Genomic DNA, 113901 nt, shown 5'->3' with positions numbered 1-113901 from the left:
ACGATATCATCATGGATGCAGTGGCAATGAATCCAACACCGACTCATAATGGACAGCGTCTGAAAATTTACTATGCGACACAGGTGGCTATTAAGCCTCCGTCCTTTGTGGTGTTTGTAAATGATCCAGAGCTTATGCACTTTTCTTATGAACGTTTCCTAGAAAACCGCATTCGAGATGCGTTTGGTTTTGAAGGAACACCGATTAAAATATTTGCGAGAGCGAGAAAATAAAAAGGGTGAGCAGAATGAAGAAAATTTCAGTACTTGGAGCAGGCAGCTGGGGAACAGCTCTTGCGCTTGTATTAGCTGATAATCATCATGATGTACACATGTGGGGACATAGACAAGAGCTTATTGATCAAATCAATGAGAAACATGAAAATCATGATTACTTGCCAAATGTCGCACTGCCAGCGTCTATCAAGGCGACGACAGACATGAAGCAGGCGTTAGAGGGGACAGACGCTATTATTGTCGCTGTGCCAACAAAGGCCATTCGTGAAGTATTAAAGCAGGCAAATGAGCTGATCATATCGAAAGTGCCGTTTGTTCATGTAAGTAAAGGGATTGAACCAGATACACTTCTGAGAATATCTCAAATGATTGAACAAGAAGTCCCAGATGAGAAAAGAGAAGCTGTTGTTGTCTTATCAGGGCCGAGCCATGCCGAAGAAGTAGGCTTGCGTCATCCGACAACTGTCACTGTCTCATCAGAAAATATTGAAGCGGCTCAATTTGTTCAAGATTTGTTCATGAACAACAACTTTAGAGTATACACAAACCCTGATGTGATTGGTGTAGAAATTGGCGGAGCACTGAAAAATATCATTGCTCTTGCGGCAGGGATCACAGACGGACTTGGATATGGTGACAATGCGAAAGCGGCGCTCATCACTAGAGGACTCGCTGAAATCGCACGTCTCGGTACAAAAATGGGAGGAAATCCTCTGACATTTGCCGGATTAACAGGCGTGGGAGATTTGATCGTGACATGTACAAGTGTTCATTCGCGTAACTGGCGCTGCGGAAATCTGCTTGGTAAAGGGTATAAGCTTGAAGAAGTGCTTGAAAAAATGGGGATGGTTGTTGAAGGCGTACGTACAACAAAAGGCGCTTATCAGCTCTCCAAAGAATACAAGGTCAGCATGCCGATTACAGAGGCGCTTTACCACGTCTTATTTGAAGGGAAAAAGGTCGACGATGCTGTAGAATCATTGATGGCACGTGTGAAAACACATGAAATGGAAGACCTTGTGAACATGTTTGAAAACCAAACAAAATAAATGGAAGACTGAACTTAGGCATGTAGAGGATGCAAGAAGGGGAAGACTTGCATAACATAGCAATGAAGTTTGAATAGAGCTTTGCCTCTACAGAATGAGGAAAAATAGTCGATTTAATGACTGAAGCAGAGTCCCCCTCTTTGCTTCAGTTTTTTTATGCGCTTTTTTCTGAATGATTGGAAAAATGATTGATATTTACCTTATTTTTGGTTTAGAATGAAATATAAACGCTTACAATTTGTTCGTTTTGAAGGGGGACAGGCACGATGAGTTTTGCTTTAATCAAGATGTGGTTTGCGCTTGGTTCAATGGGGCTCATGTTTTTAGCCGTAGTAACCATTTATTTCAGTCGATTTAAGCTGAAAAGCCGGTTTCTTAAAATAACAGCCTCGACCGTTGCATACAGCTTGATGCTTATATCAGGTATCATTGTGTTTTTAGTTGTATTTAGCGGGCCGGTCAATGAATAAAGAAAAAGGAAGAATGTGATGATCAAAGCAAAAGTCAGTGTCACGTTGTTAGCACTTATTTTACTAACAGGATGTCTGTATCCAGAAAATCGCAAAACTGAAAACCGTGTGCCATATGAAGAACAGCTGCAAAGCGTTCAGACAGCGATTGAGGAATTTCAAAAAGCAACAAATGGCCTTTTGCCGATTGAAACGAAAGAAGCAGACACGCCGGTTTATCAGAAGTACGTCATCGACTTTAAGCGCTTGTCACCAAGATATTTACACGATGTACCGTCTACATCTTTTGAAGGCGGGGGAGAATATATGTATGTCCTCACAGACGTCGAAAAAAAACCAACGGTGAAACTGCTTGATGTCAAAATGACGCAAACCATCAGTGAATTACGGCTTAGAATCAAAATATATCAAGATGAACATACATATCCGCCATATGGCAAAGTAGTATCAAGCAATTTATATACGTTAAATGAAAAAAAGCTAGGCTTAAAATCGCCGCCTACGGTCATGAGTCCGGTGACGGGGAATTCCCTCCCGTTACTGATTTCATCAAATGGCGAAATCTATGTGGACTACCGAAGTGATTTTGCTCATATTTTGAAGAATACGAAACAAAAGCTCAAACCAGGTGAAAACATTCAAGATGTCTATTGGCAGGAAACCCCGTTTGTACCCGCGTTTTCTGTCCCATATACCATCAACAAAAAAGGTGAGCCTGACTTTTTAGAAAAAAAGACGTCATAAACAAGAATGAACCTTTTTCCTCTGCATATAAATGAGGAGAAAGGTTTTTTTATGGCTAAACATACTCTCAAAACAAAAAAGGTGTCATATTCAAATAGGACAACGTCATACACATATATTGTCCAGACACCTTTCAAGCACAGTTTGATTGAAGAATAGAGTATTTTATTTGAAAACGAGGATAGCAAGTCCGGGAGGGGATCACTTGGAAAAAGTCGATATTTTCAAGGATATCGCTGAACGAACAGGAGGCGATATATATTTAGGAGTCGTTGGCGCTGTTCGTACAGGGAAATCTACGTTTATTAAAAAGTTTATGGAGCTCGTGGTGCTCCCGAATATCAATAATGAGGCAGATCGTGCAAGAGCACAGGATGAATTGCCGCAAAGTGCAGCAGGAAAAACCATTATGACCACTGAGCCAAAATTTGTACCGAATCAAGCGGCATCGATCCATGTGAGTGACGGTCTTGATGTCAACATCAGGCTTGTTGATTGTGTCGGATACACAGTCCCTGGTGCGCGCGGGTATGAAGATGAAAATGGTCCAAGAATGATCAACACGCCGTGGTATGAAGAGCCAATCCCGTTCCATGAAGCAGCGGAAATTGGCACACGCAAGGTCATTCAAGAGCATTCAACCATCGGTGTTGTGATTACAACAGATGGTTCCATTGGAGAAATCCCAAGACATGATTATATTGAGTCTGAAGAACGTGTGATTGATGAGCTCAAAGAGGTTGGAAAGCCGTTTATTATGGTGATCAACTCTGTGAGGCCATATCACCCTGAAACTGAAGCGCTGCGGCAGGAACTCAGCCAAAAATATGATATTCCAGTACTCGCCATGAGTGTAGAAAGTATGAGAGAGCAAGACGTCCTTAGTGTGCTTCGTGAAGCATTATATGAATTCCCAGTCCTAGAGGTGAATGTGAACTTGCCAAGCTGGGTCATGGTGCTGAAAGAAGATCATTGGCTGAGAGAAAGTTATCAGGATTCAGTGAAGGAAACCGTAAAGGATATTAAAAGATTAAGAGATGTTGACCGTGTCGTTGGTCAATTCAGCGAATTTGACTTTATTGAAAGAGCGGGCTTAGCAGGGATTGAAATGGGTCAGGGGATTGCGGAGATTGACCTGTACGCCCCAGATGATCTATATGATCATATTCTAAAAGAAGTGGTTGGTGTGGAAATTAGAGGGAAAGACCATCTTCTAGAGCTCATGCAAGATTTTGCGCATGCGAAGACAGAATATGATCAAGTATCAGACGCATTAAAAATGGTGAAGCAGACGGGATACGGGATTGCGGCCCCGGCCTTGTCAGATATGAGTTTAGATGAGCCGGAAATCATTAGGCAGGGCTCGAGATTCGGCGTGAGATTAAAGGCGGTTGCGCCATCTATTCATATGATTAAGGTAGATGTAGAGAGTGAATTTGCACCGATTATTGGAACAGAGAAACAAAGTGAAGAGCTCGTCCGCTACTTAATGCAAGACTTTGAAGATGATCCGCTTTCGATTTGGAATTCTGATATATTTGGGCGCTCACTCAGCTCCCTTGTCAGAGAAGGTATTCAAGCAAAGCTGTCGCTGATGCCAGAAAATGCAAGATATAAGCTGAAAGAAACGCTTGAAAGAATCATCAACGAAGGATCAGGCGGTTTGATCGCCATTATTCTATAGCATGTGAGACCTCTCATTGACAGGGGTCTTTTTTTGCGTATTGAATGAGTCATAAAAAGACAATTGTATAAAGATTAGTCAGATTCAGGCTGAAATTAGGAATATTCGTTCGTAAAAGTGCCCTTAATCCTTGACGAATAAGGATTCTTCCCTTTAAAATGCTTGATATGGTATTTCATATGTGTTAATCTACTTACAGAAAATCTTCACTTTGTTGGACAAACATTCCTTCAAAGAGTTGTTTTCTAATGAATAGCCATGTATAACGCTTTCTAGACGCTCTTTTTTTCGAAAAAAGTGTATAGAAAGAAGATGAATTGTGAAGAAATGATAACAATCTACTGAATGCATATTTTTGGGAGGAGGTGAAAGGCATGAACAAGACAGAACTTATTAACGCGGTTGCTGAAGCAAGCGAGTTATCTAAAAAAGACGCGACAAAAGCAGTTGATTCTGTTTTTGATACAATTTTAGATGCACTTAAAAATGGTGACAAAATCCAACTTATCGGTTTTGGTAACTTTGAAGTACGTGAGCGTTCAGCTCGTAAAGGACGTAACCCACAAACTGGTGCAGAGATCGAAATCCCTGCAAGCAAAGTACCTGCTTTCAAACCAGGTAAAGCACTTAAAGACGCGGTGGCAGGTAAATAATCGTTATGTGTAATGATCCTATTGCAGGAGTTATACATATAAAGTTTCACACTGGTCTAGAAAAGCCCCTTTCATAAGGGGCTTTTCCTTTTGAATCAAAAGGTTCGTTTAGAACGCTCTCCTTTGCTTTTAGGATCTGAAGTGTGCTAGAATCTGATTGAAATGTAATCGCCTTTGGAGGATATAATACATGAGTGAAATAAATAAAGAACTAATCGAACACGCAGTACGCGATATATTAAAAGCCATCGGAGAAGATCCAGATCGTGAAGGACTTCTTGATACCCCAAAACGAGTAGCAAAAATGTATGAAGAAGTGTTCTCGGGATTAAATGAAGATCCAAAAGAACATTTTAAAACCATTTTTGGTGAAGACCACGAAGAACTCGTTCTTGTAAAAGATATTGCTTTCCATTCAATGTGTGAACACCACCTTGTACCTTTTTACGGAAAAGCCCATGTCGCTTATATTCCGCGCGGCGGAAAAGTAACGGGACTTAGCAAACTTGCAAGAGCTGTAGAGGCTGTTGCCAAACGCCCGCAGCTTCAGGAACGCATTACATCAACCATTGCAGATAGTATGGTGGAAACACTCAATCCGCATGGCGTGATGATTGTCGTTGAAGCAGAGCATATGTGTATGACGATGCGCGGAGTGAAAAAGCCAGGTGCTAAAACCGTGACATCAGCAGTACGCGGTACATTTGCAAATGATACGGCGGCAAGAGCAGAAGTGCTTTCCTTTATTAAAAACGACTAATTCAATAGATGGAAGGTGAACAGATTGAGTGAAAATAAAGCATCTGATTTTGTAGTGATTAAAGCCATTGATAATGGTGTAAATGTCATCGGCTTAACTAGAGGCTCTGATACAAGATTTCACCATTCCGAAAAGCTCGATAAAGGTGAAGTCATCATTGCACAATTTACTGAGCATACGTCAGCGATCAAAGTAAGAGGCGATGCTGTCATTCAAACGAGCTTCGGTGAAATTCAAAGCGAAGCAAAGAAATAAGCACTTGAATGCACTTGATAGCATAAAAGTGAGAGCTGATATGGTATAATAAATCTCTATACAATGTGCAGGGCTACATATGAAACTGTAATTTTTGGGACAAGGGTGATATCTTTGCAAGACATCTACGGAATTTTATCTAATCTAAATATAAAATTAAATAAAAAGCTTTCTCATCCTTATTTGGCGAAGCATTTACGTGCGCCACTCATCGATGAAGATAAGCTCCTTCTTTTTCATGCAATGTTTGATGAAGCTCAAATTGATGCAGAGAAAAAAGAAAATTATATTTTAACGGCGATGCTTGTACAAATTGCCCTTGATACCCATGACGAAGTCACAACTGCTGCAGCCATCAAACAAGACGAATTCAAAAATCGTCAGCTGACCATCCTAGCAGGAGACTATTTCAGCGGTCTCTATTATTCTCTTCTCTCTGACATGAAAGACATCTACATGATTCGCACGCTCGCAACGGCGATCAAAGAGATCAATGAACATAAAATTAGACTGTATGATCGATCCATTAAAGATGCAGCGCACTTTTACAAAAGTGTAGCAACTGTTGAGTCTGCGTTATTCCAAAGGGTTTCTGAGCATTTTCAATTAACGCATTGGAATGAGATTGCAAGTCGTTTCCTTGTTTATAAGCGTTTCATGAAACAAGCAGAAGATGACAAACATTTAAAACTTTTTTTGAACGATAGCTATACGGACGCCTATACATGTTTTGACAACTTTGAGAAGGAAGGCTATGAAAAGGCCAAACGATCGATCAAGGAGCTTCTTGTTTCATCTCCGGTCGTTCAAAAAGAGCTATTAAATCGCTTGGATCATATGAAAAATGAGCCTGCGTACCATCAGAAAGTGGAAGAAGGGTAAGTCATGCAGCAATCAAAAGAACAGCGAGTACACGGTGTATTTGAAAAAATTTATAAAAATTATGATCAAATGAACTCTGTCATCAGCTTTAAGCAGCATAAAAAGTGGCGCGATAAAACAATGAAACTCATGAATGTTCAAAAAGGAGCCAAAGCATTGGATGTATGCTGCGGAACAGCCGATTGGACCATTGCGCTTGCTGATGCTGTAGGCGAAAAAGGCGAAGTCAAAGGCCTTGATTTTAGTAAAAATATGCTGAGTGTTGGAGAAACGAAGGTGAAAACTGGGGGCTATAATCAAATTGAACTGCTTCACGGCAATGCGATGGAGCTTCCTTTTGAGGATAACACATTTGATTATGTCACGATCGGTTTTGGCCTACGAAACGTCCCTGATTACTTAACGGTGCTAAAGGAAATGACAAGAGTCGTGAAGCCTGGTGGAATGGTTGTCTGTCTTGAGACATCACAGCCTGAAATGATTGGGTTTAAACAAGGCTACTATGTCTATTTCAAATACATCATGCCGCTCTTTGGTAAACTGTTTGCCAAAAGCTATCAGGAGTATTCATGGCTTCAAGAATCAGCCAAAGCGTTCCCTGGCATGAAAGAACTGGCGGCTCTTTTCGAAGAGGCGGGTCTGTCTGATGTCTCGTATCATCCATTTACAGGCGGTGTAGCAGCAACACATATCGGAAAGAAGCTTTGAATAAACGATATTTGGGTGAAAATAATGAAACTAAAAGCAATGATCTCTTTTTTAAATCATGATATCGATATTATTGAAAAAGAGCTTGAACAAACAGTTCGCTCTGATTATGCATTATTAAGTGAAGCAGGTCTTCATTTGCTGCAAGCGGGCGGAAAACGAATCCGCCCCGTTTTTGTTCTCCTTTCAGGCATGTTTGGCGACTATGACATTAATAAAATTAAATATGTTGCCGTTGCTCTTGAGCTGATTCATATGGCATCGCTCGTTCATGATGATGTCATTGATGATGCTGAGCTGAGAAGAGGCAAGCCAACGATTAAGGCAAAATGGGACAATCGAATTGCCATGTACACAGGAGATTATATGTTTGCAAGATCGCTTGAGTATATGACAAAGATCAATCACCCAATGGCGCATGAAATTTTGTCAAAGATGGTCGTCGAGCTCTGTCTTGGTGAAATCGAGCAAGTGAAAGACAAATACAATATGGATCAAAACCTGCGTACATACTTAAGAAGAATCAAACGAAAAACAGCCTTGCTCATTGCAGGCAGCTGCCAGTTAGGTGCGATAGCAGCAGGTACAGATGAGAAAACACATAAAGCCCTTTACTGGTTTGGCTATTATGTCGGTATGTCCTATCAGATCATTGATGATGTGCTTGATTTCACATCAACTGAAGAAGAGCTTGGTAAGCCTGTTGGGGGAGACCTTTTACAAGGAAATGTCACACTCCCGGTCTTATATGCACTGAAGAACCAGGCACTCGAAGGCCAATTAAAGCTGATTAATAGTGAAACAACGGAAATGCAGCTGAAGCCTGTGATTGAACATCTCAAACAAACAGATGCGATCGACCGCTCGATTCGAGTGAGTGAAATGTATTTGAAGAAGGCATTTGAACAGCTGGACAAACTTCCTCGAGGACGAGCGAAAACGTCACTCGCCTCCATTGCCAAATATATTGGAAAACGAAAATTCTAATCAACATGTTGTTGATTGGTTTTTTTGTGAAATTTTTTGTCAAAAATTGATTATTATAAAAAAAAATGATACGATCACTTTGTAACAATGTAAGCCTATACATACATAACGACGGGGTGGAGAACGTATATGGACAAAACATTTCTTATGGTCAAACCTGATGGTGTGGAAAGACAATTAATCGGTGAAATTGTGTCAAGATTCGAAAAAAAGGGGCTTCAGCTTGTTGGTGCAAAACTAATGAGTATTCCAAAAGAAGTAGCAGAAACACATTACGGAGAGCATAAAGAAAAACCATTTTTCGGGGAATTGGTTGACTTTATTACGTCAGGACCAGTATTTGCAATGGTATGGCAAGGTGAACAGGTAGTAGATGTAACAAGACAGATTATCGGCAAAACAAACCCGAAGGAAGCACTTCCAGGCACAATAAGAGGAGACTATGGATTGACGGTTGGAAAAAACATTATCCATGGCTCAGACTCACCAGAAAGTGCTGAAAGAGAAATCAACTTATTCTTCAAACAAGAAGAACTCACAAGCTGGGATCAAACCATCTCAAGCTGGATTTATTAAGGTTCAAGCCAAGGTGTTCATCAAATGAGCACCTTGGCTTTTTTTATATGAATATTTCTACACGAAATTTCGCATGAGAAGATACAAATTTTCGATAAAAACAGCTATACTAGGACAAAGATAGATGAGACAGGAGAGGACTTTGATGGATCAATATCAAGTATTTGTCGGAAAATGGAAAAAACTAACCGGGGTGGATCTGAATTTATATAAAGAAGCACAAATGAAACGAAGATTAACGTCACTTTATGATAAAAAAGGATATAGAGATTTTGAAGCATTCGCGGCTGCCCTTGAAAAGGATAGAGCACTATTAGATGAGACGATGGATCGAATGACGATCAATGTGTCAGAATTTTACCGAAACTATCAGCGCTGGGAAGTGCTTGACCAAAAAATTCTTCCGCTGCTTTCGAAAAACAGCGGCACCCTAAAAATATGGAGTGCAGCATGTTCGACAGGAGAGGAGCCGTATACACTCTCAATGCTTCTATCAAGCCATCCGCTCGTGAAGGACTTCCAAATTATTGCAACTGATATTGATGATAAAGTTCTGCAATCAGCTCAAAAAGGAAGATATCATGAACGATCATTGCAAGAGGTACCAGATCAAATCAAGCAAAAATATTTCACAAAAGAAGATTCTTCATTTTACACTGTGAAGGATGATGTGCGAAAGCACATTCAATTTAAGAAGCACAACCTTTTAGCAGATCCTTATGAAAAACAGCTTGATCTTATCGTGTGCCGAAATGTCCTCATTTACTTTACAGAAGAGGCAAAAGAAGAGATTTACTTGAAAATGAGCAGCAGTTTAAAACCAAATGGCGTATTATTTGTGGGTTCTACTGAACAAATTTTTCACCCAGAAAAGTTTGGACTGACATCTGCTGATACTTTCTTTTATCAAAAGAAGGGGTTGTAGCTGACTTTTTAGTAGTAAGTGTGTTATCATAGTTTTACTTAAAAGCGTTAATGCGATGAAGGGAGATCAAGTCATGAGATACTTAACAGCAGGTGAATCACATGGTCCACAATTGACCACAATTATTGAAGGCGTTCCAGCGGGACTTTACATAGAGCAGGATGACATCAATTATGAATTGGCTAGAAGACAAAAAGGTCACGGCCGCGGGCGAAGAATGCAGATTGAAAAAGACCAAGCGAAAGTGTTAAGTGGTGTTCGCCACGGGAAAACATTAGGTTCTCCTATTGCACTTGTCGTTGAAAACAACGACTGGAAGCATTGGACAAAGGTGATGGGGGCAGAGCCGATCACAGAAGAAGAAGAGAGTGAAATGAAGCGTCAAATTTCACGCCCTAGACCAGGACATGCGGATTTAAATGGTGCGATTAAATATGGACATCGTGATATGCGAAACGTATTAGAGCGTTCATCAGCCCGCGAGACAACCGTTCGCGTAGCAGCAGGCGCAGTCGCCAAACAAATCTTGGCTCATCTAGGAATCAAGGTAGCTGGCCACGTTCTTGAAATTGGCGGAGTGAAAGCAGCTCATACGACATATAAATCGATTGAAGATTTGCAAAAGGTAACGGAAGAGTCGCCTGTTCGCTGCTACGACAGTGAAGCAGGTCAAAAAATGATGGATGCCATTGATGAAGCGAAGAAAAACGGTGATTCAATTGGCGGAATTGTTGAAGTTATCGTTGAAGGAATGCCGGTTGGAGTCGGAAGCTATGTTCACTATGACCGCAAATTAGACAGCAAGCTTGCAGGTGCTGTTCTGAGTATCAACGCTTTTAAAGGGGTTGAATTCGGTATCGGCTTCGAGGCGGCTTCTAAAAATGGCAGTGAGGTCCATGATGAAATCATTTGGGATGAAGAAAAAGGCTATACGAGAAAAACAAATCGCTTAGGCGGTCTTGAAGGCGGAATGTCAACTGGTATGCCAATTGTCGTAAGAGGGGTCATGAAACCAATCCCAACGCTTTATAAACCGCTTCAAAGCGTTGACATTGAAACAAAAGAACCTTTCTCCGCAAGTATTGAACGTTCTGACAGCTGTGCTGTTCCTGCCGCAAGTGTTGTCGCAGAAGCAGTCGTGGCTTGGGAAATTGCCAATGCTGTTGTTGAGCAGTTTGGTCTTGATCAAATCGACCGCATTAAAGAAAATGTTGAAAAAATGCGCCAGCTTCAGAGGGAATTTTAATGAAAACACTGGAAGTTAAGACGTCTTCAGCCACTTATCCTGTATACATCGGTGATGGGATTAAACGCAATATCGTCGACTTGATGACTTCCACGGGGCATTCCTATACGAAGCTCCTAATCGTTACAGATACAGCTGTTGATGCCATTTACGGTGATGAAATGGTTCGATTACTTAAGCAGAAGTGGTCTGTGCATAAAGTGGTTGTGCCAAGCGGAGAGCAGTCGAAATCTTTTGCTGAGTTTGAGCATATTCATACGAAGGCCATTCAGTTTCAGCTGGATCGCTCCTCGTGCATCATTGCGCTGGGAGGAGGCGTAATTGGGGATTTGGCTGGCTTTGTTGCTGCTAGTTATATGAGAGGCATTGATTTTATTCAAGTGCCGACGACGCTGCTGGCACATGACAGTGCAGTTGGCGGGAAAACAGGGATTAACCACCCGCTCGGTAAAAATTTAATCGGTGCATTTCATCAGCCGAAAGCTGTGATCTATGATACGAGTATGCTTGAGACACTATCTCAAATTGAAATGAGGTCAGGCTTTGCTGAGGTCATCAAACATGCCCTCATTTCAAGTGAAGACTTTTTATCAGAACTGATGTCCATTCGTTCTTTGGCGGAATGTTCAAAGAGCGAGCTGGCACATATGCTGTATCAAGGGATTCAAGTCAAAGCGTCGATTGTTCAAAAAGACGAAAGAGAACAAGGCGTGCGTGCATTTTTGAATTTAGGTCATACACTTGGGCACGCCATTGAAGCAGAGTATGGATACGGCGTTATCACGCACGGAGATGCTATTGCAATCGGCATGCAGTTTGCGCTATATGTGAGCGAAAAGAAGCTGGGACTCAGCCTCAATCGGATGGAACTAAAAAATTGGATGAAAGAACTCGGATTCCCGGTACAAGTCACTCAAAACATTTCCACGAAAACATTTGTTGACCGAATGATTGGTGATAAAAAGGCAAGAGGCGGAACCGTTCAATTTGTTTTATTAAAACAGGTTGGAGACGCTGTCTTGCAGTCTTTCACAAAAGATGAGCTGCATCACTGGCTCGAAGAATGGAAACGGGAGGAGGGATGTCTATGATGTTTCGCGGGATACGTGGGGCTACAACTGTGACAGAAGATACAGAAACAGAAGTGTTAAACAAAACGAAACAGCTGCTAGAAGCGATTATTTCAAGAAATCAAGTAGATCCAGAACGTGTCGTGCAGATCTTAATTTCAGCTACACAAGATATTCACTCCGTTTTTCCGGCAAAAGCCCTTCGTCAGTTTGAAGGATGGACGTATGTGCCTGTTACTTGTATGCAGGAGCTGGACATTCAAGGCGGTCTAAAGCATTGCATTCGCGTTTTAATGACGGTCCAAACAGACACAAAGCAGGAAGATGTGCAGCATGTGTACTTGGAAGAAGCTGTGACGCTTCGCCCTGATTTACAGTTGACAAAAAACAAGGAATTATAATACGATATGAACAGCCGAAGTTTACACACAGGTGTAAACGGCATTGCAAGCTTAGAGAAGATGAGAATGAGACTAGGGTAGTTGAGATGAGTAGAGTTGAGCAGAGATACGATACGTCTATTTCATCATACTGCCTAAAAGAGCAACCCTCTTTTAGGCTTATTTCGTATACTCATACAAACCCTCTATATGTCCCCTCATTCTCCTTAATCCCATTTAAGGAGTGTGCTTATGAATTCCCAATCAAACCTGACCCAATTTTTAAGGGACAGCGAGTCCCACAAAACAATCCCGATTGTTGAAACCATTACAGTTGATACGCTCTCACCGATTCAAATTGTCGAAAAACTCAAGCAAGATATTGTGTATCTGCTAGAAAGCAGAGACGAGTCTTCTAGCTGGTCGAGATATTCCTTCATCGGATTACATCCTTTTTTAACCTTACACGATGACCAAAACCAATATATTGCACGTGACGCTGCAGGGCAGGAAGTCATGAAAAAGCAAGAACTGAAAGACTTACTAGACTGGATGAAAGAGCAATACCAAATCAAGACACCAGATGTTGACATCCCATTTACAGGCGGGGCAGTTGGGTACTTAAGTTACGATCTTATTCCAAGTATTGAACCTTCTGTCAGGCCACACCTAAGCGCATCAACGACAGACAATTGTACTCTATTTGTCTGCCAAACGATGATTGCCTTTGATCATGAAACTAATCATGTTCATTTTATCCAATACACCCAGCTGACCGGAAATGAAACAGAAGACGAAAAAATACAAGCTTATAAAGAAAATCAAAAGCGGCTTGAACAGATGATTCACAAGCTCCATACAAAGATTGATATGAAAGAACTGATTTTATCAGGGAATATGAACGAATCACCGTCCTTTGAACATGTGACGTCAACCTATGAAAAAGCGCAATTTTTAAAGGACGTAGAAAAAATCAAAGAATACATTCGAGCAGGTGATATTTTTCAAGGCGTCCTCTCACAGCGCTTTGATATCCCAGTGTCAGTGAGTTCATTTGAATTATACCGCGTGCTTCGCATTGTGAATCCATCTCCATACATGTATTTTATGAAATTAAAAGACCGCGATTTAGTCGGAAGCTCGCCAGAACGATTAATCCATGCCAAAAATGGGCACTTAGAAATTCACCCCATTGCAGGCACAAGAAAACGAGGAAAAACAAAAGAAGAGGACGCTGCGCTTGCAAGAGAGCTGTTAGAGGATGAGAAAGAAAAAGCAGAACATTACATGTTAGTAGATCTAGCCAGAAATGATGTCGGCCGCGTAGCAGAATACGGCAGTGTGTCTGTACCGACCTTTACAAAAGTTGTGAACTTTTCACATGTCATGCACATCATCTCCATTGTGACAGGGAAGCTAAAGCAGGATACACACCCAGTCGATGCGCTCATGTCCGCTTTTCCTGCAGGCACATTAACAGGGGCACCGAAAATAAGAGCGATGCAATTATTAAATGAAATGGAGCCTGAGCCAAGGGAAACGTATGGCGGCTGTATTGCCTATATTGGGTTCGACGGCAATATCGACTCTTGTATTACCATTCGCACCATGAGCATCAAAGATCAGACCGCTTCCATACAAGCAGGCGCTGGCATTGTCGCAGATTCTGTTCCAGAAAATGAATGGGAAGAGACTTGTAACAAGGCAGGAGCGCTTCTGAAGGCCATTCAGCTTGCTGAACATATTTTCTCAGAAAAGGAGAGTGTGCAGGATGAATCAGCGACTTTCAGCTCTTGTTAACGGAGGCTTCCTATCAGAAAATGAAGCCCATAGGCTAATGCATGATATGTTGAGCGGATCTTTAACAGATGCTGAAGTCGCTGCAAGTCTATCGATTTTAGCGCACAGAGGAGAAACCGCTGAAGAAATGACAGGCTTCGTGAGGGCCATGCGGCAAAAGGCAGCACCAGCGGAAAGATCGCTCGATGTCGTTGACACATGCGGTACAGGAGGCGATGGACTCTCTACATTTAATATATCAACTGCAGCTGCCATTGTGGCTTCCGCCGCTGGTGCTAAAATCGCAAAACACGGAAATCGTTCAGTCTCTTCTAAAAGCGGAAGTGCCGACGTGCTAGAGTGTCTTGGCATTCACATTCAATCCACTCCAGAAGAAACGAGAAGACAAATACAAGACAAAAACATGGGCTTTTTATTTGCACCACTGTACCATTCATCTATGAAACAAGTAGCAGCAGTCCGCAAGCAGCTTGGCTTCCGGACGGTATTTAATCTATTAGGACCGCTTTGCCACCCGATGCAAGCCAAAAAGCAAATCATCGGTGTGTATGCAAAGGAAAAGGCGAAATTAATGGCGGAAGCCCTTGCCCCATTAGAGCCAGAGCATGTCTTGTTTGTATGCGGGGAAGACGGGCTGGATGAATTAACGATTACAGCAAATTCATATGTGATTGAACTCAAAAAAGGTGCCATGACAGAATATACGCTAAACCCAGAAGACTTTGGACTGGAAAAAGGATACTTATCAGATATTCAGGTCCAATCACCGGAAGAGAGCGCAAAATTGATTCAGAATATATTGAATCATCAAACAGAAGGGGCGCCGCTTCATATTACAGCTCTGAATGCCGGAGCGGCTTTATATATCGCAGGCAAGTCTGAAAGCCTCATGGCAGGAACATTAAAAGCATTAGAAACGATAAAAAACGGAGCAGCCAAAGAACAATTGGCTCGTTTAAGACAAAAAACGAAAGAGGAAGAGATCTATGCTTAATCAAATCATTGCACGCAAAAAAGAACATATCCAAACGTTGGAGTTACCTGATGATGGACACTATGAAAGACGATCATTTAAAGAAGCACTGATGAATCCTCACCGTTCGATTGGGCTCATTGCTGAGGTGAAAAAGGCATCTCCTTCCAAAGGAATCATTCAGCCGAATTTTGATCCTCTGCAAACAGCAAAAGCATACGAAAAATCGAATGCTGATTGCTTATCAGTCTTAACAGATGAACCATTTTTTCAAGGGAAGAACGAGTATCTTTCCTTAATTAAAGAACACGTCGGACGTCCAATTTTAAGAAAAGACTTTATCATCGATTCCATACAGGTAGAAGAGTCAAGACGTATCGGTGCAGATGCCATTTTATTAATTGGAGAAGTGCTTGAACCGAAACAGCTGCATGAACTCTATGTTGAAGCGAAGGAAAAAGGACTAGATATTCTTGTCGAAGTTCATGCAGCAGATACACTGGAACAAATCTTAAACCTATTCACCCCTGAAATCATTGGCGTGAATAACCGAAATTTAAAAACATTTAAAACAACAGTTGAGCAAACAAAAGAGATTGCACCACTTGTTCCAAAGGATGTCTTACTAGTAAGTGAAAGCGGTATTCAGACATTTGATGATCTGACCTTTGTTAAAAAACATGGAGCGAGTGCTGTCCTTGTAGGTGAATCATTAATGAGAAAACCCTCACAAGAAAAAGCCGTCCAGACGTTGTTTGGTGAATGATCACGATGAAGCCTTTTTTAAAATATTGCGGAGCGGTCTCACTAGAAGATGTAGAATGCATTGCGCAATCTCAAGCAGATGCGATCGGGTTTATTTTTGCTCCAAGTAAAAGACAAGTCGATCCAGAACAAGTGAAACAATGGCTCACCGAGTCGCAGTGTGAGAAAGAGATTACGGGTGTATTTGTAAATGAAAACATCCAAAAAGTGTGTGACATCACAAAGCATATTCCTTTAGATATCGTGCAGCTGCATGGAGATGAAACACGAGAGGATGCAAAAGAAATAAAACAACAAACAGGAGCGATTGTGTGGAAAGTCTTTCACCACGAGCCCGATGTAAAAGAAACACTCGATAAAATGACGGCATTTGCGCCGTTTGTCGATGGCTTCCTCATTGATGCGAAAGTAAAAGGGATGAGAGGTGGTTCTGGCACAGCTTTTACATGGGAAGCGGTACCTGTATACATTCAGCAGGCAAAACGACTGGAGAAAACATGTATCATTGCAGGCGGAATAACACCAGAAACGCTGCCAGAGCTGCTTGCCTATGGCCCAAAAGCGATCGATCTTTCAAGCGGCATAGAAGAAAACGGGAATAAAAGCAGCGCTAAGATCAAAGCGCTCGAAGAAAGGATGTTAAACGATGTACGCATATCCAAATGAGCTTGGCAGATATGGAGAATTTGGAGGGAAATTTGTTCCTGAGACGCTCATGCAGCCGCTCGAAGAAATCGAACAAGCATTTAACGAATTAAAAGAAGACCCTGCTTTTGAGCAAGAATATCTTTCCCTTTTGCAAAACTATTCAGGCAGACCGACTGCGCTGACATATGCTGATCAATTATCAGCATACCTCGGCGGCGCAAAAATCTATTTAAAAAGAGAAGATTTAAACCATACAGGCGCTCATAAAATTAACAATGCACTTGGGCAGGCTCTGCTTGCGAAAAAAATGGGGAAATCAAACATCATCGCGGAAACAGGCGCAGGACAGCACGGAGTAGCAGCCGCAACGGTGGCCGCAAAGTTTGGATTATCCTGCACGGTATTTATGGGGAAAGAGGATGTGGAAAGACAATCACTCAATGTATTCCGAATGAAGCTCCTTGGCGCTGAGGTCATACCTGTCACAAGCGGAAATGGCACATTAAAAGATGCAACCAACGAAGCGATTCGTTACTGGGTCCAGCACTGCAGTGATCATTTCTATATGATCGGCTCAGTTGTAGGACCTCACCCGTATCCCCAAATCGTCAGTGAGTTCCAGCGGATGATTGGTGATGAAGCAAAAGAGCAGATAATTAAAAAAGAAGGCAGGCTCCCACATAAAGTCATTGCTTGTGTCGGCGGCGGAAGTAATGCCATTGGAATGTACCGAGCGTTTTTAGATGAAGAGATTGATATTATTGGTGTAGAAGCCGCTGGAAAAGGAATCGATACGCCGCTTCATGCAGCAACCATTACGAAGGGGACAAAAGGGGTCATTCATGGATCTTTGACATATTTAATCCAAGACGAATTTGGCCAGATTATTGAGCCCTATTCCATTTCAGCTGGTTTAGATTATCCTGGGATCGGGCCAGAGCACGCATATTTACATGCGAGCGGCAGGGTTCAATATGTGAGTGCTACAGATCAAGAAGCACTGGATGCGCTAAAGCTGCTGACAGAAAAGGAAGGAATCCTGCCAGCGATTGAATCAGCACACGCTTTAGCCAAGGCGTTTGAGATGAGCAGGACGATGAATGAAGATGAAATCGTCCTTGTCTGCCTGTCAGGAAGAGGAGATAAGGATGTGCATACATTAATGAATGTGTTTGAAAGTGAGGGCAAAACCAAATGATCACATTTCAATTAGAGAAAGGCGAGAAATTATTCATCCCATTTATCACGGCAGGAGATCCGTCAGAAGAAGTCACGATTGATTTAGCTGTGTCCCTTCAAGCAGCCGGTGCACATGCGATTGAACTAGGTGTCCCTTATTCCGACCCGCTAGCGGACGGTCCTGTCATTCAAAGAGCCTCCAAAAGAGCTCTAAATCATGGCATGAATATCGTAAAAGCGATAGAATTAGCAGGGAAGATGAAAAAAAATGGTGTAAAAATTCCTGTAATTCTATTTACGTATTATAATCCTGTGTTACAATTAGACACAGAATACTTTTTCGCTTTACTGCGCAAAAATCATATTTCGGGACTCTTAACACCCGACTTGCCGTTTGAAGAGAGCAGTGAGCTGCAAAAGAACTGTCAAACTTATGACATTTCATATATTTCGCTCGTTGCACCAACCAGCAAGGAACGATTAGTAAACATTGTAGAGCAGGCAGAAGGTTTTGTGTATTGTGTTTCATCTCTTGGTGTAACAGGTGTCAGACAAACCTTTGACGAATCGATTACTGATTTTATTCAACAAGTGAAACAGCTGAGTCGCATACCGGTTGCGGTCGGTTTTGGCATCTCAACAAGAGAGCAGGTAGACTCAATGAATAAACTGAGTGACGGTGTCGTTGTAGGCAGTGCACTTGTGAAAAAAATTGAAGAACTTCAAGATCAATTGTTAGCAAGTGATACACGTCAAGAAGCTTTAAGAGAATTTGAAACCTATGCAAAAACATTTAGTCCCCTCTATTCATTCAAATGAGGTGAAACTTTTGCAAATCAAAGATCAATTAAAACAACTAAAACCGTATCAACCTGGGAAACCAATTGAAGAGGTCAAAAAAGAATATCAATTAGACAAGATTGTGAAATTGGCTTCAAATGAAAACCCTTTTGGATGTTCCTTACATGCAAGAGAGGCGATACAAGCTGAGCTCGAACATTTAGCGATCTATCCAGATGGATACAGCGCAAGTTTAAGAACGGAGCTTGCTGAGTTTCTTCAAGTAAATGAAAAACAATTAATATTCGGGAATGGCTCAGATGAACTTGTGCAAATTATTGCTAGGGCATTCCTTGACCAACATACAAATACCGTCATCCCAGCTCCATCTTTTCCGCAATACCGTCACAATGCCGTCATTGAGCAGGCAGAGATTCGAGAGGTGCCGCTTTTAGACGGAGGAGCTCACGATCTGAAGGGCATGCTGGATGCGATTGATGAGAACACGAAGGTCGTCTGGGTATGCAACCCGAATAACCCGACGGGAAATCATTTGTCAGAATCTGAGCTTGTGGCGTTTTTAGACCAAGTACCAGCTCATGTGCTTGTTGTACTAGATGAAGCATATGTCGAATACGTTCGTGCGGAAGACTTTCCGAACAGCTTATCTTTATTACACTCCTATCAAAATGTCATCGTACTCCGAACGTTTTCAAAAGCGTATGGACTGGCTGCACTTCGAGTAGGCTATGGCATTGCGTCGGAAGAGTTGATTACTGCGATTGAACCAGCGAGAGAGCCGTTTAATACGAGTCGTATCGCTCAGGCAGCTGCACGTGCAGCGATAAAAGATCAGGATTTCATTCAATCTTGCAGACAGAAAAATGAAGCAGGTCTCAAGCAATATCAAGAATTTGCTGACCGTTTTGGACTTTTTATTTATCCGTCTCAAACAAACTTCGTGCTGATTGATTTTAAGAGAGATGCAGATGAATTATTCAATGCATTATTGAAAAAAGGCTACATTGTTCGTTCTGGTAAAGCACTTGGTTTTCCGACTTCTTTACGTATTACGGTCGGAACAATGGAGCAAAATGCAGAAATTCTAAGTACACTTGCCGATTTAATGCAAGGCATTCGTGCGTAGCATAACCATAAAGTCATATCCTAAGGCAGGATATGGCTTTCATTGTACCAACCTCATATACATATAAGCTGTTGAAATGGCTTTTTTAATTTTCGTGAAAAAACAGGTGATGAACATGAATGATGCAAACGAAACAATATTAATCGCTGGACTTGGCTTAATTGGAGGTTCCATCGCACTGTCGATTAAAAAAGAGTATCCCCATAAAAAAATTGTAGGATACGATGTGTCCAAAGAACAAATGGTTGCGGCAACAAAGTTGGGTATCATTGATTTAGCAGCTGATTCATTTGCGGCAGGTTTGGATGAATCTGCGACTATTATATTGGCAACACCAGTTCAGCAAACAGTCAAGATGCTTCGTGAGATTGCAAACTCTGGAATTGAGAGAGAGCTCACAATTACCGATGTTGGCAGCACAAAGCAAAAGGTCGTCCATTTTGCTGAAAAAACGCTTCCTAAGCACTACCAATTTATTGGTGGACATCCGATGGCAGGCTCTCATAAGTCAGGAGTCATTGCAGCGAAAGACTTTTTATTTGAAAATGCATTCTACATTTTAACGCCGGCAAAGGAAACAAATCGCCAGGCTGTTGATCGTTTGAAGGACTTGTTAAAGGGGACAAATGCTCATTTCATTGAGATGACTCCAGAAGAACATGATGGTGTAACAAGTGTGATTAGTCATTTCCCTCATATTGTTGCAGCCAGCCTTGTGCATCAAGCACATCATTTTGAAGAACAATTCCCACTTGTCAAACGGTTTGCTGCTGGAGGCTTTCGTGACATTACACGTATTGCTTCAAGCAATCCTGCAATGTGGCGAGATATCCTTCTGCACAACAAAAACAAGATTTTAGACCGGTTCCATGAATGGAAAAAAGAGATCGACCGCATTGAGACCTTTGTACAGCAAGAAGACGCTGAAGGCTTGTTCTCTTATTTTCAAGAGGCAAAGGAATATCGCGATGGACTTCCTCTTAGGAAAAAAGGTGCCATTCCTGCTTTTTATGACCTTTATGTGGATGTTCCAGATCACCCTGGGGTCATTTCGGAGATTACAGGGCATTTAGCAAATGAAAACATCAGTATTACGAATATCCGTATTATTGAAACGCGAGAAGACATTAATGGGATTTTGCGCATTAGTTTTCAAACAGATGACGACCGTAAGCGTGCAGAGATCTGTATAAAAAATAGAGCGAATTACGATACATTTTATGCTGACTGAGGTGACAAACATGAAAATTCATAAAAATGCTCCTATGAATGGAGTCATTCATATTCCAGGTGATAAATCCATTTCTCATAGATCAGTGATGTTTGGTGCAATTGCTGATGGGACTACAGTGGTGAAAAACTTTCTTCCTGGAGCCGATTGTTTAAGTACGATTGATTGCTTTAGAAAGATGGGCGTTGAAATTGAACAAAAAGGGACAGATGTTGTGATCCACGGTAAGGGACTGAAAGAGCTCAAGGAGCCGTCTGACGTCCTCGATGTTGGGAATTCTGGTACAACCATTCGATTAATGATGGGAATATTAGCTGGTTGTGAGTTTCACAGTACACTGATCGGTGATGAGAGTATTGCTAAAAGACCAATGCAACGAGTAACAGGTCCACTTAAACAACTGGGAGCGAAAATAGATGGCAGAGCAAACGGCGAGTATACGCCACTGTCTATTCGTGGCGGTCATTTAAAAGGTATCTCATATGAGTCTCCGGTGGCAAGTGCCCAAATTAAGTCCGCTGTCCTTTTAGCGGGACTTCAAGCAGAGGGAACAACAACATTAACTGAACCGCATAAATCAAGAGATCATACAGAAAGAATGCTCTCTATGTTTGGTGTAAAACTAGACGAAGATGAACAAAGTGTTTCCATTGAAGGCGGTCAAACATTAAAAGCAACAGATATATTTGTTCCTGGAGACATCTCTTCAGCTGCATTTTTCCTTGTTGCTGGATCTATTGTTCCTAACAGCCGGATTGTGTTAAAAAATGTCGGGCTAAACAAAACAAGAACGGGTATTATCGATGTACTGAAACAAATGGGTGCGAATCTTGAGATCAAAGAAGTAGATGCAAAAGACGGAGAACCGTATGGTGATTTAACGATTTCAACCTCTTCATTAAAAGGGATTGAAATTTCTGGTGACATGATTTCAAGACTCATCGACGAAATCCCGATTATAGCGCTTCTAGCGACACAAGCAGAAGGAACAACGATTATTAAAGATGCTGCTGAGTTAAAAGTAAAAGAGACCAATCGAATTGATACCGTCGTGTCAGAACTTAAAAAACTCGGTGCTGAAATTGAAGCAACTGATGATGGTATGAAGATTCATGGTAAAACCACACTTAAAGGCGGCGCTATCGTGTCAAGCTACGGAGATCACCGAATCGGTATGATGCTGGGGGTTGCTGCTTGCATCACAAAGCAAGCTGTTGAGATTGAAGATACAGATGCTGTTCGTGTATCATACCCGAATTTCTTTGAACACATTGAATACTTAACCAAAACAGTCTGAGGATGTCCTCAGGCTTTTTCTTTCCTTATGCATATTTGTAAGAAATATAGCATAGCTTGTCTCAAGATGAAACCTGGAAAAAAATCATTTTATCCGATAAAAAAATGAATTTCAGGTGCTTGCAGTTTACAAAACTTCCGTTTCGTAAAGGATGAAATGAAAAACAGTCTTTAAAACAAAAAAATGGGTTCATTTTAAAAGAGCAACATATTTGCTGGATGAGTACCTGTCGATTATGATATGAAGTAACAATAGTTTAGGTTTTTGGAAACAGAAAGGAACGGTTTGATTTGAATAGTTCATTACAAGAAGCCATAAAATTAGTTGAGGCGGGTGAGACTGAAAAAGGACTCCAAACACTTGCTCAGGCAGAAAATCATTTGCATGATGAAGAAAAGGCGCAGGCAGCTCAGTTATATTATGATTGGGGAGATATCGATAAAGCGCGGAATCTCATCAGTGATTTACATGATTTATATCCAGAGGAAACAGGGTTAACATGTTTTTATGCAGAGCTACTGATTGACTCTGATGAAGAAGAAAAGGCGATTTCGGTATTAGAGACGATTCCTGAAGATGATGATGCGTATCCAGAGAGTTTATTGTTAATGGCAGATTTGTATCAAATGCAAGGACTATTTGAAGTCAGTGAACAAAAGCTCTTAAAAGCGAAAGAACTGCTTCCAAATGAAGCCATCATTGATTTTGCGTTAGGTGAATTGTATTTTTCACAAGGTCTTTCAAAGAAAGCCGCCGACTATTTCTACAAAGTCGCAGATCAACAACATGAGGTTGGCGGCGTCAATGTTTACCAGAGACTCGCTGAATCACTCAGCACCGCTGGAGAATTTGAAGATGCGCTTGAATGGTACGAAAAGGCAGTAAAAGATCAAACAGACCCGAATACACTTTTTGGCTACGGATTTACAGCGATGAGGGCCGGCAGAACGAAAACAGCCATTCAGCAGCTTTCAGAACTAAAAGATATTGATCCGTCTTATTCGTCTCTTTATATGCCTTTAGCGAAAAGTTATGAGGAAGAAGGACTATATCAGGAGGCTTTAGAGGTAGTAAAAGAGGGTATTAAAATTGATGAGTATAACAAAGAATTATATTTATATGGTGCAAAGATTGACTTGAAAAATGGGGATTCAGAAGATGCGAAAAAGCTGCTTCAAGAAGCACTTGCTCTTGATCCGGGATATATTGAAGCGGTTCAAACATTGCTCGCGATCTATTTAAATGAAGAGCTTTTTGATGAAATCCTGGATGTCATTAAAGAGGTTAAAAGCTTTGGGGAAGATGATCCAAAATGGAATTGGTATGCTGCATCTGCTTCTGTTGGACGAGAGGAATACAAAGAAGCAGCCGATTACTTCAAGCTGGCTCTGCCTGATTTTGATGAGGAGCGTGACTTTTTATATGAATACGCTTCGTTCCTTTTAGAAGAAGGCAGACAAAAAGAAGCATTGCCGCTATTACGCAAAGTTCTTCAGAAAGATGGCACGAATGAAGAAATCGAAGAAACGATTTTAAGAATTGAAGACGAAATTTCCTTATAGTTTGCAGGAATGAAGAACTGGTTTGTTGAATAATTCATGTATAGCAATTTAATTTACGATAGAGGAGGGAATAACATGCAGACCCCTGTTTCTGTCAATGAAAAGAAGGAATTCATCCGGTGGTTTTTAAACCATTATCAGCTAAAACGAAGAGAGTGTGTTTGGATATTAAATTATTTAATGAGTCACGACTCTTTGATGGAAAAGGTTCATTTTGTAGAGCAAGCAGAATTTTGCCCAAGGGGAATCATTATGTCAACACACTGTGTGGATGAAGTTCCCTTTAGATTTTATAAAGAAAACATCATGACGACAGATGCTGAAAAGTCATTTCATGATATTCGTTTGAATAAACAGCAAGATTTGTTTATTCAATTGAATTTCCGTTCTGCTTATCGTTCGCCGGAATATGCAGCTGTGCTTGAAACAAATCCTCATATTCCAAAGGATCTTTATGAGAACGAAAAAGATAAGGATCTTGCGGAGAAAGTGCTTGAACACTCGATCGCAACGTTCCAAAAAGAACGGCTTATGAAAGAGATAGATGAGGCACTTGACCGTCATGATCAAGAAACATTTAATAAGTTAGCAAAAGAATTAAGCCTATTGTCATAAACTGAACGAATAAGCCTTGCCCTATACAGGCAGGGCTTATGTCATGAAAGAGGGGAAATTGATGAAGTTTCAAGCGGAGGATGCGGATCGCTTTTTGCAATCTAAAGATTACATTGATACCGCTATCATTCCAATAGTTGGAATAGATGCGAATCAAATCAAACAAACTGTATCTTTAGGTGAGTTTACCATTCTTGTAGCAGAGGAACTTGAAAGGCAGCTGAAAGGGCGGGTCTTTCTTTTTCCACCACATACATATGTAGAGATCAATGATCGAAAACTAGAAGACATCTTCACGATGAAGCAGTCGCTAGAAGATCATTTTCAGCATGTCGTGTTGATCTCATCTGATCATCAATGGAAAGAGCATGCGGCGGTTAGTGAAGCGCTATTTTTGTTAAAGCCGGTTCCGCTCGAGCATTTAAAGGTAGAATTAAAGCAAAAAATCGTTCAAGACAGTGTAGAACAAATTTTGAACTTTTTGTTACAAAAGTGGAACCCTTCATAAAAACCCTTACATTTGCATTGTACATAGCTTTTTAGGCTGTTGACCTTGTGAATAGATTGATATATTATGAGGGTGTCCTAGTTTTATGAAATTTTTTCTAATTCAGTTATAAAGTAGCTGACGACCTGAGGGGGGGAGAAAAAAATGAGCGAGAAGAGACATGGAGTGTCCAGGCGTCAATTTTTGAATTACACGTTGACCGGCGTGGGGGGATTTATGGCCGCTGGAATGCTCATGCCTATGGTTCGCTTTGCGCTTGACCCTGTGCTAAAAGGAACAGAGGATCAGGATATGGTTCAAGTTGTCAGTGTAGATGAACTGACGAAGGAACCGAAGCGCTTTGACTTTAAAATTGATCAAGTAGATGCATGGTATGAGTCAAAGGAATCTAGGTCAGCATGGGTGTACAAAGAAGGGGATGAAATTGTCGCTTTATCGCCAATCTGTAAACATTTAGGATGTACAGTGAACTGGAACAGTGATCCGAAAAATCCAAACAAATTTTTCTGCCCATGCCACTATGGGCTGTACGACAAGGATGGTACAAACGTACCCGGAACTCCACCGCTTGCACCGCTTGACCATTATAAGCAGCAAGTGAAGGACGGATACCTCTATCTTGGAAAAGCTGTGCCGAAAGGGGAAGGGTAACGATGCTTAACAAGATTTATGATTGGGTAGATGAGCGGCTAGACATTACACCAATATGGAGAGATATTGCGGATCATGAGGTGCCAGAGCATGTCAATCCAGCACATCATTTCTCCGCTTTTGTGTACTGTTTTGGCGGTTTAACGTTTTTTGTGACAGTCATTCAAGTCCTTTCGGGCATGTTTTTAACGATGTATTATGTGCCGGATATTAAAAATGCCTGGGAATCTGTCTATTATTTGCAAAATGAAGTGGCATTTGGTCAGATTGTCAGAGGGATGCACCACTGGGGTGCGAGTCTAGTCATTGTCATGATGTTTTTACATACGCTAAGGGTCTTTTTCCAAGGGGCGTATAAAAAGCCTAGAGAGCTGAACTGGATTGTTGGTGTGCTCATTTTCTTTGTGATGCTTGGACTTGGTTTTACAGGATATCTCTTGCCATGGGATATGAAGGCGCTATTTGCGACGAAGGTTGGTCTTCAAATTGCAGAAGCCACACCATTCATTGGAAAAGAGATCAAAACGCTGCTTGCAGGTCATCCTGACATTGTAGGGGCACAAACGCTGACGAGATTTTTCGCTATCCATGTCTTTTTCTTGCCAGCGGCATTATTTGGGCTGATGGCTGCCCACTTTATTATGATTCGTAAGCAAGGAATTTCTGGACCGCTATAAAAAAAGTTGCGTTTGATGAATGTTCAATGAGGAGGGGATGACTTTGCATAGGGGAAAAGGGATGAAGTTTGTCGGAGACTCCAGAATTCCGGCAGAAAGAAAACCTAACATACCTAAAGACTATTCCGAATATCCGGGAAAAACAGAAGCCTTTTGGCCGAACTTTCTTTTAAAGGAATGGCTTGTAGGTGCCGTTTTTTTAATTGGATTTCTTGTCCTAACTGTTGTTCATGCACCTCCGCTTGAGCGGATGGCTGATCCAACAGATACCGGCTATATTCCGCTGCCAGACTGGTATTTCCTATTCTTGTACCAGTTATTAAAATATGAATTTGCTGCAGGAGGCTATACAGTAGTTGGCGCGATGATTATGCCTGGAATTGCGTTTGGTGCACTTTTGCTCGCACCATTTCTTGATTCTGGTCCTGAACGCAGACCGTATAGAAGACCGGTTGCAGTGGGGATGATGATCCTTGCAGTCGGCGCAGCAACATATTTAACGTGGGAGTCTGTTGCTACTCATGATTGGGAAGCAGCGGCGAAGCAAGGTGAAATTAAGAAAGAAGCAGAGATTGATACCTCAGCGGAAGAGTATAAAATTTATCAGGAGCAGACATGTATTTCCTGTCACGGGGATAACATGCAGGGCGGAGCAGCCGGACCGTCACTTGTTGACAACGGTCTTGCACCTGAGGAGATAGCTAAAATCGCTGTTGAAGGAAAAGGCAACATGCCTAAGGGTATCTTTAAAGGTAGCGATGAAGAACTTGAAAAGCTTTCTAAATATTTATCTGAAGTCAAATCTAAATAATTCAGTTGTTTAAATGCAAGTACAAGGATATACTCAAAAGAGAAAAAGCTGGCGCTGTCAGCTTTTTTCTGATTTTAACAGATCGTGAGTGAAGAGACGTATGAGATGGATTCAATATCTGCTAGCCACGCGCTACATGCTTGTGCTAGTCCTGATGATCAATTTCCTTGGCACTGTGTACGGCTACTATTGGTATATTCCTCAGCTTGTAGAGACGCCGGCTATCTTTTTAGCTTTTGTTCCAGACAGCCCAACGGCAAGCTTTTTCTTTTTATTTGTACTACTTGCGTTTTTGATGAAACGAAACGCTCCTTATTTTGAAGCACTTGCCCTTGTGACCTTGATTAAGTACGGGTTATGGGCTGTAGGAATGAATATCTTTGTGCTTTTATCTGTTGATGACTTTCCGTGGGAAGGATACATGCTGATTGGGTCTCACTTTGCGATGGCGGTTCAAGCTGTATTGTTTGCACCGTATTATCGTTTTAAAATGCGTCATTTGGTGGTAGCCGGCATATGGATTTTACATAACGATGTGATTGATTATGTATTTGGTATGATGCCGCGTTATTCTATGCTGTCTGCCTATTCAAACGAGATCGGCTATGTCACGTTTTGGTTAAGTATTGCCGTTCTTCTTGTTTCGTATTATCTCGTCCTATCGAAAAAATCGGTCAAGCTTGAACTCCCTTAACAATATTGGTCTAACCTTGTCCTTTTCTTCATACGCTGTATGGAGAAGGGCTAGGAGGGACTTGCATGAAACGAAAGCCAATCGCGATGATTCTATTATTTTTTCTCGTATTACAGCCATCTGTTGCCAAAGGCGAGGAAACAGCCGCTAACGTGCTGCAAGAATTAACGGAACTATCAGATTCAATCTTTCAATTAACGAGACAAGCTAAATATGATGAGGCGTTACAGGTCGCATTGTATGTTGAAAAGACATTTAAAGCTGAGAATTGGCGTGGTACTCTGACAAATACGCAGATTCGGCAAATTACACTTGGCTATCAAGATATTATAAAAGGGCTGCCGCAGGAAGAATTGAATGAGCGCGAAAAGCTTCGTTATGCCTCTCAGTTTAGAATGCTGCTTGATGCGATCCAGTCAGACTCTGAGCCTCTTTGGGGTTCGCTGGAGAAGCCCATTATGGGGTCTTTTCCTACTTTGAAAAAAGAAGTGAGGGATCCGGAGTCGACGACGTTTTATGAAACTTGGAATGAGCTGGTTTCTTTATACGATATGATATACCCTAGTTTAACCATTGATATTTCGCCTGAAAAGCTGCAAACGATTAAGCAGCATATGGAAGTGATTGAGCAAGGTGAATTTTTAAAAGCATCAAGTGGGACAAAGCTTGAGCGTCTCACGAAGCTCGAAGAGGATTTATCGAGTGTGTTTGCTCACGTCGATCAAGATGAAGCTGATCCATCGCTTTTATGGGTCATTTTAACAACAGGGAGTATCATTTTATTAACGTTAACGTATGTTGGGTTTCGGAAATACCGTGCTGAAAAAGAGAAGAAGCAAAAGCGTCAGGCTGATTATCCGAAATCATAAAAAAAGAAGCACCATTTTTGGGCTTCTTTTTTTAATGCGGATTAAGCGGCTTTTTGTGTTCATCTAATGTGAAGCCTTCACCAAGCACATCATGCACGTCACTGACAGATACAAATGCATGAGGATCGACTGAGGTCACGACGCTTTTGAGATGGACAAGCTCGTTTTTCGGGACGACGCAATAAAGGACGTTGCGCTCCTGTTTTGTATAGGAACCAATCCCTTTTAAAATGGTCACACCGCGCTCCATTTCCTCTGTGATTTTCTTTTGAATGATGTCATCTTTTTCAGAGATAATCATGGCGCCTTTGGCTGCGTAAGCACCTTCTTGCATGAAGTCAATGACCTTTGCGGCAACAAACACTGCGACGAGTGTATACATGGCTTCTTTGTAATTTAAATAAGTAAGAGAAATCGTAATGACACATGCGTCGAAGATGAACATTGTTCGTCCCATGGCCACCTGATAATGCTTGTTGATGAGTCTTGCGATGATGTCCACGCCGCCGGTTGTACCGCCGAACTTAAAGATGATCCCGAGGCCTGTTCCGATAAACACACCAGCAAAGAGCGCGGCTAGCGCCAAATCGTGCTGGAGAGGCATATGTATTTGAAAGCGCTGGAAGATGGCAAGAAAGACAGAAAGACTGACGGTTCCTACAATTGTATAAGTAAACATGGTTCTGCCGAGCATTTTCCAGCCGATAAAAAAGATCGGAATGTTTAAGACAAGGTTTGAAATGGATGGATCAATGTGGAATAGAAAATATAAAAGCAGTGTAATACCTGTAAATCCGCCTTCCGCCAAATTGTTCTGCATATTAAAATGAACAAGACCGAAAGAAAAAATCGCAGATCCTATTAAAATAAATACGATATTTTTAAGACGAATTTCTTTTAGCAAGAGACCACTCCTTTTTTTGCTTAGACAGCGATAATATTATATGGTATGGGAGAGAAACAAGCAAACTGAGTCTTAAACATTTGTCAAATATTTATGATTTCGCTAACATGTAAGAGATGGATAGGAGGATGAGCTTCATGACGAATGAAAAAACGCTGCGTCACGTGCAGCAAGAAGTAGATGATTACATAGGACAATTTAAAGAAGGCTATTTCAGCCCGCTTGCCATGATGGCCCGTCTGACAGAAGAATTAGGCGAGCTAGCAAGAGAGGTTAACCATTACTATGGAGAAAAGCCGAAAAAAACAACGGAAACAGAAAAAAGCATGGAAGAAGAAATTGGCGATGTTTTGTTTGTGTTAACATGCCTCGCTAATTCACTAGATATATCACTAGAGGAAGCACACGATCGTGTGATGCATAAATTCAATACAAGAGACAAAGACCGCTGGACAAAAAAAGAAGGGAAGTAGAGACGATGACGAACCAAACCATCAAAGTAGTAATCGCTGGAGCAAGAGGAAGAATGGGGATAGAGGCTGTGAAGCTGGCAGAAGAAACGAGCCATTTTGAGCTTGTGGCAGCCCTTGATCACGCGCACGAAGGAAAAAAATTATCTGATGTGATTCATACGACATCTGAGGCGCCAATTTACACAGATATTGATGTGTGTCTTTCAGAGACAGCACCTGATGTATTAATTGATTTGACGACACCAGAAATCGGGAAAGTACATACAAAAAAGGCACTTGAACATGGCGTCCGTCCAGTCGTAGGAACCACTGGATTTTCTGAAGCTGACCTGAAAGAGCTACAGCAATTAACAGAAGAAAAGAGCATAGGCTGTATTATTGCGCCAAACTTTGCTGTCGGTGCGGTCTTAATGATGAAGTTTGCCAAAATGGCAGCGAATTACTTTCCTGACGTTGAAATCATTGAGCTTCACCATGATAAAAAACTAGATGCTCCGAGCGGTACTGGGCTTAAAACAGCTGAAATGATTGCAGAAGTCAGAGAAAGCAAAAAGCAGGGACATCCAGAAGAGAAAGAATTAATCGAAGGTGCACGAGGCGCAGATTATGACGGTATCCGTCTGCACAGCGTAAGACTTCCGGGTATGATTGCACATCAAGAAGTACTGTTTGGAATGGACGGACAGACGCTCACCATTCGCCATGATTCTTATAACCGTGCATCATTTATGTCAGGTGTGAAGCTTTCAGTTGAACAGGTCATGCATATTGATCAGCTCGTCTATGGTTTAGAAAATATCATCGACTAATAAGGAGTGGATTCCTGATGAACATTGCTTTAATCGCTCACGATAAGAAAAAAAGTGACATGATCCAGTTTGCCATTGCGTACCGTGATATATTGGCAGATCATACACTTTACGCAACAGGGACAACAGGTTTGAGAGTGAAAGAAGCGACGGGGCTTCCCATTCATCGTTTCCAGTCAGGACCACTTGGAGGAGATCAGCAGATTGGTGCTTTAATTGCTGATAATGCAATGGATCTTGTGCTCTTTTTTAGAGACCCGCTTACCGCGCAGCCGCATGAACCGGATGTATCTGCACTCATTCGGCTTTGTGATGTGTATACCATTCCACTAGCCACCAATATGGGGACTGCTGAAATTTTAGTCAGGAATTTAAATAAAGGCACGTTTGATTTTCGAGATGTAGTAAAAAACGGAGGAACAAATGAAACGACTTGATATCCTTGCATTCGGTGCCCACAGCGATGATGTTGAGATCGGTATGGGCGGAACGATTGCAAAATACGTAAAAAAAGGGGCGCGTGTCGGGATTTGCGACTTGACCCAGGCCGAATTATCTTCGAATGGAACGGTAGAGAGCCGTAAAGAGGAAGCAAAAGCTGCTGCCGCCATTCTAGGTGTGTCAACGCGAATCCAGCTCACACTGCCAGACAGAGGACTTTATCTAAATGACGAAGCGATGAAGGACATTGCAGGCGTGATTCGAACATACAAGCCAAAACTGATTTTTGCTCCGCATCACCAAGATCGGCATCCAGATCATGGTCATGCGGGCTCACTTGTAGAAGAGGCTGCTTTTTCGGCAGGTATACATAAATTTGAAGATTCATACAAGCAGCCAGCGCATAAAATAAGTCAGATGTATTATTACATGATTAACGGTCATCATCGCCCAGATTTTGTGATTGATATTTCTGAGGAAATGCACCAAAAGATTGATAGCTTGCATGCGTATAAAAGCCAATTTGTTAAATCGGCGAATTCAGTTGAGACACCTCTTGTGAACGGTTATATTGATTTTGTCAAAATGAGAGAGTCTATGTATGGAAGGGAAGTCAATAAAGCTTATGCAGAAGGGTTTATCACAAAGAAACCACTTTTGATAGATGACGACTTACTTGGGGGGTAATTATGAAAAAACTGAAGGTCGGAATCACTTGTTATCCAAGTGTCGGCGGCTCGGGCATTATTGCTACGGAACTTGGAAAACGTTTAGCTGAAAAAGGGCACGATGTTCATTTCATTACCTCAAGTATTCCGTTTAGGCTCAATAAAGTGTATCCGAATATTTATTTTCATGAGGTGGATGTCAATCAATATGCTGTTTTTCAATATCCGCCTTATGACCTTGCATTAGCAAGTAAATTGGCAGAAGTCGCAAAACGAGAGAAGCTTGATATTATTCACGCGCATTATGCGGTTCCGCACGCCGTCTGTGCGTTCTTAGCGAAGCAGATGACGGGACATTCTGTGAAAGTCGTCACGACGCTTCACGGGACGGATATTACGGTATTAGGCTATGATCCATCACTAAAGGAAGTCATTCGATTTGCGATCGAATCATCAGACCGGGTAACGGCGGTGTCGCATTCATTAGCTGCGCAGACGTATGACCTTATCAAACCAAATAAAAAGATCGAGACGATCCATAATTTTGTCGATGAACGGGTGTATTTGCGCGAAGATCACGAAGTGCTAAAGACACATTATGGTCTTTTACCGGACGATAAGGTCGTCATCCATGTATCAAATTTTCGAAAGGTCAAACGGGTGCATGATGTCGTTCATGTGTTTAAAAAGATCTCAGAACAGGTGCAGGCAAAGCTGCTGCTCATCGGTGATGGTCCTGAAAAATCGGTCGTATGCGAACTCGTGAAAAAACTGGGGCTGACAGACCGCGTGTTATTTTTAGGAAAGCAAGAGAAAGTAGAAGAGCTGTATTCCATCAGTGATTTGAAGCTGCTTCTTTCTGAGAAAGAGAGCTTCGGACTTGTGCTTCTTGAGGCGATGGCATGCGGTGTCCCATGTATTGGGACTGATGTTGGCGGGATTCCAGAGGTCATTACACATGGAGAAACAGGTTTCCTTGTCCCGCTCGGCGATATAGACGCGGCAGCTAAACACGCAGTCTCTATACTCAAAGACAAAGCGCTTCATGAACAAGTGTCTGCGTCGGCCCAGTCTAGTGTTCAGGCCCATTTCTCTTCTGAAAAAATTGTGAGTGAATATGAAGAGCTTTACCTAGAATTGATCGAAGGTGATGATGAACATGAATGAACCATTCACACATGCGATCCCTATTTTACATACACTGCACGAACATGGGCATCAGGCTTACTTTGTCGGCGGAGCAGTGAGAGATGTCCTTTTAGGCAGGGAAATCGGCGATATCGATATAGCAACAGATGCAACGCCTGATACGGTCGAATCCTTATTTGAAAAAACAGTTGATGTTGGCAAAGAGCATGGCACTGTCATCGTGTTACATGATGGGGTCAGCTATGAGGTGACGACGTTTCGAACTGAATCAGAATATGAAGATTTTCGTAGACCGAAAGAAGTGGCGTTTATCACATCATTGAAGGAAGATCTTTTAAGAAGAGATTTAACGATCAATGCGATGGCCATGGATATAAATGGGGAGATCATTGACCATGTAGGGGGCAAACAGGATATTGAGCGGAAACGAATTCAAACCGTAGGAGATCCTGCGTGCCGCTTTCAGGAAGACGCACTTCGTATGATGAGAGCGGTCCGTTTTTTAAGCCAGCTTGGCTTTGAGCTCGCTGCAGAAACGGCTGAAGCGATGAAAAAAGATAAGCACCTGCTTGCCAACATATCAGTTGAACGCAAAAAGATTGAAATGGAGAAGCTTTTAAAAGGCCGTTATTGTGAGCGGGCGATTAAGGTGCTCATTTCTACCAAATTGTATGAAGAATTGCCGGGTCTCAAAAAGGATGGTCTGCAAGAATCCTTTCAATCATTTCCGTATTATTTACTGGATGGACTAGAAGAAGTATGGGGGGCTGTTATCCATTTGCTTGGCTTAGATGAAGCGGAGGCTGTGCTCTTCTTAAAAGAATGGAAGCTGTCAACAAAGCTTTTGAAAGACGCGGTGGCTATTAGCCAATACGTCGATTGTGACTGGGATGCGGAGAAGATGTTTGAGGCTGGTGAACACGTGCTCTTATCTAGTTTGAAGATCTCACAGCTAAAACACGAGCGCCGCATTTTCTTTGACGAGCTTGAGGCAGCGAAGCGTTCTTATGATGCCCTTCCGATTAAAACGCTTCAAGACCTCGCTGTTTCAGGAAAAGATTTAATGGCCTTTCGGCAAAAGACATCAGGAAAATGGATCGCAGAAGAGCTCGATTTGGTGAAAAAAGCCGTTCTGCAAAATCATTTGGAAAACCGAAAAAAAGCCATAGAGGAGTGGCTTACAGCATGCGATCAGCAATTAGAAAACGATTAATCGAACTATTTACAGCATCAAGTGAGGACTTTGTCTCAAGTCAGCAAATATGTGATGAGCTTGGCTGTTCTCGAACGGCTGTCTGGAAGCATATAGAGGGCCTCAGAAAAGAGGGCTATGAGGTAGAAGCCGTCAGAAGAAAGGGATATCGCCTGCTTCGTAAACCGGACAAAATTAGTGAGGATGAAATTCTGTTTGGTCTAGAAACAGAGAGCTTTGGCAGGCACATTTATTTTCAGAAAGAAGTCGCCTCCACACAGCTGATTGCCCATGATCTTGTAAATGAAGGTGCGCCCCACGGTACGCTCGTTGTCAGTGATCATCAGACAAACGGGAAAGGCCGCCTTCAAAGAACGTGGCATTCACCAAATGGGACAGGCATCTGGATGAGTCTCGTTCTACGGCCTGAAATTCCGCTGCACAAAGCGCCGCAGATGACGCTTTTAGCATCTGTAGCCATCGCAGAAGCCATTGCAGAGCAAACAGGACTCAGTCCATCCATTAAATGGCCAAACGATATTTTGTTAAACGGGAAAAAGGTCGTTGGCATTCTAACCGAATTAAAAGCAGAGGCGGACCAGGTTCATGCGGTGATAATTGGTCCAGGCATTAATGTGAACCAAACGGCTGATGACTTTCCGGATGAACTAAAGGATGTCGCCACAAGCCTGCGAATGGAACTGAATGAAAAAGTGGACCGTGCTGCGCTCATACAACAGATCATGTCCACCTTTGAAAAAAGGTATGACGATTATATGAAGCATGGATTTACACCGATTAAACAATTATGGGAATCGTATGCGATGACGATCGGTCAGCATATTGTTGCCCGCACCGTCAATGGGCAATACACTGGAAAAGCGCTCGGAATCAATGAAGAAGGTGTTTTATTGCTTGAAACGGAGGAGGGTATTCAAAAAATCTACTCCGCAGACATCGAGATAAAGTCAACTTAAGTGGAACACCCGGCACATTTTTGATATACTTCGTGTGGGCAGTATCTGAAAAAGAGCTGTACCTGTAGAAACAAAAATTTGATAAATTTCTGCCTTGATCCTAAGGGACTTGGACAGAGGGATGATTCGCCGCGCATGAGAAATCAAAACATGTGATGTGAGGCAAGCCATCTCCTCTCCAGAATGAGGAGGAACAAATGAAGACAAAGCTAGATTTTTTCAAAATGAAAGAACAAAACGAACCGATTGTGATGCTGACAGCATACGACTATCCATCTGCAAAGCAAGCAGAAAAAGCGGAAGTCGACATGATCTTAGTTGGTGATTCACTTGGGATGGTTGTACTTGGACTCGATTCGACAGTCCAAGTCACGATGGATGATATGATTCATCACACAAAAGCAGTGAAAAGAGGCGCAAAAGACACATTTATTGTGACGGATATGCCATTTATGTCTTACCATTATTCATTAGCAGAAACATTGAAAAACGCAGCACGCATCATGCAAGAAAGCGGAGCGGATGCCTTAAAGCTAGAAGGCGGAGATGGCGTATTTGAATCCATTCAAGCTCTCACAAGAGGCGGGATTCCTGTCGTCAGTCATTTAGGCCTCACCCCTCAGTCAGTTGGAGTACTTGGCGGATATAAAGTGCAAGGAAAAGACCACGAAAGTGCGCAGAAATTGATTGAAGACAGCTTAAAATGTGAGGAAGCTGGTGCGATTGCACTTGTGCTTGAATGCGTACCTGGTGAACTGACAAAACGAATTACCGACATGCTGAAAATTCCTGTCATCGGGATTGGTGCAGGAGCTGAGGCAGACGGACAAGTTCTCGTTTACCATGATGTGGTAGGATACGGGGTGTCTAGAACACCTAAGTTTGTGAAACAATACGCGCAAATTGATACTGTACTAGAAGAAGCGCTTATTCAATATACGAAAGAAGTAAAAGCACACACATTTCCAGAAGACAAGCATACATTTCATATCAAAGAAGAAGTCCTTGATGGTTTATATGGGGGTATGAAAAAATGAACGTTGTCACCCATATTCACGAGCTGAAGGAATTGATCAAGCAGCATCGAGAAAAACAGCATTCCATTGGCTTTGTCCCAACGATGGGCTTTCTTCATGAAGGACATCTGACGCTCGCGAAAGAAGCAAGGGATCAAAATGACATTGTGGTAATGAGTATTTTTGTCAATCCTTTGCAATTTGGACCGAACGAAGACTTTGAATCCTATCCAAGGGATATGGAAAGAGATCAGCGCCTTGCAGAAGAAGCAGGTGTGGATATTTTATTTACACCTGATGTGAAAGAAATGTATCCAAATGAGCCATCTATCACGATGACGGTTCAAAAGCGGACTGATGTCTTATGCGGGAAAAAACGTCCAGGACATTTCGACGGCGTTGTTACTGTGCTTACAAAGCTATTTCATCTTGTAGCACCAACAAATGTATACTTTGGTCTAAAGGATGCACAGCAAGTCGCTGTGATCGATGCGATGATCAAGGATTTCTTCTTTGATCTTCACCTTGTATCTGTGCCGACAGTTAGAGAAGAAAACGGTTTAGCGAAAAGTTCAAGAAATGTGTACTTATCTGAAAAAGAAAGACAAGAAGCACCTGCTTTGTACCGCGCATTGAAAAAAGGACAGTCAGCGGTTGAAAAAGGTGAACGTGACGTCAGTCGTATTTATCAGTTGGTAGAAGAGGAAATTCTTCAAACGAGCGGGGAAATCGATTATATTGAGATCTACTCCTATCCAGAGCTTGAGCCGCTTCAGCAGTTGGCAGGTCAGGTCATCATTGCGATTGCGGTGAAATTCTCACGGGCAAGACTGATTGATAATGTGATATTCCATGTTCCTGAAAGCGGTGAAAAACATGTATAGAACCTTTATGACCTCTAAACTTCATAAAGCGACGGTAACAGAAGCAAACTTACATTATGTAGGAAGTATCACCATTGACGAAGATTTACTTGATGCGGCAGGCATGATGGCAAATGAGAAAGTACAGATTGTCAATAATCACAATGGCGCGAGACTTGAAACATATATTATTCCTGGTGAAAGAAAGAGCGGTGTCATTTGTTTAAATGGCGCGGCAGCAAGATTGGTTCAGCCGGGGGATGAAGTGATTATTATCGCTTATGGAATGCTCTCAGAAGAAGAAGCAAAGACACATACACCAAAAGTGGTCGTATTAAATAAACAAAATCAAATTGAACAAATGATTGGGCAAGAGCCTGCGAGAACGATTTTATAACGCATGCTGCAAGGAAACAGAACAGTTTTAAGAAAAGAAGCTGTTCTGTTTCAGCTATTTTGCCCAGAGTGTGTTTCACTTCGAGTGAAACGAGGAATTGAGGTGTCCATTTTATGGCCGATCAAAGGTTTGTTGTCGTTGATATTGAAACCACCGGAAATTCACCCAAAAAGGGTGATAAAATCATTCAAATTGCTGCGGTGGTCATTGAAAATGGACAAATTGTCGAACGGTATTCAAAATATGTGAACCCGGGAAAAGCGATCCCTGGATTTATTGAACAGCTGACAGGTATTCAGCAGCACATGGTTAACGATGCAGTGTTTTTTGAGGACATTGCCCAAGAGGTGTATGATCTTATTCAAGGCGCTTATTTTGTTGCGCACAATGTTCATTTTGACTTGAATTTTTTAAATGATGAACTAAAAGCATGCGGGAAAAATGAGCTGGATGTGCTAGCGATTGATACAGTTGAGATTTCTAGAATTCTTTATCCAGAGCTTGAAGGTTATAAGCTCACTGAATTAAGTGAAGAGCTCATGCTTCCACATGACCACCCGCACCGGGCGGATAGTGATGCGGAAGTTACTGCCATGTTATTTTTAACCTTATTACATCAATTAACACATACACCGCCAAATGTGCTAAAGCAGCTGCGCAGATTATCCTCTTATCTCTTAAGCGATATAGGACTTTTAATACAGCAGCTTGAAACGAGTCGTGCTAGCCGTGAAGATTCTTTGGTAGAAGTGGGCTCTTTTGCTGTAAAAGATGTCACCAATCCTGAAACGGATACGACAGATTCAGTAGGGGAAGACGATAAACAGCTGTTTGAGGAGATCAAAAAGAAGCTTCCCCAAACAGTGGAAGGCTATGAAGTAAGAGAAGGCCAGCTCACGATGATGAATAAAGTGAGAGATGTGTTTCATGAAAGGGCCTATGCTTTAATTGAAGCGGCACCAGGTATTGGAAAAACGCTGGCATACCTCATACCAGCTGCACTAGAGGCAAAGAAATCAGGAAAACCTGTCATTATTAGTACATATTCCATTCTTTTGCAGCAGCAAATGCTTCAGCGCGATGTGCCGATTTTAAATCAATTGCTTCCGTTTGAGCCAGCTGCCTGTGTATTCAAAGGACGGGCGCATTATATTTGCTTAGATAAGTTTGAGCATGTGCTGCATGAGGAAGATGATAACTATGATGTGGTCTTAACGAAGGCGCAAATATTAATGTGGCTTCTTGTCACAGAAACGGGTGATTTATCTGAACTGAATTTACCGTCAGGAGCTGCCAATATAAAAGACCGTATTTCGTGTGTGCACATGCCGTTTACATCAAAAAAGCGCCGCTTTAAAGAATACTGCTTTTATGAACGTGCCAAAAAAAGGGCCAAAACAGCCAATTTAATTTTAACAAATCATCGCCTGCTCTTATCACAAACGGAAGCATCGTCTATCTTTCAGCATGCAGACGTATATGTGATTGACGAGGCTCATCAATTTGAGAAAACAGCCAATGAAACACTAGGAGATAGTGCGTCGTATATCCAGCTTCATGCGAAATTAACGCAGCTTGGCTCCTTACAGGGCGGTCTTTTAAACAAGCTGAAAAAGAGATTTCACGGTGCTGGTTTACAGACGGACACCTTTATCGAAATGGATGAGTATCTTCATCAGCTTCAAATGGAAAGTGACGCCTTCTTTAGTACCGTTCATTCTTTTGTCAAAAGGACAAAACCAAAAGCAGACATCAATCGTCTCATTCATAGAGTACGTCATCATTCGAAGCATGCGCAGTGGAAACGGATTAAAGAGACGGCAAGTAAGCTTTGTTCCTTGTTAATTGCTTGTGAAAAGTTGTATGAGCAGCAAAAAAGCGAGCTTCTTCAAAAAAGTGATCAGCTGACAGAACACTTTGCCTTTGAAGCAGAGGAATACGATCAAGTGATGTCGTTTATGCATACATTTTGCAGTACGCTGTACCGGTTTATTTTTGAACCGAAAAATGATGAAACGGTTTGGATTGAGATTGATGCAAAGGGTGCCAAAAATGCTGTCTTTATGCATGCACAGCCGCTAGATACTGGAGAGCTTTTAGCGGACCGATTTTTTATGAACAAAAAAAGTGTTGTTCTCACATCAGGAACACTCACAATCAATGGGCGCTTTGATTATTGCTTAGAACGATTTGGTCTGCAGGATTTTTATCCGCATCTTGTACAGATTGAGTCACCGTTTGAACTTGAAAAACAGCTCAAGGTGATTGTACCAGCTGATATGCCGCCGATTACGAACCGTGATGAGCGCGACTATGTAAAGCAAGCAGCACGGTACATTAAGGTGATGGAAAAGCAGCATCAAGCGAAGATATTGGTGTTGTTTAATTCACATGAGATGTTAAAAGCAGTGTATGAAGAGCTGAAAACAGAAGGGATGCAAGCCGCCCTTTTTGCTCAAGGTCTGACGGGCGGGAGCCCTGTTAAATTAACGAAAATGTTCAAATTAGCAAAACATGCGATTTTACTTGGTACGGGTAGTTTTTGGGAAGGTGTCGATTTTCCTGGATCAGAGCTGACAACAGTCATTATGGCACGTCTCCCGTTCAGGCCGCCTGATTCACCGCTCATTGAAGCAAAATGTGATGCCGCTAAAAAACAGGGGAAGAACCCGTTTAAAGCCGTTGCTCTCCCAGAAGCTGTGCTAACCTTTAAACAAGGTGCAGGACGCTTGCTGCGCTCTGAAAAAGACATAGGTACATTGCTCATTCTAGACCGCCGAGTGAAAACCGCTTCATATGGAAAGCTATTTTTAGAATCACTCCCTCATGCGCCAGTCCACGAGATGTCAAAAGAATCACTTGAGGCGTATATAGAGAAGCTCAACAACGAAAAGCCGCTGTCATAAGCGGCCTTTAGCTGGTGTGGGTTTGGAGTTAATTTATCGTAACGGCTTTTTGTGTTCCGTTGTAAAAATAGTATCGGTTCCCGCGCCGAAAAGTATGACTAACAATATTTACGTACCGAGGAGGAATTAGAAGTGGAAAGTAAAATAGAGGTACTTTCAACTGTTCAAATTAAGCATTCAGAGGACCTGTATAAAATTGTTGACTTATTGAACAGAACGCTTAAAAGAGAAGATCTCATGTTTGGATTAGCATTAGATCAAGAAGATCAAAATCAAGCGATATTTACGATATATCGCACATAGGGGAAGCTTGACATGAAAAAAATAGTCTGGATCATTTCATCCGTTGTGGCTCTCGTTTTGCTCATTGGCATCATCAGTTTTACGTGGATTTATCAGATTGCCATGGGACAAAAAGAACAAGGTCATGAGGCGGCGATTGAACGAGCAAAAAAACAAGCAAACATCGTACAAGTGGAGCAAGTGGAAACCTTTGTCGGGAAAGAAAAACAATTTATTGTTGAAGGGAAAAACAAACAAAATGAAACAACCTATGTTTGGGTACCTGCCAGCAATAAAGAAAAAGTGATCGCAAAAAAAGCAAAAGAAGGCATTACCTCAAATCAAGCAGTACAAGCCGTTCAAAAGGAGAACACTGTATCTAAGCTAAAGGACGTTCAATTAGCAAGAGAAGGTGACGTACTCCTTTGGGAAGTGACGTACTTAAATGAGAACAATCAATACAGCTTCAGCTATGTCGACTTCTCGACAGGACATGTGGAAAAAAATGTAACGCCGTAGTTTCTCCTGTCTTGCGTTGACCATGCTGATTTAGAACGGTTATAATAAAATGTATGAAAAAAGATTCACACCTGTCGAAAAGGTGAGCTTCTTTCTGGCTTTGGAGGGAATTATGTTGAAAACAACGATTAATCAAGTGTTCAAACATGTCGATGAAGATGTAACCATCGGCGCATGGATTGCCAATAAACGTTCAAGCGGTAAAATTGCATTCTTGCAGCTGCGTGACGGGACAGGCTTTATTCAAGGAGTCGTAGTAAAAGCAGAAGTGGAAGAGGAAGTCTTTAAGCTTGCGAAATCAGTCACTCAAGAAACATCTGTCTATGTGACAGGACAAGTGACAAAAGACGAGCGTTCACCTCTTGGTTTTGAATTGCAAGTGAAATCCATTGAAGTGATTCACGAAGCAACTGACTATCCAATTACACCAAAAGAGCATGGAACAGAATTCTTAATGGATCACCGTCATTTATGGCTTCGTTCTAAAAAGCAGCATGCCATTATGAAAATTCGTAACGAAATTATTCGTGCTACATATGAATTCTTCCATCAAGAAGGTTTCGTGAAAGTAGATCCGCCAATTTTAACTGGAAGTGCACCTGAGGGCACAACGGAGCTGTTTGCGACGAAATATTTTGATGAAGATGCGTACCTTTCTCAAAGTGGACAGCTTTACATGGAAGCTGCGGCAATGGCACTCGGAAAAGTATTCTCATTTGGCCCAACATTTAGAGCTGAAAAATCTAAAACAAAACGTCATTTAATTGAGTTTTGGATGATCGAGCCTGAGATGGCTTTTGTCGAATTTAATGAAAACCTTGAGTATCAAGAACATTATGTGACTCATGTTGTTCAAAGTGTACTTGAAAACTGTAAAGTTGAACTGCATACACTTGGCCGTGATACAGCAAAATTAGAAAACATCAAAGCACCATTCCCGCGCATCACTTACGATGAAGCGATTAAATTCTTGCAGGAAAAAGGCTTTGACGATATTGAATGGGGAGATGACTTCGGTGCGCCTCACGAAACAGCGATCGCTGAAAGCTACGATAAACCAGTGTTTATCACTCATTACCCAACATCATTAAAACCATTTTACATGCAGCCTGCACCGGATCGTGATGATGTCGTCCTTTGTGCAGACTTGATTGCACCAGAAGGCTACGGAGAGATCATTGGCGGTTCTGAGCGTGTGCATGATCTAGAGCTGCTTGAAGCAAGATTGAAAGAACATGGGCTAGATCAAGAAACTTACAAATGGTACACAGAATTAAGACAATATGGTTCTGTACCGCATTCAGGTTTTGGTCTTGGACTTGAACGTACAGTTGCTTGGATTAGTGGAGCGCCGCATGTGCGTGAAACCATTCCTTTCCCAAGATTATTAAACCGTTTATATCCTTAAGACGTGAAAGCCTCCAACATATGGAGGCTTTTTCAAACGTTTTTTGAAGGGGCACGTGAAATAAAACGTGATATACTTAAACTGAAGAGGTGTATCCGATGAATAGGCAGCAATTTATTAATATGCAGCAAATGGGTTCGACCAGTTTGCCTAATTTGCTGATTGCTCATTATGAGCAGTTAGGACTGAATGAATCACAAATGATGGTGATGCTCAAGATTAAAATGAATGAAGAACAAGGTGTTTTCTTTCAAACATTTGAAGAGCTGTCCCATGGCATGACCATTTCAGCTGAAGAGTGTGCGTATATGGTTCAGCATTTAATTCAAAAGGGATTTATTTCGATTCAGCCGTTTGAGGACGGGTCTGGTATTCAGCATGACCGCTACTCAGTTGAGCCTTTATGGGGCGTACTGTATGACTTTTTAGAAGCAAAACAAGCAAAGGAAGGTCAAAAACTTCATGTGCAGGCTGAAAAGTCTTTATATGCTCTATTTGAAGATGAATTTGGCAGACCGCTGTCTCCTCTTGAAGGAGAAACACTCTCGATCTGGATGGATCAAGACCATCATGATGCTGAAATGATTCGCCTAGCGTTAAGAGAAGCGGTTTTATCAGGAAAATTAAATTTCCGTTATATCGACCGAATTCTGTTTGAGTGGAAAAAGAAAGGGCTGAAAACAGCGGAAGAAGCAAAAGAGCATAGCCAGCATTTCCGTTCTCAGCAAAAAGCGCCACCTTCAAAAGAAGAGACGTCAACATATAAACGACAAGTTCCTTTTTATAATTGGCTGGAACAATAACCAATAAAGGAGAAGTCATGTTATCAAAAAAACAAATCAATGAATGTTTAGATATTATAGGAGATATGTTTCCAGAGGCTGAGTGTGAGCTTGTTCATTCCAATCCATTTGAACTTGTGATCGCTGTGGCACTCTCTGCGCAGTGTACAGACGTGCTTGTCAACAAAGTCACCAAAACGTTATTTCAAAAATATCAAACACCAGAAGACTATTTAAGTGTACCGCTTGAAGAATTGCAGCAAGATATTCGTTCGATTGGCCTTTATCGCAATAAAGCTAAAAACATTCAAAAGTTGAGTAAAATGCTGATTGAAGAATATGGCGGTGAAGTACCAAAGGATCGGGACGAGCTTGTGAAGCTTCCTGGGGTGGGCCGGAAAACAGCAAATGTCGTCGTATCTGTCGCTTTTGGAGTGCCGGCCATTGCTGTAGATACACACGTAGAACGAGTTAGTAAGCGTCTTGGGATTTGCCGGTGGAAGGATTCTGTTCTTGAAGTAGAGCAAACCTTAATGAAAAAGGTGCCAGAAGAAGATTGGTCTGTGACGCATCACCGCCTAATCTTTTTTGGCAGATATCACTGCAAGGCGCAGCGGCCGCAGTGCGAGTCCTGTCCGCTTCTTGATATGTGTAGAGAAGGGCAGAAGAGGCTGAAAAAAGGATTGGTGAAGCTGGCATGAGCGGGGCAGCTGTTTTTACCTCATATGTCGAAAAGCTAAAAGGGAAAAAGGTAGAGATGAAAGGCGATCGAGTAGACATACTTAGAGATAATCCACTCGCATATGATCTATCATCAGAACTTTTAACAGATGAGCTTCCATGGCAGAAAACAGAAGAATTTGTTCCTGTGATGTTCGAACTGTGGAATGAATTAAAAGAAAAAATGCTTCCTCGTTTTCAAACAAGAAAGTCCCGGTGTGAAGAAGATGATATGCTGCAAGGTATTGTCAGTATGATTGCGATGTTTTACTGGATCAAAGGGGAGAGACTTCAAACGCTTGAATGGGAACATATCAAGCAAGAGACTTTTCCTGTAGCTCCAATTAATTGGACAGAACGTTTAGAGTTCATTTTGCTAAAACCAACTCAATATCATTGCTTTATTCAACTGGACGAGCTATACACGGAACTAAAAAAGCAGTATGGAAAACATGAAGCACTTAAAAAGATCAGACAAAACCGTTAAAAAAAGCACTTGCCATATGGGCAAGTGCTTTTTCATTATTCATTTTCTTTTCGACTAGGAGAATTTGATTGCGAATTTGAGCTTTGAGAGTTTGTTTTCGCATCATCTTTCTTTTTATCTTTATTGTCAGTTTGTGAGTTCCCATTTGTACTGTCTGAGCCATCATCGGAAGAACCATTATTTCCATTTTCCGTATTTCCGCCTTGATCCTGATCCTTATCCTTATCTTGATCTTGATCTTTTTTATCATCTGGCTTTTGCTCGTCAGTGCCTGGGGGTTGATTTTTGTTATCGTCAGTCTGGTCTGTCTGCTCGTCGTCAGGCTGCTGCGGTTCTTCTTCTTCTTTATTCTCATCATCTGCTTTTTCTTCCTCATCTTCATCATCCTTGATGGTGAGGAAGGTAGAAGCTGCTTTACTTGTGACATCCTCTACAGTGGCTGTCACTTGGAATTTATAAGTAGAGCCAGGCTTCACATCAGAGATGACCGCTTCTTTAGAAGAACTGTTTTGAATCTCTTTATAGCCGCCATTATCAACTGCTTGTTTCACATTAAATGTAGCATCTGCGTCGTCATCATAGCCCCAAGTCAGTGTGATGGATTTTTTCTCTTCATCATACACCGCTTTTAAGTCAGAAGGCTTATCGGCTTCTTTTTTCTCATATGTGTCAGACACTTTTGTCGGAACCGTTCCTTTTACAAAGTATTCTGTTGTCTTCTTATCGCTCGGTGTATTTGGTCCGGCTAATTTCGCTGGATCCGATCCTTTTTCAACCGTAGCTTCAACGACACTGTCTGGTTTTTCAAATGAGCCGCTTCCATCATCAATTTGAGAAATTAATCGCTGGAAGACGAGTTTGGCAACACGCTGTTCATAATTTGTGAGCCATATTTTGCCGTCCGCATCTTTTGAGTTACCAATTCCAGTCCAAACGGCTGCTGTATATTGCGGCGTATAACCAACAAACCACGAATCTTTCGCACCGCCAGAAGGAATATTGTGTTTATTAATATCATCTTGTTCAAAGTTCGTTGTACCTGTTTTACCAGCTACTTGAACGTTTGGTACTTGTGCAAGTGTCCCAGTTCCAGATTGGACAGCAGTTTTTAGCATATCTGTGACCATAAATGCTGTGTAATCACTCATAGCCGCTTTGGAATCTGGCGTAAGGTCAAGCTTTGTACCGTCATTAAATTCAACAGACGTGACAGCATGCGGTTCGTTATAGTATCCGTTATTACCGAATGCACTAAATGCACCTGCCATTTTTAATGAAGACACACCATCTCCAAATCCACCAATTGAATAAGACTCTGGAATATCAGAAGGTAAGTCCATGCCTAAATTATTGGCAAATTGAGCTGCATTAGTTGAACCAGCTTCTTGGAATGCTTTGAGTGCAGGGATGTTACGTGATTGTGCCAAAGCACTTCTCATGGACATTTTCCCTAAATGTCTTCTGTCAAAGTTATTAATCGGTGTACCATCTGAGTACGTATATGGCGCATCATCAATTTGCTGATACGTAGACCATTTTTTGTTTTCAATGACAGGACCGTAATCTAAAATTGGTTTGATTGTTGAACCTGGCTGACGTTTTGCATCTGTCGCATAGTTAAAGCCGCCGGCTGGTACATCACGTCCACCGCCAATAGCTCGGATTTCGCCATTTTTCGTATCAAGCAGGGTGACACCCGCCTGCATACCTTTCGTAAAACCAACTGAATCCCCATTGATAATATCATCTAGGTGATCCTGTGCTTTTCGATCAAGTGATGTATAGATTTTTAGTCCATCGGTTGATACATCCACTTTGGCTTTTTTCTGTACTTCTTCCATGACTTCTTCAATATAAGCAGAGTACTTACTTGAGTTTTGGCTCTTATATTTATTAGCTGAAACGACTGTCTTGCTGACAGGGGTTGCTTTTGCAACGTCATAGTCTTTTTCTGAAATGTAGCCTTGTTTTTTCATGAGGCTTAAAACGATATTACGGCGTTTTTCCGCTGCTTCAGGATGTTTCACTGGGTTATAGGCAGAAGGACTTTGCGGCATACCTGCAAGTGTGGCAGCCTGTGCAACAGTTAGTTTATTTAAATCTGTAACGCCGAAAAATTGTTCTGCCGCTTTCCCAACACCATAAGCATAAGGCGAGAAGAAAATACGGTTTAAATACATTTCTAAAATTTCATCTTTAGAGTATTTTTGCTCAAGCTGAATCGAGAGCCATACTTCCTGTACTTTACGTTTTAACGTTTTTTGATTGTTAAGTAGAGAGTTTTTCACAACTTGCTGTGTAATCGTACTTCCACCTTCAGCTCCAAAGCCGTCCTCGACGTTTGCGACAAGGGCACCGCCGATACGGATTGGATCAATCCCGTGGTGTTTATAAAAACGTGCATCTTCAGTTGCAATAAATGCTTCTTTTACCACATCGGGTATATCTTTAATCGAGACATACGTTCTTTTTTCCGCACCAACTTCTGCAAACACTTTCTTGTCTTTGTCATAAAGCTTTGAAGAATACGGTGTTTTGAGCTTACTATCATCAATAGAAGGAGCGCTTGATGCAAAAACGGCAAAAGTTGTGATTCCGGCAACTACACAAAGAAGACCGATCACGAGTAAAGATAAAAATATTTTTTTAAATAGACCTGCTTTCTTTTTGCCTTTTTTGTTCTTTTGCTTCTTATTGTTTTCTTGACTTGCTTTACGTCGCTGTTCACGACTTGTAAATTGATCAGACATCACATCTCAACCTTTCGTGTTAAACCTTTTTCGAACGTCATTGCTACTCACTTTCATCCGAAAAATGAAGTGTCTCCACTACTTTAATATAATCAATTCTTGGCGAATATCCAAGTGTCATTAAGTGGCCAGCTTCCATTAATTCGTCTTTGCTAATGGATTTCCGGCCGTTTTGCTGCTGCCGCTCCCAGAAGAAAAAGAGATCTGAAGCGGACAAATAATAAACGGAGCCAAATGCGGATATAATAACGAAACAAATACCGCCTTGCTTTTCTACCTGTTTCATATGCTCAATTTGATGATCGTGAAAATTTTTGAGCGGAAACGAGGTGGTGCTTTTGGTTTCCTTTGCTTCAAAATCGATATAGCGCCCTTTGTACACTCCATTATAGTCTGTTGTGGATGATTGTTTAAAATAGGCTTCTTTGATAACAGCAGCGCTTCTTTTTGGATAATCCACATTCACAATCTGAACGGGGGTAGGCTTTTTATGAATGACTGCGATCCCGTTGACCAAATAGTACTGGTTGGTTTCATTTAAGTCAGCCTCAAGCGTCATCCCGCGGTTACTATAAGAGGATTCGCCGCTGATTCTTTTTTTTGTCCCAATTTGTTGAATGGGCTGATACGATTTTCCGTTTGGATACCGAATCATCAAGTTTCAGCCTCCTTTTAATGCATTTTGTATTGGAGAGATTACTATGTTGTCACAAGAAGAGCACATCATCACTCAGTATATATTGCGTGAAACGAAAGCAAAAAATAAAGACAACCTGACGAGGACAAATGCTTACAAACGCTTTTATGACCGCCATCCAGAGATGAAATGGTCGCTGCTTGCTTCCTTTGTCTCGAGAAATGCTGGATGGTCTATGACGGATCTTAAGGGTGAGCTCTTCCATCCAGGTTTAACAGATCAGCAGGGGCACCTTTTTTTCACAGCATATGAAAGAGCGAATTGGCTGATCTTTTCGGATGCTTACCCTCAGCTTCTTTTGTATGAATGGTCTAAGCGGTGCAGCAAACCCTTGTTCCATCTGCTTCCATATTTTTCTGTTTCTCGTTTTATGAGCACTGAGTGGGAACGTTTTTGGCTAAAGGGTGACACAGAGCGCCTGCTTTATGCACTCATCATAAATGAACAATATACTATACAATCTCCTATTATACAAAATCCTCTTCTGAAAAAGAATGTTTTTCACTCGATTCAATATCTGTTCAGCGAGTGGGGACATTTCCAAACCGTTGTTTTTCCAACGGTGGACGGGCATTTGTACGGGTTAACCATACGGAAGTTTTCCCGCGTAAAGGAGCGTATTACATTAGGAAAAAAACTAGCGAAACTATTATTTCGAGCCGATTTATTTTCGGATTTTTATCATTTTTTGCATACCGTTCCGCATACCGGATCACGGTTTGATTTTGAGCCGTTTTTAGGGATCGCTAGGAGGTCAACACCTTTTCTTCGAACAGTTTATCCGGTGATGACACATTCATTAGACGATCAAAGGGACGATTGGTTTCAAAAGAAATTGAGCCCATCCTTATTTGATGCAGAAACGTTACCAAAACAAATTGAGCTGACCGACTGGTATTTTCATAAAAAAAGACAGCTTCGTTTTCTTTTCTCATTAGAGCACTATTTTTTGCATAAATAAAAAGCAGGGGGTACCTGCTTTTTTTACGTGGATGGTCGATTAGGACCGCCGAGCTTTTTATCAAGCTGATCTGTACTGTTTTCTTTCCCTTTTGGCTTTTGCTCTTTTGGTGCTGGCTGCTTTTTCATGAAATCTACCTCCTTTGTCCTTAGAATTTACACAATCGGACGCAATCATACAAAGAAGGACAAGCATATGTCGAAAAGGAAGAAATAGCGCTCATCTACACTTAGATTGGCGATTTGCTTCTAGTTTTGTCATGTGTGAAGGAGGGTGTGAAAGAAAAGAGAATGTAACGAGAGACGATAAAGGAGGAATCTGATGATGAGCGAATTTGTATCAAAAGAATCCATTATGCAGTTATTAGAGGAAATCGAGCGGAAAATTGATGCGGTGGAAGAAGAACTGTCTCTTGCTGTGAACCAAACAAAACGTGCAGCCATAGAGGAGCAAGAACAAATGATAGACCGGCTTGAATCAGAAGTAAAGGACTGTGAAGTGAAGATTCACGCGGCTGAGTATAAACTGGCGGCAAGACCGGCATATCACGCCGGATAGCTTTTCTATTTGAGCAATAAGTAAACGTTTGATAGGATGGTTCATAGAGGTGAACATTTTGGATAATCAAACATTACTTGAACATACACAAGATCTGAGAATATGGATTGAAAAGGCGTATGAGCAGTACCAAAAGGGAAAGGCTGAAGAGGAATACCCCGTATATGATTTTCACACGGACATTCAGCCGGCCGTTGAGACATTTGATCAGAAAATGGAAGAGTGGCTCACTGCTGCGATCTCGTTTATTCATCTGGTCAAACCTAGATATTTACACCAAGAACAGCTTGAAGCCGTCAAAGAAAATGGAAAAGAGGTTGTCCTGCAATCTTATTTTGGCAAACAGCATGCACCCCGTGTGAAAAATTTAGTTGAGTCAGTGATTTACACACTGAACCTTTTAATAGAAGAAATCAACAAGCGCAGCTGAAGACATATGCTGCGTTTTTCTTATGGCTGCTTTAGGCACATCTTCTGTTCTTGATCATAATATATGAGTGACATCACTATGTGTTGAGAGCGAGAGGAGCGAGATATATGATCCCTTATTCAAACCAGCAGCCTTATGAATTCAATCCATTCAATCGAGGGCCTTTTCCGTATCCAGATATGCAGCAGCCTCCGCAGCCTCCAGAATATTTCATGCCGCCACATCAAGGTGGAATGAGCCAGGCACCATCTGCTGTCTATCAGCCGCCTTATGGATACCAAGAAAATGTGCCGCCTTTTCATCCGCCTGAAGCGATCAATCAACCCCAGATGCCGCCACCAGGCATGATGCCCATGCAGCAGCCTATGAACCCTTATCCTTTGCCAAGACCGCAAAAACAGCAATCATCTCAATTTAAAAGTGTGCTGTCACAATTCAAAAAAACGAATGGACAATACGACTTTAACAAAATGTTTGATACAGCTGGGCAAATGATGAGTACGATGAATCAAGTAGGTTCATTAGCGAAAGGATTTACAAGCATTTTTAAAGCATAGTTAAAACCCAATAGATGGACCTATTGGGTAGTTTGCTTTGGTGCCGTCACACGAAGCGTTTGATCTTTCCACACGCTCTTCATGTTCGTTTCATCTATTTTTGCCGGCATTAAAATGGTTTTGGTAAAGCTCGAATACGAGGAAGTTGTATCCGTTTTGATTGTTTCCTGCACGGATAAGTGTAAATATTGGGCTTTTACTTCTAGCGCGATATCCCCTTCGACAAAATGGTCGGGAAATTGGATCTCGATATACACAAACTGCTCATCCTCTGTCACATCGGTCGTAATCGATGCAAGTGAATGTGATGTGGTCATGAGCGCCTCCGCACTATTTATTATCTCGTGAAACGGGGAGGATGCGAAAAATTGTTCAATCGCTTCATTGAGAATATCTTCATTTGCCAGCAATTCATGTTTCTTTTCGCCTTCATGTTTCATTTGAATCACCTCTCATCTACAGCCTATGCAGAAAGGGCTCAGGCGGTTATCAATTGATGAGAGGAAAAAATTATGATTAAATAGTGTTGAATGAAGCAAGGTGTATGAGCGCAGCGTTTCATACGCGGAATAGAACTAGAAGCAAAGCTTGAAGGGAGCAATTGACATTGCTGAAAAAATTATTCGGTTTCGGAAAAAACCAAGATGATGTAAAGGAAGAAATCATTTATTCTCCAGCTGATGGAGAGTTAATGGATATGACGGATGTACCAGACCCTGTTTTTTCTCAAAAGATGATGGGAGACGGCGTAGCAGTAAAACCAAAAAGTGGCACGATTGTTTCACCAGTAGAGGGTGAAATCATCCAGCTCTTCCATACAAAACATGCAATTGGCATTCGAACACTCTCAGGGCTTGAGCTTCTGATTCATATCGGGCTTGAAACAGTGGGATTAAATGGTGAAGGATTTGAAGCGCACATAAAAGAAGGGGATAAAGTGAAGATCGGTGACCCTCTCATTACGTGTGATTTAGAACTGATTGAAGAGAAAGCGGCAAGTACAGTGACTCCGATTGTCATTATGAATGGTGACTTGATCGAGCATCTTGATAAAGAACCAAAGGGACCTGTGGAAAAACAGACTTCTAAGCTTTTTACCGTTAAACTAAAATAATCAGGACACAAAAAAAAACTACCCAATCGTATGAGGGTAGTTTTTTTGATGACATTAATCTTCCATCGGAACCCAGCCTTGACTCGCTTCCATGACAGACCACAATCCTTCTGGAATCAAATACTTATCTTTTTGGCTGCGTTTAATGACAGTTTCAATCTCGCTTTCTCTGCCTTCTTTAATCTTCTTTGCCCAATCTGGGTCGACGATCAGCTCTCGTGCGACAGCGATAAGCGGAATTCCTTGATTATAAGCACTTAGTGCATCTTCGGCTGTAATGACGCTGCCCACACCGATGAGCGGAAGGGTATCGCCGCAGCGTTCTTTTAGCAGCTCCATACGTGTCTTATGAGTATCTGCACCACGTCTTGCTTTAGAGTCAATCTCCATTAAAGAGATATGCAAATAATCGAGGTTTTTTGTTTTGAGAACATCCACTAAGGTAAACGTCTCTGTCATTGTTAAACCAGGTGTTTCTGGTTCTTCTGGGGATAATCGATATCCAAAGATAAACGGTTTTGTTGCATGCTTTTCGATTGCCTCTTTGACTGCATCCACAATAGCGATAGGGAAGGCTAGACGCTTTTCTTCATTTCCTCCCCACTGATCTGTCCGCTGATTGCTATGCGGAGAGTAAAATTGCTGTAATAGATAACCATTTGCACCGTGGATTTCCACGCCGTCAAACCCTGCTTGAACCGCTCGTCTTGCCGCTTCTTTAAAAGAGTCAATGATATGGACAATTTCCTCTTCTTTTAAAGCGCGTGCAATCTGCTTTCCATCTTTAAACACATCACTTGGCGCAACCACATCACCGTTTGGAACTAAGTGAGGGAGAGCCTGAGAGCCGCCGTGATGAATTTGAATGATGGCTTTTGTTCCCTTTGCCTGAATCGCAGAAGCAAGTTTTTTCAGGCCAGGTATATCTTCATCTCTTGCAATAGAAGGCTGTCCTTCAAATGCCTTACCATCTGGAGTCACGTTTGCACATGCTGTGATCACCATGCCCATATCACTTGATCTAGCTGTAATGAAATCAATTTCCTCTTTAGAAATGGTGCCATCCTCGTGAGAACCGAAGTGTGTCATTGGCGCAACGACTAACCGGCCATCAATAGACGCACCTCCTGGAAACGTAAATGGTTCAAATAAAGGCTTAAATTCGTTTTTCACTCTCATCATCTTCTTCCTTGATAAAATCATTTCACTATAGAAGTGTAATAGATACTGTTACAACACTTCAAAGTATTTGCTCATAGGCTGCGCATCAAAAAATTGCCGCCTAGTCATGCAAACAAATATTCGGTACACTATGTAAGAGAGGTGATGCGATATGAAAAAGAAAACAATGAACGAACTCATAGAAGAATTAAAGAAAGACGAACAGGTAGAACATTGGCATGAAATTGATGCGAAGCCTGTACAGACCTCTCCGGTTCCTGAAAGAGTGAACGACAGGCTGAAAAAGGCGCTTGAGAAACGAGGCGTGAGCGAACTCTACATTCATCAAAAGGAAGCCTTTGAACGTGTGATGGATGGAGATCATGTGGTAACTGTCACACCAACAGCTTCAGGTAAAACGCTTTGCTACAATTTGCCTGTCCTACAGTCGATCGCAGAAGATCAGACAAGCCGCTCCCTTTATTTATTCCCAACAAAAGCGCTCGCACAAGATCAAAAAAGTGAACTTAACGAGATCATCCACGAGATGGATGTTCCGATTCATAGTGAAACATATGACGGAGACACCTCTCCGGCCATTCGGCAGCGAGTCAGACAAGCAGGACATATTGTCATCACAAACCCGGATATGCTGCATTCAGCCATTTTGCCTCATCATACGAAATGGGTCAGCTTGTTTGAGAATTTGAAGTATATTGTCATTGATGAGCTTCATACATATCGAGGTGTATTTGGCAGTCATGTGGCCAATGTGATTCGCAGGTTAAAACGAATTTGTGCATTTTATGGAAGTGAACCGGTTTTTATTTGTACTTCCGCAACGATTGCGAATCCAAAAGAGCTAGCGCAGCAGCTAACGGGGAGCAAGGTGCATCTGATTGAACGAAACGGGGCACCTAGCGGTAAAAAGAATTTTGTGTTTTACAACCCGCCAGTTGTGAATAAACCATTAAATATTAGACAAAGTGCCGCCACTGTTGTCAATCAATTGGCAAAAACTTTTTTGAAAGAAAAAATCCAAACGATTGTTTTTGCTAGAAGCAGAGTAAGAGTTGAAGTGATTTTAAGCCATATTCAAGAGCTAGTGAAAAAAGAGATCGGTCCAAAATCGATTCGTGGATATCGCGGAGGCTATTTACCAAAAGAGCGGCGAGTGATTGAAAAAGGATTGAGAGAAGGAGACATTCTAGGTGTCGTCAGCACAAACGCACTAGAATTAGGAGTGGATATAGGTCAGCTAAAGGTCTGTATCATGACAGGGTATCCTGGCAGTGTAGCGAGTACATGGCAGCAGGCAGGACGAGCTGGAAGGCGTCATGAGGAAGCACTCATAATTATGGTGGCAAGCTCCTCACCTCTTGATCAATATATTGTCAGACACCCTGAATATTTCTTTAACAGGCCGCCTGAAGCTGCCAGAATCAACCCTGAAAACCTCATTATCTTAGTGGATCATCTAAAATGTGCATCCTACGAGCTTCCGTTTCGGGAGGATGAACAGTTTGGCGGCATGGAGGTAGAAGAGATTTTGCAATACTTACATGAGGAAGGTGTTCTTCATTTTAGCGGGAACCGGTATTATTGGTCAGATCAATCGTTCCCAGCGCATGGCATCAGCCTCCGGTCTGCAAGCCAGGAAAATGTGGTGATTGTGGATCAATCAGATGTGGCGAATGTTCGGATTATTGGAGAGATGGATCGATTCAGTGCGATGACGCTGCTTCATGATGAAGCCATTTATTTACACGAAGGGGTTCAGTATCAAGTGGAAAAGCTAGATTACGAGCATCTGAAGGCTTATGTGAAACAAGTAGATGTAGAATATTATACGGATGCGAATTTAGCTGTTCAACTTAAGGTGCTTGAAATCGATCAGACGACAGAGAAGGAAGCCGTATCTGTTCACTACGGTGATGTGACTGTCAACGCAATGCCGACGATTTTTAAAAAAATCCGGCTAAGTACCGGTGAAAATATCGGCTCTGGACCGATTCACTTGCCGGAAGAAGAAATTCATACGAGTGCTGCTTGGTTTGAATTACATGAAGCAGAGCGGAGATTTGAAGAGAAAACACTTGAACAGCTGCTGCTTGGCATCGCAAATGTTCTTCAGCACATTGTACCTGCTTTTGTGATGTGTGACCGTTCTGATATTCATGTTGTTTCACAAATTAAAGCGGCACATACCGGAAAACCGACGGTCTTTTTATATGACCACTACCCTGGCGGAATCGGCTTAAGCAAGGAAGTACAAGCTCGTTTCGATGAAATAGCAGGCGCAGCCATTCAGCTGATTGAGCGGTGCCGCTGTGAAAATGGCTGTCCATCCTGCATTGGCATGGAAATGAAAGAGGTGAGCGGAAAAAGCAGCATCGTTGAATTGATGTCCGTATTTTAAGGGAAAGGAGGGGGACACCTGCTCATGTCTTTAAAAGGGAAATTAAACAGAATGAAGAAGCACCTATCGCACAATCAGACACATGAAAACCGGCAGAAAACTTTAGAAGGACAACCACAGCCTGTGACTTCAGAAAATATCCCATTTTTAAAAGAATGGGAAACATTAGGTGTATCTCCTTATCACTTTGAGGGTTCCTTTTGTCTGATTCGGGAAGTCACCTATTCATTAGAAGATCAGCATGGGCGCTATTCGTTTGCGGAACTGCCGAAGATCATCGAGGCATGGAACGAAAGCGGCATCCAGCATTCGCTATCGGCTAAAGGGTACGAGCCGCACGAGCTGTTTTTCTTTGATACAGAAACAACAGGATTATCTGGCGGTACGGGAAATATGATTTTCTTGCTTGGACATGCACGTGTCTTTTCCGACAAAGTGGTGGTGAAACAGCACCTGCTCACCAATCCAGGAAATGAAGCGGCTCTGTACAAAAGCTTTCTCGATGAAGTAAACGTAGAATCATTGGTTACATATAATGGTAAATCGTTCGACTGGCCGCAAGTGAAAACGAGACATACGCTCTTACGAGATCAAATCCCTGCACTTCCTGAATTCGGACATTTTGATCTTCTGCACGGATCTAGACGATTGTGGAAGCATAAATATGAACGAATGGCGCTATCCGTTGTGGAAAAAGAAGAGCTGCACGTGCATCGTGAAAACGACACGCCGGGGTTTTTGGCACCGATGATTTATTTTCATTTTTTAAAGGAACAAAATCCGAAGCTGATTGAAGGGATCTTGACTCATAATGAACTAGACGTCTTATCGTTAATCAGCCTCTACATTCATCTATCCAAAAAAATACTATCTGAGGATGCGGTAAAGGAACACAATGAGAAGTATGCGCTCGCCAGGTGGCATCTTGCTCATCGTGATGTACAGGAAGCAACGAAGCATTTGCAAAAATTAACGGATGCTGATTTTGAGCATGCGAATCAGGCGTCTTATGATCTTTCCTTACAATATAAACGACAAAACGAGTGGGATGAAGCGGTTCAAATATGGGAAAAATTATTTAAATCAAGCGATGTCCATTTAGCATTAAAAGCGGGTATAGAGCTTGCGAAGTGTAAAGAGCATCGTCAAAAAAATGCAAGGTCAGCTCTATCCATCACTGAATCGTTATTATCTTTCTCATCGTTAAGTCAGCGAGACACGGAAGAACTTGAGAAGCGAAAAAAACGGCTCTTGAGAAAAGCTGGGCAATGAACATTATTGCCCGGGAAAGCGCAAAACATGACAACGTTCGGCTCTCGGCCGAAAATAAAAATTGTTTAGCACTTTTATTGTAGAAAAGTCACGAATCCTGTAAAATAACGTTAGATATTGAATGAGGAGCGTAGAGCATGTATAAGGGTCTTTTCTACTTGTTTTTTCTTGTTGTCATTTTGGTCGCTTTTGTGTTTTCAAACTATAAGGATGTTTTTCTTGCAAACTTTTAAAATAGGTTAATGCATTAGTACATGTACACCTCTTAATTCATACATTGTTAATGTAAGAAAATTAAGGAGAGGGGAATGCTACATGTACCATCATCATCATCATTGCCAGCCGAATGTTACACAGCCAATTGTTCATCCGACGAATCATTGCTGTACACACAGCGATTCAACAACAATTGTGCCGCATATCCATCCGCAGCATGTGACAAATGTTCACCATCAAAATTTCAAACATGTTCACTACTTCCCGCATACGTTTTCTCAGGTGGACCCGGCAACACATCAACACTTTAACTGCGGTGGACCTTGCTGTAACAGATAAAGTGAAATGGGACTTTTAGAAGTCCCTTTTTTTAAAAGCAGGTGAAAAAATGAAAATTATTGCTGTCACAGGGTACAAGCCATTTGAGCTTGGGATATTCAAACAAGACGAGCCTGCACTTCAATACATAAAAGCGGAGCTTCAAAAAAGGCTGACAGCCCTGATTGAAGAAGGCCTGGAATGGGTTCTCATATCAGGCCAGCTTGGGGCAGAAATCTGGACTGCCGAAGTGGTATTTGAGCTTCAAGAGGAGTATCCAGCGTTAAAACTGGCCGTCATTACACCATTTTATGAACAGGAAGAGCGCTGGAATGAACAAAACAAAGAGTTGTATGAAGGGATTCTTGCACAGGCCGATTTTGTAGAAAGTGTCACGCATAGACCGTATGAAAGTCCGGCACAATTTAAACAAAAGAACCGTTTTTTTATTGAAAAAACAGATGGCCTTCTCGCCCTTTATGATCCTGAGCATGATGGCTCGCCAAAGTACATGATCAAAGAAGCGGAAACCTATACCGATTACCCCATTATGTACATCACAATGGATGATTTGAGAGCGCAAGTTGAGGCAGAAGATCCGTTTTTTGACTAAAAGCAAGAGAAAATTTGACAACGTCACGTATTTCTGAAAAAATATACTATGAATTCACGATATGAGGTGAAAAAGATGCTTGCTGATAAAGTAAAGCTTTCTGCGAAAGAAATTTTAGAAAAAGAATTTAAAACAGGTGTCAGAGGATACAAACAAGAAGAAGTCGATAAATTTTTAGATATGGTCATTAAAGACTATGAGACATTCAACCAAGAAATCGAAAAGCTTCAACAAGAAAACCTCCATTTGTCTAAACAGCTTGAAGAAGCCGTTGAGCAAGGAAAAAGACAGCCTGCACAGTCTAATACAACAAACTTTGATATTTTAAAAAGACTATCTAACCTTGAGAAACACGTTTTCGGCAGCAAACTTTATGATTGAGCCTTGCTGAAAAAAGCTTGTGCCTGATGTCATTGTCGTTTATAATAACGATTATTGATTAACGTTCGGGTAATCGCTGCAATGCTTTTAGACATTGCAGAGGAAAGTCCATGCTCGCACGGTGCTGAGATGCCCGTAGTGTTCGTGCCTGGCGAAAAAATAAGCCAGGGCAGCCTGGGAAAGGCTGACGGCAGGAAAAATGCCTACGTCCTTTTAGGATATGGCAAAGTATCCTTGAAAGTGCCACAGTGACGAAGTCTCACTAGAAATGGTGAGAGTGGAACGCGGTAAACCCCTCGAGCGAGAAACCCAAACTTGGTAGGGGAACTTTCTCAAAGGAACCAAACGGAGAGAAGGACAGAGTATTCTGTAGATAGATGATTACCACCTGAGTACGAGGCATTTGCCGTTTGCAGTACGATGGAACAAAACATGGCTTACAGAACGTTATATCCGTTATTATAAACATGATGAAAACAAAGCTCTCCTATTCAACATATGGAGAGCTTTTATCTTGAATACATAAAAGGACGAGAAAACAGGTGATAAAACAATGAAAACCTATACACTCATCGCAACAGCTCCAATGGGAATTGAAGCGATTGTTGCAAAAGAAGTAAGAGACCTTGGCTATGACTGCACAGTAGACAATGGAAAAGTGATTTTCGAGGGGGATGCTCTTGCGATTTGCCGTGCGAACCTTTGGCTGCGTACAGCAGACCGGATTAAGGTACAAGTAGCTGAATTTTCGGCAAAAACATTCGATGAGCTGTTTGAACGGACGAAGGCGATTGACTGGTCCGCTTTTTTACCGAAAAACAGCACGTTCCCTGTCATCGGTAAATCTGTGAAATCACAGCTTGCCAGTGTGCCGGATTGTCAGCGTATCGTCAAAAAGGCGATCGCGCAAAAGCTCATTTCCTCTTACAACATACAGTCTGAATGGCTTGAAGAAACAGGACCTGAGTATAAAATTGAGGTTGCCCTTTTAAAAGATAAAGCTGTGCTCACGCTTGATACATCTGGTGTGGGTCTTCATAAACGAGGGTACCGCATGGATCAAGGCGGAGCACCTATTAAAGAAACCCTTGCGGCTGCACTCGTGCTATTAACAAACTGGACACCTGACCGTCCGTTTGTTGACCCTTTCTGCGGGTCAGGAACAATCGCTATTGAAGCGGCCATGATAGGACAAAACATTGCCCCAGGATTTAACCGGGAATTTGCGTCCGAGTCATGGGAATGGATTGGTGAAGACGTTTGGAACAAAGCGCGTCACGAAGTGGAAGAAAAAGCAAACTATGATCAGCCGCTCCACATTATTGCAAGTGATATCGACCATCGGATGGTAGACATTGCACAAATGAATGCTGAAGAAGCTGGTCTAAGTGAATTGATTCAATTTAAACAAATGCAAGTGAAAGACTTTCAAACGAAAGAAGAGTATGGTGTGATTGTCGGAAATCCGCCTTACGGAGAACGACTCAGTGATAAACCAGCTGTTGAAAAAATGTATCAAGGAATGGGCGAAGCATTTAAGAGCCTAGATACTTGGTCCATTTACATCTTAACGTCACACGAAAAGTTCGAAGAGTGCTTCGGCAGAAAAGCAACGAAAAAGAGAAAACTGTTTAATGGTTTTATTAAAACAGACTATTACCAATATTGGGGAAAACGCCCGCCTAGAAAACAGACAACTGAATCATAAAAAAATGGTCACACCTACAGAAGGTGTGGCTTTTTTTATCGCAGAAAGGTATAAACCTTCACGGGACGGAATAAACTGAACTTGATTTTAAAAAAAGAGGTGTCTCCATGATACAATATGATCAATTTCAGTTAATCCAAAAAGCACTTGCTTCGACTGCTCAAAAAATTGAAGGGCAAGAAGGTGGACAATCTGCTCAGTTGACAGCAGCCATCGAAGATTTAGCGCTTGCTCAGGCTTACATAGAGCGTTCAGAGCATGCATTTTTAATGAAAGAAACCTATCAACATCGTTTGCGGTCGTAAAAAAGATTGTCATTCCCCAGCATAAATGTTACTATTGAATGTCTGAATGATTCAAAAGTTGGGGGTTGAAGCAGGTGACAGCATCTCGTTTGCCTTTTTCATTATCAAAAGAACATAATTTTTACGAAGAACTGGGCAACTGGATTGGTGATGTGTTCTATGACATTTTGCCAGAAAAGGGCTTTGATCTTCGAGATGAACAAATATTTATGGCTTTTCAACTAGAAAGAGCCTTTAAAGAAAAAAGTGTGATGTTTGCCGAAGCTGGGGTAGGCACAGGCAAAACCATCGTCTATCTATTATTTGCGGTCACATATGCAAGGTATACAGGGAAACCTGCGATTATTGCATGTGCAGACGAAACGTTAATTGAACAGCTGGTGAAACAAGAGGGTGATATCTATAAAATTGCCAATCACCTTGATATTCAAATAGATGCGAGATTAAGTAAATCGCATGACCAATATTTATGCTTAAAGAAACTAGAGAAAACCATGCAGCGTGAAGATGATGAGAAGTGGCTCGATATTTATGAATCGCTTCCTTCATTTGTTCATGAATCACATGGCATGCAAAACTTTTATCCGTATGGTGATCGAAAAGAGTATCCAGAACTATCAAATGATGAATGGTCACGCATTGGCTATGACTCGTTTCAAGACTGCTTGACGTGCGATATGCGTCATCGCTGCGGTCTGAATTTATCAAGAGATCATTACCGGAAAGCAACCGATCTCATCATCTGTTCTCATGATTTTTACATGGAGCATGTGTGGACGAAGGAATCCCGCAAACGCGAGGGCCAGCTTCCGCTGCTTCCAGAACATAGCTCCGTCGTATTTGATGAAGGGCACCTTCTTGAATTTGCCGCACAAAAAGCACTGACGTACCGAGTGAAGCAATCAATGCTCGAAACATTTTTAGAGCGCCTGTTGCAAAACGATATACGTGAAGAGTTTGCCGAGCTCGTTGAAGATGCACTTGCCACAAACGATGAGTTCTTCTATCTCTTAAAAACACATGCCAAAGAAATCAAGGGCTCGCATCGACTTGAAATTGGACGTGTGGATGAAGTGAAGCGGTCTGCAAGTGAATTGTGTGATTTGCTTGAAAAAATCGGAGAAGCACTCGTGTTTGAATCAGAGATGTATACAATCGATCAATACGAATTGTCTGTTGTGGAAGAGTACATTGAACAAATGGCGTATTCTCTGTCGCTATATCAAAAAAATGCGATTAGCTGGCTTGAAAAGCAGGAGTTAGATACGACATTTGTTGTGATGCCAAAGACAGTCGCAGAGGTGCTTGGTGAAAAAGTATTCTCGCAAAAAAGACCATACATTTTCTCTTCTGCTACATTGTCTGAAAATCAATCCTTTGATTATTTAGCTGAAAGTCTTGGGATCAAAGATTATTTATCAATGAGTGTCGCTTCTCCGTATGATTACGATGAGCAAATGAAGATTTATTTCCACGGGATTCAGCAGCTTCAAGAGCAAGAGGCAAAAGGACAGCAAGTGATCACTCAGCTGAAAGAAAACGGAGGACGATCTCTGATTTTGTTCCCTTCATTTGATGAACTTCATTTCTTTAGAAAGCAGCTTGAGGCATCGGATGAATCACTGCCTTTCCACGTGTATTTTGAGGGAGACGAGGAAATCAGCACGATTGTTCAAAAGTTCCAAGCAGATGAGACATCCGTGTTATGCTCTGTTCACCTTTGGGAAGGGCTGGATATTCCAGGACAATCACTAACAAATGTGATCATCTGGGGACTTCCTTACCCGCCTCATGATCCGGTATTTGAGGCAAAACGGAATGAAGCAAAGGATGCTCGTGCTGAAGTTGACCTTCCGTATATGCTGCTGCGCTTGCGACAAGGTATTGGAAGGCTGATTCGGACAAGCCAAGATGCAGGAACCATTCATATTTATTTTGACCGTAAGGAAGATACAGAGCTTCAAAGTAAAATTGAATCCGTTCTGCCAGTCAAGCCAATCATCTAAATAACGCCCGAACGAGGAAAAGAGGAGGATACCATCTGAGTATCCTCCTTTTTCATTGACAAAAGAACATTCCTTGAAGTAGCCTTGAAACGTACATACATATTTTATTGATTGGGGGAACAAACGTATGAGTCTTGAAGCAAAAGAGAAAGCGTTTTATCAATTACTAGGAAAAATCGCCCATTATACGGAGGCGCTCCATTTACTTTATTGGGACTCTAGAACACAGGCGCCTAAAAAAAGCGCCGATTTCAGAGCTGAAACCATCGGTCAATTATCAAGTGATATTTTTAATATGAAGACTTCTGATGAAATGAGAGATCTTCTTCACGCATTAAACAAACATCGAGATGAGCTGTCAAAAGATACACAAAAGGCGCTCGAATTATCACAAAAAGAGTATGATGAAAACAGCAAAATTCCGAAAGAAGAATTTAAAGAATACTCGATTTTGCAATCAAAAGCAGAGCATGTCTGGGTAGAAGCAAGGGAGAAATCAGACTTTTCACTCTTTGCACCATACTTAAAACAGCTCATTGATTTTAACAAGCGCTTTATTCAATATTGGGGCGTGAAACAAACGCCATACGATGTGCTGCTCAATAACTATGAGCCAGATATGACAGTTGAACAGCTCGATCAAAAGTTTGGTGCACTTCGTGATGCCATTGTTCCTCTCGTGAAAAAAATCGAAGCCTCTCCTCATAAGCCGGATACTTCATTTTTATCGAAAAGTTTTCCGATCGACAAACAAAAGGAACTGAGTCTCTTCTTCTTAAAAGAATTGGGGTATGACTTTGACGCAGGACGTCTGGATACAACGGTTCATCCGTTTGCTGTGACATTGAGCAGAGGGGACGTTCGTGTGACGACCCGTTATGATGAGCATGATTTTCGGATGGCGATCTTTGGCACGATTCATGAGTGTGGTCATGCCATCTACGAGCAAAACATTGATGAGGCACTGAGCGGAACGCTATTATGTGATGGCACATCAATGGGGATCCATGAATCACAGTCTCTTTTCTTTGAGAATTTTATCGGCAGACATGAAGATTTCTGGAAAACGTATTATCATAAGCTGCAAGAAGCGTCTCCTGAGCAATTTAAAGATGTCTCTTTAGAAGACTTTGTGCATGCAGTGAATGAATCGAAGCCGACTTACATTCGAATTGAGGCAGATGAACTGACGTATCCGCTTCACATTATCATCCGCTATGAAATTGAAAAAGCGATTTTTAATGAAGAAGTAGCAGTTGAAGACCTGCCTGCACTGTGGAATGAAAAATATAAAGCGTATCTTGGCATTACGCCTCCTAATGATGCACTCGGCATTTTGCAGGATGTTCACTGGTCTGATGGAAGCTTTGGATATTTCCCTTCATATGCGCTTGGTTATATGTATGCGGCGCAACTAAAGCACCAAATGATCAAAGATTTACCGAATTTTGATGAGCTGATTCAAAACGGGTCTTTTGCACCGATAAAAGAATGGCTCACAGAACATGTTCACCAGCATGGAAAACGCAAAAAACCATCTGAAATCATTCAAGATGCGACTGGTGAGGAATTAAATGTGCAATATTTAATCGATTATTTAACAGATAAATATACGAAATTGTATTTATCTTAAATAAAAGGCACCCTTTGCTCAGAAGGGTGCTTTTTTGATGCTTGAATATTCTAAAAACGAACGTTTTGATCTGATCTATTATTTAAGTTCGGTATTTTTCTGGAAAAGTGCTTTCCAAGCGTCTGAAATCTTGTTATAATTTGAACACTATAACACTCATATAATCGCGTGATGATGGCACGCAAGTTTCTACCGGACACCGATACAGTCCGACTATGAGTGAGCAAAATGAAACAGCTCTTGTTTGAGCTGAAGATCCGTGGATCGTTTTCGCATTGCTTGCTCCTCATGGACAGCAATGCTTTTTTTATGCAAAAAATGAAAATGTTTGCCAATATGCTGGGAGGAAGAATGATGGAATTGTTACGTCAAAAAATTGAGAACGAAGGAATCGTTCTGTCAAATCAAGTGTTAAAGGTAGATGCCTTTTTAAATCATCAAATTGATCCTGTGTTAATGCATGAGATCGGGCAAGAGTTTGCTAGATTATTCAAGCATGATGGTATTACAAAAATTGTCACAATCGAATCTTCTGGCATTGCACCTGCTGTGATGGCTGGACTAGCTCTTCAAGTACCAGTTGTCTTTGCTCGAAAACGTCAATCACTAACACTAACAGATAACCTATTAACAGCGAGTGTGTACTCTTTTACGAAAAAAGTAGAAAGCACGATCGCTGTTTCAAATACGCATCTCAGTGAAAAAGATTGTGTATTAATCATTGATGACTTTTTAGCGAACGGTGAAGCCGCTAAAGGGCTTGCCGCAATCGCAAAGCAGGCGAAGGCGAAAGTAGCCGGATTTGGCATTGTCATTGAAAAGTCATTTCAGCCCGGAAGGAATGCGCTTGTTCAAATGGGCTACCGCGTCGAGTCCCTTGCACGTATTGAATCACTTGAGGAAGGGAAAGTCACGTTTGTACGGGAGGTACAATCATGAGTGCCGCTAAAAAAGCCAAAACGCTCTCGCTAGGGATTCAGCATGTGCTGGCGATGTATGCAGGTGCCGTTCTTGTGCCGCTCATTGTGGGAGATGCGCTCGGCCTCACCCCTGCACAGCTGACTTACTTAATCTCGGCAGATATTTTCATGTGCGGGGCTGCCACGCTCCTTCAAGTTTGGAAAAACCGTTTCTTTGGTATCGGTCTGCCTGTTGTATTAGGCTGTACATTTACTGCGGTTTCTCCTATGATTGCGATTGGCTCTAAATATGGAATTTCGTCTATCTATGGAAGTATTATCGCTTCTGGATGTATCATCATTCTTCTTTCCTTTTTCTTTGGGAAGCTTGTGAAATTTTTCCCGCCTGTTGTGACAGGGTCTGTCGTCACCATTATTGGCATTACCCTTATTCCGGTAGCGATGAACAATATGGCAGGTGGAGAAGGAAGTGCAGATTATGGTTCTTTTGAAAATCTAGGCCTCGCTTTCCTTGTGCTGTTTATCATTGTGCTGCTCTATCGATTCACAAAAGGTTTTATGAAGGCGATCGCTATTTTAATCGGTATTCTCCTTGGGACAGCAGTCGCTGCATTTATGGGGAAAGTGGAAACAGCTGAGGTGGCGAACGCTCAAGTTTTCCGCATGATTGAACCATTTTATTTCGGCATGCCTACCTTTGAATTTGCACCCATCATGACCATGACGTTAGTAGCCATTGTGTCATTAGTCGAATCAACAGGTGTTTATTTCGCATTAGGTGATTTAACAAACCGGTCATTAAAAGAGAAGGATTTAGCGAAAGGCTATCGCGCAGAGGGGATTGCTGTTTTATTAGGCGGTATCTTCAATGCCTTTCCTTACACAGCCTACTCGCAAAACGTGGGGTTGATCCAGTTGACAGGAGTCAAGAAAAATCAAGTCATCGTTGTGACAGGAGCATTGCTCATGTTATTTGGACTTTTTCCTAAAATTGCTGCATTTACGACGATTATTCCAAAGTCAGTTCTTGGCGGCGCAATGGTCGCCATGTTTGGGATGGTCATTGCCTACGGTATTAAAATGCTCTCGCGCGTAGATTTTGCCAAACAGGAAAACCTACTAATTGTTGCTTGCTCAGTTGGGATCGGCTTAGGTGTCACCGTCGTGCCGCAAATGTTTGAGCATTTGCCAGAATCAATGAAATTATTAACAAGTAACGGAATCGTGGCCGGTAGCATTACCGCTATTTTGCTTCATATTATTTATCACATGATTCCATTTAAAAAAGAAACAGGGCAGGATCTGATAGAAGAACCTAAGCAATCTGTTATGTAAACACCTCTCTTGGAGAGGTGTTCAGATTGTTGACAAAGGGCTAAAATGATCTCTATTTTAGCTATTTGTCTTCTTTTCAGCTTGATAGAAAACCTTTGAAGTCCTAGGAAGGAGCGGAGCGTGTGAGGGTTTGTCTACACGTTGAAAACCCGCATCTTTTGGATACGGGCTTGTTGTGATTAGCGCTATTAATGTTGTACCGGCAGCATTGTTTCGTTAATGACTGCAAATGTATAGCCCCTTGCTTTTAGCTGTGTAATCAGGCTATCTAAATAGTTTGTGGTAGAGGGTTGATCATGCATTAAAATAACTTTTGGTTCCCATGGTTTATTTTTCTCAAACATTTGCAGTTGATTCAATACCTCTGGAACATATTGTGAGTTTTTATATCTCCAGTCAAGGCTATCAATCGTCCAATCCCAGTAAATAAAGCCATTTTGGTTTAAACGTACTTTTTGATGATATGTTAAATTTGGAACACTGCCATAGGGTGTTCTCACAAGACGGGTGTAAACGCCTGTAACAGAAGCAAGAATGCGCTGAGCTTCTCTCATTTCATTTGCGGGAGACTCACTGTTCTGATAAAAGCGGTTTATATCATGCGTCATGCCATGAAGCCCTAATTGATGTCCTTCTTGATAAAGTCTTTTCACAGCTGCTTGGTGTGCTTGGATTTGTGGTCCAAGCATGAAGAATGTCGCCTTCACGTGATGTGCTTTTAATACATTTAACAGCTGATTTGATGTAGCAGAAGGACCATCATCAAATGTTAAAAAGACCGTTTTATTCGTTGTCTGTTGGTTTGGATTGGTCTTAAAATGTGTATCCAATGTTCTTGTAGAATGATCTTTTGCTTTCAGACTGATGCTTGTGTCTCGGAAGTCACTGTTGGCAACAATTTTTGCTTGCCCATGTGTCGCCTGCAAATGGGGTTTAGACATATCCCAGATAAAAAAGAGAAACAGTGTAAGAAGCACTAAACCAATTATCTTCGAGAGAAGTATCGTGTTGTAGGGTGTCTGTTTTTTGGACACATTTTTCATTACAATCACTCCAGTCAATTAAATTTTGTGCCGAATCATGTAGTAGATTCTATCTTTTTTCACTGTTTTTCATGGTGTTCATATTGATTAAGTATACAGGAAAAAAACACCTTTTTATATATAATAATCAAATAAATTAGCATTTTATGGTTATTGATTTGTATTGATCAGAAAAAAAGGTGATCCATTCATGTTTAAATGAAATAATTCTGAATAATGATCGAAACGTTGATATTTATACGCTAAGATAGCATCAGATTTAACCATTAATGCGAAGCGAAGGGAGATTCCGTATGAAAGTGTTGTATAAAGACGATTTCATTGAAAAAAAGGATGCTCATGTGGATATTGGAGATAGAGGCTATCAATCGCGAAAAACATGGAGAAAAGCTCTTACCCCTACAAAATAAAGAAGAAACAAAAGAGATCAAAGTCAGTACAACTGAATCAGAGATTGGCTACTATGTAAAAGGTGAACGTGAAAAGTCATTTGCTTCTTCCTTTCATACAGCTTGTGATTCAAAAGGATTTATTTTTGGATCACTGGTCACAGGTGGCAATGTTCATGATACTCGTATGTTAGATTCACTCGTAAAACAGGTGACAGAGAAAATCGGAAAACTAAATGTAGACACGGTAGATGCTGAATGTCCAGCGTAACCCTTTATAATTATGTGAAAACCCCACTTTTACTTGAATTAAAGGTGGGGTTTGTCTACGGTCTGCACTTCTCTTTTAGAGGTGTTTTTTTTGCATAAAAAAAGCAGGTTCGCTTGGCTTGGAACGAACCTGTGAAGGAGGAAAACTACATCATGTTTTCAACTATATTATCCAATATTTATCAATTGTCGTCAAGACAAAAAGTTAGACGGAGGAAAATGTTTTGACTGAATTGTGACGATTTGGCATGTATATCCTTTTTTCGATAGGGGATATTAACCGAAAAAAGAGGTGAAGCCGATGGCGTACATTCTTTCAATTGGAACGAGTCACCCGAAGCATCACGTGGATCAGAAAACAGCTGCTGAATTTGCTAGGTCTCAATTTAAACGATCGTTTAAAGATATTGATCGGCTGCTGAGAGCTTTTCAAAATGGAGAAATTCAGAGCAGGCAATTTGTACAGCCCATTGAATGGTATCAGACGCACCACTCTTTTGAAGAGAAAAACAATATCTATTTGGAGAAAGCACTGGCTCATGCAAAAGAAGCAATCTTACATTGTCTTCAAGAGAAGGCGTTTCTGAAAAAGCCGATCCCGGTTGAAGAGATCGATGCACTGTTTTTTATTTCAAGTACCGGCTTATCGACCCCAAGTCTTGATGCAAAGCTGATGAACGTACTTCCTTTTTCTCCTTATACGAAACGAGTACCGATCTGGGGGCTAGGGTGCGGGGGTGGTGCGGTAGGGCTGTCTCGGGCTTATGAATACATAAGGGCATATCCAGAAGCAAAGGTGCTCGTCGTTGCCTGTGAGCTGTGCAGTTTAACCTTTCAGCCGCAAGATCAATCAAAAAGCAATTTAATCGGCACCTCCTTATTTGGAGACGGGACGGCTGCGGCTCTTTTAGCTGGAGAAACGGCTGCACTAGAATATGCCCATTTAAAAACAGTCCCTAAAGTACTAAGCACACAATCCGTCACGATGAAGGATTCTGAGGATGTGATGGGCTGGGAATTTACAAGTGACGGCTTTCGGGTTATTTTCTCCCGTGACATACCGTCTATTATTTCAGGCTGGTTAAAAGAGCAGGTGGATCAATTTTTAGAGGAGCTTGGATGTTCAACTAAAGACTTATCCGTTTTTCTTGCCCATCCTGGAGGAAAAAAAGTGATTGATGCCTATGTTGAAAGTCTATCTTTACGAGAGGATCAGCTATTTTCTTCAAAAGAAGTACTCAAACAACACGGAAATATGTCCTCTGCCACAGTTTTGTATGTCATCAAGCATTTCCTTGAACATCAATCAACTGAAGCGGGGGATATTGGCCTTTGCGGGGCGCTTGGTCCAGGCTTTTCCTCAGAACTGCTGCTTATGAAATGGGAGGATGTCTTGTCATGATCATTTGGCTTGTTATCGGTTTCTTCGTTTGTCAGCGGCTCATTGAAATGATTGTGGCCAAAAGAAATGAAAGAAAAGTAAAAGCGATGGGTGCCATTGAATTTGGTGCTAGTCATTATCCCTATATGGTCGCTATGCATACGGCCTTTTTTCTCTCACTCATAGTTGAGATAGGGCTTTTACATAAGGGGTCGTCCCGGTATTTTCTTGTGCTGCTCCTTTTCCTGATGGCTACACAGGTCATTCGATACTGGGCATTATGCTCCCTTGGGACGTACTGGAATACAAAGATTTTAGTCGTGCCAAACGCAATGATTGTAAAAAAAGGGCCGTATCGCTGGTTGAAACACCCTAACTATGTAGTTGTGGCGATTGAGCTTTTGCTGATCCCGCTATTGTTTGAGGCGTATGTCACTGCCATTTTGTTTACGTGTTTAAATGCATGGATGATGGCTGTAAGAATTCAAACAGAGGAGAAAGCGTTAAATCAGTATTTGCTAAATTAATATTGAAAATCATTATCAATTGTGCTACACTTTCATTAATGATAAACATTCTCAATCATGAAGGATGGACGGTGATTACATGACAATGATTTTCTTACTCGGTACGGTGTGTGTATACAGCCTATTAATTGGCTTCGTATTAAAAGGTGTCTCCAAAAAATCTGCTTCCTGATCTCAGTCAATTGCGACTGATCGGGCAGCAGATTTTTTTTATTTCCTCAGATCAGAAGAAAAATCTCTTTATTTTGTGTAAAATGGTATCACATACATAACTGACTTTTCTAAAAACAAAGGGGTTTATCGTCATGAAAGACTTGTCTATTCGAGATTCGCTCGTTCAAACTACAGGAGCTTTATATCAAAGCTTTCTCAAAAGGGATGATCATGAGCGCGCAGCCAAACTTGCATCGATTATCAAAAAGGAAGCAGAAGAAGAAGTGTATATCGCATTTACCGGCCACTATTCTGCTGGAAAGTCATCACTTGTGAATCATCTGCTTCATGATCACATTTTGCCAACGAGCCCAATCCCAACAAGTGCAAACTTGGTCGTCGTGAGGAAAGGGGAAAGTGAAGTGCAGCTTCACACCTCTGATGACCGTTTTGCAAAAATGAGCGGTTCTTATGATAAAGAAGCAGTACAGCGTTTTTGTAAGGATGGAGAACAGATTGAGATGGTGGAAATTAGCGGTGACTATAGAGGACTGGAAGAAAAGGTGGCACTGATTGATACGCCAGGAATTGATTCAACGGATCATGCACACTTTTTGTCTGCTGCCTCTATTCTTCATCAAGCAGATGCTCTTTTTTATGTTGTTCACTACAACCATGTTCATTCTGAAGAAAACATTCGTTTCATTCGCTCCATTAAAGAGAAAGTGCCAAATCTTTATTTCATCGTGAATCAAGTGGACCGGCATGATGAGCATGAGACAGCATTTGAAGACTACAAAAATCAAGTGGTAGACATGCTCCTTAAAGAGGGCATTGAAGAAGATCATCTATACTTTACATCTGTAACCGATGAGACGCACCCAAGAAATGACATGATTCGTTTAATCGAAAAACTACAAGAATTACAGACGTTGCCGAAAGCATCACTTCGGGCTTATACGGAGCAGAAAATTGAGCATGTCTTAAAAGAACACATTGACTCGTTAAAAGAAGAGCTGCAAGGTGAAGAGCTTGATTCACAGCTCCAAGAAAAAAGAAAAGAAGTAAAGGAGTTTGAAGCGAAAAACTACTTCATTGAAAATGGAGCCAAACAGTTAGAAGATGAAGTATCTTCTGAAGTCGAGAGCATTTTAAAGAATGCCAACCTCACTCCATTTAAAATGAGGGAACTCGCAAGCGACTATATTGAATCAAAAGCACCTGGCTTTAAAGTGGGACTGCTTTTTGCTAAAAATAAAACTGAGCAAGAAAAAGAAAAACGGGCAACCGACTTCTTAACAGATGTCAAAGCGAGGATGAAAGCTGAAGTGGACTGGCATATTGCTGAGCTGCTTAAAAAAGAAGTCAAGAAGCATCAGCTTGGTGAAGAGTTATTAAATCAAGTGATGGCATTTGAAACACCTGTGCAAGAAGCACTCCTTGAAAGTGTGATTCATCATGGTGCGACGTTCTCCAATGAATACGTACTACAATATGCAAAAGATGCTGGCGAAGCCTTGAGAAGACAGGCAAAACAGAAAGCGATGACACTGATTGAACAAATGTCTGAGTCGCTGAAAGCCCAGCTTATGAAAGATAAAGCAAAACATCAAGAAAAATGGGACCAGTCTGCAAAAGAACTCCAAACGCTTGAGCAGTGCATCGGAAAAAATGAACAAATGAAGCGTGATATTCAACATGTATGGGATATATGGCAAAACGGAACGGATGAACAGATCGAAGAAGATTGGTTTTATGCGAAAAAGAGGCGGATGCAGCATGACCAGCTAAAGCAGGATCACGCGCCCATTCATCCCGAAGAGAGCGAGCAAGAAAAACCGCAGAAGCAGACAGAGCAACATCAAATGCGTCAGTCACAGCATGTCACGACGGCACAGTCAATTGACCAGTTTGAACAGCTTTCTCAGATTTTATTGCCATTAGACGCTCTCAAATCTCAAAGAAAGTCCTTTGAAAAACGAACAAAGCGGCTGCAAGCGAAAGAATTCACACTCGCTTTATTTGGGGCTTTTAGTTCGGGGAAATCTTCCTTTGCAAATGCCCTTGTTGGGAGAAAGGTACTGCCATCCTCTCCCACGCCAACAACGGCAACGATTAATAAGCTGACGCGGCCGACGGAAGATCACCCGCATGAAAGTGTAAAAGTGGTGTTCAAAACAGAACAGGATATATTAGAGGAGCTCAATCAGATCCTCGGATTTTCGATCTCAGAAGAAAAGGGAGAGACGTTTACATCCAAGCTCGAACGAACGCTGAAAAAAAGACAGCTTGAACAAGATCACCGCATCATTGTTGAACATTTTTTACAAGCGCATACACGTTTCCTTCATCACATTACGAAGCAAACGCCGCTTCATGTCACTCTTCAAGAACTGAGGCCATATGTGGCGGAAGAAGCTGTTTCTTGTGTGGTGAAGGAAGTGACGGTGTATTTGAGTACACCTTTAACAGATAAAGGGCTGACTATTGTTGATACGCCAGGCGCCAGCAGTATGAATAAGCGCCATACAGAGATTGCCTATCAATATATGAAGGACGCAGATGCTCTTCTTTATTTAACTTACTACCAGCACTCTTTCTCGAAGGCAGATCGGTCATTTTTACGTAAGCTTGGGCTTGTAAAAGATTCATTTAGCATGGATAAAATGTTCTTTATTATCAATGCAGCTGACCTCGCAAAGGATCAAGCAGAGCTTGACACCGTCTTTGACTATGTGAATAATGAGCTCACAAAAGAAGGCATCCGAAACCCAAACCTTCATCATGTGTCCAGTAAGGAAGAAATCGAAGGAAAGGGAGAGACAGCTTATAATCAATATGCAAAGCTTAGAAAACAGCTCGACTATTTTATTGAGGAAGAATTAACGAAAGATGCGATCGAGCTTTTGTATTTTGAAGCCGGCAGGTTATGTAGCACAGTCGACAAGCTGCATGCGACACTGCATCAGTCAGAAGATGAGAAGCAAGCGGAAAAGAAAAAGATAGACACATCCTATGAAGCGATTCTTGATCAAATGAGTCATATCAAACAATCTAAGCTAGTGACAGAAAGTGTGAAAAAGGACTTACATGAACAGCTCTATCATATTGTCCAGCGCCTATCACTATTTGCGAATGATCTGTTAAAGACAGCCTTTTACCCTGGAATATCTCAAGGAGACTTCAGGCAGCAGTTGAAAAAAGCGCTTGAACAGGCACTGAAGGATTATGAATTTGAATTTGTACAGGAGTTAAAGGCGCTTGATATCCGAATGGAATCGTTTATTCATCAATACTTCCAAGAGGAATGGGAAAAAGGATTGCAGGCGGCATGTGCAGAAGACCCTTACTTTTCTCTCTCACTGTCGCCGCCAGAAGAGAAAAATGCTGAGCTGAAACAAATTGAAGTCGAATCTGAACTGACACCATTCGAACCGCTCTTAAAGAAGCAAAAATCAGCGAAAGTTTTCTTTGAACAGAATGGAAAGGCTGCGTTCATTGAAGCGATTCGAGATATTCTTCATCAGTTAACCACGAAATGGGCAGATAAAGAAAAAGAAGAATTACTGAGCAGGTACGACACAATGGTGAAGACCTTTACTGAAAGATATGAAACAGAAGCGCTCGAGCAGCTAAGTGAACAAAAACAAACATTTATCACGAGCCTAACGACAGATGCCAAAGAACAGGCGGTAATTGAACAAGTATATGAACAAACAAACGAATGGAAGAACCAGTTGAAAACCATTTGATTCATGGTAGACTAAATAAAAAAGAAAGCAGTTGATAGAAAATGACGAGCGTACACGAAGAGATTTCCGCTCACTCACAAAAGCAGCATGCTCATATTCAGTCCTTTCTTGAGCTTGAACAGAAAAGAGAACAAGCAATAGAGACTGCTGTATTCAAATGTGAGCAAAACGAGCCATTTACAACAGACGACATCAATGCCATTACGTCGAAGATGAATGAGCTTGCACGAGGCGGTATTGTTCCGCTGCGTAAGCATGTGACGAATGATATGGTCAGGGAGTATGTCAAGCGGAAACAGAAGTAAAGAGTAACTTTCTCTTTTTTGGTCATCTTAATGAATGTACCGAGAAAGGGGAATGATCATGAAAAAAAAGCAACAGACAAAGCAGCAGGATGAGCGTGACCCTAAACAAAAAGACATGCCGTCCTATGCAGAAGCAGAGTCGAAAAAAATGCAATACGGTCAAAAGTAAACAGGGTGCCTCTTCTTTTCTAAAAGAAGAAGGCGCCTTTTTTATGTCGAGTTTTGTGTTCTGTGATAGAATAGGAGTATTGTTTTGAAAAAGGGAGTTTATAAGAATGAATAAACACGTACTGCTTGTAGATGGAATGGCGCTTTTGTTCAGATCGTTTTATGCAACGGCTGTACATCGCAATTTTATGATAAATGATCACGGTGTGCCGACAAATGGAGTCAATGGCTATTTAAAGCACTTATTAACGGCTGTACAGACATTTGAGCCAACTCATATTGTTTGCTGCTGGGATATGGGAAGCCAAACATACCGAAACGAATTGTTTCAAGATTATAAAGCAAATCGAGGAGAGGCGCCTGTCGAGCTCATTCCGCAATTCGATTTAGCAAAAGAAGCTACAGAAGAACTGGGAATTGTAAACATTGGTTTAAAGGGCTTTGAAGCAGATGATTGTATCGGTACTCTTGCTGCGCTCTACCAAAAAGAAGCACGGGTGACTGTCCTAACTGGAGACAAAGATTTGCTGCAAATTTTGAATGAACAAGTCACTGTTGCCTTGATGCAAAAAGGAATTGGCAATTATAAACATTATACAAAAGCCTTATTCGAAGAGGAAATGGGAATCTCTCCAAAGGCGCTGATCGATATGAAAGCACTCATGGGTGATGCAAGTGATAATTATCCAGGTGTCAAAGGAATCGGAGAAAAAACCGCATTAAAATTTATCCAAACATATGAAACGATTGACGGTTTGCTAGAAAATGTCCATGAACTAACGGCTGCACAGCAAAAGAAAATGCAAGCAGGATTAGAAGATCTGAAGCTTTCTCGTCTATTGGCAGAGATCAAATGTGATGTCCCGCTCAGCTGTCCAATTGATGAGACGAAAATGAACATCAATCAAGAACGTGCTGCTGCTATGCTGAGGTACCATCAAATCAAAGGAATCGAACCGATGATGAATCGTTTAAGTAAAATAGAGATCAGCTAAAGCCGATCTCTCAGGTTCATCTTTTTGTATTGCTTTTCTTCGCTCTATTTTCCAGCTGAGATAGTGGCTGTTTATCTTTTGTTTGCGCATCACCTTGTGGGGTTGTCCCATTTGTGACACGACCTTTATTTTCTTTATCCAATCAGTATCACCTCACACACATTAGCATAACCGAAAAAAAGCGATTCATCCTTTAGAAAGGTGAATCGCTTTTCTAGCGAGCTGATCCGCTATTTGATTTTCCTTACTCGGAATCCATTTAATGAAAAATAAATCAAACTGGCTTTGAAGTTCGATCATCTCTTTGATAAAATGCTGAAAGGCTGGATTTTTAGCAAATCCTGCATTGGCTGCGCGGTCAACTACTTGTGAATCTGTTCGAAATGAAACGGTACGCAATCCTTTTTCCGCGCATATTTTCATCCCCTCGATCAGAGCGGAAAATTCTGCTTCGTGATTGCTCATTGATCTAAGAGGAATGGAGAAGGATTCAGCCTTTCCATCATATTTAATGAAAATGCCGATGCCAGAGGGACCTGGATTACCTGCACTTGCACCATCAATGTATATTTCAGCTGGCACATTATTTCACCCTTTCATCAAGCGGAACCATTTTTTTCGCTGCATACGCGTAAGGTGTCGCAATCGCAGCTACGATAAATTTAATGACATATGTCGTGATGAAGATTTCAATCCATACATGAAATGGGTACGTGCCAAGAAAGGCAATGGTCGTGAAAATCAGTGTATCAAGAAGCTGGCTAATCATCGTACTTCCCGCGTTGCGCACCCAGAGCGCACCATCGGAAGGAAATATCCGGCGAATAAACGAATATACATAAACATCTAGCATTTGACTGATCATATAAGCAGCGAGACTGCCAAGTGCAACCCTTGGCATAAAGCCAAATATCGTTTCCAGCGATGATTGTGAGATATCAGATGGAGCGGGATGGAAAAGCAAAGCCTCCTGCATGACAACAGTTAGTGTTAAAAGGGTGGCAAAGCCAATCCAGACAGCTTTTCTCGCTTCATTTTGTCCATATTTTTCATTTAATACGTCCGTTGCAAAGAACACACTGCCGTACAAAATATTTCCAAGTGTTGCCGTTAAGCCAAATAATTCAACGGTTTTGACAACTTGTAAATTTGCGGCAGCCGTCGCAAAGCCAATCCAGACAAAAAGGCCCATCTTGCCAAATCCTTTATAAAATAGAAGAACAATGATAAAATTAATGATCGCAAATAAGATCCAAATACCTTCATTAAACAAGTGACATGAACTTCCTTTCTCATTGTAAAATGTAACTTTTTGATTATAGCATAACGTATGTTTACCTTAAAAGCACGGGAAGGCGATGTGATCAATGAAATTAAGAGCACACTACACAATGAAAGTGAAATCAATTGGGTCCATTGCTTTTTTCCAAGAAGATTGGATGGAGCTAAATGAGGCCTTGATTTTAGCAAAACATATCGACAAAAAAGAACCACAGTCACTCCTGTCATTTGAAGATGAAAAAGGGGCCATGTGGTCCATAAAAGAGCTTGAAAAGCTAAATGAAGAACTAAAGCTTGAACCTGATCAGCTTCAAGTCTATTTTGATGCAAGTTTTCATAAAGAAACAGGCGACTCTGGTCTTGGAGTTGTCGTCTACTATAAGCTGGGAAAAGACGCTTATCGATTGAGAAAAAATCAGCCTTTCCAAGGGAGCACCAATAATGAAGCAGAGTATGCGGCTTTATTTGAGGCAGTAAAAGCTTTAAAAGACCTAGGGGCAAGCAGAAATTCTGTCACGATTAGAGGAGATTCACTTGTTGTCATGAATCAGTTAAAAGGAGAATGGCCTTGTTATGATGATGTACATAACAAATGGCTTGACCGAATTGAAGCGGCTTTAAAAGAGCTGAAGCTGACGCCAACCTATGAAGTCATCGATCGGAAACAAAATGCAGAAGCGGATCAGCTTGCAAGACAGATTCTTGCAGACGTCCCAATCGAAAGTACATTGAAATTAGAAGCAGACGGAGCTGAATAATGTGGATAAAAAAACAGCAGTACAAGAATTGACCGATCTTCAAGACACGTATTGTTCAGATTGTTTGATTAAGAAGCATTTTCGGAAAGAATTTGGCAAAAAATATGCCCATTCCTTTTGTATACAGCAATGCACCGTTGGAGAGAAAATAAAAGAATATGGACAGACGCTGCTCAAAAAGTAAGCGGACGCACCGGTTTTCCCTGCTCAAACATCCGTTCATGAAAAAAAACGGATAGAATGTGTAAAAAAAGAACATATTCTGAAAAATGAGCCGATATAACTATAGAAAGTTTTGGTTGAGTTACTTTTTGACTAAGTGACGGATATTAGAGGAAAAGGGGAAGGCCGGTATGAATAATAAGGAGTTCGAAACGGTATTACATCGAACATTTCAAGAGGTGTACAGCGATCTAGAGCAACTAGTAGATGTAGCAAAGAAGGGAAGACCTTTTCTCGAAAAAGATATCTCTGAAATTGAACAACGACTGAAGCAAAATATTTTAGCGATTGAAATTCAGCTGAAAATCAAATAAGAGAGGCATAGGCCTCTCTTTATTTTGTCTTTACATCATTGATTTAGTTGATTAGATTTTTGTTACGTTTGCAGCTTGAGGTCCACGATTACCTTCAACGATTTCAAAAGAAACTTCTTGTCCTTCTTCTAAAGACTTGTAGCCGTCACCTTCGATAGCTGTGAAGTGAACGAATACATCGTCTCCGCCTTCAACTTCAATGAAGCCGAAACCTTTTTCATTATTGAACCATTTTACTTTACCGTTTTGCATATTGCTTTTTCCTCCTAGTACTGTAGCATACCTTTTGGCATACTAAAAAAAATTTTCATCACCTAACGACTTTGCAGTTGTTAAATGATGGTTCCACTATACACCATCAAAAGTAAAGCGTCAAGCGTGAGAGCCAAATTTTGAGCAGAATGTTTGATTTTTTTTGGCGAATAATAATAAAAGATAAACCGTCCCCATTTTCTGAAACTTTATGCACACCTTGTCCGTATATAAAAAAAATACAGGAAGAGGTGCTATCATGAATCGTTATACACTTGAAGAATTTGTTCAGAATACGCAGCAGGAAGATAAAGGAGAAGGGGTCTTCGAACTTGAAACATCAAGACTTTTAGAAATTAATTTGACTGATACCATTTGGGCAAAAACAGGTTCCATGGTTTCGTACCGAGGCAAAATCAAGTTTGAACGCGAGGGCGTTTTTGAACATGGCGTCTCAAAGATGTTCAAAAAAATGCTGTCAGGAGAAGGCACTTCACTCATGAAGGCAACAGGTGATGGGAAATTATATGTGGCAGATCAAGGCAAAAAAATCTCAATTCTTCGTTTGGCTCAAGGGGATTCCATTTTTGTGAATGGGAATGATCTGCTCGCATTTGAACCGTCAGTGCGCTGGGATATCAAATTGATGAAAAAAGTGTCGGGCATGCTTGCAGGCGGTTTATTTAATGTCAAATTAGAAGGACCAGGCCTTGTTGCGATTACGAGTCATTATGAGCCGCTCACATTGATTGTTCAGTCGGGTGACTCTGTCTATACAGATCCGAACGCGACAGTTGCATGGTCAGGGGATTTAAAAACTGAATTTGTGACAGATGTTTCATTCAAAACCTTTATTGGCAGAGGAAGCGGAGAGTCTATTCAAATGAAATTTAGCGGAAGCGGTTTTGTTGTCGTGCAGCCGTTTGAAGAAGTGTACACAACAAATGGAAATCAAGGATAAAGAAAAAGGTGTCCGTCATTGACGGACACCTTTTTATGATAATGCACGAGCATACGTTTTGTTATTCGTGATGAGATCTGATTGCTCAACGATATCTTCCAAAATGGTTTGAGAAGAATGCTTTAAGTGCAGTTTTTTAATGTTTTGTTTCATGGCTTCTAACTTTTCTTCATCTTGCAGCAAGTTGGTCACAGATTCTAAAATGTCTTCATGTCTGTTGATGACGATGGCCGCACCATAATCTTCAAAGAAAAGAGCATTTTCCTTTTCTTGTCCAGGGACAGGCTTGTAAAGAATGACCGGGACACCGATTGCTGTTGCTTCTGTTAAAGTAATGCCGCCTGGTTTTGTAATCATACAATCTGTTACTCTGAACAATTCATCAATTTGTTCCACATATCCAAGCGCCTTCAATTGATCTGGGTGTGCTTGTTCAAGATCGTTCAGTGATTGTTTCAGCGCTGCGTTCTTTCCGCATACAACAACAATTTGTACTTCACTGTCTAGAAGCAGCGCTTCACATAATTCCTTGACATTTTTCAGTACACCATGAGCACCGGCCATAATCAGAAGAACTTTTTTGTTTGATGATAATCCATATTTTTTATAAATCTTCGATTTTGGCACGTCTGCTTCAAATTGTGGTCTAATAGGAATGCCTGTCACTTTGACATCGCTCGGATGTGTGCCGATTTCCACTAATTTTTGTTTCACATAATCGGTTGCAACATAGTATCGGTCGATGTTTTCATGTACCCAAATCTTATGAAGACAGAAATCTGTCATGACATTAAATGTCGGGATGACTTTGCCCGTTTTGTTCCGGTATTCTGGAACAACAATCATCGGGAATGTAATAATAATGATATCCGGATTGTGTAATTGAATTAATTCATCAAGACGCTTATTTCCCATTTTTAAATAAATGTTAAATTTGCGTTTATTGTAAATTTTATCTACACCATAATAAAACAAGCGATAAAATTGTTTCCCAATGGAAAAGCTCTTCAAGTATAAATATTGAGTCACTTCCGACACAATGGGATTTGATTCTTGATACAAATTAGAAACTACAACATGTTCAAATCCTTGGGATTTGCATTCATCATACAGTGTTTTAGCCACCTGCATATGTCCATTTCCATAATTTGCGGTCAAGATTAATATTTTTTTATTGGTATTCAAGAATATTCACCTCAAATGTAATCAACAACAACAAAACTTCGTACGAAAACTATTAATCTCATAGGTCTACATATACATAAAGATAACATATAAACAGCCAGAGCATATCATTCGTTACGAAAGAATTAAACTAATTTTAAAAAACACGAGAAAATTGATAATGGAAGACAGAGCCATTTGTATTTTAACACATTTTGACCATTTATCATCAGACCACAGTCTATTTTATTCCCAAACGTATGGTGTTTCTTGATAAACATAATAATTGAGCCAATTCATAAACAATAAAGTGGCATGGGCTTTCCAGCGATTCACTGGGACTAATGTGTCACCATCTTCTATAAAATAGTGGACAGGTTTTTGGACTGTATCATGCTTCAACAAATCTCTTTCATATTCCTGCTTCAATGTGTCCGTATCATATTCAGGATGTCCAGTTAAAAATACTTGTTTATCATCATCTGAAACAATTAAACAAACACCCGCTTCTTCAGAGATACTCAATACTTTCAAATTCGGTGTGTTTTTTAATTGTTCTGTATTAATATCTGTATGCCTCGAATGTGGGACATAGTATACTTCATCGAAACCTCTGACTAATCTTTCTTTTTTCTCTTTCACAAGATGCTCAAATACGCCAAATTTTTTCTCGGGAAGCTTGATTTTTTCAATCCCATAATGGTGATATAGGCCTGCCTGTGCACCCCAGCAAATATGAAGGGTAGACGTCACATTGGTTTTACTCCAGTCCAAGATGTCCTGAAGCTCTTTCCAATAGGATACTTCTTCAAAAGCTAAATGCTCAATTGGTGCGCCGGTGATGATCATTCCATCAAATTTTTTATGGCGAATCGATTCAAAGGTCGTATAAAATTCATCTAGATGCTCTCTCGACGTATTCTTCGGTGTATGCGTACTTGGAATCAAAAACGTAAAGTACACTTGCAAAGGAGAATTTCCGAGCATTCTTAGCAGCTGCGTTTCAGTTTGTATTTTTTTTGGCATTAAATTTAAGATCACGATATTCAAAGGACGGATATCTTGCTTGAATGCCCTTGTCTCATCCATGACGAAAATGTTTTCGCTCTCTAGTATTTGTTTTGCCGGCAGATGAACTGGTATGTTAATAGGCAACTCGCCACCCCCTGAACCAAAGCTAATTTCATTTCATTATAGGAACTTTCTGGCGATATTTCAATGTTTCAATTATGTTACAATAAAAAACAGAGCAAAAACAAAGCTGTTTCTGGAAAAAAAGGAGGCCGTTTATTTATGATCACAAAGCATTTATCAGATATTGACATCGCCCAAAAGGCAAAGCTGAGACCTATTCAAGACATCGCAGCAAAGCTACAAATACATGACGAAGAATTAGAATGCTATGGTTTCACAAAAGCGAAAATATCTTTGACTATTTTTGACCGTTTAAAAGAACAAAAAGAAGGACATGTGATTCTTGTCACATCGATCAATCCAACGCCAGCAGGTGAGGGGAAGTCCACCGTAACAGTCGGCCTCGGTCAAGCCTTCGAAAAAATTGGGAAAAAAGCAATCATTGCGATGCGCGAGCCTTCATTAGGTCCTACAATGGGCATAAAAGGCGGTGCAGCGGGTGGAGGATATTCACAAGTGCTGCCAATGGAAGAAATCAATCTTCATTTTACAGGAGATTTTCATGCCATTACTTCTGCACATAATGCCTTATCTGCGTTCATTGATAACCATATCCATCACGGAAATGAACTCGGCATCGACTCGCGCCGCATTGTATGGAAGCGAGTGCTTGATTTAAACGATCGTGCATTAAGACAGGTCGTTGTCGGACTTGGCGGTCAGTTAAATGGGTATCCTAGAGAAGACGGATTTGACATCACAGTTGCCTCCGAAATGATGGCCATCCTTTGTTTAGCAGAAGACTTAACCGATTTAAAAAAACGTCTTTCTTCTATTGTTGTTGCCTATAATCAAGATGGCGAGCCAGTCACAGTTGGAGCACTTGGATATGAAGGTGTTCTTACGTTACTTTTAAAAGACGCGCTCAAACCGAATCTTGTTCAAACGATTGAAGGAACTCCGGCCCTAGTACATGGCGGTCCTTTTGCCAATATTGCGCATGGATGTAATAGTTTAATTGCAACCAAAATGGCGGCGAAATTAGCTGATTATGTGGTAACAGAAGCTGGATTTGGAGCAGATCTTGGAGCAGAAAAGTTCCTGCACATTAAAACAAGAGCTGGTGATTTCAAGCCTGGTGCAGTTGTCATTGTGGCGACTGTCAGAGCATTAAAGATGCATGGCGGAATGAAGAAAACTGAACTCAAAGAAGAGAATGCACATGCCGTATTAGAAGGTATACATAATTTAGAAAAGCATATTGAAACTGTGCAAGCCTTCGGTCTTCCATACATCATCGCAGTAAACAGGTTTATCACTGATACAAAAGAAGAGATTCAATCGATAGAAGATTGGTGCCACGCACATGGCCATCCAGTCAAAGCTGTGAATGTATGGGAAGAAGGAGGCGAAGGCGGGACAGCACTTGCCGAGGAACTCGCGACACTTATTGAAAAGAAGAAGAACCACTTTTCCTATTTGTATGAAGAAAATGATTCCATCGAAGAAAAGTTATCTAAAGTTGCCCAAGTGGTTTATGGAGCAGACGGGGTCACACTCACTTCAAAAGCAAGAAAGCAACTGGCAGCCATCGAGAAAAACGACTGGGGTCATTTACCGGTTTGTATGGCAAAAACGCAATATTCACTTTCGGATGATCCAGCTTTAATTGGGAGACCTAAGGGCTTTACCATTACGATTCGTGAGTTAAAACCATCTGTAGGAGCAGGCTTTATTGTTGCTTTAACCGGAAGCATTCTGACAATGCCTGGATTACCTAAAAAACCTGCGGCGCTCGAGATGGATTTATTAGAAGACGGCAGTGTGACAGGGCTCTTTTAACAGGAGGCATAAAAAGCGATTTTATAAAAGAAGCATGTTACGATAGGAAAAAGTGAATCCTAGGAGGCTATGAGATGTCAATTTATGATATTCAGGTCAAGACCATTAACGGTCAGGAACAATCAATGGCAGATTACAAAGGAAAAGTACTCATTATTGTCAACACAGCAAGTAAATGTGGACTGACTCCTCAATTCAAACAATTGCAAGAGCTATATGATCAATATCATGAAAAGGGCCTTGAAATTTTAGGATTTCCGTGCAACCAATTTATGAACCAGGAGCCAGAAGGGGAAGAAGCGATTCAGGAATTCTGTTCTTTGAATTATGGCGTAACCTTCCCTATGTTTGCGAAAGTAGATGTCAATGGTGACAATGCGCATCCGCTTTTCAAACATTTAACAAGTCATGCAAAAGGTGTACTTGGAACGAAAACAGTGAAATGGAATTTCACAAAATTTATCGTGGATCAAAACGGAGAAGTCACTGAGCGGTTCTCTCCGAAAACATCACCAAAAGAATTAGAAAGCTCCATCATCGCTCTTTTGGACAAATAAGGTGCTCACAGTCATGCAGAAAAAACAATTGGAGGCAGCTGCCTCCTTTGTTTCAGATCAGCTGAAATATGAACCGACTGGACACGATGCGGCTCATATTGATCGTGTGCGCCAGCTTGCCCGCCAGATTGCTAATCAGGAAGGCGGCTCTCTTTTTATGATTGAAATGGCGGCGATTGTTCATGATGTCATTGATGAAAAGCTGTCGAGTGAATGGAAGCTTTCACCGCAACAACTTGAGCATCAGCTCCTTTCTTGGGAAGTTAATACGCGGGATATTCGTTATATCATGGATATCATTACCACGATGTCTTTTCGTCATCGACATAAGCAGAATAGGCCTATGACGTTAGAAGGGGCCATTGTTCAAGACGCAGATAGACTCGATGCGATAGGAGCAAGCGGTATTGCAAGAGTGTTTACTTATGCAGGCGCAAAAGGGGAGCCCCACTATACAAAGAACATGCAGCAGGGCTCCGTGCTAAAGCATATGGAAGAAAAATTGCTCAAATTAAAAGACTTGATGAACACCTCTGCAGGAAAGCAGCTTGCTGAGGAGCGGCATGAATTGATGAGCTTATTTATCAAGACGTGGAAAGAAGAATGCGGCCTTACAGATGAGTAGGGTCTTTATGTGTGTAAGGAGGATGTATAGATGAAAATAACAGCGATAGAACCGACGCCAAGTCCAAATACCATGAAGGTCATTTTGACAGAAGCACTTGCCGGCGGTAAAAGCAACAACTACAAAAAGGATCAAAAAGACGAAGCGCCAGAGATGATCAAGCGCATTTTGAACATTGAAGGTGTAAAAGGTGTTTATCATGTCGCAGATTTCTTAGCGGTCGAGCGTAATGCAAAGTTTGACTGGCAGGGCATTTTACAACAGGTGAGAGAAGCTTTTGGTCAAGAAACAGAAGGCCTTCAGGAAGGACCGCAGTCAGGCGGTGACACATTTGGCGAAGTCAAAGTGTTTGTCCAAATGTTTAATGGGATTCCGATGCAAGTCAAATTAACGGACGGTGAAAGAGAAGAGCGGTTCGGAATGCCTGAACGCTTCCAAGCAGCCATTTTAAAGCTCAGAAGCAGTTCAGACAATGTCGTATTTGAACGTGTGTGGAAAGAACATGGCGTTCGTTTTGGTGACTTTGCTGATATCGGCCAGGAAGTCACAGAAGAGCTGCAAGCAGCCTATGATGACGAGCGTTTAGCCCGCTTAACAGAGGCGGTCAAAGAAGGGCAAGAAGCCGTAGATAGACAGGTGAACCGAAAGGCATATGATGTAACAGAAGACATGCTGCGCGAGGAAGATTGGAAAAAGCGTTTTGCCCATTTAGAGCAAATGCAGCCAGAGCAAAAGGATATACCTGTTTTAATGAAAGCGATGGAGGACCCAAAAACATCCATTCGCAGACAAGCCGTTGTGAATGCTGGAATGATTGAAGATCCTGCTATACTGCCTATATTATATAAGGGACTTAAAGACAAAACTGTGACGGTCCGCAGAACCGCTGGAGACTGTATTTCAGACCTTGGTGACCCTAGCGCTATGGAAGCAATGATCGAAGCATTAAAGGATCCGAGTAAACTTGTCCGCTGGCGTGCAGCTATGTTCCTCTATGAAGAAGGTGACGAAACAGCACTTGACGCATTAAAAGAAGCTGAGCAAGACCCTGAATTTGAAGTCAGCCTTCAAGTGAAAATGGCGATTGAGCGCATTGAGCACGGAGAAGAAGCGAAAGGCTCTGTATGGAAGCAAATGACAGAAAGTAGAAAAAATGCATCAGAATGATGAGAAATATGAGCAAGCTGCCAATGAAAGGCAGCTTGTTTTTCTTAAAGTGATAGACAGAAAAATTTTTTTAGAAAAATTATTTTGAATATTGTTGAAATATGCGAAAAAACTCTATATAGTAGTACCAATATAGAATATTGGAGGTCAGATTTTATGACACGAACCTTGCTGAGCGCTAGTTTCAGCAGACATATGGGTCATCAGTCATTCATCGGTGGCTAAATAAACAGAAAATTTGTAAAATAAAATCAACTCAAAATCATGCAGTCAACAAGACTTGTAGTATAGGAGGCTTTTTAAACAGATGGCAGAACTACGCAGTAATATGATTAAACAAGGAATTGACAGAGCACCTCACCGAAGCTTACTAAGAGCGGCGGGGGTAAAGGATGAGGACTTCGGCAAGCCATTTATTGCCGTATGTAATTCCTATATTGATATTGTCCCAGGACATGTCCATCTTCAGGAATTCGGGAAAATTGTGAAAGAAGCCATTCGTGAAGCTGGCGGGGTCCCATTTGAATTCAATACGATTGGGGTCGATGATGGAATTGCGATGGGTCATATCGGGATGAGATATTCATTACCAAGCCGCGAAATCATTGCTGACTCTGTAGAAACCGTTGTATCTGCTCACTGGTTTGATGGAATGGTTTGTATTCCTAACTGCGATAAAATTACACCAGGGATGATGATGGCAGCGATGCGTGTCAATATTCCGACTGTCTTTGTCAGCGGTGGACCGATGGAAGCGGGTAGAACAAGTGATGGCAGAAAGATTTCTCTTTCTTCTGTATTTGAAGGCGTTGGTGCATACCAGTCAGGTAAAATTAACGAAGAGGAATTAAATGAATTAGAACAGTTTGGCTGTCCAACCTGCGGTTCTTGTTCAGGTATGTTTACAGCAAACTCAATGAACTGTTTAGCAGAGGCGCTTGGAATTGCTCTTCCTGGAAATGGAACGATTTTGGCTACATCACCAGAGCGAAGAGAATTTGCGAAAAAGTCAGCAAAACAACTGATGGAGCTCATTAAAAAGGATATTAAACCACGTGATATTGTTACTGAAAAAGCAATTGATAACGCATTTGCATTAGATATGGCACTTGGTGGTTCAACCAATACCGTTCTTCACACACTGGCGATCGCAAATGAAGCAGGTGTTGAATATTCACTTGAACGTATCAATGAAGTAGCTGAGCGTGTGCCTCATTTATCAAAACTTGCTCCAGCTTCGGATGTTTATATTGAGGATTTACATGAAGCAGGCGGCGTCACAGCTGCGCTAAATGAATTGTCCAAAAAAGAAGGCGCACTTCATTTAGATACAATGACCGTCACAGCGAAAACGCTTGGTGAGAACATTGCAGGACATGAGGTAAAAGACTATAACGTCATTTATCCAATCGATAAGCCATTTACTGAAAAGGGCGGCTTAGCCGTTTTATTTGGAAACCTTGCGCCAGATGGAGCCATCATTAAAACGGGCGGGGTACAAGATGGGATCACACGTCACGAAGGACCTGCGATCGTATTTGAATCCCAAGAAGAAGCTCTTGAAGGCATCATTAATAGAAAAGTAGAAGCAGGACATGTTGTCATTATTCGCTATGAAGGACCTAAAGGCGGACCTGGTATGCCAGAAATGCTTGCACCAACTTCACAAATTGTCGGCATGGGACTTGGGCCAAAGGTTGCTTTAATTACTGACGGACGTTTTTCCGGCGCTTCTCGTGGTTTGTCCATTGGACACGTCTCTCCAGAGGCAGCTGAAGGCGGCCCGCTCGCCTTTGTTGAAAATGGTGACCATGTCGTGGTTGATATTGAACAACGCATTTTAAGCGTCGATGTTCCAGAGGAAGAATGGGAAAAAAGAAAAGCAAACTGGAAAGGCTTTGAGCCAAAAGTGAAAACTGGCTATCTTGCTAGATATTCAAAACTTGTGACATCAGCCAATACAGGCGGAATCATGAAAATTTAATCTGATATGGAAGATTTGAAAATTGGCTCTCTCTATAGTATCCTTTATTCACAACATAAGGATTTTTAGAGGGGGCTTTTTTATGTCAATGGCATATGAAGAATATATGCGCCAGCTCGTTGTGCCAATGCGCCAAGAGCTGACAAGTGCAGGATTTCAAGAACTTAAGACGGAAGAAGAAGTAGAACAAACCATGCAAGAAGCTGAAGGAACAACATTTGTTGTCATTAATTCTGTATGCGGATGTGCTGCCGGATTAGCACGCCCAGCAGCGACTCAAGCTGTGATGAAGGCAGAAAAAGCTCCAGACAGAATCGTCACAGTATTTGCTGGGCAGGATCGGGAAGCAACGGCAAAAATGAGAGAATACTTCACGGGTGAAGAGCCATCATCTCCTTCTATGGCCCTTTTAAAAGGAAATGAACTCGTTCATTTTATCCCGCGTGACGAAATTGAAGGTCATGAAATGGAAGATATCATGAAAAATGTCTTAACTGCATTCGAAAAACATTGCTAATACAAGTGTTGAAATGCCCTGTGATCAGATCAGGGCATTTTTTCTTGATCATGATGGAGGAACAATATGCTCATTACAACAAGCTTTAGAGCAAATGAACAAACGATTGAAACAGCGAAGGCTCTTGCAGAGGATTTACATGGTGAGTATGTAGAAAGACGCAAACAATCCGTCAAGCAGCTTGCGATGAAACGAGGAGATGTACTTGTTGTCGGGAAAGAAAGATTCGAATGGTATCAGCCCAATGGTGAAAAGTTCTTTTTTCATCCAAGCTCAGCGATGTTCAGGGTGAAGCGGCTCTTGCGCGGAGAAAAGGATCCTTTAATCGAAGCAGCCCAGCTAAAGCCGGGAGATTCCCTTTTAGATTGCACACTTGGCTTAGGGTCTGATGCTATTACTGCAAGCTGTGCGATAGGCAGGAATGGAAGGGTCGTCGGTATAGAAAAGAATCCCATTACGGCGTTACTAGTGCGAGAAGGACTGAACACATGGGAAACAGGGATAGAAGAAGCAGATGAAGCGATGAAACGGATATCTGTGATCAGTGGAGACAGTATCGAGCAGCTAAAGCAGTGTCCTGACCGTTCATTTGATATTGTCTATTTTGATCCGATGTTTGAGGAAACGATTCAAGAATCTACAAGTATAGCGCCGCTGCGTCATGCGGCAGAGCACCACTTTGATCACGAAATAGCCGTGCAAGAGGCGTTAAGAGTGGCAAGAAAAAGAGTGGTTTTAAAAGATCATTGGAAAAGTACACGATTTACAGCGGAATCCTTTCAATTTCACGTCATAAAACGAAAAACAGCCCAATTTCATTATGGTTATATTGAGAAAGAAAAAAGCCCTCACTAAGGGCTTTTACAGCGTGTAGACAAACCCTTGCATTCGTTGTCAGTCCTGCGCTCCGGTACTCACGAATGTCAAATTCGCTCCATTCCAGTGCTCGTCCTTCCTAGACTTCAAAGGTTTTCTATCACGCTGAATAGAAGACAAAGGGCTAAAATCAAGATTATTTTAGCCCTTTGTCAACAATCTGAAAAAGCCCTTTTAAGGGCTTTTAATCCGTAATCTCCATATAGATAAAATAAAACAGTGTCAGCAAAGAAGCTGTGATGAAAAACCCTTCAAGCATACCCATTCCTCCCAAATTTTAGTCGTCATTACTGTCATTGTAAACGTTTTATTATGAAAAAGAAAGTCTCAAATCAGTGACCAAATTGAATGACTGAAAATTCATTATATGCTAGAATAGCAGTATGATAACTTATGGAAGGAATTAGATATCATGAAGATGTGGATGAGAAAAACGCTTGTTGCGCTCTTTACAATTGCAACTTTTGGTTTGATCTCTCCTCCGTCGGCTTTGATGACAGACAAGCCATCTGAACTTTCTTCATCTGATAAAACGCCTTATACAGCGGTTTATGATACATCAGATGAATTGCGCAGCTGGGAACTATCGCAAGAGGGCAACAAAGAGCAGGTAGACCCCTTTGAGCAATATAAGGAGGAGGTTCTATCAAGTGCAGAAAATCAATCCTTTCTCAAATTCGGCCGTAAAATCACACCTGTCATTGAAGACAAGTACAGAGAAGAGATTCAACCGAAAATTGAACAAGTGTTAACTGATGTTTTAACAAATTTCAAAGATGACGAAAAATTTCAAGATGTTGTGTTAACTGATCAGCCTTCAAGCGGAAATGGCGAAAAAATCTTCCACATCTACAACCGGAAGACTGGAGAAGATTTGCTCCGTTTTCATGTGAGAAGAGATCAGCCGCCACACAGCGGATATTGGTTTAACTTTCACTACCATACAGCAGAAGATGGATTCCAGACGCATCATGAACTCGGTAATATTTACTGGGACAAAAACACCCCGCCGAGCTGGATGAGCCACTAGAAGGAGATGTCATGCCAATTGAAAAAGTATACAATGAACGAAATGGTGCAGATTACAAAACAAATGTTAAACGAACGTGGAGTGAAAATTGAAGATATTGCACATATTGTGCTAAAGCTTCAAGAAAAATATCATCCAAACCTTCCACTTAGTGTCTGTATTGAAAATGTTGAAAAAGTGTTGAATAAAAGGGAAATTGTCCATGCGGTTTTAACAGGACTTGCCCTTGATCAGCTGGCTGAAAAAAAGCTATTGCCAGAACCATTGCAGCACTTAGTTGAAACAGACGAGCCGCTATATGGTATTGATGAAATTATTCCGCTTTCCATTGTCAATGTATATGGATCAATCGGTTTGACCAACTTCGGTTATTTAGATAAAGAGAAATTTGGTATTATTCGAGAATTAGATGAAGGTCGTCCAGGTGAAGTGCATACCTTCCTTGATGACCTTGTCGCCGCGCTTGCCGCAGCAGCAGCTAGCCGTATTGCTCACTCACACCAAGATATTAAGGACGAAGAGCAGGATCGAGTGAATCAAGTATAAAAAGAAAAACATGTCTGCTCATCATGCAGGCATGTTTTTTTGGTTTAAACAAAAGCAGAAATAAGGTAAACTACAACAAGAACATAAATAAAGGATGAAAAAAATGAAACAATACAAAGAGTTATGCCGTCATGTATTACAGCACGGGGATGAAAAAGGTGACAGAACGGGAACAGGTACAATCAGCACGTTCGGTTACCAGATGAGATTTGATTTGCAGGAAGGATTTCCGCTTTTAACAACAAAGAAATTGCACCTGAAATCAATTATTCATGAGTTACTGTGGTTTTTAAAAGGTGATACAAATGTCAAATATCTTCAGGAAAATGGCGTCCGGATTTGGAACGAATGGGCAGATGATAATGGCGAACTGGGCCGTGTGTACGGAGCGCAGTGGCGATCTTGGGCTAGTGGGGACGGTGAGACTGTGGATCAGATCACAAAGCTGATCCACGATATCGAGCATAATCCGAATTCAAGAAGACTGATCGTCAGCGCTTGGAACCCGGGTGAAATTGATCAAATGGCGCTGCCTCCATGTCATTGTCTGTTTCAATTTTACGTATCAAACGGGAAGCTTTCCTGCCAGCTTTATCAAAGATCGGCAGATATCTTTTTAGGCGTGCCATTTAATATTGCTTCATATGCCCTTCTCACGATGATGATTGCCAAAGTTACAAATCTTGAGCCAGGAGAGTTTATTCATACGCTAGGAGATGCTCATATTTATCAGAATCATCTTCCGCAGGTGAAAATGCAGCTAGAGCGCGAGGAACGCACGCTTCCGCAGCTTCGCATCACAAGAGATGTGAAAAGCATTTTTGATTTCACGTTCGATGATTTTGTACTTGAGAACTATGATCCACATCCGCATATCAAAGGAGAAGTCAGTGTATGATTTCAATGATTGTGGCGACAGGAAAAGACAGAGTCATTGGTCAAGATAATCAAATGCCTTGGCATTTACCAGCTGATTTAGCGTATTTTAAGAAGGTCACAGGCGGCCATACGATTGTCATGGGCAGAAAAACGTTTGAATCAATCGGACGAGCGCTTCCTAACCGCCGTAATATCGTTTTGACGACAAGTTCTTCTTTTGAAACAGAAGGATGCGAGGTTGTCCATTCCATTGCTGATATTTTGGCAATCGGGGAGAACGAGACAGAGTTATTTATCATCGGCGGGTCTAAGCTGTATGAAGAAATGATGCCATATGCGAATCGTCTATATATCACGCATATTCACCATGCGTTTGAAGGAGACCGCTACTTTCCTGATTACAATGAAAACGAATGGACGGTTGTATCACGCGAAAAAGGCCATCGTGACGAAAAGAACCCCTACAATTATGAATTTGTCGTTTATGACAAAAAAGGATAAATGAGTAGGAGGAGTACGGTTGTTTCGTTATTGGTTTTTAACGATTTATGTTGCCCTATCCATTTTTAAAAGTATGAGGCATTTGCATGCTCATGAATTAACTGATCCGCGCATTTCCTATACGAAACGAATGCATCTCATTCATGAGCATGCAAAAAGGTTTGCCCGGGGCTGTATTGATCAGTCAGGATCAGTCATGACCATTCACCAGCAAAAGAAGCTGCCAGATGGACCCGTTATTTATATCACACAGGCACTGAATCCAGTCACGACGACATTATTGATTGGTCACCTTGAGAAGCCATTTGCTTTCATGGCAAAGCCGAATCTTTTTCGATATCCCATTTTAAAACAATGGCTGAAGAAGATGGCGGTTATTCATCAGAATCAATCTGATGATGCCTTATTAGAAGAAGCAAAGGAAAGAATCTTATCTGGGCAGAGCGTATTGCTTTCAGAAGCACAGCGTCACATGGCAGAGGCACTTGCTGAAGATTGTGATTGTCCGCTTGTACCGATTGAAACAAGTGGAACGGATCGTCTATTAACTGGGAAAGTCGTGAAAAGGCTGCGCCCTGTTAATGTTGATATTCATATTAAAGCACCTGTCATGATGAGTGATTACGCCCAAAAGCGCGCATAGAAAAACCAGCATCCGAAAGTGGATGCTGGTTTTTTTCATGCAGCAGGAATGTTCACACAATAGAAGAGAATGCAGAAGAACATCGATGCACTGCCGCCGAGTACAAAGCTGTGCCAAATGGCATGATGATAGGGGATTTTCCGCCAAATATAAAAGATGGTTCCGACTGAATACAATAGACCGCCTAACAGTAAGAGGCCAAATCCTGCGCCCGTTAACCCAATGTAAAGTGGTTTGATGGCAATGATAATCATCCAGCCCATTAATAAATAAACGAGCGTGGACACAATGATAAACCGTTTAACGAAAAAGATTTTAAAGACAATCCCGCCAGCAGCAAGAGCCCATACAATCGCAAGAAGAGTATAGCCTAGTGCGCCTTTTAATGGTCCTAGTAAAAAGGGCGTATATGTACCAGCAATCAATACATAAATAGCCGAGTGGTCGAGGATTTCAAATACATCTTTTGTTTTTTTGTGCCGTATGCTATGAAGCAAGGTTGAGCTTAAATAGAGCAGCAGCATGGATGCGCCAAATATCGAAAAGCTGATGATGTCTGTGACAGTGCCGTATTGAACAGCGAATAAAACGAGAAAAACAATGGCTGGTATGGATAAAATAACGCCAATGCCATGTGTAATGGCGTTTGCAATTTCTTCTTTTACAGTAAACAATGGATAGCCTCCTTTTATTGAACCGGTATATAACCATCAAGTGATTTCAGGAATGAAAGACCTTCAAGTGTAATCTTCGTGCCAGCCCTGCCTTTTCCTTTCGTCACGTAAGCTTTTTTCTCAAGATCATCTAATCGGCTCCTCACCTGCTGAGGGGTCAGCGGAATGTCGCCTTGTTTGCTTAATTCAGACAAGATGCGTCTGCTGGCTGCTTCACCTTTCTCATTGAGAGACTTAATGGCTTCCAGCAGGAAAACAAACTCTTGTTTTTCCATTAGTGTGAGCTGGTGTTCTTCCTTTTTTCCTTTTACGTCCGGCGAAAGAGGTGTTAACACAAAAGGCGGCAGGTGGTGTAAAAATACCGTTTGCCCCTCGAGAATGACTGCAGCATAATGAACGATATTTTTGAGTTCCTGTACGTTTCCTTCAAACGGATACTCCTGCAAGGTTTCCCAAACACTTGGATCAATATCAGGCGTCATGCTCAGCTCCTGAAAGAAAGCAGTTGTTAACACAGGAATGTCTGTTTTTCGATCTGCTAATGACGGCAGGGGCAAATGAAAAACATTTAAACGATAAAACAGCTCAGGTAAAAAGGTAGATGACACCCTCAATGCCTCTATTGATAAAGACGAAGTGGCAATGATTTTTGTTGCAAAAGATGTTTCTAGAAAACGAATGACCTGATGCTGCATAGGAATACTTAATGCGGCGATTTCGTCTAAATAAAGAATTTGACGGGTCTTTTCCGTGAAGGCTTTCTGTAAGGTATCTTCATCTAAGACGGGGCAATATAGATGTGTCAGTGAAGCGTTTGGAGCAGCTGCATTTGCAATTTCCTGGGCAAATAGTGTTTTGCCTGTGCCAATTTCTCCTGTTATCAAGACCGGCTGCTCGTGTTTTGTGAATTGCTTTGCCAGATGAATGGCACGCTTGATATATTGATGCTCTCCATATATAGACGTAAACGAATGTGTGGTCATCGGGTGATTCCTTTCTTTGTGGTTCTAATTGGTTCAATTGTAACACCCAATAAAACCAAATGTACAGAAAAACGAAAAAGTTTATGAAATTTATGCTTGATCCATGATCTATTGGTTTATTTTTTGAATATTCATGTTATAATGACAAATTAAATAAGGTTAAAGAGAAAGGATCTTGTACATGAAACCGTTGCTCAAAGAAAACACGCTAATTCAAGTGAAAGACATTTTAAAGGCCCATCAAAATTTGAAGGATGTAGTGATTCATACACCTCTTCAAAAAAATGAGCGACTTTCTGAACGATATGAATGTAATGTCTACTTAAAAAGAGAGGATCTTCAAGTAGTTCGTTCCTTTAAATTAAGAGGCGCTTTTAATAAAATGAGCCAGCTTCCAAAAGATAAACTAGAAAACGGCATTGTCTGTGCAAGTGCAGGAAATCACGCACAGGGTGTTGCCTATTCTTGTAAATATTTAGGGATCCACGGGAAAATCTTTATGCCTGCCACGACACCAAGGCAAAAAGTATCTCAAGTGGAGCTTTTCGGAAAAGAATATGTTGAAATTATCTTAACCGGAGATACGTTTGATGATTCATATCATGAAGCAGTAAAATGCGGAGATGAAGAGAAGCGCGAGTTTATCCATCCGTTTGATGATTTGGATGTGATGGCAGGACAAGGAACGACTGCTGTAGAAATATTAAATGATATCGAAGTGGAGCCTCACTTTTTATTTGCAAGTGTTGGAGGTGGAGGTCTGTTATCTGGAGTTGGTACATATATCAAAAATATCGCCCCAGAAACCGAAATCATTGCAGTCGAACCGCTTGGCGCAGCTTCACTCCATGCTTCCCATGAAAAGGGCAAGGTTGTGACACTTGATTCAATTGATAAGTTTGTAGACGGAGCAGCGGTTCAGCGGATTGGCGAAAAGACGTTTACATCGCTTCAGTCCGTTGTCGATAAAATCAGTCTTGTACCTGAAGGAAAAGTATGTACAACCATTTTAGAGCTGTATAATCAATGTGCGATTGTAGCAGAGCCGGCAGGCGCACTGCCGATCGCAGCGCTGGATGCCCATCGCGAGGAGATTAAAGGGAAAAATGTTGTCTGTATTGTCAGTGGAGGAAATAATGACATTGGCAGAATGCAGGAAATCAAAGAACGGTCGATGATCTATGAAGGGCTTCAACATTATTTCATTGTCAATTTTCCGCAAAGAGCAGGAGCGCTTCGGGAATTTTTAGATGAAGTATTAGGTCCAAATGATGATATCTCACGCTTTGAATATACGAAAAAGAATAACCGAAGCAAAGGCCCCGCGCTTGTTGGCATCGAATTGAATGAAAGAGATGACTATGCGGCACTGATTGAACGGATGAATAAAAAAGGCTTCCATTATGTTGAAGTGAATAAAGATCAAGATTTATTCCACCTATTTATTTAGGCCTAACAGAACATTGGAAAAGAGGATTGATCGTTTGTGCTGCTCAAAACAATATGTTTTAGACGGATGGATGGAGCTCAGATCAAGGTAACAGAAGTCCCTGTACTAAAGGGAGATGAGACGTATGGTTTCATGCTCACCTTTAGACTTGAAGCTTTCTTGAAAAAAGTCTATGTATCTAAAGGAAAGAGAGCTGTGTACTCTTTCAGAGAGGATGTGAAACGTAACGTCAAGTGGAGCACATATGAGCAGATCTATCAGGAGCCTACACTGAAACACAATGCGTAAATAGAAATCTTTGTCAAGTGGAGTGAGCGGCCGTTTTGAAATGACAGCTGCTCAGCTTGGCAAAGATTTTTTTCATAAAAAGAAGAAAATGTGACAATTTTAAAAACGTCATGACAGTTGTTTTCAAGTATGCACGAAATAAGGTAATATCATAAGTAAAGACTAAGACAGCAAGGATGAGACGATAGTGAAACAAATTAAAATTGTAACAGATTCAACTGTGGACCTTCCGCAAGAAAAAATCAATGATCTTTCCATTCACGTGATTCCGCTCAATATCTCCATTTCTGGGGTTGATTATATTGACCGAGTGAATATACAGCCAGATGAATTTATTGAAAAAATGGAGGCCGCTGAGGAATTGCCGAAAACGTCTCAACCTGCGATCGGTCAATTCGTCGAATTATATGAAAAGCTCACAGCAGATGGAAGCGAAGTCATTAGTATCCATTTAACGGGTGGGATGAGTGGTACTGTTCAAACTGCTGAAAGCGCTTCGAAAATGGTAGACGGAAACATCACGGTGATTGATTCAAATTTTATTTCCTATGGGTTAGGTTTTCAAGTCAGCAAAGCAGCAGAGCTTGCAAAAAATGGTGCAAGCCGTGAAGACATCATCAAAGAAATGGATAAAATCCGTCTTAAAACAAAGCTATTTGTCACAATCGATACATTAGAAAATCTCGTGAAAGGTGGAAGAATTGGAAGAGGAAAGGCGCTGATCGGCTCACTTCTTCATATCAAACCAATTGCCAGCTTAACAGACGGGGTATACACGCCGGAAGCGAATGTGAGAAGCTATTCTGCTCTTGTCCGCTATTTGACCAAACAGTATGTACAGGCCGTGAAAGGAAAAACAGTTCAAGCCATTGGGATAGCGCATGCAGATGCATTAGAACTCGCTGAAAAGCTCAAATCAGCGCTGCTTGATCACACACCTGAAGCACTTGTTGACATCGCCTACACAACACCGATTATTTCGTGTCACACTGGAAAAGGCGCAATAGGCTTTACTTTTTATACCGATTGATTGAAAAAGGGGATGGACGTACCATGCTTAAAAAAAGGGGAGCCTCACTTGGTGCGCTTATTATCATAAGCGTGCTTCTTTTAGTCTCATGTTCAAATGGACAAATCAAAGATGCGTTAAATTATCAAATACAGCCGTTTGAGTATGAAAATCAGGATGGTCAAAAGGTGTCATTGGATGATTTGAAGGGGAAAGTATGGGTTGCAGATTTTATTTTCACAAGCTGTGAAACGATCTGTCCGCCGATGACTGCTCATATGACAGAGCTGCAAAAACGGTTAAAAGAAGAAAAATTGGATGCGCATATCATTTCCTTTAGCGTGGACCCGGAGGTAGACTCACCGAACAAGCTAAAAGAATTTGCAAAAGCATATCCATTGTCCTTTAAAAATTGGGATTTTCTCACTGGCTATTCACAGTCCGCAATCGAAAAATTCGCAATGAAGAGCTTTAAAACCATTGTGAAGAAACCTGAAGATGAAGACCAAGTGATTCATCAGTCATTGTTTTTCCTAGTTGATCAAGAAGGGAAAGTGATGAAAAATTATGATGGCGTACAAAATACACCTTATGATGAAATTATCAAGGACATCAAAACGCTGAATCGAAGCTAGCATAAGGATGTTCAAATGAGCGAAAACATGATACACTTTTTTAATCAGAAAAAGGAGGGACATCATCGTTTGAAGGCTCGTTTGATTTTGATTGTGATGTCTCTAGCTTTTGTTCTTTCTGCATGTTCCGCGCAAGAGGCTGGCATAAAGGATAAACTAGAAGACACACAAGACGTAAAAGAACATATTACGATCGCAGCGGTTGGAGATTCCTTAACAGAAGGAATCGGAGATCAACATAAAAAAGGATATGCAGGCATGACCCGTGACAAGTTAGAAGCGGTGGACGGCGTGCAATCTGTCACATTAAAAAATTATGCCATTAAAGGCAGTAGAACGGTAGATTTATTAAAAAGATTAAAAGAAAAAAAGGTGCAAGACGGACTGAAAGACGCTGACTATATTTTCTTTACGATCGGCGGCAATGACTTAATGCATGTTGTCCATCAAAATGTGCTCAATTTGACGTTTGCTCCTTTTCAAAAAGAGCAGGGTCCTTTTGAGGAGCGCTTTAAAACCATTCTTGCTCAATTGAGACAGCACAATGATCATGCGAAGATCATGTATGTCAGCATGTACAATCCCTTTAAGTTCAGTTTGTCTGAGCTGCGAGATATTGATGAAGTCGTCAAAGATTGGAATGCCGCTGCCAAAAAGGAACTGAAAAAAGACGGCAACGCTGATATGATCAATGTAGCAGATTTATTTGAGGAAGATTCTGATGAAAAATTACTGGCAGATGATGATTTCCACCCAAACCAAAAGGGGTACTCTCTTATGGCAAATCGTTTATTCTCCAAAGTGAAAAAAGAAGGACTGCCGAAGGAATAGGGTGAACGTATGAAAAAGTGGAAAAGCTTATTTTTTATTTTACTTGCAATCAATCTATTGATTGTTCTTGCCTGCGGTATTTTGATGATGCTGCCAGGCGGTCAATCCGCTTCAACTAAAGAATTAAAAAGCGAGTATTCTTTTAATATATCTAGCTCAAAGGAATCGCTCACCAGCTTTATCAATGATTACTTGAAAAATCAAGGATCAAGTGATATGCCAGATTTTCATGTGGCGATCGATCAAGATGTGAAAGTAACAGGCGCAATTAAAGCTTTCTCTTCGACTATTGATGCAAACGTCTCTTTTACGCCAACTGTCGAAGATAATGGTGATGTGCTGTTGAAAGTGGATGGCCTTTCAATTGGACAATTGAGCATTCCGATTAGTTTTGTTTTAAGCTACATGGGCCAGTTCTATGAACTGCCAGAATTCGTTCATGTGAAACCGGATCAAAAAACGGTTGAAGTACGCCTTTCAGAAATGCCACTGACGAATGATATGTATGTGAAAGCAAACAAAATTGATCTAGAGAACGATGAAATTGAGTTCTCATATTATCATCCAAAGCAATAGAAAGTGAGTCAGGAGTGAAATCATGAAGCGAGTCTATCAATATTTTAGTTTACTGTCGCTTTTATTTGCTGCGTACTTTGGCATTACAGCTGCCACTGATTTAAGAGCAGAAAATATCGATCAGTTTTACTTAAATATTGCCTATTGTGCATTATTTCTAGGTATCATGATTCTTGCTTTTGATTTTCAAAAGCAAGAAAAAGCTGAAGATGTCTCGTAAAGAGCCTTTTCCATTGAGGAAAGGCTCTTTTTTATATTTGCTGAGACAAGACCACCTTCGCCATAAGCTCTGGCTCTCCGTTAGCAAAGCCATGAAGCAGAATAAGGTATGCGCGATTTGCTTGCAGATGAACTTTGGGGATATCAAGCAGTATACTTTGAGTGCCAGCAGCTTTCAATTCAAAATGATATTTATTCGGGGAGAAATGATGAATGTGAGTGCCGTTTACATAATGAAGCTCCTTTGATAACACCCCTTGATCACGTTCATATATATCAATGGAAGGAAGGTCTGGAGACAGATGGACAAATGTAAGGGCTGACAGGTCCTCGTGTTGAATCACAGGGTCTTGCCGCTCTGTCAGCAGCGCAAAACCTGCATGAGCACCTGTGATACATAGGGTGTAAATCTCGCTACGTTTAATCATCATGCAAGAATGAAGAACTCTTTCTTTTGTAGCCAGCTTGAACACTTCTATCTCATAAATTCCCTCATCCCACTCCATATAAGCTGTCAAATGACTGTAAGGCATTTTTTTCAAGACCTCATTCCGATTCACATATACAGCGAGCTCACTAAGATCTGGTGCAGCGTGAAAGAGCCGAATAAAGGCTTTGGATGAAGGGCTGCTTTGAGGGTGCTCGAAGCCCGCAGCGAGTGGACGGTATGGAAAGTCATGATAAGAGAGCTGCTGCATGTCATCAATCCCTACTTTCTTATGCGATGGTGTTTTTTGTAGCGTATGCATGAAAAAGGCGATCTGTATAGGCAAAAGAAGCATAGAAAAAAGCCTGACGTTTTCCGTCAGGCCCGCAAGTTAAGAAGGAGAAGAATATTGATGATATTCGGCTAGCTTAATGAACGTTTTTTCATCCTCAATTAAACCACAAACGCCGCACTGGACTTTTATTTGAGGACCTTGATAGCTCACGTGAAAAGGAGAAAGCTGCTCTCCTTCGTATCTTTCGACAACTGCTCCGGTCGCAGGATCCAGCTTCACAGGTTCTGAAAGCTGCTCAATCAGATTAAAGCGAGTTCTGTTTGTTTTACAGTTTGGACAAAGATAAGGGCTTGTCATGGTTCATTCCACCTCTTTTTATCCGTAGCATGTCCAGAGCGCTAAAATCTATGCTTAATCCTTTTGACTTTTATCCAGCTTTTTAAATAATTTGATCATTGTTTTCAGTTCTTCGTCGTCGAATGACTCAAATCGCTCCATAAAGTATTCTGTTTTCTTTTTCTCAAAATGCTCAGTAATTTCCTTACCCTTATCGGTTAAGTGGATTTTGATGATGCGGCGATCCTCTTTAGAACGGATACGGGTAATCCAGCCCTTTTCTACGAGTGTGTCGGTCACAGCTGTGATATGGCTTGCTGACACCCCTAGAATGGACGCAAATTCCGTTACTTTTTTTGCACCTTGCTCACGAAGCAGATTTAAAATGAGAAATTCATTCCGAGATAATTCGTTTTCGAGCAGGCTGTTAATCTCATAACGGATCTGCTTAAATACGGTTCTCAGTAAAGAATCCATTTCATACATCATTTGTTTTCTTTGTTCCAATCATTAAACCCCCATTATATTTTAAGATACGACAGAATGCTTTCTTTTATTTTAGGTATACAAGTCGTATCATTTTCATTATTTTTCATCATGTTATAATATGATGATACCATTTTTTAAATGAAGGGGGCACTAATATGTCTGAAAAACAAGAATTAGCCACATTTGCAGGAGGCTGCTTCTGGTGTATGGTTAAACCTTTTGATGAACAGCCGGGCATTATCAAAGTTGAATCAGGGTATACTGGCGGACATACAGTGAATCCGACCTATGAGGAAGTATGTACAAATACAACGGGACATAGAGAAGCGGTTCAAATCACGTTTGATCCAGACGTTTTCCCGTATGAAAAGCTATTAGAACTGTATTGGCAGCAAATAGACCCAACAGATGATGGAGGGCAATTTGGTGATAGAGGAGAGTCCTACCGCACAGGTATTTATGTTCATCATGACGAGCAGAGAAAGCTTGCAGAAGCATCGAAAGAGAAGCTGAACGAAAGCGGCACTTTCCAAAAGCCAATTGTGACAGAAATTTTAGATGCTGGTCCTTTTTATCCCGCAGAGGAATATCATCAGCATTATTATAAAAAGAACAAAATGCACTACGAACGATATCATGTCGGTTCGGGCAGAGCGGGTTTTATTGAGTCCCATTGGAGTGATAAATCATGACAAACGAAAAAGAAAAGCGTCTGAAAGAATTAAACCGAATGCAGTTCGAAGTCACGCAAAATAATGGCACTGAGCCGCCATTTCAAAATGAATTCTGGGATCACAAAGAAGAAGGCATTTATGTGGATATCATTTCAGGCAAGCCGCTTTTTTCATCTTTAGATAAGTTTGATGCCCATTGCGGCTGGCCGAGTTTCACAAAGCCGCTTGAAGATGAGGAAGTAGCGGAGAAGGTGGATACGAGCCATGGGATGGTGCGGACAGAGGTGCGCAGCAAAACAGCTGATTCTCATCTAGGTCATGTCTTTCCTGATGGTCCAGGACCAAATGGTCTTCGGTATTGTATTAACTCAGCCGCTTTGAAGTTTATCCCAAAAGATGATCTTGAAAAAGAAGGCTATGGGGATTTGATACATCTATTTGATTGATCTATTTAAAAATCGTCACATGGAAGGCATCTGCTTCCGTGTGACGATTTTTTATTTTTTATGATGCGTGTGATGTAATTGTTCAATGATGTGGAATAGCTTTTCTTTTGTAATGAGAGGCGCTTCATTTGATGTGTAATTGGTTAAGTCGACTTTTTGAAAGTCAGCGTGCAGTTGTGGTCTTGGTAAAATGGCATAAAATTGTTCATGCTCAAATAGTGCATCTGCTTCGTGCTGAAATGTGAGCTCTTCGTGAAGCTTTTCTCCAGGTCTTTTCCCAACAACGAGAATATCCGGGGGTGCGACATTGATTTGAGTGGCATATTCATGAAACGCTTTTAAGAGATCAGCAAGCTGTAATGACTCCATCTTGAGAATGAACGTTTCGCCGCCTTTCATCATGATCGCTGCTTGAAGTGTGAGGGAGACAGCCTCTTCGATGGACATAAAAAAACGTGTCATATTAGGGTCAGTTACGGTCAAAGGTTTTTCATTTAACAGCTGCTGGAGCATGATGGGAATGACTGAACCTCTTGATCCAAGCACATTGCCAAAACGCACAGAGCAAAACATCGTTTTTTGATTCGGAATACTTTCGTTTGCTTGGAAAAATAGTTTTTCTGAAATTAATTTTGTTGCACCCATGGCATTTGTCGGAGAAACCGCTTTGTCAGTTGATATGTTGACAACATGACTGACTTCATGTTCGATTGCGGCTTCAATGACGTGCTGCCCTCCGATAATATTCGTTTGCACGGCTTCAAACGGATTGTCTTCACAAGTGGGTACTTGTTTTAAGGCGGCTGCATGAAAGATGATATCAACGCCTTTGACGAGCTGTCTCACGCGGCTTGCATCTCGTACATCTCCTAAAGCGAATGCAACTTCTGGATGATCTGCATACTCATTTTTCATCATGTATTGTTTGCTGTCATCTTTGCTGAAGACGATAATCTTCTTTGGAGAGCATGATGTTAATTTTTTCACAATTTGACGGCCGATCGAACCCGTACCGCCTGTGACTAATATCGTTTTGTCACGAAAAAAAGCCTTCAAACTCGTTTCTATCTTTTTGGACATATCTAATCCCCCAACTCTCATTTCTCTACTTTGCATCATATGTGAAAGAGCGGTATCCGTTTGAGGAAAAGAACCACTTTCTATATAAATTAGGTGAACAAATTATAACCATCTGCTTGACGTCTTAATAGAATATGGAGAGATAAGAGAACAAGTAGAAAAACGAGAGACCTGAACACTTCAGTACTGCGATCAGCTCGGATAAAAATGAAGAGAGCTTTGCGCGAGGGGAGAAGGGAATACATGTATAGGGGAAATCGTATTTTAGCCTTGATACCAGCTTTTAGAAGTAGGCGCGATCAGCACGATGAACACATTCGCGTATTGGCGGAGCGGCCGCTCATCTATTGGACCATTCAGCCGTTACTGCAAATGATTGAGTTAGATGAAGTCATCGTTTCTACAGAGGATGTCAATACTCAAATCATTTCATCTCACTACGGAGCCCATGTGATTGAACTGCCAGACACGCATGTAACGGAACAAACACCGTCACTCATAGCTGTGAAGCATGCGCTTGCTTATTTAGAGCGTGAGGGGAAGACCTTTGATATTGTTCTATATTTGCATCCATCGTCTCCTTTAAGAGAGCCGGAAGATATTGAGAAGTGCTTGCAGCTTCTAGTAGAAGGGAATTATGACTGCATGGCATCTTTTACAGAGGCGCTAGAAAACCCAAATGAAACATGGACACTGCATGAGAATAATGAAGCAACTTTATATAAGGACAATCATTACTTTTTCATACCAAAGCATGAGCAGCCATATACGTATGGCCGTTTAAATGGAGCAGTGTATGCTTTTTATGTTCCATATGCAAAAGAATGCATTCATTCCTTTTTAGAAGGATCTGTTGGAGCGTATATCATGGATCGCCAAAAATCACTCGTGGTGAAACAGGAGGAAGACCTTGAGAAAGCGGAGAAAGTCTTATTGGCTCGCCGAGATGCGGAGGGTTATGCATAAGATGAATTTCAACGAGAAAAGCGCCCGGTCATAGGGCGCTTTTTACGATCTCATAAAGCCTGTGTGGAAATGTCTCAAATGTATTCCAGGAAACGACTTGTTCGTAATTGTTTCGTGCGATCGCTTTTCTTTTCTCGGCATTTGATCCATAATATTCAACCTGTTCCAGCAAATCGTCCTCATCTTTATAAAAAACGAAGCTTGAAAAAGCTTGCGGCGGTTGTAGATCCGTCAATTGAAAGCTTCCAGCTGCAGCGATATCAAACGCTCTGTTGTTCAGGCTTACATTTTGAATCATGGCTTTGTTTTTATTATAGGCAAACTGAGCCGGCCTGTGCGGGTTAAGAACAATCGCTGATTGCTGATAGATGTCCGCCATTTGCTGAGGGCTCAGCCAATTGGTCACTAGTGTGAGATTTCGATAATGTCTTCGTGACTTATTTAAATGACGATGCCATTCCTTACCTGCAACGAGAATCCGCCATTTGTTCTGTTGTAAGAGTGTATCAATGGCGATGATGCGGTTGGGATAAGGGTAGCCGGCGAGTGCAATGTCATAGTTGCACATCTCTTCAGGCGATTCGTTTTTTTGAAAAACACGTGTATTTGCCGGAATGGGAAAGTAGTGGGTGTGACCTATGCCCAATTGTTTGTAAAATGGCAAAGCTCCTTCATCAATCGTTAATATGAGCCGCGCATCACGTGTGCAAGCAGCTGACACATCTGTATAAAAGGGATCTTCTGTCATCCACAAAACGATCGGGATCTTTTCTTGTTTGAATTGATGAAGCACTTCGCTCGGAACATGATCACCGATCATCATCAAAACAAAATCCGGAGAAAATGTCCGGATTTTGTGCATGTGAGCGGGTAGAGATTCTCGATCAATTTTTACACATGAAAAGGGGGAATCAATGAAGCTCTCTTCTACCCATTGATCAAACATGTGATAGATTCCGCCGTAGCCAGAGCTGATATAAAGAAGCTTCATCATGACCCTCTCACATTAAGATGTGAACGTAACACTTTCAACTTTATCTACATCTAATAAAGTCGTTGCAGAGCCTGTTGGTGTGACTGAGCTTTCTTGTGTAACAAATACAACACCCGTTAAAGCATTGAATGCTACGAATTGAACTGGCCCGATTAAGTCTCCTGAGTCAGTGACAATGCTGATGACGGTTCCTGGTGCAAGTCTTGCAAAAATCCATCTTGCTGGCTGAGATACATCGAGTGTTGTAGCAGAATCTGAAGGTGATGCCTCAGCTGCCACTTCACTTAATAAATCGTTCAATTTTTCTTCCATTTGAACTCCTCCTTCTTCAAGATTAACTGTTAATGCACGAGTAAGTGGTTTGAAAAACACTTTCAATAGTTCTTTTTTTAATTCGGCACGCTTGTCGCTCATTTTTTCCCCATCCTTTCTTCATCAATTCAAACTCACCCCTATGTATATGCCGTTCACTTTTTTTGGTATAAGCAGAACGCTGATTCCTTGTTCTTTTTTTCATTTAATTACTTCACACATTTTTAAAAATGTTTTCAAATGCTGAGGCTAAATGAAGTGATTCTCATACTCTAGTAAAGATTAAATGTGAAGAGAGAGGGATTATGAATGGAATTTGAACAATTATTAAATGGTTGGAACGAAGAATTACTAGAAGCAGAAGGAGTACTTGAAGTCATCTTGATTTTACTTCTTCTTCGTCTTTTAGAAGAAAGTGAGGAAGAGAGTGTGTCAGACATCAAAGAATTACTTCGTCCATGGCTTGAGCTTGGCATTCCGCTGCCACGTGTTCATTTAGTCAATGGAGAGGTCCTTCAAAACGTAGTTGTTGTGCAGCTCTTTGATACAGTAGCGGTCTTTAAAAACGTGACAAATCAGCTAAGAGTGAATGTTCCTTACGTGAACATTGTCAGCTGGGGGGCTTTTTAATCTAATTAAAAAGGATAATGATCATGAAAGTATCGGTAATTTTAACAAGCTACAATAAACCTGATTTCATTGATCGTGTGCTAAAGAGTATGGTGGAACAAACGTATTCAAATTGGGAGCTTCTGATTATGGATGATGGCTCAGAACAAGGCACCCTCCAAAAGATCCAGCCCTATTTAGACGATGAACGCATTCATCTGTATTCACGCACGGTTCATCCTGCAAAACGGCTGTTAACCGTTCGGTATGCGACGCTTATTAATGAAGCGCTAACCCGTATAACAGGTCAGCTCATTTGTTATTTAACAGATGATACTGTGTATCATCAAGATCGTTTGCAGAAAATGGTGGATATTTTTCAGTCGAAGCCTCATATCGATATCGTGTATTCCTCGCAGCGGGTCGTGCATGTTGATAAGCATTTAGTTGAGACCATGAGCTTTGTCCGTGAAGCAGACCAAATCTTGGAGCATGCGTCCTTTCAAGTGGATCATTGTTCGGTCATGCACAGAAGGCGTTTGCTTCCGCTAATTCATGAAAAATACGGGCAATATTGGGATGATGGGCCGAAACACTGGCATCATGCAGATTCTGTTTTTTGGATGAGGCTGAATCAATTTGCCGCGTTTTTTCCATTAAGAGATGTACTTGATACAACGTATAAAACCCCTCATTCCTTTCATCATCTGTTTTCGAGTATGCCGTATGATCTCATTGACGGAACGGTGATTGAAAAGGAAGGGGATTACTACCAAATCGCAGGCGGCAATCTTCATGAAATTGAAAGGTGCTGGGTGAACGAAAAAAACAGGCGCGCGATTCGGGTGCCATCGTTATGTGCGATGAAATATGAGATGAAAGACATGCTGGCAGTACCAAATTATACAGTTGTCACGGCAGATCATGGAAAAACGTTCTATTATATTGAAGAACAGAAAAAAAGGCGATTTGCTGCAAAACGTGACGTGCAATATTTTCAGTTTCACCCTAAGGAGATCTATACGATTTCAAATGAACGGCTTCAGATGTTTGAAGATGGCGGCATGATTCAAGTTTCTCCAGTATTTAGTCCGCCAAACAGGCGGCTGTTTAAATGGAAACAAGATGTCTATTTACTGATGCACCATACCTTTTACCGTATTGATCCTGATGTCGTGAAGCGATTTGCTTTTTATCATCAGCCAATTAATTTATACCCTTCCCAATTTACGTTATTTCAAGAAGGAAAGCCGATAGTGCCGCTGTATATGGAATCGCTGCAAGAATTCGATATGTCTCTTTATCAAACATCAGGGCGAAAGCACTCCTCATAAGAGGGGTGCTTTTTTGACGCTATAGACAAAAAAAGCAGGAAGTTGCAAGGAAAAAGCGAAACATGAAAGGACAGGAGAAGGTGTGATGAAGATGATCAAGCCGCTGAAAATCCGGCAATAGACGCCGGTTTTTTGGCACTGAAAGTGAGGGGGAAAGAATGGGGAAAGTTGTCGAAAGAGCGGATTGGTTTGAATTAATTTTAGAAGCCATTGATGAAGCCATTCATGTTGTAGATGATCAAGGCATGACGATCTTTTACAATCATAATGCCGCTAAGTTTGACTGTTTACAAAAAGAAGAGGTGATTGGCAAGTACATCCTTGAGGTGTATCCCTCTTTAACAGAAAAAACAAGTACGCTTATGCATGTTTTGAGAACTGGGAAGCCCATTTATCATTCGCTGCAAACCTATTTGAATAAAAACGGAGAAAGAATTGAAACCGTCAACACGACATTGCCCATTATTGAAGAAAGCAAGTTAATAGGCGCGGTCGAAGTCGCAAAAGATGTATCGAAGCTGTCAGCCCTTTCAAATCGTTTAGATCAAAAAAAACGGATACACGATGTGGCTGGGGCAGAACAAATGCATGATTTTGCTTCATTTTTAACAAATGATCCGTTCTTAAAAGAAATGCTTGAAAAGGCAAAAAAAGCAGCTGCTTATCCGTCATCAGTTGTTGTCTACGGGGAAACAGGGACAGGGAAAGAAGTGCTCGTTCAAGCCATTGTTCATGAATCTGACCGGAAAAACCAAGTGTTCATTCCGCAAAACTGTGCAGCACTTCCAGAATCGCTACTTGAGAGCCTATTATTCGGATCTGTCAAAGGGAGCTATACGGGCGCAATTGATCGCAAGGGGCTCTTTGAATTGGCTGATGGAGGCACGCTTTTTCTTGATGAACTGCAAGCGATGCCGCTCACGCTGCAGACGAAATTATTACGTGTGTTAGAGGATGGTGTTGTGCGCCGTATTGGGGATGCAAAAGCGATTCAAGTGGATGTAAGACTCATTACTGCACTCAATATGGACCCATTTGAAGCGGTGAAAAAGCAAATTTTAAGAGAAGACTTATTTTATAGACTGCATGTGTCATCTTTTCATATCCCGCCGCTTCGTGAGAGAAAGCAAGACATCCCGCTGCTTTCCCGCCATTTCATTCAAACCTATCATCAGCAGTTTTCAAAAAACGTCAAACGCCTTTCTGAAGAAACGGAACAATTGTTTATGGCTCACCACTGGCCGGGAAACGTCAGAGAATTAAAACATACCATTGAGCATGCCGTATTGATGATGCCAAAGGAAGCGGAAGACATCACTCCTTCATACCTTCCTGCTCATTTACGTACGCAGAAGATCGAGGAAGAAACACCCGACGCCTCCTTAAAAAGTCAGGTTTCTTCATTTGAACAAACATTGATTCAAGAAGCTTTAAATCAGCATCATGGCAATATTAAAAAAACCGCCGCAGCCTTAAAAATCCCTCGACAAACGCTGCAGTATAAACTGAAGAAATATGCAGATGCCGAAAAATAGGCACCAACATCCATTGAATATCACGGGTAAAGCTCCTTTTGTAAAGAATAGGGGCATTTTCCCATGTTGGCACATAACTTGCATAGTATAAGGTGAATGCTGATAGGGGGAATGGATATGAATCAGAAACTGTATGAACCGGCGCGTCATTGGAAGGACATTGAGCTTTGGAAGGATGTACCTGAGGAAAAGTGGAACGACTGGATTTGGCAGCTGACGCATACCGTGAAAACGCTTGAAGATTTAGAGAAAATCGTGAACTTAACAGAAGAGGAAAGAGAAGGGGTGAAGATTTCCACCAAAACCATTCCACTCAACATTACACCCTACTATGCCTCACTGATGAATCCAGACGATCCAAGATGCCCAGTACGTATGCAATCTGTGCCAATCGCTGAGGAGCTGCATAAAACAAAATATGACTTGGAAGACCCGCTGCATGAAGATGAGGACTCACCTGTCCCGGGGTTAACGCATCGGTACCCAGATCGTGTGCTCTTTCTTGTAACAAATCAGTGCTCCATGTACTGCCGCTATTGTACGAGAAGACGTTTTTCCGGCCAGATCGGTATGGGCGTGCCAAAAAAGCAGTTAGATGCTGCCATTGGATATATTAGAGAAACACCTGAGGTGCGGGATGTGTTAATTTCCGGCGGAGATGGGCTCTTAATCAATGATCAAGTGCTTGAATACATTTTGAAAAACTTACGAGACATTCCGCACGTTGAGATCATTCGGATAGGAACCCGCGCGCCGGTCGTCTTTCCGCAGCGCATTACAGATGAGCTGTGCGAGATTTTGAAAAAATATCATCCGGTTTGGCTGAATACCCATTTCAATACAAGCATTGAAATTACGAAAGAAGCCAAAGAAGCGTGCGAACGTCTTGTGAATGCCGGCGTCCCTGTTGGTAATCAGGCTGTCATCCTTGCAGGTATTAACGACAGTGTGCCGATTATGAAGAAGCTGATGCACGATCTCGTGAAGATACGGGTCAGACCTTATTATATCTATCAATGTGATTTATCTGAGGGGATTGGCCACTTTAGAACACCAGTATCAAAAGGTCTTGAAATCATTGAAGGCTTAAGAGGGCATACGAGCGGGTATGCCGTGCCAAGCTTTGTTGTAGATGCACCAGGAGGCGGAGGAAAGATCGCCTTACAGCCAAATTATTTATTATCGCAAAGCCCTGACAAAGTCGTCCTTCGTAACTTTGAAGGTGTGATCACCTCTTACCCTGAACCAGAGCATTACGTCGCAGGGCAGGCAGATGCGTATTTTAATGAAATTTATGAAGAGAAACAAGAACCGGCAATTGGTGTTACCGCACTATTTCAGGATGAAGCGAAATCGTTTACGCCTGAGAATTTAAGCCGGATGAAACGAAGAGAAGCATATGAGACAAATCCTGAGCATGACACACTCAAAAACAAACGTGAAAAACGAGATGAATTAAAAGAGAAAAAATATCAAGCACAGCTCAAAAAAGATCAAACTGTAAAGGCGGAGAAATGACCTTGCTGACATGTGATTGGTGTGAGGAAAACAAAGCAAACGCAGAGCAGACAACAGTCTATTGGGAACTGATCACTGGCACACAATCAATTGAAATCATCGAAACACCGTCCATTTCCTGCACGCACTGCGGCATGTTATATCAAAAGGATGAGACGGTCAAAGAGATAGAAGATCAATTAATTTTAGTGGATCAGACAAAACTTCCAGAAAAAATTTCATACGAAGAATTAATGAGCATGGAGCGGTTATTAAAGCGAAATTACTTTGACTTTTCATCATAAGTTGTACCTCCGCCTATACAAGTCATCAAATTGCTGTATAATATAACAACAAAATAGAGTGTCGCGGAGGGAAAAACAGGTGAAGTCGTTTTACCATTATTTAATGAAGTACAGACATCCAAAACCGAAAGATGAAATCAGCCATTTTGCAAATGCTGCTTATGAGGATCACAGCTTCCCGAAAGCGTCCATTGATTATCATGAGCTGTGTGCCTATTTAGAATTAAATGGCGATTATTTGAGCTCAATGACAACATTTGACGAAGCGTTTGAGCAATATGAAGTAGAAGTCAAAAAAAAATAACAAACAACCGCTTGTTCCAGATGGGAGAAGCGGTTTTTTTATGAGAAATAAAATGGCGTTTTGCATGGTGTGGTTGCCCATGCAGAATTCCTTGCGCCGGCATACGATACGTTAAGACCAAAAGTCGGGCAAGGGGGAGACAGAATGAAGGCGAAAGCACCAAAATATCAAGTAGGGGATATTGTCGTCGTTGTCATGTACGGCACAGTCGGAACGATTACAAAAGTCCATCAAATTGACCAGCACTATTTGTATGAGGTCAATCATAATGAGGTGCTTTATTTTGAAACATCACTTCAGCTTTACGATGAGTACGACGGGGTGATTGTGGATACAGAAAAGCTGGACATTGAATATGAGTTCCTCATTGGCGATGTTGTATATGTAAAAGATTACGGAAAAGAGCTATTTAAAATTATTGGCCATCGGACTGAAATATGGCGATACCTTGATGACGGCTGGGAAGATGTCATTTACGAACTCACGAGGCTAAAGGACGGAGAGTGGCTGGAAACAGAAGAGGAAGACTTAACGCTTGTCCTGAGGAAGTATGAGATGGACCAGTTCGTTCATCAGCTTCTTTTTGTGCATTACGTCGGTGAAACCTCAAAAGAAATGGAAGAAGATATGGTTCAAACGGCTCTATTACAACTAGAAGAGAAACAAGAAAGCGAAGCATCACTAGAATTCCTCGCTGTATCTATAGTGGATGAGCTTCTTGATATATATAATGACTATAAAATTCTCTACGAATTTTTCGAAGATCCAGAATACAAGGATATGATGGATTTTATATTGGAAAGTTTACACGAACATTTTGGTTAAAGAAAGACTTGTCCTAACACGAATAAAAAATAAGGCACACAGAAAAAAACAATCACATAAAACCATCCCCTCAATATACGGCCCATCACCTGATCAAACGTTTCTCCATCTAATATGCTTAACCATTTCATTGCCTCAAACCCCTTTTCTTTTTGTTTACTGCATTTATATGTATGGAATGAGCCATTATGACAAACTGTAATAAAAAACAGGCGTCGTTCATACATCATAAAAAAGGAGGCGGAATGTAATGAAAGAAGCAGATTTGGTGATTGATACAGAGGAAATTGCGGAATTCTTCTACATGGAGCTGGTCAAAAGAGGGTACATACCTGCTGAGCTGGAAACGTTTGAGCTGGCTGACATTACGTTTGAATATATGCTGAAAAAAGCAATGATAGTTGAAGAAGAGGCGTGGTAGGCACTATACTTTGAAGAGATTCTGAAGAGAGAGGGAGGAGAATCTTTCGCGTGTATATCCTATTTCTTTTGATTTTATTTGGCGCCCTTGCTGCGCTCATGGTATCTGGTGCGGGTCAAGAATTGGACAACCAGATCATCTTATGGTTTGAGAGCATCAGACTCCCTTTTTTAAATAATGTCATGCTGACTTTGACGGACTTTGGCATTAGTGCGCTGCTCGTCCCAATCATGCTCATTTTTAGTGTCGTACTATTCATGTATAAGCGCTATTACTCTATCATGATGCTTTTTCTATTATATCTCACAGAAAAAACCATCAATCATGAACTAAAGGGGCTGTTTGCTAGAGAGCGACCGGCCTTTGATCATCTTGTCAATGAAACGTATTACAGCTTTCCGAGCGGACATTCGATGAATGCAGCCACAATCTATCCTTTTATAGCTTATCTATTAGTTGAAATGATTCCATGGCTGAAAGAAAGACAAAAAATCGTCTACTTGATCACGGGGTTCTGTGTTCTTTTGATTGGGATCAGCCGAATGTATATCGGTGTTCATTATTTGACAGATGTTGCAGGCGGTTTTGCGATAGGACTTGCTTTATTTCTCATTTGTAAAAAGATTGACGAAAAATTGTCTGTCATTCGACAAAAATAGAAGAAGGAAATTGACAGACACCAGCCAATTTTATATAAAAGGGGAGGGATTTGAATGCAATTGACGTTGAGATTTTTTCAAAAGAAACCTTCAGCATTTCACTTAACCATTTATCAGACACCTGAATATGGCGCTGCAAGCGGGCATCAGCCTGTGTACCGGACAAAGATTGGCGGCAGAACACACCTGGATGTTCTGGAAAAAGCATTCTCGACATTTAATGTACATGATACAGTCCCTAATGATTACAATGCACGGTTTATGACAACAGGTGATATTGTTGTGATTGATGATAAGAAGAAGGGAAAGTGCTATTATCAGCTTTTTCCGGCAGGATGGAAACGCAGTGAACGACTGATGACGATGAGTTAAATAGATGATTGACGATGCCAGCTTGAGCTTCAGCTGGTATTTTCTTTTTTAGGCTCAATCGTTTATACTAAATAGGATAAATCACATAGTAAACGTAAGTGGAGGCTAAAAAATGAGTGTACATATTGGAGCAGAAAAAGGACAAATTGCAGAAACGGTATTGCTGCCAGGCGACCCGCTTCGTGCGAAATATATTGCAGATACATATTTAGAAGATGTCGAATGCTATAACGAAGTGCGCGGAATGTATGGTTATACTGGAACCTACAAAGGAAAGCGCGTTTCTGTACAAGGTACCGGAATGGGCGTACCTTCTATTTCGATTTATGTGAATGAACTCATTCAAAGCTATGATGTTCAAAACTTAATCCGCGTCGGATCTTGCGGGGCTATCAAAAGGGATGTCAACGTGCGTGATGTCATTTTAGCTCAAACATCTTCAACAGACTCACAAATGAATCGTGTGGCGTTTGGACCGATTGATTACGCACCTTGCGCTGATTTTGGACTGCTTAAGAAAGCCTACGATACAGCAGAAGCAAAAAATGTCGCTGTACGTGTCGGTAATGTATTTACAGCAGACCAATTTTACAATGAAAAACCACTTGAACTCATGGCTCAATACGGTATCCTAGCGATTGAAATGGAGACAACAGCTCTTTATTCGCTTGCAGCAAAATTTGATCGAAAAGCGTTATCCATTCTGACAGTGAGTGATCATGTTCTCACAGGAGAAGAAACGACGGCTGAAGAGCGTCAAACGACATTTGACGAAATGATCTTAATTGCACTAGACTCTCTTTTATAATAGTATAAAGGGTGTGCTACGATGTAGCGCATCTTTATTTTTTTTAGAAGAGCAAAAGGAAGGTATGTCATGAAGAAAAGCTATAAAATACTCTCAATCGCATCGATTCTTGGTTTGACAGCCGCACTATCGG

131 protein-coding genes, 1 other RNA gene, 1 pseudogene and 1 riboswitch (2 of these 134 cut by a window edge) are annotated in these 113901 nt (G+C 41.3%); of the genes and pseudogenes, 112 read left to right on the top strand and 21 right to left on the bottom strand.

The features are described 5' to 3' along the window. From der to ypjB, 33 genes are all read left to right on the top strand, one after another. On the top strand, positions 1-233 hold the end of the coding sequence (gene der / locus ACP7A0_RS04075; protein WP_034661082.1) for a ribosome biogenesis GTPase Der. Its footprint begins 1078 nt before the window's first position; the window shows 233 of its 1311 coding nt (coding positions 1079-1311); the start codon falls outside the window, past its left edge; it ends in the stop codon at positions 231-233. A gap of 14 nt (positions 234-247) precedes the next feature. Next, complete coding sequence (locus tag ACP7A0_RS04070) at positions 248-1285, top strand: NAD(P)H-dependent glycerol-3-phosphate dehydrogenase (protein ID WP_106031054.1); 1038 nt, start codon at positions 248-250, stop codon at positions 1283-1285. A 266-nt stretch (positions 1286-1551) separates the two neighbouring features. Then, positions 1552-1755, top strand: a complete 204-nt coding sequence (locus ACP7A0_RS04065) for a DUF2768 domain-containing protein (protein ID WP_034318888.1) — start codon at positions 1552-1554, stop codon at positions 1753-1755. Positions 1756-1773: 18 nt separating this feature from the next. After that, complete coding sequence (locus ACP7A0_RS04060) at positions 1774-2499, top strand: hypothetical protein (RefSeq protein WP_034661080.1); 726 nt, start codon at positions 1774-1776, stop codon at positions 2497-2499. Between the two features lie 205 nt (positions 2500-2704). Next, positions 2705-4183: a stage IV sporulation protein A gene (gene spoIVA / locus ACP7A0_RS04055; RefSeq protein ID WP_008344534.1), complete on the top strand. Its 1479-nt coding sequence runs from the start codon at positions 2705-2707 to the stop codon at positions 4181-4183. A gap of 374 nt (positions 4184-4557) precedes the next feature. Further along, entirely contained in the window at positions 4558-4836 is a 279-nt protein-coding gene (gene hbs / locus ACP7A0_RS04050) for a non-specific DNA-binding protein Hbs (protein WP_003215863.1), read from the top strand. Between the two features lie 190 nt (positions 4837-5026). Then, positions 5027-5596 carry a GTP cyclohydrolase I FolE gene (folE, locus tag ACP7A0_RS04045; RefSeq protein WP_034661079.1) on the top strand — a complete coding sequence of 190 codons (570 nt, stop codon included), beginning with the start codon at positions 5027-5029 and terminating at the stop codon, positions 5594-5596. A gap of 24 nt (positions 5597-5620) precedes the next feature. Further along, positions 5621-5851: a trp RNA-binding attenuation protein MtrB gene (mtrB, locus tag ACP7A0_RS04040; protein WP_008344541.1), complete on the top strand. Its 231-nt coding sequence runs from the start codon at positions 5621-5623 to the stop codon at positions 5849-5851. A 114-nt stretch (positions 5852-5965) separates the two neighbouring features. Beyond that, entirely contained in the window at positions 5966-6733 is a 768-nt protein-coding gene (locus ACP7A0_RS04035; protein WP_426004330.1) for a heptaprenyl diphosphate synthase component 1, read from the top strand. 3 nt (positions 6734-6736) lie between these two features. Then, positions 6737-7441 carry a demethylmenaquinone methyltransferase gene (locus ACP7A0_RS04030; RefSeq protein ID WP_034661076.1) on the top strand — a complete coding sequence of 235 codons (705 nt, stop codon included), beginning with the start codon at positions 6737-6739 and terminating at the stop codon, positions 7439-7441. 24 nt (positions 7442-7465) lie between these two features. Next, on the top strand, positions 7466-8428 hold the full coding sequence (hepT, locus tag ACP7A0_RS04025; RefSeq protein ID WP_034661075.1) for a heptaprenyl diphosphate synthase component II: 963 nt from the start codon (positions 7466-7468) through the stop codon (positions 8426-8428). 129 nt (positions 8429-8557) lie between these two features. Further along, positions 8558-9004, top strand: a complete 447-nt coding sequence (ndk, locus tag ACP7A0_RS04020) for a nucleoside-diphosphate kinase (RefSeq protein WP_034661072.1) — start codon at positions 8558-8560, stop codon at positions 9002-9004. 145 nt (positions 9005-9149) lie between these two features. Further along, positions 9150-9929, top strand: a complete 780-nt coding sequence (locus tag ACP7A0_RS04015) for a CheR family methyltransferase (protein ID WP_066030725.1) — start codon at positions 9150-9152, stop codon at positions 9927-9929. Positions 9930-10002: 73 nt separating this feature from the next. Next, on the top strand, positions 10003-11175 hold the full coding sequence (gene aroC / locus ACP7A0_RS04010) for a chorismate synthase (protein WP_060596745.1): 1173 nt from the start codon (positions 10003-10005) through the stop codon (positions 11173-11175). Next, complete coding sequence (gene aroB / locus ACP7A0_RS04005) at positions 11175-12266, top strand: 3-dehydroquinate synthase (RefSeq protein ID WP_060596744.1); 1092 nt, start codon at positions 11175-11177, stop codon at positions 12264-12266. The genes aroC and aroB overlap by 1 nt, the downstream gene beginning before the upstream one ends. Beyond that, positions 12263-12646: a chorismate mutase gene (gene aroH / locus ACP7A0_RS04000; protein WP_034661065.1), complete on the top strand. Its 384-nt coding sequence runs from the start codon at positions 12263-12265 to the stop codon at positions 12644-12646. Before aroB ends, aroH begins: the two co-directional genes overlap by 4 nt. 231 nt (positions 12647-12877) lie before the next feature. After that, positions 12878-14425, top strand: coding sequence for an anthranilate synthase component I (trpE, locus tag ACP7A0_RS03995; protein WP_106036829.1), 1548 nt, complete (start codon positions 12878-12880; stop codon positions 14423-14425). After that, entirely contained in the window at positions 14397-15419 is a 1023-nt protein-coding gene (gene trpD, locus ACP7A0_RS03990) for an anthranilate phosphoribosyltransferase (protein ID WP_106039208.1), read from the top strand. The genes trpE and trpD overlap by 29 nt, the downstream gene beginning before the upstream one ends. Beyond that, the gene (gene trpC / locus ACP7A0_RS03985; RefSeq protein WP_106036828.1) at positions 15412-16164 is read left to right on the top strand and encodes an indole-3-glycerol phosphate synthase TrpC; all 753 of its coding nucleotides are present in this window, start codon (positions 15412-15414) and stop codon (positions 16162-16164) included. The genes trpD and trpC overlap by 8 nt, the downstream gene beginning before the upstream one ends. A 5-nt stretch (positions 16165-16169) precedes the next feature. After that, on the top strand, positions 16170-16829 hold the full coding sequence (locus ACP7A0_RS03980) for a phosphoribosylanthranilate isomerase (protein ID WP_106036827.1): 660 nt from the start codon (positions 16170-16172) through the stop codon (positions 16827-16829). Continuing rightward, positions 16810-18009 (top strand): tryptophan synthase subunit beta, encoded by a 1200-nt coding sequence (trpB, locus tag ACP7A0_RS03975; protein WP_426004325.1) that lies wholly within the window; start codon positions 16810-16812, stop codon positions 18007-18009. Before ACP7A0_RS03980 ends, trpB begins: the two co-directional genes overlap by 20 nt. Continuing rightward, a complete protein-coding gene (gene trpA / locus ACP7A0_RS03970; protein WP_426004323.1) occupies positions 18006-18809 on the top strand; it encodes a tryptophan synthase subunit alpha in 804 nt (267 codons plus the stop codon). The genes trpB and trpA overlap by 4 nt, the downstream gene beginning before the upstream one ends. Before the next feature lie 10 nt (positions 18810-18819). Further along, positions 18820-19917, top strand: a complete 1098-nt coding sequence (gene hisC, locus ACP7A0_RS03965; protein ID WP_034661979.1) for a histidinol-phosphate transaminase — start codon at positions 18820-18822, stop codon at positions 19915-19917. 115 nt (positions 19918-20032) lie between these two features. Beyond that, complete coding sequence (locus tag ACP7A0_RS03960) at positions 20033-21148, top strand: prephenate dehydrogenase (protein WP_060596839.1); 1116 nt, start codon at positions 20033-20035, stop codon at positions 21146-21148. A gap of 10 nt (positions 21149-21158) precedes the next feature. Beyond that, entirely contained in the window at positions 21159-22445 is a 1287-nt protein-coding gene (gene aroA, locus ACP7A0_RS03955; protein ID WP_060596737.1) for a 3-phosphoshikimate 1-carboxyvinyltransferase, read from the top strand. Positions 22446-22735: 290 nt separating this feature from the next. Beyond that, positions 22736-24007 carry a tetratricopeptide repeat protein gene (locus tag ACP7A0_RS03950; protein WP_066030731.1) on the top strand — a complete coding sequence of 424 codons (1272 nt, stop codon included), beginning with the start codon at positions 22736-22738 and terminating at the stop codon, positions 24005-24007. Between the two features lie 75 nt (positions 24008-24082). Beyond that, on the top strand, positions 24083-24622 hold the full coding sequence (locus ACP7A0_RS03945; RefSeq protein ID WP_008344562.1) for a ReoY family proteolytic degradation factor: 540 nt from the start codon (positions 24083-24085) through the stop codon (positions 24620-24622). A 61-nt stretch (positions 24623-24683) separates the two neighbouring features. Beyond that, positions 24684-25130 (top strand): YpiF family protein, encoded by a 447-nt coding sequence (locus ACP7A0_RS03940; RefSeq protein WP_034661055.1) that lies wholly within the window; start codon positions 24684-24686, stop codon positions 25128-25130. A gap of 144 nt (positions 25131-25274) precedes the next feature. Next, the gene (locus ACP7A0_RS03935) at positions 25275-25781 is read left to right on the top strand and encodes a ubiquinol-cytochrome c reductase iron-sulfur subunit (RefSeq protein ID WP_007500911.1); all 507 of its coding nucleotides are present in this window, start codon (positions 25275-25277) and stop codon (positions 25779-25781) included. A 2-nt stretch (positions 25782-25783) separates the two neighbouring features. Next, positions 25784-26458: a menaquinol-cytochrome c reductase cytochrome b subunit gene (gene qcrB / locus ACP7A0_RS03930; protein WP_003215804.1), complete on the top strand. Its 675-nt coding sequence runs from the start codon at positions 25784-25786 to the stop codon at positions 26456-26458. Between the two features lie 43 nt (positions 26459-26501). Next, positions 26502-27269: a menaquinol-cytochrome c reductase cytochrome b/c subunit gene (locus ACP7A0_RS03925; protein ID WP_003215888.1), complete on the top strand. Its 768-nt coding sequence runs from the start codon at positions 26502-26504 to the stop codon at positions 27267-27269. 100 nt (positions 27270-27369) lie between these two features. Beyond that, on the top strand, positions 27370-27963 hold the full coding sequence (locus tag ACP7A0_RS03920) for a DUF1405 domain-containing protein (protein ID WP_034661054.1): 594 nt from the start codon (positions 27370-27372) through the stop codon (positions 27961-27963). Between the two features lie 65 nt (positions 27964-28028). Further along, positions 28029-28832 carry a sporulation protein YpjB gene (gene ypjB / locus ACP7A0_RS03915; RefSeq protein WP_426004317.1) on the top strand — a complete coding sequence of 268 codons (804 nt, stop codon included), beginning with the start codon at positions 28029-28031 and terminating at the stop codon, positions 28830-28832. Between the two features lie 31 nt (positions 28833-28863). Here the strand turns inward: ypjB and ACP7A0_RS03910 are convergent, their stop codons facing one another. Beyond that, positions 28864-29736, bottom strand: a complete 873-nt coding sequence (locus tag ACP7A0_RS03910) for a YitT family protein (RefSeq protein WP_060596734.1) — start codon at positions 29734-29736, stop codon at positions 28864-28866. A 137-nt stretch (positions 29737-29873) separates the two neighbouring features. Between ACP7A0_RS03910 and ACP7A0_RS03905 the strand changes: the two genes are divergently transcribed. The 17 genes from ACP7A0_RS03905 to ACP7A0_RS03825 all read left to right on the top strand — a co-directional run bounded on the left by ACP7A0_RS03905 (position 29874) and on the right by ACP7A0_RS03825 (position 44825). After that, positions 29874-30209 carry a nucleotide pyrophosphohydrolase gene (locus ACP7A0_RS03905; RefSeq protein ID WP_003215805.1) on the top strand — a complete coding sequence of 112 codons (336 nt, stop codon included), beginning with the start codon at positions 29874-29876 and terminating at the stop codon, positions 30207-30209. Between the two features lie 5 nt (positions 30210-30214). Beyond that, positions 30215-31018 carry a 4-hydroxy-tetrahydrodipicolinate reductase gene (gene dapB / locus ACP7A0_RS03900; protein ID WP_060596733.1) on the top strand — a complete coding sequence of 268 codons (804 nt, stop codon included), beginning with the start codon at positions 30215-30217 and terminating at the stop codon, positions 31016-31018. A 17-nt stretch (positions 31019-31035) separates the two neighbouring features. Continuing rightward, complete coding sequence (gene mgsA, locus ACP7A0_RS03895) at positions 31036-31455, top strand: methylglyoxal synthase (protein WP_060596732.1); 420 nt, start codon at positions 31036-31038, stop codon at positions 31453-31455. Further along, on the top strand, positions 31442-32146 hold the full coding sequence (bshB1, locus tag ACP7A0_RS03890; RefSeq protein WP_034661049.1) for a bacillithiol biosynthesis deacetylase BshB1: 705 nt from the start codon (positions 31442-31444) through the stop codon (positions 32144-32146). The genes mgsA and bshB1 overlap by 14 nt, the downstream gene beginning before the upstream one ends. Positions 32147-32148: 2 nt before the next feature. Then, on the top strand, positions 32149-33294 hold the full coding sequence (gene bshA / locus ACP7A0_RS03885) for an N-acetyl-alpha-D-glucosaminyl L-malate synthase BshA (RefSeq protein ID WP_066030734.1): 1146 nt from the start codon (positions 32149-32151) through the stop codon (positions 33292-33294). After that, positions 33287-34489: a CCA tRNA nucleotidyltransferase gene (locus ACP7A0_RS03880; RefSeq protein WP_060596730.1), complete on the top strand. Its 1203-nt coding sequence runs from the start codon at positions 33287-33289 to the stop codon at positions 34487-34489. The genes bshA and ACP7A0_RS03880 overlap by 8 nt, the downstream gene beginning before the upstream one ends. Further along, entirely contained in the window at positions 34462-35445 is a 984-nt protein-coding gene (locus ACP7A0_RS03875) for a biotin--[acetyl-CoA-carboxylase] ligase (RefSeq protein ID WP_060596729.1), read from the top strand. Before ACP7A0_RS03880 ends, ACP7A0_RS03875 begins: the two co-directional genes overlap by 28 nt. A 197-nt stretch (positions 35446-35642) precedes the next feature. After that, positions 35643-36482, top strand: a complete 840-nt coding sequence (gene panB, locus ACP7A0_RS03870; RefSeq protein WP_060596728.1) for a 3-methyl-2-oxobutanoate hydroxymethyltransferase — start codon at positions 35643-35645, stop codon at positions 36480-36482. Further along, entirely contained in the window at positions 36479-37345 is an 867-nt protein-coding gene (gene panC, locus ACP7A0_RS03865) for a pantoate--beta-alanine ligase (RefSeq protein ID WP_060596727.1), read from the top strand. The genes panB and panC overlap by 4 nt, the downstream gene beginning before the upstream one ends. Next, on the top strand, positions 37338-37721 hold the full coding sequence (gene panD / locus ACP7A0_RS03860) for an aspartate 1-decarboxylase (RefSeq protein ID WP_024422780.1): 384 nt from the start codon (positions 37338-37340) through the stop codon (positions 37719-37721). Before panC ends, panD begins: the two co-directional genes overlap by 8 nt. Before the next feature lie 113 nt (positions 37722-37834). Next, positions 37835-40627 carry an ATP-dependent DNA helicase DinG gene (gene dinG / locus ACP7A0_RS03855; RefSeq protein ID WP_340876187.1) on the top strand — a complete coding sequence of 931 codons (2793 nt, stop codon included), beginning with the start codon at positions 37835-37837 and terminating at the stop codon, positions 40625-40627. 132 nt (positions 40628-40759) lie between these two features. Further along, positions 40760-40930 carry a YpmA family protein gene (locus tag ACP7A0_RS03850; protein ID WP_008344594.1) on the top strand — a complete coding sequence of 57 codons (171 nt, stop codon included), beginning with the start codon at positions 40760-40762 and terminating at the stop codon, positions 40928-40930. 12 nt (positions 40931-40942) lie between these two features. Then, a complete protein-coding gene (tseB, locus tag ACP7A0_RS03845) occupies positions 40943-41428 on the top strand; it encodes a cell wall elongation/penicillin-binding protein regulator TseB (protein WP_060596725.1) in 486 nt (161 codons plus the stop codon). A gap of 115 nt (positions 41429-41543) precedes the next feature. After that, entirely contained in the window at positions 41544-42836 is a 1293-nt protein-coding gene (gene asnS / locus ACP7A0_RS03840) for an asparagine--tRNA ligase (RefSeq protein WP_095285348.1), read from the top strand. A 98-nt stretch (positions 42837-42934) separates the two neighbouring features. Beyond that, positions 42935-43639, top strand: a complete 705-nt coding sequence (locus ACP7A0_RS03835; RefSeq protein ID WP_034661036.1) for a DnaD domain-containing protein — start codon at positions 42935-42937, stop codon at positions 43637-43639. Positions 43640-43656: 17 nt separating this feature from the next. Next, entirely contained in the window at positions 43657-44319 is a 663-nt protein-coding gene (gene nth, locus ACP7A0_RS03830) for an endonuclease III (protein ID WP_034661035.1), read from the top strand. Continuing rightward, a complete protein-coding gene (locus tag ACP7A0_RS03825) occupies positions 44316-44825 on the top strand; it encodes a YpoC family protein (protein WP_034661033.1) in 510 nt (169 codons plus the stop codon). Before nth ends, ACP7A0_RS03825 begins: the two co-directional genes overlap by 4 nt. 35 nt (positions 44826-44860) lie before the next feature. Here ACP7A0_RS03825 and ACP7A0_RS03820 read toward each other — a convergent pair whose 3' ends face one another. Both ACP7A0_RS03820 and recU read right to left on the bottom strand, forming a co-directional pair. After that, the gene (locus ACP7A0_RS03820; protein WP_375565785.1) at positions 44861-47575 is read right to left on the bottom strand and encodes a PBP1A family penicillin-binding protein; all 2715 of its coding nucleotides are present in this window, start codon (positions 47573-47575) and stop codon (positions 44861-44863) included. A 43-nt stretch (positions 47576-47618) separates the two neighbouring features. After that, the gene (gene recU / locus ACP7A0_RS03815) at positions 47619-48230 is read right to left on the bottom strand and encodes a Holliday junction resolvase RecU (protein ID WP_060596723.1); all 612 of its coding nucleotides are present in this window, start codon (positions 48228-48230) and stop codon (positions 47619-47621) included. 46 nt (positions 48231-48276) lie between these two features. Here recU and ACP7A0_RS03810 point away from each other — a divergent pair, with 46 nt between their 5' ends. Then, positions 48277-49233 (top strand): DUF2515 domain-containing protein, encoded by a 957-nt coding sequence (locus ACP7A0_RS03810; protein ID WP_060596722.1) that lies wholly within the window; start codon positions 48277-48279, stop codon positions 49231-49233. Between the two features lie 23 nt (positions 49234-49256). Here the strand turns inward: ACP7A0_RS03810 and sspM are convergent, their stop codons facing one another. Next, positions 49257-49361: an acid-soluble spore protein SspM gene (gene sspM / locus ACP7A0_RS03805; RefSeq protein WP_012010346.1), complete on the bottom strand. Its 105-nt coding sequence runs from the start codon at positions 49359-49361 to the stop codon at positions 49257-49259. A gap of 196 nt (positions 49362-49557) precedes the next feature. Between sspM and ACP7A0_RS03800 the strand changes: the two genes are divergently transcribed. The 3 genes from ACP7A0_RS03800 (at position 49558) to ACP7A0_RS03790 (ending at position 50778) form a co-directional block, all read left to right on the top strand. Further along, the gene (locus ACP7A0_RS03800; protein WP_223250487.1) at positions 49558-49791 is read left to right on the top strand and encodes a DUF5446 family protein; all 234 of its coding nucleotides are present in this window, start codon (positions 49558-49560) and stop codon (positions 49789-49791) included. A gap of 58 nt (positions 49792-49849) precedes the next feature. Further along, the gene (locus ACP7A0_RS03795) at positions 49850-50221 is read left to right on the top strand and encodes a YppE family protein (RefSeq protein ID WP_426004308.1); all 372 of its coding nucleotides are present in this window, start codon (positions 49850-49852) and stop codon (positions 50219-50221) included. Positions 50222-50328: 107 nt separating this feature from the next. After that, positions 50329-50778 carry a YppG family protein gene (locus tag ACP7A0_RS03790; RefSeq protein ID WP_106036819.1) on the top strand — a complete coding sequence of 150 codons (450 nt, stop codon included), beginning with the start codon at positions 50329-50331 and terminating at the stop codon, positions 50776-50778. A gap of 20 nt (positions 50779-50798) precedes the next feature. On the opposite strand, the gene ACP7A0_RS03785 is transcribed toward ACP7A0_RS03790, so the two are convergent. Next, a complete protein-coding gene (locus tag ACP7A0_RS03785; RefSeq protein WP_060596719.1) occupies positions 50799-51218 on the bottom strand; it encodes an Hsp20/alpha crystallin family protein in 420 nt (139 codons plus the stop codon). 167 nt (positions 51219-51385) lie between these two features. Between ACP7A0_RS03785 and ACP7A0_RS03780 the strand changes: the two genes are divergently transcribed. Beyond that, positions 51386-51892, top strand: coding sequence for a PTS sugar transporter subunit IIA (locus ACP7A0_RS03780; RefSeq protein ID WP_060596718.1), 507 nt, complete (start codon positions 51386-51388; stop codon positions 51890-51892). 54 nt (positions 51893-51946) lie between these two features. Here the strand turns inward: ACP7A0_RS03780 and ACP7A0_RS03775 are convergent, their stop codons facing one another. Beyond that, positions 51947-53065, bottom strand: coding sequence for an NADH-dependent flavin oxidoreductase (locus ACP7A0_RS03775; RefSeq protein ID WP_223250492.1), 1119 nt, complete (start codon positions 53063-53065; stop codon positions 51947-51949). A gap of 160 nt (positions 53066-53225) precedes the next feature. Here ACP7A0_RS03775 and ACP7A0_RS03770 point away from each other — a divergent pair, with 160 nt between their 5' ends. The 12 genes from ACP7A0_RS03770 (at position 53226) to pbuX (ending at position 66179) form a co-directional block, all read left to right on the top strand. Continuing rightward, positions 53226-55472: a DEAD/DEAH box helicase gene (locus ACP7A0_RS03770; protein WP_426004305.1), complete on the top strand. Its 2247-nt coding sequence runs from the start codon at positions 53226-53228 to the stop codon at positions 55470-55472. A gap of 24 nt (positions 55473-55496) precedes the next feature. Continuing rightward, positions 55497-56744 carry a ribonuclease H-like domain-containing protein gene (locus ACP7A0_RS03765; protein ID WP_106036818.1) on the top strand — a complete coding sequence of 416 codons (1248 nt, stop codon included), beginning with the start codon at positions 55497-55499 and terminating at the stop codon, positions 56742-56744. Positions 56745-57059: 315 nt separating this feature from the next. Continuing rightward, complete coding sequence (cotD, locus tag ACP7A0_RS03760) at positions 57060-57299, top strand: spore coat protein CotD (RefSeq protein WP_034661015.1); 240 nt, start codon at positions 57060-57062, stop codon at positions 57297-57299. Positions 57300-57348: 49 nt separating this feature from the next. Beyond that, positions 57349-57891 (top strand): DUF1273 domain-containing protein, encoded by a 543-nt coding sequence (locus tag ACP7A0_RS03755; protein ID WP_060596714.1) that lies wholly within the window; start codon positions 57349-57351, stop codon positions 57889-57891. Between the two features lie 75 nt (positions 57892-57966). Next, on the top strand, positions 57967-58272 hold the full coding sequence (gene gpsB / locus ACP7A0_RS03750; protein WP_012010336.1) for a cell division regulator GpsB: 306 nt from the start codon (positions 57967-57969) through the stop codon (positions 58270-58272). 61 nt (positions 58273-58333) lie between these two features. Then, an RNA gene (gene rnpB / locus ACP7A0_RS03745) (RNase P RNA component class B) lies at positions 58334-58717 on the top strand. Positions 58718-58825: 108 nt separating this feature from the next. Continuing rightward, positions 58826-59980, top strand: a complete 1155-nt coding sequence (locus tag ACP7A0_RS03740; protein ID WP_060596713.1) for a THUMP domain-containing class I SAM-dependent RNA methyltransferase — start codon at positions 58826-58828, stop codon at positions 59978-59980. A gap of 107 nt (positions 59981-60087) precedes the next feature. Further along, a complete protein-coding gene (locus ACP7A0_RS03735) occupies positions 60088-60285 on the top strand; it encodes a hypothetical protein (protein ID WP_034661010.1) in 198 nt (65 codons plus the stop codon). A gap of 74 nt (positions 60286-60359) precedes the next feature. Next, the gene (locus ACP7A0_RS03730; protein ID WP_034661009.1) at positions 60360-62291 is read left to right on the top strand and encodes an ATP-dependent DNA helicase; all 1932 of its coding nucleotides are present in this window, start codon (positions 60360-60362) and stop codon (positions 62289-62291) included. 127 nt (positions 62292-62418) lie between these two features. After that, a complete protein-coding gene (locus ACP7A0_RS03725; protein ID WP_034661008.1) occupies positions 62419-63924 on the top strand; it encodes a carboxypeptidase M32 in 1506 nt (501 codons plus the stop codon). A gap of 136 nt (positions 63925-64060) precedes the next feature. Further along, positions 64061-64160: riboswitch (purine riboswitch) on the top strand. Between the two features lie 118 nt (positions 64161-64278). After that, entirely contained in the window at positions 64279-64863 is a 585-nt protein-coding gene (xpt, locus tag ACP7A0_RS03720) for a xanthine phosphoribosyltransferase (RefSeq protein ID WP_034661972.1), read from the top strand. Then, entirely contained in the window at positions 64860-66179 is a 1320-nt protein-coding gene (gene pbuX, locus ACP7A0_RS03715; protein WP_106039197.1) for a xanthine permease PbuX, read from the top strand. The genes xpt and pbuX overlap by 4 nt, the downstream gene beginning before the upstream one ends. 188 nt (positions 66180-66367) lie before the next feature. On the opposite strand, the gene ACP7A0_RS03710 is transcribed toward pbuX, so the two are convergent. Next, positions 66368-67222: a polysaccharide deacetylase family protein gene (locus ACP7A0_RS03710; RefSeq protein ID WP_106039196.1), complete on the bottom strand. Its 855-nt coding sequence runs from the start codon at positions 67220-67222 to the stop codon at positions 66368-66370. A gap of 363 nt (positions 67223-67585) precedes the next feature. On the opposite strand from ACP7A0_RS03710, the pseudogene ACP7A0_RS03705 reads away from it, so the two are divergent. The 7 genes and pseudogenes from ACP7A0_RS03705 to ACP7A0_RS03675 all read left to right on the top strand — a co-directional run. Next, positions 67586-67867, top strand: a pseudogene (locus tag ACP7A0_RS03705) (IS5/IS1182 family transposase); the annotation flags it as partial. A gap of 315 nt (positions 67868-68182) precedes the next feature. Next, positions 68183-69283 carry a type III polyketide synthase gene (locus ACP7A0_RS03700; RefSeq protein WP_127687024.1) on the top strand — a complete coding sequence of 367 codons (1101 nt, stop codon included), beginning with the start codon at positions 68183-68185 and terminating at the stop codon, positions 69281-69283. Next, positions 69280-69789 carry an isoprenylcysteine carboxyl methyltransferase family protein gene (locus tag ACP7A0_RS03695; RefSeq protein ID WP_127687022.1) on the top strand — a complete coding sequence of 170 codons (510 nt, stop codon included), beginning with the start codon at positions 69280-69282 and terminating at the stop codon, positions 69787-69789. Before ACP7A0_RS03700 ends, ACP7A0_RS03695 begins: the two co-directional genes overlap by 4 nt. Positions 69790-69853: 64 nt before the next feature. Then, positions 69854-69961, top strand: a complete 108-nt coding sequence (gene fbpC, locus ACP7A0_RS03690) for a Fur-regulated basic protein FbpC (protein ID WP_340876177.1) — start codon at positions 69854-69856, stop codon at positions 69959-69961. A gap of 133 nt (positions 69962-70094) precedes the next feature. Then, positions 70095-73694 carry a dynamin family protein gene (locus tag ACP7A0_RS03685; RefSeq protein WP_426004298.1) on the top strand — a complete coding sequence of 1200 codons (3600 nt, stop codon included), beginning with the start codon at positions 70095-70097 and terminating at the stop codon, positions 73692-73694. 41 nt (positions 73695-73735) lie between these two features. Beyond that, positions 73736-73999, top strand: coding sequence for a YpbS family protein (locus tag ACP7A0_RS03680; protein WP_034661003.1), 264 nt, complete (start codon positions 73736-73738; stop codon positions 73997-73999). Positions 74000-74274: 275 nt separating this feature from the next. Next, positions 74275-75162: a 5'-3' exonuclease gene (locus ACP7A0_RS03675; protein WP_060596707.1), complete on the top strand. Its 888-nt coding sequence runs from the start codon at positions 74275-74277 to the stop codon at positions 75160-75162. A 16-nt stretch (positions 75163-75178) separates the two neighbouring features. Here the strand turns inward: ACP7A0_RS03675 and ACP7A0_RS03670 are convergent, their stop codons facing one another. From ACP7A0_RS03670 to ACP7A0_RS03660, 3 genes are read right to left on the bottom strand one after another with little or no spacing between them, the layout of a single operon-like run. After that, positions 75179-75304 carry a hypothetical protein gene (locus ACP7A0_RS03670; protein WP_003215584.1) on the bottom strand — a complete coding sequence of 42 codons (126 nt, stop codon included), beginning with the start codon at positions 75302-75304 and terminating at the stop codon, positions 75179-75181. Between the two features lie 44 nt (positions 75305-75348). After that, positions 75349-75744, bottom strand: a complete 396-nt coding sequence (locus ACP7A0_RS03665) for a reverse transcriptase-like protein (RefSeq protein ID WP_034660999.1) — start codon at positions 75742-75744, stop codon at positions 75349-75351. A 1-nt stretch (position 75745) separates the two neighbouring features. Continuing rightward, positions 75746-76435 carry a queuosine precursor transporter gene (locus ACP7A0_RS03660; protein WP_060596706.1) on the bottom strand — a complete coding sequence of 230 codons (690 nt, stop codon included), beginning with the start codon at positions 76433-76435 and terminating at the stop codon, positions 75746-75748. Positions 76436-76529: 94 nt separating this feature from the next. Between ACP7A0_RS03660 and ACP7A0_RS03655 the strand changes: the two genes are divergently transcribed. From ACP7A0_RS03655 to ACP7A0_RS03645, 3 genes are all read left to right on the top strand, one after another. Beyond that, complete coding sequence (locus ACP7A0_RS03655) at positions 76530-77201, top strand: ribonuclease H family protein (protein WP_106048303.1); 672 nt, start codon at positions 76530-76532, stop codon at positions 77199-77201. A gap of 1 nt (position 77202) precedes the next feature. Further along, on the top strand, positions 77203-77385 hold the full coding sequence (locus ACP7A0_RS03650) for a zinc-finger domain-containing protein (protein ID WP_003215998.1): 183 nt from the start codon (positions 77203-77205) through the stop codon (positions 77383-77385). Positions 77386-77554: 169 nt separating this feature from the next. Then, the gene (locus ACP7A0_RS03645) at positions 77555-77737 is read left to right on the top strand and encodes a hypothetical protein (protein ID WP_003215507.1); all 183 of its coding nucleotides are present in this window, start codon (positions 77555-77557) and stop codon (positions 77735-77737) included. Positions 77738-77788: 51 nt separating this feature from the next. On the opposite strand, the gene cspD is transcribed toward ACP7A0_RS03645, so the two are convergent. After that, a complete protein-coding gene (gene cspD, locus ACP7A0_RS03640) occupies positions 77789-77989 on the bottom strand; it encodes a cold-shock protein CspD (protein ID WP_003215784.1) in 201 nt (66 codons plus the stop codon). A 259-nt stretch (positions 77990-78248) separates the two neighbouring features. Between cspD and ACP7A0_RS03635 the strand changes: the two genes are divergently transcribed. Beyond that, positions 78249-78950, top strand: a complete 702-nt coding sequence (locus tag ACP7A0_RS03635; protein ID WP_375565766.1) for an AIM24 family protein — start codon at positions 78249-78251, stop codon at positions 78948-78950. 33 nt (positions 78951-78983) lie between these two features. Here ACP7A0_RS03635 and ACP7A0_RS03630 read toward each other — a convergent pair whose 3' ends face one another. Together ACP7A0_RS03630 and metA are read right to left on the bottom strand one after the other, a co-directional pair. Further along, the gene (locus ACP7A0_RS03630; protein ID WP_375565764.1) at positions 78984-80135 is read right to left on the bottom strand and encodes a diglucosyl diacylglycerol synthase; all 1152 of its coding nucleotides are present in this window, start codon (positions 80133-80135) and stop codon (positions 78984-78986) included. Between the two features lie 225 nt (positions 80136-80360). Next, positions 80361-81269: a homoserine O-acetyltransferase MetA gene (gene metA / locus ACP7A0_RS03625; protein ID WP_034660994.1), complete on the bottom strand. Its 909-nt coding sequence runs from the start codon at positions 81267-81269 to the stop codon at positions 80361-80363. A gap of 138 nt (positions 81270-81407) precedes the next feature. Between metA and ACP7A0_RS03620 the strand changes: the two genes are divergently transcribed. The 12 genes from ACP7A0_RS03620 (at position 81408) to ACP7A0_RS03565 (ending at position 92415) form a co-directional block, all read left to right on the top strand. Then, the gene (locus tag ACP7A0_RS03620) at positions 81408-83090 is read left to right on the top strand and encodes a formate--tetrahydrofolate ligase (protein WP_375565761.1); all 1683 of its coding nucleotides are present in this window, start codon (positions 81408-81410) and stop codon (positions 83088-83090) included. A gap of 74 nt (positions 83091-83164) precedes the next feature. Next, positions 83165-83647 carry a glutathione peroxidase gene (locus ACP7A0_RS03615; RefSeq protein WP_034660991.1) on the top strand — a complete coding sequence of 161 codons (483 nt, stop codon included), beginning with the start codon at positions 83165-83167 and terminating at the stop codon, positions 83645-83647. A 13-nt stretch (positions 83648-83660) separates the two neighbouring features. After that, positions 83661-84272: an HD domain-containing protein gene (locus ACP7A0_RS03610; protein ID WP_095285306.1), complete on the top strand. Its 612-nt coding sequence runs from the start codon at positions 83661-83663 to the stop codon at positions 84270-84272. Between the two features lie 30 nt (positions 84273-84302). After that, positions 84303-85439 carry a conserved virulence factor C family protein gene (locus tag ACP7A0_RS03605; protein ID WP_034660989.1) on the top strand — a complete coding sequence of 379 codons (1137 nt, stop codon included), beginning with the start codon at positions 84303-84305 and terminating at the stop codon, positions 85437-85439. A gap of 307 nt (positions 85440-85746) precedes the next feature. Next, positions 85747-87423, top strand: a complete 1677-nt coding sequence (ilvD, locus tag ACP7A0_RS03600; RefSeq protein WP_012010311.1) for a dihydroxy-acid dehydratase — start codon at positions 85747-85749, stop codon at positions 87421-87423. An 82-nt stretch (positions 87424-87505) separates the two neighbouring features. Next, positions 87506-87940, top strand: a complete 435-nt coding sequence (locus ACP7A0_RS03595; protein ID WP_034660988.1) for a BrxA/BrxB family bacilliredoxin — start codon at positions 87506-87508, stop codon at positions 87938-87940. A 66-nt stretch (positions 87941-88006) separates the two neighbouring features. Further along, complete coding sequence (locus tag ACP7A0_RS03590; RefSeq protein ID WP_342689770.1) at positions 88007-88795, top strand: class I SAM-dependent methyltransferase; 789 nt, start codon at positions 88007-88009, stop codon at positions 88793-88795. 433 nt (positions 88796-89228) lie between these two features. After that, complete coding sequence (locus ACP7A0_RS03585) at positions 89229-89846, top strand: YpjP family protein (protein ID WP_426004289.1); 618 nt, start codon at positions 89229-89231, stop codon at positions 89844-89846. Between the two features lie 18 nt (positions 89847-89864). Further along, positions 89865-90392: a phosphatidylglycerophosphatase A family protein gene (locus ACP7A0_RS03580; RefSeq protein WP_034660983.1), complete on the top strand. Its 528-nt coding sequence runs from the start codon at positions 89865-89867 to the stop codon at positions 90390-90392. A gap of 103 nt (positions 90393-90495) precedes the next feature. Continuing rightward, complete coding sequence (locus tag ACP7A0_RS03575; RefSeq protein ID WP_034660982.1) at positions 90496-91290, top strand: thymidylate synthase; 795 nt, start codon at positions 90496-90498, stop codon at positions 91288-91290. After that, entirely contained in the window at positions 91287-91772 is a 486-nt protein-coding gene (gene folA / locus ACP7A0_RS03570) for a type 3 dihydrofolate reductase (RefSeq protein ID WP_342689768.1), read from the top strand. Before ACP7A0_RS03575 ends, folA begins: the two co-directional genes overlap by 4 nt. Positions 91773-91791: 19 nt before the next feature. Then, a complete protein-coding gene (locus ACP7A0_RS03565; RefSeq protein ID WP_034660980.1) occupies positions 91792-92415 on the top strand; it encodes a lysophospholipid acyltransferase family protein in 624 nt (207 codons plus the stop codon). A gap of 35 nt (positions 92416-92450) precedes the next feature. Here ACP7A0_RS03565 and trhA read toward each other — a convergent pair whose 3' ends face one another. Beyond that, positions 92451-93089, bottom strand: a complete 639-nt coding sequence (gene trhA / locus ACP7A0_RS03560) for a PAQR family membrane homeostasis protein TrhA (protein WP_095285302.1) — start codon at positions 93087-93089, stop codon at positions 92451-92453. Between the two features lie 14 nt (positions 93090-93103). Beyond that, complete coding sequence (locus tag ACP7A0_RS03555; protein ID WP_106037667.1) at positions 93104-94072, bottom strand: sigma 54-interacting transcriptional regulator; 969 nt, start codon at positions 94070-94072, stop codon at positions 93104-93106. A 181-nt stretch (positions 94073-94253) separates the two neighbouring features. Here ACP7A0_RS03555 and ilvA point away from each other — a divergent pair, with 181 nt between their 5' ends. The 7 genes from ilvA to ypmT all read left to right on the top strand — a co-directional run bounded on the left by ilvA (position 94254) and on the right by ypmT (position 99081). Continuing rightward, positions 94254-95522, top strand: a complete 1269-nt coding sequence (ilvA, locus tag ACP7A0_RS03550; protein ID WP_034661970.1) for a threonine ammonia-lyase IlvA — start codon at positions 94254-94256, stop codon at positions 95520-95522. Positions 95523-95558: 36 nt separating this feature from the next. Continuing rightward, positions 95559-95810, top strand: a complete 252-nt coding sequence (locus ACP7A0_RS03545) for a YpmP family protein (protein ID WP_034660976.1) — start codon at positions 95559-95561, stop codon at positions 95808-95810. 187 nt (positions 95811-95997) lie between these two features. Further along, complete coding sequence (locus ACP7A0_RS03540) at positions 95998-96840, top strand: DegV family protein (RefSeq protein WP_034660975.1); 843 nt, start codon at positions 95998-96000, stop codon at positions 96838-96840. Positions 96841-96863: 23 nt separating this feature from the next. Continuing rightward, positions 96864-97454, top strand: a complete 591-nt coding sequence (locus tag ACP7A0_RS03535) for an SCO family protein (RefSeq protein WP_034661968.1) — start codon at positions 96864-96866, stop codon at positions 97452-97454. Positions 97455-97523: 69 nt separating this feature from the next. Beyond that, positions 97524-98285 carry an SGNH/GDSL hydrolase family protein gene (locus ACP7A0_RS03530; RefSeq protein WP_034660974.1) on the top strand — a complete coding sequence of 254 codons (762 nt, stop codon included), beginning with the start codon at positions 97524-97526 and terminating at the stop codon, positions 98283-98285. A 9-nt stretch (positions 98286-98294) separates the two neighbouring features. Beyond that, the gene (locus ACP7A0_RS03525) at positions 98295-98861 is read left to right on the top strand and encodes a YpmS family protein (RefSeq protein WP_034660973.1); all 567 of its coding nucleotides are present in this window, start codon (positions 98295-98297) and stop codon (positions 98859-98861) included. Between the two features lie 22 nt (positions 98862-98883). Beyond that, positions 98884-99081 carry a protein YpmT gene (ypmT, locus tag ACP7A0_RS03520; protein WP_034660972.1) on the top strand — a complete coding sequence of 66 codons (198 nt, stop codon included), beginning with the start codon at positions 98884-98886 and terminating at the stop codon, positions 99079-99081. A gap of 31 nt (positions 99082-99112) precedes the next feature. On the opposite strand, the gene ACP7A0_RS03515 is transcribed toward ypmT, so the two are convergent. The 3 genes from ACP7A0_RS03515 to ACP7A0_RS03505 form a co-directional block, all read right to left on the bottom strand. Further along, positions 99113-99829, bottom strand: coding sequence for a DUF4397 domain-containing protein (locus ACP7A0_RS03515; RefSeq protein WP_426004283.1), 717 nt, complete (start codon positions 99827-99829; stop codon positions 99113-99115). A gap of 69 nt (positions 99830-99898) precedes the next feature. Continuing rightward, positions 99899-100159: a hypothetical protein gene (locus tag ACP7A0_RS03510; RefSeq protein WP_034660970.1), complete on the bottom strand. Its 261-nt coding sequence runs from the start codon at positions 100157-100159 to the stop codon at positions 99899-99901. Between the two features lie 54 nt (positions 100160-100213). Further along, a complete protein-coding gene (locus tag ACP7A0_RS03505) occupies positions 100214-100645 on the bottom strand; it encodes a MarR family transcriptional regulator (protein ID WP_034660968.1) in 432 nt (143 codons plus the stop codon). A gap of 137 nt (positions 100646-100782) precedes the next feature. Between ACP7A0_RS03505 and msrA the strand changes: the two genes are divergently transcribed. Both msrA and msrB read left to right on the top strand, forming a co-directional pair. Continuing rightward, positions 100783-101319: a peptide-methionine (S)-S-oxide reductase MsrA gene (gene msrA / locus ACP7A0_RS03500; protein WP_034660967.1), complete on the top strand. Its 537-nt coding sequence runs from the start codon at positions 100783-100785 to the stop codon at positions 101317-101319. Beyond that, positions 101316-101747 (top strand): peptide-methionine (R)-S-oxide reductase MsrB, encoded by a 432-nt coding sequence (msrB, locus tag ACP7A0_RS03495; RefSeq protein ID WP_095285300.1) that lies wholly within the window; start codon positions 101316-101318, stop codon positions 101745-101747. Before msrA ends, msrB begins: the two co-directional genes overlap by 4 nt. Positions 101748-101798: 51 nt before the next feature. Here the strand turns inward: msrB and ACP7A0_RS03490 are convergent, their stop codons facing one another. Then, positions 101799-102827: an SDR family NAD(P)-dependent oxidoreductase gene (locus ACP7A0_RS03490; RefSeq protein WP_034660963.1), complete on the bottom strand. Its 1029-nt coding sequence runs from the start codon at positions 102825-102827 to the stop codon at positions 101799-101801. A gap of 243 nt (positions 102828-103070) precedes the next feature. On the opposite strand from ACP7A0_RS03490, the gene ACP7A0_RS03485 reads away from it, so the two are divergent. Beyond that, positions 103071-103793, top strand: a complete 723-nt coding sequence (locus ACP7A0_RS03485) for a cytidylyltransferase domain-containing protein (protein WP_106037669.1) — start codon at positions 103071-103073, stop codon at positions 103791-103793. Positions 103794-103821: 28 nt separating this feature from the next. Here the strand turns inward: ACP7A0_RS03485 and ACP7A0_RS03480 are convergent, their stop codons facing one another. Both ACP7A0_RS03480 and ACP7A0_RS03475 read right to left on the bottom strand, forming a co-directional pair. Continuing rightward, positions 103822-104784, bottom strand: a complete 963-nt coding sequence (locus tag ACP7A0_RS03480) for a CgeB family protein (RefSeq protein WP_095285298.1) — start codon at positions 104782-104784, stop codon at positions 103822-103824. Between the two features lie 15 nt (positions 104785-104799). Continuing rightward, positions 104800-105201, bottom strand: a complete 402-nt coding sequence (locus ACP7A0_RS03475; RefSeq protein ID WP_034660958.1) for a hypothetical protein — start codon at positions 105199-105201, stop codon at positions 104800-104802. 207 nt (positions 105202-105408) lie between these two features. Here ACP7A0_RS03475 and cgeC point away from each other — a divergent pair, with 207 nt between their 5' ends. From cgeC to ACP7A0_RS03415, 12 genes are all read left to right on the top strand, one after another. Continuing rightward, positions 105409-105729 (top strand): spore maturation protein CgeC, encoded by a 321-nt coding sequence (gene cgeC / locus ACP7A0_RS03470; protein WP_034660957.1) that lies wholly within the window; start codon positions 105409-105411, stop codon positions 105727-105729. Between the two features lie 17 nt (positions 105730-105746). Then, on the top strand, positions 105747-107042 hold the full coding sequence (locus tag ACP7A0_RS03465) for a glycosyltransferase family 2 protein (RefSeq protein ID WP_034660956.1): 1296 nt from the start codon (positions 105747-105749) through the stop codon (positions 107040-107042). Between the two features lie 158 nt (positions 107043-107200). Then, a complete protein-coding gene (locus tag ACP7A0_RS03460; protein ID WP_034660954.1) occupies positions 107201-108577 on the top strand; it encodes a sigma-54 interaction domain-containing protein in 1377 nt (458 codons plus the stop codon). A gap of 117 nt (positions 108578-108694) precedes the next feature. Beyond that, complete coding sequence (gene ablA / locus ACP7A0_RS03455) at positions 108695-110095, top strand: lysine 2,3-aminomutase (RefSeq protein ID WP_426004277.1); 1401 nt, start codon at positions 108695-108697, stop codon at positions 110093-110095. A gap of 2 nt (positions 110096-110097) precedes the next feature. Next, positions 110098-110379, top strand: a complete 282-nt coding sequence (locus tag ACP7A0_RS03450) for a YokU family protein (RefSeq protein WP_080869528.1) — start codon at positions 110098-110100, stop codon at positions 110377-110379. 79 nt (positions 110380-110458) lie between these two features. After that, entirely contained in the window at positions 110459-110683 is a 225-nt protein-coding gene (locus tag ACP7A0_RS03445; protein WP_034660951.1) for a YozE family protein, read from the top strand. A gap of 144 nt (positions 110684-110827) precedes the next feature. After that, positions 110828-111508 (top strand): hypothetical protein, encoded by a 681-nt coding sequence (locus ACP7A0_RS03440; protein WP_012010279.1) that lies wholly within the window; start codon positions 110828-110830, stop codon positions 111506-111508. Between the two features lie 250 nt (positions 111509-111758). Then, positions 111759-111929 carry a YozD family protein gene (locus ACP7A0_RS03435; RefSeq protein WP_066030762.1) on the top strand — a complete coding sequence of 57 codons (171 nt, stop codon included), beginning with the start codon at positions 111759-111761 and terminating at the stop codon, positions 111927-111929. Between the two features lie 50 nt (positions 111930-111979). Next, entirely contained in the window at positions 111980-112588 is a 609-nt protein-coding gene (locus ACP7A0_RS03430) for a phosphatase PAP2 family protein (RefSeq protein ID WP_095285296.1), read from the top strand. Positions 112589-112642: 54 nt separating this feature from the next. Further along, entirely contained in the window at positions 112643-112960 is a 318-nt protein-coding gene (locus ACP7A0_RS03425) for a YodL domain-containing protein (RefSeq protein WP_095285295.1), read from the top strand. Positions 112961-113072: 112 nt separating this feature from the next. Next, positions 113073-113768 (top strand): purine-nucleoside phosphorylase, encoded by a 696-nt coding sequence (gene deoD, locus ACP7A0_RS03420; RefSeq protein WP_060596559.1) that lies wholly within the window; start codon positions 113073-113075, stop codon positions 113766-113768. A 69-nt stretch (positions 113769-113837) separates the two neighbouring features. After that, positions 113838-113901, top strand: the 5' end (the start) of a protein-coding gene (locus ACP7A0_RS03415) for a M15 family metallopeptidase (RefSeq protein ID WP_060596558.1). It continues 767 nt past the right edge of the window; the window shows 64 of its 831 coding nt (coding positions 1-64); it begins with the start codon at positions 113838-113840; the stop codon falls past the right edge of the window.

Source organism: Bacillus sp. DWP3-1 (assembly GCF_049896565.1).
Classification (GTDB): Bacteria; Bacillota; Bacilli; order Bacillales; family Bacillaceae; genus Bacillus.
This window is presented reverse-complemented; position numbering and strand designations above follow the sequence as displayed.

Excerpts from the sequence above, each read along its gene's own strand:
- ACP7A0_RS04070 (WP_106031054.1), top strand. The coding sequence starts at position 248 with ATGAAGAAAATTTCAGTACTTGGAGCAGGCAGCTGGGGAACAGCTCTT.
- ACP7A0_RS04065 (WP_034318888.1), top strand. The coding sequence starts at position 1,552 with ATGAGTTTTGCTTTAATCAAGATGTGGTTTGCGCTTGGTTCAATGGGG.
- ACP7A0_RS04060 (WP_034661080.1), top strand. The coding sequence starts at position 1,774 with ATGATCAAAGCAAAAGTCAGTGTCACGTTGTTAGCACTTATTTTACTA.
- hbs (WP_003215863.1), top strand. The coding sequence starts at position 4,558 with ATGAACAAGACAGAACTTATTAACGCGGTTGCTGAAGCAAGCGAGTTA.
- folE (WP_034661079.1), top strand. The coding sequence starts at position 5,027 with ATGAGTGAAATAAATAAAGAACTAATCGAACACGCAGTACGCGATATA.
- ACP7A0_RS04030 (WP_034661076.1), top strand. The coding sequence starts at position 6,737 with ATGCAGCAATCAAAAGAACAGCGAGTACACGGTGTATTTGAAAAAATT.
- hepT (WP_034661075.1), top strand. The coding sequence starts at position 7,466 with ATGAAACTAAAAGCAATGATCTCTTTTTTAAATCATGATATCGATATT.
- ndk (WP_034661072.1), top strand. The coding sequence starts at position 8,558 with ATGGACAAAACATTTCTTATGGTCAAACCTGATGGTGTGGAAAGACAA.
- ACP7A0_RS04015 (WP_066030725.1), top strand. The coding sequence starts at position 9,150 with ATGGATCAATATCAAGTATTTGTCGGAAAATGGAAAAAACTAACCGGG.
- aroC (WP_060596745.1), top strand. The coding sequence starts at position 10,003 with ATGAGATACTTAACAGCAGGTGAATCACATGGTCCACAATTGACCACA.
- aroB (WP_060596744.1), top strand. The coding sequence starts at position 11,175 with ATGAAAACACTGGAAGTTAAGACGTCTTCAGCCACTTATCCTGTATAC.
- aroH (WP_034661065.1), top strand. The coding sequence starts at position 12,263 with ATGATGTTTCGCGGGATACGTGGGGCTACAACTGTGACAGAAGATACA.
- trpE (WP_106036829.1), top strand. The coding sequence starts at position 12,878 with ATGAATTCCCAATCAAACCTGACCCAATTTTTAAGGGACAGCGAGTCC.
- trpD (WP_106039208.1), top strand. The coding sequence starts at position 14,397 with ATGAATCAGCGACTTTCAGCTCTTGTTAACGGAGGCTTCCTATCAGAA.
- trpC (WP_106036828.1), top strand. The coding sequence starts at position 15,412 with ATGCTTAATCAAATCATTGCACGCAAAAAAGAACATATCCAAACGTTG.
- ACP7A0_RS03980 (WP_106036827.1), top strand. The coding sequence starts at position 16,170 with ATGAAGCCTTTTTTAAAATATTGCGGAGCGGTCTCACTAGAAGATGTA.
- trpB (WP_426004325.1), top strand. The coding sequence starts at position 16,810 with ATGTACGCATATCCAAATGAGCTTGGCAGATATGGAGAATTTGGAGGG.
- trpA (WP_426004323.1), top strand. The coding sequence starts at position 18,006 with ATGATCACATTTCAATTAGAGAAAGGCGAGAAATTATTCATCCCATTT.
- ACP7A0_RS03960 (WP_060596839.1), top strand. The coding sequence starts at position 20,033 with ATGAATGATGCAAACGAAACAATATTAATCGCTGGACTTGGCTTAATT.
- aroA (WP_060596737.1), top strand. The coding sequence starts at position 21,159 with ATGAAAATTCATAAAAATGCTCCTATGAATGGAGTCATTCATATTCCA.
- ACP7A0_RS03945 (WP_008344562.1), top strand. The coding sequence starts at position 24,083 with ATGCAGACCCCTGTTTCTGTCAATGAAAAGAAGGAATTCATCCGGTGG.
- ACP7A0_RS03940 (WP_034661055.1), top strand. The coding sequence starts at position 24,684 with ATGAAGTTTCAAGCGGAGGATGCGGATCGCTTTTTGCAATCTAAAGAT.
- ACP7A0_RS03935 (WP_007500911.1), top strand. The coding sequence starts at position 25,275 with ATGAGCGAGAAGAGACATGGAGTGTCCAGGCGTCAATTTTTGAATTAC.
- qcrB (WP_003215804.1), top strand. The coding sequence starts at position 25,784 with ATGCTTAACAAGATTTATGATTGGGTAGATGAGCGGCTAGACATTACA.
- ACP7A0_RS03920 (WP_034661054.1), top strand. The coding sequence starts at position 27,370 with ATGAGATGGATTCAATATCTGCTAGCCACGCGCTACATGCTTGTGCTA.
- ypjB (WP_426004317.1), top strand. The coding sequence starts at position 28,029 with ATGAAACGAAAGCCAATCGCGATGATTCTATTATTTTTTCTCGTATTA.
- ACP7A0_RS03905 (WP_003215805.1), top strand. The coding sequence starts at position 29,874 with ATGACGAATGAAAAAACGCTGCGTCACGTGCAGCAAGAAGTAGATGAT.
- dapB (WP_060596733.1), top strand. The coding sequence starts at position 30,215 with ATGACGAACCAAACCATCAAAGTAGTAATCGCTGGAGCAAGAGGAAGA.
- mgsA (WP_060596732.1), top strand. The coding sequence starts at position 31,036 with ATGAACATTGCTTTAATCGCTCACGATAAGAAAAAAAGTGACATGATC.
- bshB1 (WP_034661049.1), top strand. The coding sequence starts at position 31,442 with ATGAAACGACTTGATATCCTTGCATTCGGTGCCCACAGCGATGATGTT.
- bshA (WP_066030734.1), top strand. The coding sequence starts at position 32,149 with ATGAAAAAACTGAAGGTCGGAATCACTTGTTATCCAAGTGTCGGCGGC.
- ACP7A0_RS03880 (WP_060596730.1), top strand. The coding sequence starts at position 33,287 with ATGAATGAACCATTCACACATGCGATCCCTATTTTACATACACTGCAC.
- ACP7A0_RS03875 (WP_060596729.1), top strand. The coding sequence starts at position 34,462 with ATGCGATCAGCAATTAGAAAACGATTAATCGAACTATTTACAGCATCA.
- panB (WP_060596728.1), top strand. The coding sequence starts at position 35,643 with ATGAAGACAAAGCTAGATTTTTTCAAAATGAAAGAACAAAACGAACCG.
- panC (WP_060596727.1), top strand. The coding sequence starts at position 36,479 with ATGAACGTTGTCACCCATATTCACGAGCTGAAGGAATTGATCAAGCAG.
- panD (WP_024422780.1), top strand. The coding sequence starts at position 37,338 with ATGTATAGAACCTTTATGACCTCTAAACTTCATAAAGCGACGGTAACA.
- dinG (WP_340876187.1), top strand. The coding sequence starts at position 37,835 with ATGGCCGATCAAAGGTTTGTTGTCGTTGATATTGAAACCACCGGAAAT.
- tseB (WP_060596725.1), top strand. The coding sequence starts at position 40,943 with ATGAAAAAAATAGTCTGGATCATTTCATCCGTTGTGGCTCTCGTTTTG.
- ACP7A0_RS03835 (WP_034661036.1), top strand. The coding sequence starts at position 42,935 with ATGAATAGGCAGCAATTTATTAATATGCAGCAAATGGGTTCGACCAGT.
- nth (WP_034661035.1), top strand. The coding sequence starts at position 43,657 with ATGTTATCAAAAAAACAAATCAATGAATGTTTAGATATTATAGGAGAT.
- ACP7A0_RS03825 (WP_034661033.1), top strand. The coding sequence starts at position 44,316 with ATGAGCGGGGCAGCTGTTTTTACCTCATATGTCGAAAAGCTAAAAGGG.
- ACP7A0_RS03820 (WP_375565785.1), bottom strand. The coding sequence starts at position 47,575 with ATGTCTGATCAATTTACAAGTCGTGAACAGCGACGTAAAGCAAGTCAA.
- recU (WP_060596723.1), bottom strand. The coding sequence starts at position 48,230 with ATGATTCGGTATCCAAACGGAAAATCGTATCAGCCCATTCAACAAATT.
- ACP7A0_RS03810 (WP_060596722.1), top strand. The coding sequence starts at position 48,277 with ATGTTGTCACAAGAAGAGCACATCATCACTCAGTATATATTGCGTGAA.
- sspM (WP_012010346.1), bottom strand. The coding sequence starts at position 49,361 with ATGAAAAAGCAGCCAGCACCAAAAGAGCAAAAGCCAAAAGGGAAAGAA.
- ACP7A0_RS03800 (WP_223250487.1), top strand. The coding sequence starts at position 49,558 with ATGAGCGAATTTGTATCAAAAGAATCCATTATGCAGTTATTAGAGGAA.
- ACP7A0_RS03790 (WP_106036819.1), top strand. The coding sequence starts at position 50,329 with ATGATCCCTTATTCAAACCAGCAGCCTTATGAATTCAATCCATTCAAT.
- ACP7A0_RS03785 (WP_060596719.1), bottom strand. The coding sequence starts at position 51,218 with ATGAAACATGAAGGCGAAAAGAAACATGAATTGCTGGCAAATGAAGAT.
- ACP7A0_RS03770 (WP_426004305.1), top strand. The coding sequence starts at position 53,226 with ATGAAAAAGAAAACAATGAACGAACTCATAGAAGAATTAAAGAAAGAC.
- ACP7A0_RS03765 (WP_106036818.1), top strand. The coding sequence starts at position 55,497 with ATGTCTTTAAAAGGGAAATTAAACAGAATGAAGAAGCACCTATCGCAC.
- cotD (WP_034661015.1), top strand. The coding sequence starts at position 57,060 with ATGTACCATCATCATCATCATTGCCAGCCGAATGTTACACAGCCAATT.
- ACP7A0_RS03755 (WP_060596714.1), top strand. The coding sequence starts at position 57,349 with ATGAAAATTATTGCTGTCACAGGGTACAAGCCATTTGAGCTTGGGATA.
- gpsB (WP_012010336.1), top strand. The coding sequence starts at position 57,967 with ATGCTTGCTGATAAAGTAAAGCTTTCTGCGAAAGAAATTTTAGAAAAA.
- ACP7A0_RS03740 (WP_060596713.1), top strand. The coding sequence starts at position 58,826 with ATGAAAACCTATACACTCATCGCAACAGCTCCAATGGGAATTGAAGCG.
- ACP7A0_RS03735 (WP_034661010.1), top strand. The coding sequence starts at position 60,088 with ATGATACAATATGATCAATTTCAGTTAATCCAAAAAGCACTTGCTTCG.
- ACP7A0_RS03725 (WP_034661008.1), top strand. The coding sequence starts at position 62,419 with ATGAGTCTTGAAGCAAAAGAGAAAGCGTTTTATCAATTACTAGGAAAA.
- xpt (WP_034661972.1), top strand. The coding sequence starts at position 64,279 with ATGGAATTGTTACGTCAAAAAATTGAGAACGAAGGAATCGTTCTGTCA.
- pbuX (WP_106039197.1), top strand. The coding sequence starts at position 64,860 with ATGAGTGCCGCTAAAAAAGCCAAAACGCTCTCGCTAGGGATTCAGCAT.
- ACP7A0_RS03710 (WP_106039196.1), bottom strand. The coding sequence starts at position 67,222 with ATGAAAAATGTGTCCAAAAAACAGACACCCTACAACACGATACTTCTC.
- ACP7A0_RS03700 (WP_127687024.1), top strand. The coding sequence starts at position 68,183 with ATGGCGTACATTCTTTCAATTGGAACGAGTCACCCGAAGCATCACGTG.
- ACP7A0_RS03695 (WP_127687022.1), top strand. The coding sequence starts at position 69,280 with ATGATCATTTGGCTTGTTATCGGTTTCTTCGTTTGTCAGCGGCTCATT.
- fbpC (WP_340876177.1), top strand. The coding sequence starts at position 69,854 with ATGGACGGTGATTACATGACAATGATTTTCTTACTCGGTACGGTGTGT.
- ACP7A0_RS03685 (WP_426004298.1), top strand. The coding sequence starts at position 70,095 with ATGAAAGACTTGTCTATTCGAGATTCGCTCGTTCAAACTACAGGAGCT.
- ACP7A0_RS03680 (WP_034661003.1), top strand. The coding sequence starts at position 73,736 with ATGACGAGCGTACACGAAGAGATTTCCGCTCACTCACAAAAGCAGCAT.
- ACP7A0_RS03675 (WP_060596707.1), top strand. The coding sequence starts at position 74,275 with ATGAATAAACACGTACTGCTTGTAGATGGAATGGCGCTTTTGTTCAGA.
- ACP7A0_RS03655 (WP_106048303.1), top strand. The coding sequence starts at position 76,530 with ATGAAATTAAGAGCACACTACACAATGAAAGTGAAATCAATTGGGTCC.
- ACP7A0_RS03645 (WP_003215507.1), top strand. The coding sequence starts at position 77,555 with ATGAATAATAAGGAGTTCGAAACGGTATTACATCGAACATTTCAAGAG.
- cspD (WP_003215784.1), bottom strand. The coding sequence starts at position 77,989 with ATGCAAAACGGTAAAGTAAAATGGTTCAATAATGAAAAAGGTTTCGGC.
- ACP7A0_RS03635 (WP_375565766.1), top strand. The coding sequence starts at position 78,249 with ATGAATCGTTATACACTTGAAGAATTTGTTCAGAATACGCAGCAGGAA.
- ACP7A0_RS03620 (WP_375565761.1), top strand. The coding sequence starts at position 81,408 with ATGATCACAAAGCATTTATCAGATATTGACATCGCCCAAAAGGCAAAG.
- ACP7A0_RS03615 (WP_034660991.1), top strand. The coding sequence starts at position 83,165 with ATGTCAATTTATGATATTCAGGTCAAGACCATTAACGGTCAGGAACAA.
- ACP7A0_RS03610 (WP_095285306.1), top strand. The coding sequence starts at position 83,661 with ATGCAGAAAAAACAATTGGAGGCAGCTGCCTCCTTTGTTTCAGATCAG.
- ACP7A0_RS03605 (WP_034660989.1), top strand. The coding sequence starts at position 84,303 with ATGAAAATAACAGCGATAGAACCGACGCCAAGTCCAAATACCATGAAG.
- ilvD (WP_012010311.1), top strand. The coding sequence starts at position 85,747 with ATGGCAGAACTACGCAGTAATATGATTAAACAAGGAATTGACAGAGCA.
- ACP7A0_RS03595 (WP_034660988.1), top strand. The coding sequence starts at position 87,506 with ATGTCAATGGCATATGAAGAATATATGCGCCAGCTCGTTGTGCCAATG.
- ACP7A0_RS03590 (WP_342689770.1), top strand. The coding sequence starts at position 88,007 with ATGCTCATTACAACAAGCTTTAGAGCAAATGAACAAACGATTGAAACA.
- ACP7A0_RS03585 (WP_426004289.1), top strand. The coding sequence starts at position 89,229 with ATGAAGATGTGGATGAGAAAAACGCTTGTTGCGCTCTTTACAATTGCA.
- ACP7A0_RS03575 (WP_034660982.1), top strand. The coding sequence starts at position 90,496 with ATGAAACAATACAAAGAGTTATGCCGTCATGTATTACAGCACGGGGAT.
- folA (WP_342689768.1), top strand. The coding sequence starts at position 91,287 with ATGATTTCAATGATTGTGGCGACAGGAAAAGACAGAGTCATTGGTCAA.
- ACP7A0_RS03555 (WP_106037667.1), bottom strand. The coding sequence starts at position 94,072 with ATGACCACACATTCGTTTACGTCTATATATGGAGAGCATCAATATATC.
- ilvA (WP_034661970.1), top strand. The coding sequence starts at position 94,254 with ATGAAACCGTTGCTCAAAGAAAACACGCTAATTCAAGTGAAAGACATT.
- ACP7A0_RS03535 (WP_034661968.1), top strand. The coding sequence starts at position 96,864 with ATGCTTAAAAAAAGGGGAGCCTCACTTGGTGCGCTTATTATCATAAGC.
- ACP7A0_RS03525 (WP_034660973.1), top strand. The coding sequence starts at position 98,295 with ATGAAAAAGTGGAAAAGCTTATTTTTTATTTTACTTGCAATCAATCTA.
- ypmT (WP_034660972.1), top strand. The coding sequence starts at position 98,884 with ATGAAGCGAGTCTATCAATATTTTAGTTTACTGTCGCTTTTATTTGCT.
- ACP7A0_RS03515 (WP_426004283.1), bottom strand. The coding sequence starts at position 99,829 with ATGCATACGCTACAAAAAACACCATCGCATAAGAAAGTAGGGATTGAT.
- ACP7A0_RS03510 (WP_034660970.1), bottom strand. The coding sequence starts at position 100,159 with ATGACAAGCCCTTATCTTTGTCCAAACTGTAAAACAAACAGAACTCGC.
- msrA (WP_034660967.1), top strand. The coding sequence starts at position 100,783 with ATGTCTGAAAAACAAGAATTAGCCACATTTGCAGGAGGCTGCTTCTGG.
- msrB (WP_095285300.1), top strand. The coding sequence starts at position 101,316 with ATGACAAACGAAAAAGAAAAGCGTCTGAAAGAATTAAACCGAATGCAG.
- ACP7A0_RS03490 (WP_034660963.1), bottom strand. The coding sequence starts at position 102,827 with ATGTCCAAAAAGATAGAAACGAGTTTGAAGGCTTTTTTTCGTGACAAA.
- ACP7A0_RS03485 (WP_106037669.1), top strand. The coding sequence starts at position 103,071 with ATGTATAGGGGAAATCGTATTTTAGCCTTGATACCAGCTTTTAGAAGT.
- ACP7A0_RS03480 (WP_095285298.1), bottom strand. The coding sequence starts at position 104,784 with ATGAAGCTTCTTTATATCAGCTCTGGCTACGGCGGAATCTATCACATG.
- ACP7A0_RS03475 (WP_034660958.1), bottom strand. The coding sequence starts at position 105,201 with ATGAGCGACAAGCGTGCCGAATTAAAAAAAGAACTATTGAAAGTGTTT.
- cgeC (WP_034660957.1), top strand. The coding sequence starts at position 105,409 with ATGGAATTTGAACAATTATTAAATGGTTGGAACGAAGAATTACTAGAA.
- ACP7A0_RS03465 (WP_034660956.1), top strand. The coding sequence starts at position 105,747 with ATGATCATGAAAGTATCGGTAATTTTAACAAGCTACAATAAACCTGAT.
- ACP7A0_RS03460 (WP_034660954.1), top strand. The coding sequence starts at position 107,201 with ATGGGGAAAGTTGTCGAAAGAGCGGATTGGTTTGAATTAATTTTAGAA.
- ablA (WP_426004277.1), top strand. The coding sequence starts at position 108,695 with ATGAATCAGAAACTGTATGAACCGGCGCGTCATTGGAAGGACATTGAG.
- ACP7A0_RS03440 (WP_012010279.1), top strand. The coding sequence starts at position 110,828 with ATGAAGGCGAAAGCACCAAAATATCAAGTAGGGGATATTGTCGTCGTT.
- ACP7A0_RS03435 (WP_066030762.1), top strand. The coding sequence starts at position 111,759 with ATGAAAGAAGCAGATTTGGTGATTGATACAGAGGAAATTGCGGAATTC.
- ACP7A0_RS03425 (WP_095285295.1), top strand. The coding sequence starts at position 112,643 with ATGCAATTGACGTTGAGATTTTTTCAAAAGAAACCTTCAGCATTTCAC.
- deoD (WP_060596559.1), top strand. The coding sequence starts at position 113,073 with ATGAGTGTACATATTGGAGCAGAAAAAGGACAAATTGCAGAAACGGTA.